This window comes from Streptomyces prunicolor, from assembly GCF_045162825.1.
In the GTDB taxonomy this organism is placed as follows: Bacteria; Actinomycetota; Actinomycetes; order Streptomycetales; family Streptomycetaceae; genus Streptomyces; species Streptomyces prunicolor.
Map to the genome: position 1 here is coordinate 5178655 of NZ_CP108676.1, position 115343 is coordinate 5293997.

Genomic DNA, 115343 nt, shown 5'->3' on the forward strand with positions numbered 1-115343 from the left:
CACCCCCGCTCACCCGCCGGAGGCCAACGCCCCCCGCTGCGGTCGAATCCCCTCCGGCACCGCACGCGCGCGTGCAGGTGTCCCCGTCCAGCAGGTGCCCCGGCGGGCCAGCAACCGGCCCAGCCACAGTTCCAGGGACACCAAGTCCGCGAGGCCGTCCAGGGGCAGTGGCTCGCCCTGGGCCGCCGCGCGCAGGGCCTTGCGGACGACGCGCGCCTCCACCAGGCCCGCCTGCGCGAGCAGCGGCGTGGCGAACAGGTCCATCAGGGGGTCCGCGGCGACCCGTAGACCCTTGCGGGCCGCGGCTGCCGCCGAGGCGTGGGAGGGGGCGCCCCAGCCGGGCGGGAGGTCGCCTACGCCCGCGCCCTCCAGGACCGTGCGGAGGATGGCCGCGCGGGCGCCCGGCTGGACCCGTAGCGCCTCGGGGAGGGAGCGGCAGGCGCGGACCACCTGGTTGTCGAGGAAGGGCGTGTGCAGGCGCTGGGAGCGGATCTCGGCGGCCTGTTCCAGGATGCGGAGGTCGTTGGCGTGGCGGGCGAGGGCCGCACGCGCGCGGAAGTCGCCGGGGCGCTGGCCGGGGCCGCTGCCCTGGCGGCTGGGGGCGCTCTGCAGGCGAACCGATACTTCAGCCAGGGCCTCGCCGGTCAGCCAGCGTGCGGCGGGGCCCGGTCTGGCCCAGGTGAGGGCGGCGAGGGAGGCACCTACGGCGCCGCCGGGCTCGTCGAAACGCTGGTTCATCAAGCGGTCCGCGAGGACTTCGAGTCCCGCGCCGTAGGGCGTACGGGCGAGGCGGCGGGCCGCGCCATAGACACGCCCCGGGACCATCACCGAACCGTCCGCCTTCGCCAACGCGGCCACCGGGCGCACCAGATGGCGCCGTTTGCGGTCCATCAGGAGGTCGGCGAGGCGGGCCGGGTGGGCGTCCAGGACCTGGCGGGCGCCGTAGCCGGTGAAGTGGTCGGCGCTGCCCGCGGCGAGGCGGGCGCGGTGGCGGGCGGCGGTGATCAGGGAGGGGCCGGGTTCGTCGGTGAGGGGGCCGTCGAGTTCGGCGTACGGCAGGACGTCCTCGTTGCCGGTCACCACTACGTGGTGCAGACGCGGGTTGGCCGCGAGGGTGCCCGCGCGCTCCACCTCGGACTCGCGCCCGGGGACGGCGAGATCGTTGAACGTGACGGCCAGGAGGCGTTCACCCGCGCCGGTGCCGTGGCCGAGGACCGTGCCCGGTGCTCCCGGTAGCCCTGCGGCGAGCAGGGCCAGCGTCCCGGAGGCGGGCCCCCCGGAGAGGTCGGCCCCGATCCCGGGAACGGGCATCCCGCGCGCGGCACGCCGTTCTGCGGGCCCCATGCCGGGAACGGGCCCCGGGTCTATGTCGGGGACGTGGCGGGGAGCGGAGAGACGCACACGGACAGCGTCGACGAGCGCGTCCCGTACGGCGTCCACCGCGCTGTCCGGGTCGACGGCCGCCGCCGCGACCGCGAGGGAGGCCACCGGCTCGTACCCGGCGATCTCACGCGCCCCGGCGCGCAGCACCAGCGCATGCCCCGGCGGAATGCGCCGTACCCCGTCGTAGGGCGTCGAGTCGTGCAGCGCGGCGGGGACGTCCGGGGCGGCGAGCAGCGCAGCGAGGTGGCCGAAGTCGAGGTTGGCCTCGATGAGGTCGGCGAGCGGGAGCGCGGCCGTGGAGTAGGCCGTACCGCCAGCCCAGGGGGTGTAGAACACCGGCTTGGCGCCCGCGAGATCGCCGCTGACCATGGTGCGGCGGCCGACCTTGACGACCGCCGTGTAACTGCCGGACCAGGCCGTCAGATGCCTAAGTGCCCCTCCGCGCGCGGAGAACAGGCTCAGCCGCAGCTCCTCGTCGGAGGCGCCGCACGTACCGAGGACCGCGATCCGGGTCTCGGCGTCGACCTTCACGACGCGCACCTCGTCGGGCCGCCAGTCGCCGACCGCCCACAGCGGATCCGGGTCGCCCCACAGGAGTTGGGACCCCACCGGGTGCACCGTCTCACCGTCGAGTCCCGTCGCCCCCGCGGAACCGATCGCGGCGGCTCCAGCGGCGGTACTGCTCCATCCCACCAACCACCGCATCGACGCCTCCACAGGCTGTGGACAACCAGTGCACCGCACGAACTGGGCACCATGCTGCCATGAAGGACGCCTTCCGGAGGGCCGGAGAAGCCGCTTGAGATCGCGTGAAGACGCCCTGGACGAGGGACAACCGGACAACCATGACCCTACGTCCGCGACGCGAATGCGCCCCCGATACGCTCCCCCAAAACACCTAACGCGCCCTCAACTCCCGTGGTAGGAGCGGTATTCGACGCGGAGAGGCGGGGGCGATTTTCGGCCAAATCGGCTTTACGGGCACAGGCTCGCGCACGCTCCGTACATGCCGTGCGCACCGCCTCGCACCGCGCACAGTCCGGGAGGCGGAGTACGCCTCCCGGACCGGTCCGCCGCCCGCGGGGATGTAGGCGGCGGTGTCCCCCAGCCCACTGGATCCAGTACAGCGGGCCGACCCACGCACTATCTATCGAAGCGCTCCCGCGATGGCCGGAGAAGAGCGCACACACGGGCGCACGGCCACACGACGGGGGCACGTCGCAACCCTGCGTGCAAACCCCGCACTCGCGTACGGACCACAATCCCGCCAACCGGAACAATGCCCCTTAACGCTTGGGATGCGGCGAACTACGCTGGGTTTACGAATGCCGCATGGTTATGCCAGCGCGGCAGCCGTCTGTGTCGAGGGGTGGCGCATGTCCAGGGAGCAACGCGGGCCGAACGAAAAACTCGGCACCGTTCTCGCCCTCGCGGGAATCAGCAACGCAGGACTCGCGCGTCGCGTCAACGATCTTGGCGCTCAACGCGGGTTGACACTTCGCTACGACAAGACGTCGGTGGCGCGCTGGGTGTCGAAGGGAATGGTGCCCCAGGGCGCCGCCCCGCACCTCATCGCGGCCGCCATCGGCCAGAAGCTCGGCCGCCCGGTGCCGCTCCACGAGATCGGCCTGGCGGACGCGGATCCCGCACCGGAGGTGGGCCTCGCCTTCCCCCGGGACGTCGGCCAAGCCGTGCGTTCCGCAACGGAGTTGTACCGGCTCGACCTCGCCGGCCGCCGGGCCGGCTCCGGCGGCATCTGGCAGTCCCTCGCGGGCTCGTTCGCAGTCAGCGCATACGCAACGCCCGCCTCACGCTGGCTGATAACCCCGGCCGACAGTTCGGTGGCCCGGGAGGCGAACTCCGCGGAGAGCTCCGGGACACCGCTCAAAGTCGGCCACAGCGATGTGCAGAAGCTGCGGGAGGCCGCGGAGGACGCGAGGCGCTGGGACTCCAAGTACGGCGGCGGTGACTGGCGTTCGTCCATGGTGCCCGAGTGTCTGCGGGTGGAGGCGGCGCCGCTGCTGCTCGGCTCGTACTCGGACGAGGTCGGCAGAGCGCTGTTCGGCGCGAGTGCCGAACTGACCCGGCTCGCCGGGTGGATGGCCTTCGACACCGGGCAACAGGAGGCGGCGCAGCGGTACTACATCCAGGCGTTGCGCCTCGCCCGCGCGGCGGCGGATGTGCCGTTGGGGGGCTATGTGTTGGCCTCGATGTCGTTGCAGGCGACCTATCGGGGCTTCGGTGACGAAGGTGTCGACCTCGCGCAGGCGGCGCTGGAGCGCAATCGCGGGCTTGCCACGGCCCGGACGATGAGCTTCTTCCGGCTTGTCGAGGCGCGGTCCCATGCGAAGGCGGGGGATGCGCAGGCCGCCGGGGCGGCGCTGAAGGCTGCCGAGGGGTGGCTCGAGCGGTCCCGGGAGGGGGACAACGATCCGTCCTGGCTGGGCTTTTACTCCTACGACCGGTTCGCGGCCGACGCTGCCGAGTGCTACCGGGACTTGAAGGCTCCGCGGCAGGTTCGTCGGTTCACCGAGCAGGCGTTGTCGAAGCCGACGGAGGAGTTTGTGCGGTCGCACGGGCTTCGGCTGGTCGTCTCTGCGGTGGCCGAGTTGGAGTCGGGGAATCTTGATGCGGCTTGTGAGCAGGGGGTGCGGGCGGTGGAGGTTGCCGGGCGTATCTCGTCTGCTCGGACTACCGAGTACGTGAAGGATCTTCTGCACCGGTTGGAGCCTTACGGGGATGAGCCGCGGGTTGTTGAGCTGCGGGAGAGGGCTCGGCCGTTGTTGATGGCGCCCGCCTAGGGATTTGCCTGGCTTGTGTTGTCTTGCGGGTGCGGGGGCGTCGTGGCTGGTCGCGCCCACGCGGCGGAGCCGCAAATGTCACAGCCCCGCGCCCCTTAGGTGAGCTGCCCTTCCCGGGGTTTGAAGGCATTGTCAGTGGTGCAGTGCACTATCGAAGCCGGGAGGTGGTGCACGTGCGGGCTGGGGTCGGGTACGACTGTGACGTGCTCGTGGTCGGTGGCGGGATTGTGGGGCTGTCTACGGCGTATGCGATCACGCGTGCCGCGCCGGGCACGCGGGTCACCGTGCTGGAGAAGGAGGCCGGGCCCGCCCGGCACCAGACGGGGCGGAACAGCGGAGTCATCCACAGCGGGATCTACTACCGGCCCGGGTCGCTCAAGGCGCGGTATGCGGTGCGCGGGGCTGCCGAGATGGTCAAGTTCTGTGCGGAGTACGGGGTTTCGCATGCCGTCACCGGGAAGCTGATCGTCGCCACCGAGCGCGCCGAGCTGCCTCGCCTGCACGCGCTCGTGCAGCGCGGGCGGGAGAACGGTATTCCGGTAAGGGAGTTGGGCGCCGCGCAGATCGCCGAGTACGAACCGGAGGTGCGTGGCCTCGCCGCCATACACGTCGGGACGACCGGGATCTGCGACTACACCGCGGTCGCCCGGCACCTCGCGGACGCCTCCGGCGCGGAGATCCGCTACGGCGCGCGGGTCGCCCACATCGACCGGCGCCCGGAGCGCGGGGTCGCCGTCCGCACGGTGACCGCGACCGGCGGTGACGTGGTCCGCGCCCGTGTGCTGGTCAACTGCGCCGGCCTGCACTGCGACGAGGTGGCCCGCCTCACCGGCGACGACCCGGAGATGCGCATCGTCCCGTTCCGCGGCGAGTACTACACCCTCACCCGACCCGAGCTGGTCCGGGGCCTGGTGTACCCGGTCCCCGACCCGGCGTTCCCGTTCCTCGGCGTCCACCTCACGCGCGGCATCGACGGCAGCGTGCACCTCGGCCCGAACGCGGTACCGGCCCTGGCCCGCGAGGGCTACGACTGGGGGGTCGTGCGCCCCCAGGAGATCGCCGCGACAGCAACCTGGCCCGGCACCTGGCACATGGCCCGACAGCACTGGCGCTACGGGGTGGGGGAACTCCGGCGGTCCATCTCCAAGAGCGCGTTCACAGGAGCCGTACAACGTCTCCTTCCAGCGGTGACCCCGGACGACCTGGTCCCCTCACCGGCCGGGGTACGGGCGCAGGCAGTACTGCGGGACGGCACCCTCGTAGACGACTTCCTGATCAAGGAGGGCCCGCGGTCCGTGCATGTGCTGAACGCGCCCTCGCCCGCGGCAACCGCCTCGCTGCCGATCGGGCGGGAGGTAGCCCGCCGAGCCTTGGCAGTACTGCACCAGGACCGACAGCCACTCAAAACCCCCGGCAGGGCAACCCCCTAGGGGCGCGGGGCTGTATCGATATGCGGCTCCGCCGCGTGGGCGCGACCAGCCCCCACGCACTCGCACTCGCACTCGCACTCGCACTCGCACTCGCACTCGCACTCGCACTCGCACTCGCACTCGCACTCGCACTCGCACTCGCCAGACAACACAAGCCACGCAGACGCAAAGGCGCCCGCCCAGTAAAATCACCGCATTGTGTCTGACTCCACCAACACCCCCGCCGCCCCCACCGAGCCCGCGCAGCGAACCCGGCCCAAGGGCGAACCCCGTTTCCCCGACGGGCCGACGCCCGACCCCGCCGGCTCCCACTTCGAGCGCCGCATCCGAAGCTTCCAGCCCCGCAGAAGCCGGGTGACAGCCGGCCAAGCGGACTCCCTGGAACGCCTGTGGCCCAAGTGGGGCCTGGACATCGACGGCCAACGGAACCTCGACCTCTCCGAGTTGTTCGGGAACAACAACCCGGTGGTGTTGGAGATCGGCTTCGGAATGGGTGAGGCGACCGTACAGATGGCCGCCGCGGCCCCGGCGACGAACATCCTCGCCGCCGACGTACACACCCCGGGCCAGGGCAACCTCCTGGGCCTCGCCGACCACCACGGCCTGTCCAACATCCGGGTCGCCAACGGGGACGCGATCATCCTGCTCCGCGAGATGCTCGCCCCGGACTCGCTCGACGGACTGCGCGTGTACTTCCCGGACCCCTGGCCCAAGAAGCGGCACCACAAACGCCGCCTGATCCAACCGGAGTTCCTCACCCTCGCCGCGACCCGGCTCAAGCCCGGGGCGACCGTGCACTGCGCGACCGACTGGGAGCCGTACGCGGAGCAGATGCTCGAAGTGCTGGACGCGCATCCGGAATTCGAGAACAGCCAACCTGAGGGCGGTTTTGCGCCCCGTCCGGAGTTCCGGCCGCTGACCCGTTTCGAGGGCCAGGGACTGGACAAGGGTCATGTCGTGAACGATCTGCTCTTCCGTCGCGTACCCCACGACGACCAGACGACGACCAGCACTGACGACCAGCGCTGACGCCAGGCTCCCTCGCGGGCCGTGCCCTTACCTCGTTAGGGTCGATGCCGTGGCCACGTTTCCGCTCCACCCCCCGCACCCCGGCCACCCCGCCGGTGGTGTGTCCGGGCACGGGCCGCGGGAGCGGTGGTGGCAGCGGAAGTGGGTCCGTTACGGCGGGCTGATCGCCCTGCTCACGCTCTCCGGGCTCGTCATCCTCGCGCTGGTCCGCCAACAGACCGGTACGGAAGGGTTCTTGGTGGGCCTCGGGCTCGCCGTACTCCCCGTACCCCTCCTCGTCGCCGCCTTCCGCTGGCTGGACCGCGTCGACCCCGGGCCCTGGCGGAACCTGCTCTTCTCCTTCGCGTGGGGCGCCTGCGCCGCGGCCCTGATAGCGATCGTCGCCAACAGCTTCGCGACCAGGTGGATAGCGACGACCACCGCCGACCCGACCAGCGCGGACACCCTCGGCGCGACCGTCATAGCGCCGATCGTCGAGGAGTCGGCGAAAGCCGCGGCCGTACTCCTCGTCTTCCTGTTCCGCAGACGGGACTTCACCGGGATCGTCGACGGGGTGGTGATCGCCGGGGTCACCGCCACCGGCTTCGCGTTCACCGAGAACATCCTCTACCTCGGCACCGCCTTCGGCACCGACCAGCTCACCGGCGACCGCGGCTTCACCTCCGTCACCGCGGCGACCTTCTTCGTGCGCATCGTCATGTCCCCCTTCGCGCACCCCCTGTTCACCGTCCTCACCGGCATCGGCTTCGGCATCGCCGCGCTCTCCCCCGACCGCCACCACATCCGCCGCGTCCTGGTCCCGCTGACCGGCCTGCTCCTCGCGATGGGCATGCACGCGATCTGGAACGGCTCCTCGACCTTCGGCCAGTACGGCTTCTTCGAGGTCTACGGCCTCTTCATGGTCCCCATGTTCGGCCTGCTGACCTGGCTCGCGGTCTGGACCCGGCAACGCGAACTGCGCACCGTGCGCGAGGAGTTGCCCGTCTACGTCTACGCGGGCTGGCTGACCCCGGCCGAACCGTTTGTGCTCGGCTCGATGAAGGCACGGCGGCTGGCCCGCGACTACGCCCGCCACCACCTCGGCAGACCGGCGGGCCGCTCGGTCGCCCAGTACGAGGCCTACGCGACCTCCCTGGCGTTCCTACGACACCGGGCCGGGCGGGGTCGCGCCGGCGCCGACTTCGTCGTACGGGAAAGGGAGTTGCTGCACGAGCTGTGGCTGCGGCGGGAGGTGGCGCGGCCCGCGCTGGACTTCGCGGCGCGGCGGACGGCGCCGCCGGTACCGGTGGTGGTGCCGCCGTGGCCGCCGGTGTACGGGTCGTACGGGACTCCCCTGTACAACCCGTACCGGTCATAGCTCCAAGGACAGCTACGCCGACGCCTGCGTGAGGCGGGCGATCTCCGCGTCCGTCAGCTCCAGTTCGGCCACGCCCAGCAGTGCGGGGAGTTGCTCGACCGTGCGGGCGGAGGCGATCGGGGCCGCGACCGTGGGCTGGGCGGCGAGCCAGGCGAGGGCCACCGTGGCGACCGGGGCGTCATGGGCCTGGGCGACCTCGTCGAGGGCGGTCAGCACCTGCTGGCCGCGCTCCGATTCGAGGTACTGCGCCGCGCGCCCGGCCCGCGGGCTGTCGACCGTCGTACCGGGGCGGTACTTGCCGGTGAGGAAGCCGGCCGCCAGCGAGAAGTAGGGGAGGGCCGACAGTCCGCCGCGTTCGGCGACGTCCCGCAGCTCGCCCTCGTAGGTGTCGCGCGAGACCAGGTTGTAGTGGGGCTGGATGGCGACATAGCGCGCCAGGCCCTCGCGGTCGGAGAAGTCGAGGGACGCCTGGAGTCGCTCCGGCGAGATGTTGGAGGCGGCGATGTGCCGCACCTTGCCCGCCTTGACCAGTTCGTCGAGCGTGCCGACGATCTCCTCGACCGGCACTTCCTCCTTGTCGAAGTGCGGGTAGTACAGGTCGATGTAGTCGGTGCCCAGGCGGCGCAGGGAGGCGTCGGCCGCGGCCTTGATGTTGGCGGCGGACAGACCGAGGTAGTCGGGGTGCTGGCTGACCTTGGTGGCGATCACGACGTCGGCACGGTTGCCGCGGGACTTGAGCCACTTGCCGATGACGGTCTCGGACTCACCGCCCTTGTTGCCCTCGATCCACGCCGTGTACGAGTCGGCGGTGTCGACGAAGTTGCCCCCGGCGGCGGTGTAGGCGTCGAGCACGGCGAAGGAGGCCGCCTCGTCGGCGGTCCAGCCGAAGACGTTGCCGCCGAGGTTCAGCGGGAAGATTTCAAGGTCGGACCGGCCCAGCTTGCGAAGAGAAGTCATGCTCCACGTCAACCGCCGGACCGGAACCGGATATTCCAGACCCTTGAGGCCCTTAAGGGTTGAGGCCCTTGCTGCGCAGCCAGGGCGCCGGGTCGCTCGCGGTGGCGGCGCCGTTGATGTGCACCTCCAGGTGGAGGTGCGGTCCGGTCACGTTGCCGGTGGCACCCACGCGGCCGATGACCTCACCGGTGGAGACCTTCTGCCCGACGCTGACGTTGATCGAGGACTGGTGGCAGAACCACAGCTCGGTGCCGTCGTCGAGGGTGAGGATCGTGCGGTACCCGTACGACCCTGCCCAGCCCGCCTCGGTGACCGTGCCGCTGTGGATCGCCTTGATCAGCGTGCCGGTGGGAGCGGCGAAGTCGAGACCCGTGTGGTACCCGGAGGACCACATCGAGCCGGCCTGGCCGAAGGTGCCGGTGATCGTGTACGAGCCGACCGGCAGCGTGTACTGCTTGGCCAGCGCGGCGAGCTTCGCGGCCTCGGCCTTCTTCTTGGCGGCGGCCTCCGCGGCCTTCTTCGCGTCGGCGGCCTTCTTCGCCGCGTCCTTCTCGGCCTTGGCGGCGGCGTCGTCGACCTGCTTGGCGACGGCGGCCTCGACGGCCGCCTTCGACTTGCCGTCGACCTGGAGCTGCTGCAACTCGGCCTGCTCCATGATCCGGTTGCGCAGCAACTCGCCCGCGTCCGAGGCGCCCTTGGCGGTCTCGGTCCTGCTGACGCCGACGCTGCTGAGCGCGGTCGCGGAACCCTTGGGGGTGCTGGAGGAGTCGTCCAGCAGATGACCCACGGAGGGCAGGTCGGGCATGGAGATCGAGACCGGCGGCTTGCCGGTGTTGGCGCTCGCCATACCGCCCGCGCTGACGGCGGCTATGACACCGACGCCCAGGACGGTGGAGCTGCGGGCGAATCCCCCGCCACCACGCTGCTTGGCGACACGGTGCTTGCCGCGGTTGGGAGCAACGGTCTCCGCGCTGGGATTCCACTCCTCCCAGGGGCCCTCGTCGGGGCGGTAACCGCCGTAGACGACAGGGGCTTCTGGGGCAGCCTGGTTGGACGCCACGTGGGCGTGCTCCTTTCCTTCCTTCTCGCCTACCGGGTTAGCTGACGGGTTCGGAGCAGGAAGGTCTCCTACGCGCGTAAACCGGCCGTGTTTCCACGGCAGTCGACGAGCGATTCACCCCAAGTGGTGGTTCCCCGGTTCCCTTTCAGGATTCGGCGCGTGCGCACGGAGCCATCTCTAGTGACGGCTGGGACGACCGCGCTGCGTTATCGAACGTTAATAGACACGGGCGCCCGTTTCCAAGCTGTTCGGCTTGATCATTAACCTTTCCTTGCTGGACGAACGGCCCACCACCGGCGAAAAACGGGCGAGTTGGCCAAGTCTCAGGATTCCCACAGGTATTGACGGTGTATCAGTTGTTATGCGGAGGGCGCTCGACCGGTCACGGCCCGTGATATCCGGTCAGGGATGGCGTACGGCGATCATCGCCATGTCGTCCGTCATCCAGCCCCCGGAGTACCGGCGCGCCTCCCTGGCGAGGATGCCGAGCAACGCCGCGGGGGTACGGAAGGTCCGGCCGGCCAGCCGCTCCCCGGGGTCGTAGAAGACACCGCGGGAGTCGCGCGCCTCGGACAGGCCGTCGGTGTACACGAGGAGGGTGGCCCCGCCCGGGAACGCGAACTCCTCGGCGCGGTCGGGCCAGACCCCCAACTCGCCCATTCCCAGGGGCAGTGCGGGCTCCTGGACCTGCAACGTGCTTACGGTGCCGTCCTCGTGCAGGAGCAGCGGCGGCGGGTGTCCCCGGTCGACGATCCGTACGACGCCGTCGCCGTGCGGGAGTTCGGCGAGGACGGCCGTGGTGAACCCCTCGAACGCGTCGAGCCCGTCGCGCCGGGTGCCCTCGCGCGCCAGCGCCCGCTCCAGCCGCTGCGCGACCGCCTCCAGGGTGGCCTCCTGCTCGGCGGCCTCCCGGAACGCCCCGATGACCACGGCGACGGCGGCGACCGCGCCCATGCCCTTGCCGCGCACATCGCCGACGACCAGCCGTACGCCGTGCGGGGTGTCCTGCACCGCGTACAGGTCGCCACCGATGAACGCGCCCTCCTGCGCCGCCTCGTACCGTGCCGCGATCTCGAACCCGCCGATCCGCTCGGCCGGTTCGGGCAGTACGGCCCGCTGGGCGGCCTCGGCGATCTCGCGCGCGGAGGCGAGCTGTTCGCTGCCGCGGCGGACCAGGACGTTGATCAGGACGGCCAGGACGGCGACCGTCGCGACGGTGGCCGCCTCGGTGATCGCGCCGGTGTGAAGGACTATGCCGAGCCTGAGGTGGATCGCGAGGACGACGGCGACGGAGGCCAGGCCGGTGAGCACGGTGCCGCGCCGCGAGTAGAGCGGGGCGGCGACCAGCGGGGCAGCGGTGAAGAACGGGGCCGCGGTGAAGTCCTGCGGGGTGAGGTAGTCGTAGAACGCCCCGCCGATCAGCAGCAGCGCGGGGAGTCGGCGGACGACGGCGCGGGCGTACGAGATCCGCCGGCCCTCGCCCTCGGGGTGGGGTGCCGGGTAGGCGCCGAGGCCGGGGTCGGGCGTGGGATCGCCGGGGAGGCGCCCGCCGGCTCGCACGTACGGACCCTCCTCCACGCGTCCAGGTTTCCCCGGGCGGGGGCGGACGGCGAGTGGTGTGGGCCGACCGGATGAAGAGGCCGGAGGTGGCCCGGAGGCAAAGGTGGTGAAGGAGGCCCCGCGGATGGCGTATGGTTGGGAACACAACGGCGCGGGGTGGAGCAGCTCGGTAGCTCGCTGGGCTCATAACCCAGAGGTCGCAGGTTCAAATCCTGTCCCCGCTACTCAAGGCCGAAGGCCGGAATCCAGAAATGGGTTCCGGCCTTCGGTGTTTCCGGCTGACTTCGATCAGCGGTGTTCTCGGTGACTTCAGTCCGCGGTGTTCCCGGCGTGCGTGAGGGTCTCCCAGGAGACGAAGAGGTCGTCGCTGCCGGCCGGCCGGGTGGACTCGGCGAGCTTGTGCGCGGCGGGCACCTTCACGCCGAGCCGGCCCTCCAGGTGGTTGACGGCGACCTCCAGGTCGGGGCCCATGTTCCGGTCGACCTTGCCGCCGCACAGCCAGGCGGGCGCGGGCTCGCCGAGCTGGTAGCGGGCGTGGAATTCGAGGGCCGCTTTGAGCCGGTCCTTGACCCCGTCGTAGAGGTCGACGCCCTGGTGCCAGGCGGTCTCGGCGATGTGCGCGGTCGCGGCCAGCGAATACCCGACGTGCTTGAAGTTTCGGCACGTCTCCTGCGCGACGCCGTCCTTGAAGGTCGTCTGCTTGAACCAGTACGTCGTCAGCTTCTGCGGTGTGGTGAGCTTCGAACCCACCGGGGTGAGCGGCACCTTGCCGTCCTTGGCGAGGTAGAAGTAGGCGGGCACGCGGTCGCGGAAGCGTTTGACGGCCGCGTCGAAGGCCTTGTGGTCGTCGAGGAACACGGCGATGCCGATCGCCGCGTCCGTCATCGCGAGGTCCCAGTTGCCGTTGTAGTCCGGGAGGTCCTTGGTGACTTCCGGCTCGTAGGCGGTACGCAGCATCGTCCCGAAGCGCTTGACCCGGTCCGCCGGCCACCCCGCGCCGGGCGCGTACCGCACGATCTCCGCCGCCCGCACCCAGGTCGAACCGGCCCACGCGGTCTGCAGTCCGGCGTCGTCGGAGGTGTGCTCCTTCATCTTCGCCGACCAGTCGTCCATGATCTCCCGCGCCTTCAGCGCGTGATGCTGCTTCCCGGTGATGCTGAACAGCAGCGCCTGCGTGTACGCCGCGATCGCGTCCTCGCGCTCCTCGACACAGCCGTGCGCGGCCTTGCCGTTCCAGGGGCAGTCGACGTCCGCGTACGGCTTCGCCGTGTACTTGTACGACCCGTACTTGCTGTCCCGCATCCCGAAGTACGCCTTCAGCCAGGGCTGTTTGCCGGCGGTGACGTTCTTGCGTACGGCGTCCAGCTGGGCCTTGCTGACGAGTACCCCGGGGTGCGTGAACGCGGCGCTTGCGGGGAGTGCCCGGGCCATGGTTCGCGTGCCGGTGTCCGCCGTTCCGCACGAGGCGAGTAGTCCTACGGCTACGGACGCGCCCAGCAAGGTGATGGCGTGCCGCCGGCCCACTGACCTCATGTGTCCTACCTCCGCGTTGTCCGCACCGGTTCTTTGTGAGCGTGACCTGGTGGGGAGTGGGGCGCAGGATTTGATGGGCCGGTCGGGGAGCCCGGGGGGGAGGTAGGTGTCCCGAAAAAGTGTGACACTTTTCGCGGAAGTGTCACACTTTTCTGGGGTAGGTGTCCCGGGTCAGCCCAGCAGATGGCGGTTCGGCACCTTCGCCCGCTCCTCGTACTCCGGAAGTACGACCACCGAAACCCCCCGCGCCGCCAACATCCCGCTCCCGTCCGCCCCCTCCACGAACGTGTCCGGCTCGCGCCAAGCGGTCACCACCCGCCGCACGCCCGCGTCGAGGATGAGGCGGGCGCAGGGCTTGGGGCGGGAGGCGCGGTGGGTGCAGGGTTCGAGGCTCGTGTAGACCGTGGCCGTGGGGAGGCGCGGGTCTGCCGAGTCGATCTTCGCCAGGGCCGCCTCCTCCGCGTGGACCACCGGGTCACCCGCCTCACGGGAGTGGCCCCGGGACAACTCCGTGCCGTCCTCCCCCACCACCACCGCGCCGACGCTGAACGCCGTCTCCGAGGGCGGGCAGTCGGCGGCCAGGTCGCAGGCGAGGGCGAGCCAGTGGTGGTCGGCGGCGGAGGGGAGGTCTCCGGTGCCGGGGGCGGTGGGTTCGTAGCGCATGAGGACGACGTCCTCGATGGGGCGGGTCTCGACGAGGCGGAGGCGGCCCGGCTGGTACGTGCCCGGGCCGAAGAGGCGGGGGGCCTTGTCGTCGCCCACGAAGAGGGGGGACAGGACCAGGTGGAGTTCGTCGGCCAGGCCCTGTTGGAGGAGTTGGGTGTGGATCGTGCCGCCGCCCTCGACCATCAGGCGGTCAACTCCCCTTACCGCGTGCAGGTGTTGAAGTAGCGCGCGCCAGTCGAGATCGGGGCCGAGGGCGACGACGTCCGCGGCGAGACCCAGCCCGCGCGCTCGCTCCGCGCCCTTGTCCGTCGTATAGACGAGCTTCTCGCCGCCCGTGTGCCAGAAGTTGGCCGTCGGGTCCAGGTCGCCGGAGGCGGTGACCGTGACCTTGAGGGGGTACTCCGGCTTGCCTGCGGCGACTCGACCGGCCCTGAGCTGAGGGGAGTTGACCAGGAGGCGGGGGTTGTCCGCGCGGATCGTGCCGGCGCCGATGAGGATCGCGTCCACGGACGCCCGGACCTCGTCGACGCGGTCGAAGTCGGCCGGGCTGGAGAGGAGCAGCCGGTCGGGGCCGGTGTCGTCGAGGTAGCCGTCGAGGGAGACGGCGGCGGACAGCAGGACGTAGGGGACGTACGGGTGGGGCATCGACGCGCTCCCGGTCATTGCTCGTGGGGATGGCGGGGCTTGGTTCAAGTTTGAAACAAACCTACACTGGGGGCATGACGACTCGCTGGCTCACCGCCGAGGAGCAACGCGCCTGGCGCGCGTACATCGCCGCGACGCACCTCCTGGAGGACGCGATCGACCGGCAGCTCCAGCAGGAGGCCGGCATGCCCCACCTGTACTACTCCATCCTCGCCAACCTCTCCGAGGTGCCGGACCGCCGACTGCGGATGACCGACCTCGCCGAGAAGTCGAAGATCACCCGAAGCCGGCTGACGTACGCCGTGACCCGGCTGGAGAAGGACGGGCTGGTCCGGCGGGAGGGGTGTCCCTCGGACAAGCGGGGCAGCACCGCGATCCTGACCGACGCGGGGATGGACGTCCTGGAGCGTACGGCGCCGGGTCATGTCGAGACCGTACGGGCCGCGATCTTCGATCACCTCACCCCGGAGCAGGTGGGGCAGCTGGAGGAGATCAGCGCGGGGATCGCGCGGGCCCTGGAGGAGCCGCAGGACGTTCCGTGGCGCCGCCGCTCCACCCCTTCATGTTCGTGACCCGTCACACAAATCTGTTGCTTCAAATTTAAAACATGAGGTAGTCTCCGTGATCGTGGATGTGTTTCAAAACTGAAGCACATCCGCGTACCTGCCGCCGGACCACGGAGACCCGCATGCCCGACTTGCCCGCCGCCACCCCGCGTGCCCGCGTCCGGGTACCGCTGCGCTTCCAGGACGGCTACGGCGTCGACGCCGAACTCGTCACCTTCCACGGCCTGACCGACGGCCAGGAACACCTGGCGGTCGTCCTCGGCGACCCCGCCCCCGGCACCACCCCGCTGGTCCGGCTGCACTCCGAGTGCCTGACCGGCGATGTCTTCGGCTCCGCCCGCTGCGACTGCGGACCCCAGCTGCGCGAGGCCGTCGAGCGCATCGCCGAGCGCGGCGGTGTCCTGCTCTACCTGCGCCAGGAGGGCCGGGGCATCGGCCTCTACAACAAGCTCGACGCGTACGCCCTCCAGGACCAGGGTCTCGACACGTACGCCGCGAACACCGCGCTGGGCCTGCCGGAGGACGCCCGTGACTACACGGCCGCCGCGCAGATGCTCACCGCCCTCGGGATCAGCTCGCTCGACCTGCTGTCCAACAACCCTGACAAGGCCGACCAGTTGCGCGGGCTCGGCATCGACGTCCACGACCGCGTGCCGACCGGTGTGTTCACCACCCCGCACAACGTCCGGTATCTACGCGCGAAGGTCCTGCAGACCCAACACACGCTGCCGCTGGGCCAGTTGACGGACCTGCACGCGGGCTGACGTGCCTGAGCAGGGGCTGAGCCGCGCGGCGATGGTGTAGCGGGCTACACCATTCATTCGGGAGGGCACTCCCTCGTGCCGTAGGGCCGCCGCCGGAAGGCTTGAGACCACGATCACGCACTCGATCTCGAACGTGATCTGGATCTCGACCGACCGCCGACGTGGAGGCCTTCCCCAGCCATGGCAACTCTCCTTTATCGCTTGGGCCGTGTGGCCTTCCGGTGGCGCTGGTTCGTCACCCTGTTGTGGGTGGCGGTCCTCGGCGCCGTCGGGTTCGCCGCCGCCAAGGCCCCCGCCGCTCCGGACGACGGCTTCACGATGCCGGGCATCGAGTCGCAGCGCGCCTTCGACCTGCTGGAGCAGCGCTTCCCCGGCACCGCGGCGGACGGCGCGAGCGCGCGGATCGTCTTCGTCGCCCCGAACGGCGAGAAGGTCACCGCGACCGAGAACCGGGCGGCGATCGAGAAGCTGGTGACGGCCGCGGCCGACGGTGCCCAAGTCGCCTCCGCAGTCGACCCGTTCGCCGCGAAGGCGGTGAGCAAGGACGCGTCCACGGCGTACTCCACCGTCACCTTCAAGGTGACGGCCGACGACCTCACCGGCGCCGCCAAGACCCACCTGGAACGGGCCATCGACACGGCCAGGGACGCGGGCCTGACCGTCGAGGTCGGCGGCGACGCGCTCGCCACCCAGCCCGCCGCCGGCGGCAGCGCCGAGGCGATCGGCATCGCGATAGCCGCCGTGGTCCTGCTGATCACCTTCGGTTCGCTGGCCGCGGCCGGCCTGCCCCTGCTCACCGCGATCCTCGGCGTCGGCATCAGCATGTCCGCCGTCCTCGCCCTGGGCAGCGCCTTCGGCCTCTCCGAGACCACCGGCACACTGGCCACGATGCTCGGCCTCGCCTGCGGTATCGACTACGCGCTGTTCGTCGTGTCCCGCTATCGGGAGGAGCGGGAGAAGGGCCACGCGCCGCGCGAAGCAGCGGGACTGGCCGCCGGTACGGCGGGTTCGGCAGTGGTGTTCGCCGGACTGACCGTTGTCATCGCCCTGGCCGGTCTGTCCGTGGTCGGCATCCCGATGCTGACGAAGATGGGGCTGGCGGCGGCGGGCGCGGTCCTGCTGTCGGTCCTGATCTCCCTCACCCTGGTCCCCGCCGTCCTCGGCTTCTGGCCCAATGCCGTCCTCTCCCGCCGCGAACGGAAGAAGGGGATGAGGCGGGGCAACGGCGAGAACGGGGGCAGCCGTTGGGCCCGGATCGTCGCCCGCCGCCCGATCCCCGTCCTGCTGCTCGGTGTCGTAGGCCTCGGTGCGATGGCTCTGCCGGCCCTGAACCTCCAGCTCGGCATGCCCGGCGACGAGGCCAAGTCCACGTCCACCACCGAACGCCGTGCCTACGACGACCTCGCGCAGGGCTTCGGCCCCGGCTTCAACGGTCCCCTGACCATCGTCGTGGACGCGAAGAAGGCGGACGACGCGAAGAGTGCCGTAGCGACCGTCTCGAAGGAGATAGCAGCCACGGACGGAGTGGTCTCCGTCTCACCCGCCCGCTTCAACTCGGCCGGCGACACAGCGGTGTTCAGCGCGACCCCCGCCACCAGCCCCACCGACGAGAAGACCAAGCAGCTCGTCCAGACGATCCGCGACGAGCGGTCGGACATCGAGTCGAAGACCTCCGGCGCCAGCTTCGAGGTCACCGGTACCACCGCGCTGAACATCGACGTGGCGCAGAAGGTCCAGGACGCGCTGATCCCGTATCTGGCGCTGGTGGTCGGCCTGGCGATCGTCCTCCTGCTCCTGGTCTTCCGCTCGCTGCTCGTGCCTCTGAAGGCGGCGCTCGGCTTCCTGCTCTCGGTGCTCGCGGCGCTCGGCGCGGTGGTCGCGGTCTTCCAACAGGGCCACGGGGCCGCGCTGTTGGGCGTCGACCAGACCGGCCCGATCATGAGCCTGATGCCGATCTTCCTGGTGGGCATCGTCTTCGGCCTCGCCATGGACTACGAGGTGTTCCTGGTCTCCCGGATGCGCGAGGCGTACGTCCACGGGGACGGGCCCGGTGAGGCGATCGTCTCCGGGTTCCGGCACAGCGCCCGGGTGGTCGTGGCCGCCGCGCTGATCATGATGGCGGTGTTCTCGGGCTTCATCGGCGCGGGCGCCTCGATGATCAAGATGATCGGCTTCGGGCTGGCCGTCGCGGTTCTCTTCGACGCGTTCGTGGTCCGGATGGCGATCGTGCCCGCGGTGCTCTCCCTCCTGGGCAACAAGGCCTGGTATCTGCCGAGTTGGCTCGACCGGATCCTGCCTCGCATGGACGTCGAGGGCGAGGCCCTGAGCCGCAAGGTCCCGGCGCCGACCGCCGGCACTCCGACGGCTCCCCTCACACCGGTCCCGTAGGGATCGCGCAGACCGGGGTCGCCGAGAGCGGAGGCGGCCTCGCGGTGCCGGATCCCGTGGGGACGGGGACCGGCACAAGTCCCGGGCCCGGCGACGGGGCACTCCCCCCGCCCGTCGCCGGGCCCGCGGACGTCCACAACTCACCAAGTCACCAGCTCACCAATCCATCAACTCGCCCATCAGAGAGGGCATTTCGATGAAAACCTCCGTGCAGGCCGGGGTGGCCGGCCTCCTCGCCTGCGGCACCCTGCTCACCGTCGTCCTGGTCGCCCGCGACGGCGACGGCGACAGCCACACCGGTGTCGCCTACGCGGCCCCGTCGAAGGGCCCGTACGTGGCGATCGGCGACTCCTACACCGCCGCCCCCGGCGTCACGGACCCCACCGGCACCCCGGCCGGATGCGACCGCTCCACCGGCAACTACCCGTCCCTGGTGGCCGCCGAACTCGGCATCAAGGCAGGCGACTTCCACGACGTGAGCTGCAGCGGCGCCACGACCACCGACCTCACGGCGGCACAGAAGACGGACGACGGAACCAACTCCCCCCAACTCAAGGCACTTTCGTCCGACACCCGCCTCGTCACCATCGGCATCGGCGGCAACGACATCGACTTCAGCTCGATGATCAAACGGTGCGTGGGGATGGGCGCGCTGTACCAACTCACCGGCAGCGGAAAGTACTTCACCGAGGACGCGCCCTGTGAGCGCGAGTACGTCAACGGAGACTCCGACAAGGTCAAGCAGAAGATCAGCACGGCGGGCGACCGGCTCACCCGGGTCCTGACGGAGGTCAAACACCGCGCCCCCGAGGCCCGGGTCTACGTCGTCTCGTACCCGGCGATCCTGCCCTCCAACAGCGCCGACTGCGGCCGGGACATGTCCCTCGCCCCGGGCGACGTGAGCTTCCTCCGCGAGAAGGAGCAACAGCTCAACACCATGCTGCGGCAACGGGCTTCGGAGGCGGGGGTCGGATACGTCGACACCTACACCCCCTCCGCCGACCACAACGCCTGCACGGCGAAGGACACCCGCTGGATCGAACCGCTCGTACCGGAGAACCCGGCGGCTCCGGTGCACCCGAACGCACGAGGTGAGCGGGGCATGGCGGACACGGTGCTGCGCACGGTCAAGTCGGCTCTGTAGGAAGGTCGTTCACGATCCGAGGTGTCAACCCGCGAGTCCGCAACCTAAGTTGCACCCGTGGACACTGTGAGTCACGACAACTCGCTAGGCCGTACCGGTAGTCCCGGCACAGCATGAGGCGACTCGTCCTCAAGTGATCGGGAGACACAGTGAACTCCTCCCCCACCGGTGTCGGCCGTCGCGGCTTCCTCGGCCGTACGGCAGGCGTCACGGCCGGCGCGGCCCTGCTGAGCACCCTGCCCACCGCCCCGGCATCAGCCACCCCGCGCAACGACGCGAGCCACCCGGCCAGAACCCAGTCCGGCCTGGTCACAGGCGTCCCCGCCGCCCTCCCCGGCGTCACCGTCTACAAGGGCATCCCCTACGCCGCCTCCACAGCCGGCGAGAACCGCTGGCGCGCCCCGCGACCCCCCGCCTCCTGGCAGGGCACCCGCAAGGCCGACACCTGGGGCGCCGCCTGCCCCCAGCCGGTGACAGGCATCGCCGCCGACAAGGTGCCCCCGCTGAGCGAGGACTGCCTGAACCTCAACATCTGGACGGGGGCGGGCAGTTCGACCTCCGCCCGGGACCTCCGCCCGGTCTTCGTGTGGATCTACGGCGGCCGCAACAGCGCCATGTGGGCCTCGCAGCCGGTGTACGACGGGGCGAACCTGGCGGCCAAGGGCGCGGTCGTGGTGACGTACAACCACCGGGTGGGCGCCTTCGGCAACCTCGCGCATCCGGCGCTGAGTTCGGAGGGCGGGCACGGTGGTTCCGGGAACTGGGGTGTGCTGGACACGGTGGCGGCGCTGCGGTGGATCCGCCGCAACATCGCCGCGTTCGGGGGCGATCCGGAGCGGGTGACGCTGGCGGGCTGGTCGCACGGTTCGTCCTTCGTGAACATCCTGATGATCTCGAAGCTGGCGCGGGGCCTGTTCCACCGGGCGGTCCTCTCGGCGGGCGTGCAGTACACCAAGGACCCGGCGCTGGGCCATGTGGCGGGCGGTTACTCGGAGTTGGCGGCGGCGGAGGCCAACGGCACGGCGTTCGCGACGTACATGGGCGCGTCCACGTTGCCGGACCTGCGCGCGCTGACGGCCGACGAGATCGTGACGAAGGTGTACGCGCAGGGCGCCCCGGCGGCGGGCACGAGCTTCGGCAACGTACTGGACGGCTATGTCCTGCCGAAGTCGTACACGGCGGCGATGAAGTCCCGTACGGAGTACGACATCCCGGTCCTCAGCGGCAACAACAAGGACGAGAACGGCGCGTCCCCGACCCTGACGATGACGGTCGCGGCGTACGAGGCGTACGCGGAGACGACGTTCGGCGACAGTGCGGCCGACTTCCTCGCCCTCTACCCCGCGACGACGGACACGGAGGCGGCAGCCCAGTACAACGCCTACGCCCGCGACGAGGAACGGGTCTCCACGTTCCTCTGGGGCACCCAGTTCCGCGTCACGGCCGCCAACCGCAGCCCGGTCTACAACTACTGGTGGACCCACGTCCCCCCGGGCCAGGACACCACCAACCCGATCGAACCGGCGGACGGCGCGGGCGCGTACCACGGCGCCGAGAAGTACTACCTCTTCGGCAACCTGTACGGCACGGACCGCCCGTGGACGGCCGCGGACCACGCGATCGCCGACACGACGTCGTCGTACATCGCGAACTTCGCGGCGACGGGCAACCCGAACGGCCACGGCCTGCCGGTGTGGCCGGCGTTGCGTACGTCGAAGCCGGTGTCGATGGAACTGGGCGACCACTTCGCGCCCCTCCCGGCGGCGGACAGCCAGGCCAAGTACACCTTCCTGAAGGGGTACTTGGAGTCGCAGACGACGGAGTACTGACGCGGTACCGACGGAGTACCGATCGAGTGTTGATCTCGCACCGCGGGCGGAGGTCAGCCGTGCGCTCGGGCCGTGAGATAGGGGTCCCGGCGGAGGGCCTCGCGGCTGCCGAAGAGGGTACCGGCGGCCAGGCCGGCAGCGGGCAGCAGCAGCGCGGCGGTGGCCCAGGCCGGTCCGGGCAGGGCGTCCATGACCATGATGGGCAGGCCGAGCACATCACTGAGCGGACCGGCCAGCGAGGCGGACAGCAGAGTCCCGACGAGCACGCCGACGACCCCCGCGACCCCACCGGAGAGCATGGCTTCACCGAGCAGGACGCGGCGTAGTTCGGGCCGTCCGGCACCGAGGATCCGCAGGATGGCGAACTGGCCGATCCGGGCCCGCGCGCTGTCCCCGGCCCGGACGGCACCGAGCGCGAGCGCGCCGAGGGCGAGAACCAGCACGCCGAGGCGCATCGCGAGATCCGCCGCACCGAACAGACCGGGCAGGTCACGGACCCGGTCGGACACCGCGGAGGCCGAAAACCCCTTGTCCTGAAGGGACTTGGTGACCGCGGCCACCTGCCGCTGATGCTCGACCACGACCACGACCACGACCACGACGACGGCGGACTGCGCACCCTCCCTGTCCCGGAAGTCTCCCGCCGACCGCCCTGCGCGTGCCGCGGCAAGCAACGCGGCCGTGTCCTGCGAGAGATAGGCGACGCCCGGCCCGTCGGCCTGCCAACCGGGGTCGTACAGAGCGACGATCTTGAGCTTGACGACAGCCCTGGTACCGGAAGCACCGCCCGTCGCCTTGGTGTACCCGAAGGCGACGGACCGACCGAGGAGTGAAGTGAAGTCGGCCCCCTGCGCGTTGGCGGGCAGCACGACCTCGTCCGGACCGAGCGGCCCGGTGAACTCCCCCTCGACGACCGGCAGATCGTCGTCCGGGGTCAGGGTGTGACTCGCCAGGTCGTACGTCCCGTTCTCCTCGGCGTACAGAACGGAGGGGTAGTCGGCGACGACCTGCCGAACTCCCTTCACCCGCGCGGCTTCCCGCAGCGCCGAGCTGGTGAGCGAACGGACCGACGCATCGCCCTCGAACGAGGAGAGTTCGATCTGCGTGAGCCCACCGGAGCCCAGCACATACCGCTGATCGCAGACCTCGGCGACCGCGGCGGAATGCGTCACGAGCAGCACGGCCGCGCCCCGCTCGGCACACGAACGCAGCGAACTCATCACGGAGTTGGCGTTCTTCGGGTCCAGCCCCGAGGTCGGCACGTCGGCGAGGACGAGCACCGGTTCCTTCACAGCGGCCCGGGCCACCGCGATGCGCTGCCGCTGCCCGCCGGAGAGTTCGGTGACCGGAGAGTCCGCCAACTGCTCCATACCGAGGTCACCGAGCATCGCCCGGGCCGCCGTACGGTGCCGGGACAGCCGTGGCCCGAAGGCGGCGGCGACGTTCTCCCACGCGTTGAGAAACGTGAGAAGCCCGAGGTCCTGCAACACGATGCCGACCGAACGCAGCCGCAGCGCGTCCCGGCCGGCCGGTGACAGCGCCGCGGTGTCGGTACCGGCGATGTGCAGCGAGCCCGCGGCCGGCGAAAGAATGAGCCCGAGAAGGGCGAGGAGGGTGCTCTTCCCGGACCCGGACGGCCCCTCGACGGCGGCCATCGTTCCCGCCCGAAGGCTGAGATCGGCCCGGCTCAGCCCACCACCGGCCGCGTATCGGAAGGCCAGGCCTTCGCTCAGGACGACTGGTGGGGAGGTGTTGTTCATACGTCGTCTTCACCCGCTCCCCGTGTTCGTCCCCAACTGGGCGTCGGACTTTACATGTTGGGGAATGTCGGGAAGTGACCGAAAGGCGCCGACGGCAAGATATGGAATGTCCCGGATATATGGACCGAGAGATGTTCCTGAACGCTGCGAGTCCAGTGTCCACAAGAGACTCGGAGACCAGATCCAGCCGCTGCCGAGGCAGCCTGATTCACCCTCGCGGAGCAACTGCCCCGCTGCTCACGAGAGGACGACGCACCCGCGCCGCTCCAACTCGCCCAGCAGCGACGAGGACGGATCGCAGGCGTTCCAGCGCAGATCCAGCTTCTCCAGGGAGGGCAGGTCCAGTAGCCAGTCCGGCAGCAGGGTGAGGCGGTTGCTGCGTACGTCGAGGTGGCGTAGGCGGGGCAAGTCGGCCAAGGCGGGCGGGAGTTCGGCTAGTGCGTTCTCCCGTAGGTCCAGGTGACGTAGGTGGTGGAGGTCGGCGACGGATGACGGCAGGTGGGTGATCTCGTTGCCCCGGAGCCAGAGTTCGCGCAGGTTGAGGAGGTTCCCGATGGTGTCGGGGAGCGTGGTCAACTGGTTGTGCTGCGCGCGGAGTTCGGTCAGCGCGGCCATGCGGCCGATGGTGTCGGGGAGGGCGGTGAGGGTGTTCTCACCTGCGTTGAGGTAGCGCAGCCGGGTCAAGTTGCCCAGGGTGTGCGGGAGTTCGGGCAGGTCGTTGTCGTGGAGGTACAGGCAGCCGTTCAGGTCGGGCAGGGCGCCCAGTTCGGCGGGCAGCGAGGTGAGGTGGTTGTGGCCGAGGTCCAGGGTGGTCAGTCGGCGCAGTTGGGCGATCTCCGGTGACAGGGTCGTGAGTCCGTTGTCCGCGAGGATCAGGACCTGGAGTTCGGTGTCCTGCCAGACCGACTCCGGTACTTTTCCCAGGTGTTGGCGCCAGAGGTTCAACACGTGGGGCACAGCCCGCTCCCTTCAACTCAACTACGCCCAGCCGTACAGAGACATCTGTGTCCCGGTTCCGTTGAGGTAGTGGTCGAGCGCCTGGGCGTTGCCCCGGACGAAGTTCTCCGGAACGGCGTCGACGTCGACCCAGCCGACCTGCGCGTGCTTGAGGGGTTCGCGGTTCTCGGGTTCGCCGGTCCACTCGTCCGTGGCGAAGACGACCGTGAGGTAGCCGGTCGGTGCCCCGACACCCAGGGCCGCGTGGACGACGTGGACGACCTTCAGCGACTCCTCCGTCACGACGAGCCCGGTCTCCTCGTGCAGTTCGCGCACGGCGGTGGCGGTGACGGGCTCGCCGGGTTCGTTCTTGCCGACTGGGAGGTCCCACATCCCGCGGCCGAACTTGGCGTACTCGCCGCGCTGGATGAGGACGACCCGGCCCGCGGCCCGGTCGTGCACGATGACGGCGGCGACCAGCAGGGTCACAGGGAGCCCGGCCGGGTGGCACCCGGCTCCCCGCCGATCGTCGGCGCGTCGCCACCGTCAAGGTCCGTCACGACGATCCCGTCCGTCCCGACGCCGCGTACGAGTCGGCCGCCCCGGGGACGATCACACCCGTCAGCCCCGACACCGTCGCCGCCGCGGCGAGCAGCGAAATACGCCTCGTCTTCACGCAGGTCCCCCGGACACACGATGAGGCCCCGGCCCGGCCGCGTGGGAGGGGGCCGGGGCGTAAACCCTCAGGTCAAGTTCTGGGCGGATCGTACTACGGGGGCTCGGGGGTCTAGAGGACTACGGGGGCTACGGGGGCCCTTCGGCGCGCGGAACCCCCGGATCGGACGGAGTCTGCGGCATCCGCGCGGTGAAGGTGAGGGTGGAGGAGAAGGAGACACGGCGTGAGCCGACCCCGCTCCCCCTCCGGGATCAGGCCGATGCCGCCGAAGTTCCGAGTCCGGGTCCGGGTCCGAGTCCGAGTTCGCCGAGCAGACCGCGTACCCGCCGCTCGATCTCCTCCCGGATGGGCCGCACGGCGTCCACCCCTTGCCCCGCCGGATCTTCGAGCCGCCAGTCCAGGTACCGCTTGCCGGGGAAGACGGGGCAGGTGTCCCCGCAGCCCATCGTGATCACGACGTCCGAGGACTGTACGGCCTCGACGGTGAGCACCTTGGGCGTCTCGGCGGAGATGTCGATCCCCACCTCCGCCATGGCCTCGACCACCGCCGGGTTGACCGTGTCGGCGGGAGCGGAACCCGCCGATCGAACCTCGACCCGGTCACCGGCGAGGTGGGTGAGGAAGGCGGCGCCCATCTGGGAACGGCCGGCGTTGTGGACGCAGACGAACAACACGGAGGGGCGCGGGACGGCGGAAGTCATGGCGGGTGTCATGGCGGGTGTCCTTGGGGGCGGAAGTCCGGTCAGGGGGAAGCGAGTTCGGGCTCGTCGTGCGGAGCGACGACGGCGGCGACGGTGGCGGTGACGGCTGTTGTTGTTGCCGCTTCTGTTGTTGTTGCCGCTGTTGTTGTTGCCGCTGCTGTTGCTGTTGCCGCGCGATCGCGCCGTCCGTACACGACCGTCACGGCCGTCAACCCGACCACAACGCCCAGCAGTTGGGCCCCGATGAACGGGGCGACGGAGCCGGGCGCGATCCCGGCGAAGGTGTCGGTGAAGGCACGGCCGATGGTGACGGCGGGATTCGCGAAGGAGGTGGATGAGGTGAACCAGTAGGCGGCCCCGATATAGGAAGCCACGACCGCCGGGGCCAAGGCGGCACGGCCGACCCGCTCCAGCCCGAGGACGAGCAGGACCAGCCCGCCCGTGGCGACGACCTCACCCAGCAACAGGTGCCCTGCGGAACGGTGTTGGGTGGAGAACCTCACCAGCGGCTCGCCGAACATGGCATCGGCCAGCACCGCACCGGCGATCGCCCCGGCGACCTGCGCCGGAACGTACGCGGCGACCTCGCGCAGGCCGGGACCCTCACCCGTACGACGGCCGGTCGCCCACGCGGACAGGGTCACGGCGGGGTTGAAGTGCGCGCCGGAGACCGGCCCGAGCAGCGTGATCAGCACGCCCAGACCGAGGACGGTGGCCAGGGAGTTGGCCAGCAACTGCACGCCGACATCGTGCGACAGCTCGGTCGCCTGGATGCCGGAGCCCACGACCACGGTCACCAGCAGCCCGGTCCCGACCGCCTCGGCGACGACCCGGCGACCAAGTGGCGCCGTCACGGGGTCACTTCGGCGGTGGTGGCTTCAACGACGGTTGCTTCGACGACGGTTGCGTCGGCGGCAGTTGCTTCGACGACGGTCACTTCGGCGGCAGTTGCTTCGACGACGGCCACTTCGGCGACGGTCCGCGGTGTCGTCAGGAACGCGGCGAGCTGGTCCAGGACACCGGGCAGCACCCAGTAGTACACCCACGTCCCCCGGCGTTCGCAGTCGATGAGACCGGCCTGCCGCAGCAGCTTGAGGTGGTGGGAGATCGTCGGCTGGGACAGGTCGAAGGCCGGCGTCATCTCACACACGCAGACCTCACCACCGTCCCGCGAGGCGATCATCGACAGCAGGCGCAGACGCACCGGGTCGCCCAGCGCCTTGAACACCTTCGCCAGCTCCGTGGCACGTTCGTCGGCCAGGGGCGCCGAAGCCAGACCGGGACAGCACGAGCCGTCCTGACCGACCTCTTCGACCATTTCGACCCTTTCAGCCACGTCCCTCGCCCCGATCCCCCCGATCACCTCAAGCTCTTGTTTCGACATGCCTCTATATTGACGGCTTTCGATTCAAGGCGCAAGGTTGCATCAACGAACGTCAATACAGCCCGCTACGGGGCCTGTCATGCCCCATCCCGCTGAGGAGTGACGTGATGCGCGAACAGTCCAGCGACCTGCGCGAAACCGTCCGCCGCCGGTACGCAGCCACGGCCGTGAAGGTGGCCGAAGGAGCCGGCACGGCATGCTGCGGGCCCGAGCCCCAGTCGCAGCCCGAGTCCCAGTCCCAGTCCCAAACCCAGCCCGTCGAGGTCGACGAGAACTTCGGCTCCGCGCTCTACCCCACCGCCGAACGGGACAGCCTGCCCACCAAGGCGGTCGCCGCCTCCCTCGGCTGCGGCAACCCCACCGCCGTCGCCGAACTCCGCGAGGGCGAACGTGTCCTGGACCTCGGTTCCGGCGGCGGCATCGACGTCCTGCTCTCCGCGCGCCGCGTCGGCCCCACCGGCAAGGCGTACGGGCTGGACATGACCGAGGAGATGCTCGCCCTCGCCCTCGCCAACGCCGAGAAGGCGGGCGCCACCAACGTGGAGTTCCTCAAGGGCACCATCGAGGCGATCCCCCTGCCCGCGAACACCGTCGACGTGGTCATCTCCAACTGCGTGATCAACCTGTCCGTCGACAAGCCCGCCGTCTTCACCGAGACCTTCCGCGTCCTCACCCCCGGCGGCCGCATCGGCATCTCCGACATCGTCGCCGACGACACCCTCACCCCCGAACAGCGCGCCGAGCGCGGCGACTACGTCGGCTGTATCGCCGGCGCACTGTCCTTCACCGAGTACCGCACCGGCCTGGAGGCGGCCGGCTTCACCGGTATCGACATCACCCCGACACATCCGGTCGCGGACGGCATGCACTCGGCGATCATCCGGGCCACCAAGCCCCGGAACTGAAACAGCGCCTGCCTGAAGGAAGCCGACTTGGGCGCTGCGTAGCAGGTCAGCCCATGGGGGTCGAAGTCCTGGCTGGATCTTGCCGGGTGGTTCCGGACGCTGACTCGGCGTCCGGAACCACCCGCTCAGAGCAGGTGCGTTCTGAGGTTCGGTCCATCTCAAGACAGCTCCTGCCACCCCGTCCGCTCACGCATCGCTCACGCATCGCTCACGCAGAAGAGACGCACGCAGAACAGACGCCACCCGGACACGTCATCCCAGCCCGCCCTCCTCGCCGGGGTCGATACCGGCCGGCAGCACCCCGGCCAGCGACTCCAGGGACGGACGCCGCCCGCGCTCCACGTGGACGAAGGCCAGGGACGCGGCGAGTTCGGTGTCGCCGGCGCAGATCGCCTCGTAGAGCTCGCGGTGTTCGGTGCACAGGACGCCGGGGTCGCGGTCGGAGGTCAGCCGGAACAGCCAGCGCACGCGGGCGCTGATGGGCGCCATCATCGAGTTGAGCAGGCGGCTGCCCGACAGTCGCACGATCGCTTCGTGGAAGGCCGCGTTGGCGGCGGCGATCTCGGGCTGCCGGCCTTCGTCCGTGGCGAGTTCGGCGCGGGCGAAGGCGGGTGAGAGCAGCGCGGAGGCGCGTTCGGCCGCCTGCCCGCTGGCGAGCCGGGCGGCGAGCACTTCGAGGCTCGTGCGCACGCTGAACAGCTCGTCGATGTCGCGCAGGGTCAGCTGCGTGACCATCGATCCGCGCCGGGGCAGCGTCGTGATCAGCCCCTCGGCTTCGAGCTGGGGCAGGGCCTCGCGGATCGGGATCCGGGAGACGTCGAGGCGCTCCGACAGCTCGCGCTCCAACAGCCGCGTGCCCGGCGGCAGTTCGCCTTCGATGATGCCGTCCCGCAGGTACTCGTAGACCTTGTGGACCAGTGAACGGCCGTCGGAGCCGGAGGAGTCCGTAAGTGACATGGCATACAAGATAGCCGAGGCTCCACTCAGGCCATCAAGGCCCGCAGCCGATCTCCACGCAGCACAACCTCACCAAATAGCCGCTCTCACCTGGTGTTTTTACAAGCATGGAATCTGAACGACCCATCCCTTACGTCGAGTTAACATCGCAGCCCTGTAGCCGCCGAACCGTCGTTGGTATACCAATAGCACTCACTGGTTGACGGAGGCCCTCATGGATCGCACCGCACCAAGTCCCCTGAAGATCACGACGACGACCACACCCCAGGCACCCCAGACATCTCCGGCAGGTGTCGCATGAGTGCGTCCCAGGTCTCCGCGCCGTCCGCGGCGCGCCCCGCCACCAACACCCTCGCGCGGACCCTCGACGAAGCCGGCTTCACCCGGGCCCAGTTCTGGGTGCTCATGATCATCCTGGCCGGGATGTTCTTCGACACCCTGGAGCAGAACTCCGTGGGCGCGATGGGCAGCCTCATCAAGTCGTCCCTGCACATCGGCAACAACGAACTGACCGCGATCAACAGCTTCACGGTGATCGGCGGCCTGATCGGCCGGTTCGCGGGCGGCTGGATCGCCGACCGCCACGGCCGCCGCACCTCGCTCAGCGTCAATCTCCTCGTCTACACCCTGGGCGGACTGCTCAGCGCCGTCGCGATGAACTACCCCACCCTGCTGGCGAGTCGGCTCGTCGTGGGGATCGGCCTGGGCGGTGAGTTCACCATCGGCATCGCGATGCTGTGCGAGATGGTCGCCACCCGCCACCGCGGAACGCTCGTCGCCATCCTCAACGTCGGCTCCGGCGGCGTCGGCAACTTCCTCTCCTACGGCCTGTTCCTCCTGCTCCTGGGACCGCTCGCGCCCGCCCTCGGCGGCGACCACCTGGTGTGGCGCTGGACGTTCGTGATCCTCGCCCTGCCCGCCCTGATCGTGGTGGTATACCGACGGCGCCTACCGGAGACCCCCCGCTTCCTCCTCTCCCAGGGCCGCGTCGACGACGCCAACCGCTCCCTGGCCCGGCTGACCGGCGACCGGCTCGACCCGAAGCACGCACCGGCGTCCGTCCCGTCCGTGCTGACCGAGGCGGACATCCCCGCCCGCCAGGTCAAGGCGTCACCGGCCGCGGTCTTCGGCCCCTCGGTCCTGTCCCGTACGGTCACCATCGGCGCCGCGTCGTGGATGGCGTTCGGCGCGCAGGTCACCCTGAACTTCCTGATGCCGACGCTGCTGACCGAGCGCGGCTACACCCTCTCCGACAGCCTGCTCTACACGATGATCATGAACGTCGGCTCGCTGCTGGGCGCCTGCGCCTCGGCACTGCTCGCGGGCCGTTACGGCAGGCGGTCGGTCATCGGCGTGGCCGGCAGCCTGGGCTGTCTCACCGCCGTCGCCTTCGCGGTGTTCGCCCACCAGACCGCGGCGATCCTCCTCCTCGGCGCGCTCTTCCAGTTCTTCACCATGCTCACCAACACCACCCTCGCCGTGTGGTCCCCGGAGCTGTACCCGACCCCGATCCGGGCCAGCGGCACCTCCATCGTCAACGGCATCGGCAACATCGCCGGAGCCGTCATGCCCTTCGCCGCCGTCGCCCTGTGGGACCGGTTCTCCTTCGCGGGCGTCTTCGGGATGGTCGCGGTGATGTACGCGGCGCTCGTGATCGCCTCCCGGTTCGCCCCCGAGACCCGCAGCCGCACGCTCGAAGAGGTCAACGAGACGACGGCCCCCACCCCGACCCACGCCTGACCGGCGCCGGCGGCAACAGCACCATCGGCACCCGCACCGCCGTACCCCATCCCCCTAGAGAGGACGAACAACATGGACAAGCTCACGATCTCCGCCACCGCCAACGGCCTGAACTACCTGCCCGAATACCTCGCCGACCAGGAAGGTCTCTTCCACGACGCGGGACTTGAGGTCACCGCCGTCGCCCGCGACCCCTGGACCGGCGTCCTCGACGACCTCGAAACCGGCCGCGCCGACATCGCGCTCGGCGGCCTGTGGGTGCCGGCCATGTACGCAGGCAGCGAGCGCGAACTGAGCGTCGTATGCCAGCTCAACCACCAGTTCCCCATGGCCATCGCGGTCCGGGACGGCAACTCCACCGGATCCGGCGACTTCGTTCTGGAGGACCTGCTCGGCAAGGTCGTGCTGGCCCCCGGCGCGGGCGGCAGCGCCCCCTACGAGTTCACCGCCGGTCTGCTGCGCGAGGCGGGCGTGGACCCGGCCGGCATCCGCTTCGTCCGCGACCTCTCCACGGCGATGCTCGTGGAGCTGTTCACCGCCGGACTCGGCGACGCCATCATCGCCGACCTGGTCACCGCGACCGAACTGGAGGCCGCGGGCACCGCCCGGATCGTCTTCCGCCACCTCGACGACGGCGGCATCATGCCCAACAGCGTCTACTACTGCCGCACCGACCGCGTGGCCGAACTCCGCGACCACATCACCCGGTTCACCGCCGCCATCGACACCGCGATGCGACTCGTACCGACCGTCGACCCACACACCATCGACGCCATCCTCAAGCGCCGCTGGCCCGAGAAGGACCAGGGCATCCTCCGCGAGGCACAACGCCAGATGGCGGCCAGCGCCGTATGGGACACCGTGGCGATCGACGAGACGGCCAGCGACCGCTGGATGCGCATCCTGGCGGAAGGCGGCCTGGTGCGCTCCGCCCCCTCCTACGCCTCCCTCGCCGACGACAGCTTCATGGCGGACTACCGATGACGCTGCTGCTCGGCTCCGCCGACCTCACCGGGCTGGTCAGCCGCGCCGAGGTCATCACGGCCGTACGCACCGCACTCATCGACCTCGCCGAGGGCCGGGCCGAACAGCCCGCCCCCGTGGCCTTCCCCGGCACCGGCACCACCCAGTTCCTTCCGATGACCGCGACCTCCCACCGGCTCGGCCTGTCGGCGGTCAAGGTCATGTCCGACGCCCCCGACAACCGCGCGGCCGGTCTGCCCACCCAGCGCTCCACGGTCCTGCTGCTGGACGCGCGCACGGGAGAGTGCCTCGCCGTACTGGACGGCGCGGTCGGCACCCGGACGCGTACGGCGGCGGCGAGCGCGGTAGCCACCGACGCGCTCGCCCGCCCGGACGCCCGCGTGCTGGGCCTGGTCGGCGCGGGACGGCTCGCGATCGAGCACGTGCACGCGCTGCGGGAGGTACGCGCCCTGGACACCGTGCACGTCTGGTCCCGTTCCCCCGCCACCGTGCGCGCCTTCCACCACGCGGTGGGCGACCTCGTCGACGTCGTCGAGGCACCCGACCCGCGACACGTGGTCGAGGCGGCGGACATCGTCTGCACCCTCACCCCCGCCCGGCACCCGGTCGTCCACGGGGAGTGGTTCCGCCCCGGCCAGCACATCAACGCGGTCGGCGCCCCACCGCGCCCCGACCACCGGGAGATCGACGCGGCGGGCATGGCCCGCGCCACCGTCGTGGTGGACAGCACCCCCACCCAGCTCCTCAAGTCCGGAGAAGCCGTCCTCTCGATCGCGGAAGGCGCCACGACGACCGGGACCTTCAGCCGCGAACTCGGTGCGGTCCTGGCCGGATCGGCCCCCGGCCGCACCGACCCACAAGAGATCACCCTGTTCAACTCGGTCGGCATCGCCCTCCAGGACCTCGCCTACGCGGCACTCGCTGTAGAGCATGCGCGGGCCACCGGAATCGGCATCAACACCCGCACGGCGTACGGCACTTCGGACCTACGCATCACAGCGGGAGCGGGAGCGACACGATGACCGTCATCGCCGTGGTCAACTGCAACACCAGCACCACCATGACCGAGACCATCGCCGCCGGTGCCCGTGCCGTCGCCCTGCCCGGCACCCACATCCTGCCTCTCACCCCCGCCTGGGGCGTCGCCTCCGCCGAGGGATGGTTCGACAGCTTCCTCAGCGCGGCCTCGGTCCTGGACCTCCTCCAGAACCTCGACCAGCCGGTCGACGGAGTCGTCATGGCAGGCTTCGGCGAACACGGCCGCGAAGGCGCACGCGAACTCCTCGACGTCCCCGTCGTCGACATCACGGAGGCCGCCGCCCTGTACTCCCTCGTCCTGGGTCGCCGCTTCGCCGTCGTCACCACACTCGCCCGGGCCGCGGGCCAGATCGAGGACAGCCTGCGCACCGCCGGACTCCTCGACCGCTGCGCCGGAGTCTTCGCCACCGGCCTGGGCGTACTCGACCTCGAACTCGACCCGGCCACCACCGAGGAGGCGTTCATCGACGCGTCCCGCCAGGCGATGGCCGCCGGCGCGGAGGTCATCTGCCTCGGCTGCGCCGGCATGACGGGACTGGACACCCGCATGACCGACCGGCTCGGCATTCCCGTCGTGGACGGCGTCAGCTGCGCGGTCGCCCTCGTCGAGTCACTGGCCCACCGCCGCCTCACCACCAGCAAGGGCGGAACGTACGCGGCGCCTCTGCCCAAGCTCCGCACCCTCAGGTAGGAGGCCCCGAAACGGAAACGGCGCCCGCGCCGACCAAAGTCGACCCGGACGCCGCACAGCAGGTCAGAGGCCATAACCCCCGCCCACCACCGGTAGACCCTGTGGGACTCGAACCCACAACCAATGGATTAAAAGTCCACTGCTCTGCCAATTGAGCTAAGGGTCCTCGCGATGTTGCCTCCCCGAGCATAGCGGGAGGTGGCCGTGTCTCCGATCGGGTATCGGGGACACGGCCACGCCGGACGGTGGAACAGGCGACCGACTGGTCCGGAGTGATCCGGAATGCTGTGAAGTGATCCGGCGTATGCGGCCTGATCCGGAGTATTACGGATCAACCGGTTCAGGCGCCCCCGCCCGCGCAGCCTCCCGTGCCTTCGTGCGGGCGTGTTCCGGGTTCAGGAACCACTCCCTGGCCGAGGCGAACCACCAGGTCGCCGCGAAGCCCAGGACGACCAGGACCGCGATCGGCGCGTAGTTGAAGGTCTCCCAGGTGACCGGCGAGACCTGCGGCAGCATGAACAGCACCGTGATCACGATCACCCACACCACCGACACCATCCCGATCGGCCGCGACCACCGGCCCAGATGCCACGGCCCGCGCTGGAAGTCGTCCCCCTTGCCCAGCCGTAGGAGGGTCGGAATGACGTAGGCGATGTACAGGCCGATCACGGCCACCGACGTCACCGCCGCGTACGCCGTGTAGTTGATCAGGTAGGGGAGGCCGAGCACCAACGCGCCCCCCGCCGCCAGCCACACCGCCGCCACCGGCGTCCGCGTGCGCGGGCTCACCGTGTGCCACACGCTCGAGAACGGGAGCGCGCCGTCGCGTGAAAAGGCGTAGATCATGCGGCTGTTGGCCGTCACCGACGCCATCCCGCAGAAGAGCTGCGCGCCGATCACCACCAGCAGCAGGAGCTTGCCCGCCGTCGCGCCGAGTGCGTCCAGCAAGATCTGGGCCGGGGGTGCGCCCGTCGAGGAATTCAGCTCCCCGTTGTACGACTGGATCGCGTACGTGAAGCCCAGGAGGAGGACGAAGCCGGCTATCCAGGACGTCCAGATGGAGCGGACGATGCCCTTCGGGCCCGCCGTCGACGCGTCGTGGGTCTCCTCCGTCATGTGGGCCGAGGCGTCGTAGCCGGTGAAGGTGTACTGCGCCATCAGGAGGCCCAGCAGGACCACGTACACCCCGCTGCCCCAGCCCGTGTTGTTCACGAACTTCGTGAAGACGAAGGTCGTCGACTGGTGGTGGTCGGGGACGAAGGCCAGGGCGCCGACGATCACGCCGACGCCCAGCACGTGCCACCACACGCTCACGTTGTTGAGGAGGGCGACGATCTTCACGCCGAAGGTGTTCAGCAGGCCGTGGAGGATCAGGATCGCGGCGAAGAGGAGGACGGTGCGGCCCGGCGTCACCTCGAAGTCGAACTGGAGGTTCAGGTACGCGCCCAGGAACGACGCCGCCCCGAAGTCGATGCCCGCGGTCACCGCGACCTGGCCGAGGACGTTGAACCAGCCCGTGAACCACGCCCAGGCCGCCGCCGTGCGCGGGGGCGCCAGGCGGTGGGCCCAGAAGTACAGGCCCGCCGAGGTCGGGTAGGCGGAGCAGATCTCGGCCATCGACAGGCCGACGAAGAGGGTCATCAGGCCGACCGCCACCCAGCCCCACATGATCACGGCCGGGCCGCCCGTGTTCATGCCGAACAGGTAGAGGGTCAGGCAGCCCGACAGGACCGAGATGATCGTGAAGGAGACCGCGTAGTTGGAGAACGCCGACATGCGGCGGGCGAGAACCTGCGTGTAGCCGAGTTGGGCAAGCCGTTCTTCGTCGGAGAGACCGGAGTGATCTCCCTTTGACAGCCCACTCGCTATGGCGTCATCTGTCATGCCCCCAGCGATTCCCTCGCCGGGCACGTGACATGCGCCACTTAAGGAATCGATAAGGACTCGATGTGGCCAAAAAGCGTCCCCGCGCACAAGAACCCACACAGAGGAAAGTGGCCCCCACCCGAACCCGGGCGAGGGCCACTCCACTACGTCAGGACGACGTCAGGTCAGCTGACCTCAGCCGTTGCGCTTCCAACGCGGCTTGTCCTCGCGGCGACCGAAGGTACCGGTGCCGGTGCCCGTGCCGGTCGTGCCGCGGTGGCCCGGACGGTCGTGGCCGCCGGCGCGGAAGCCGGGGCGGTCGCCCTGACGGTCACGGTTGAACGGGCGGTCGCTGCCCCGGTGACCGGAGGTCGCGGGACGGTCGTCGCGGCGGAAGCCACCCGACGCCGGACGGTCGTTGCCGGTGCCACGGTCGTCGCGGCGGAAGCCACCGGACGGACGGTCGTCACGACGCTCGAAGGAACGGCCGCCACGGTCGCCGCCGCGGTCGTTGCTGCCGCCACGGTCGTCCCGGCGGAAGCCACCCGAGGGGCGCTCGTCACGCCGGTCGAAAGAACGGCCACCGCGGTCGCCGCCACGGTCGTCACGGCGGTCGTTGTTGAAGCCGCCCGAGGGACGGTCGTCGCGACGGAAGCCGCCCGAGGACGGACGGTCGTTGCCACCGCGGTCGTCACGGCGGAAGCCACCGGACGGACGGTCGTCACGACGGTCGCGGTCGAAAGAACGGCCACCACGGTCGTTGCCACCACGGAAACCACCGGACGGACGGTCATCGCGACGCTCGAAGGAACGGCCGCCACGGTCACCGCCGCGCTCGTTGCCACCGCGGTCGTCACGACGGTCACGGCGCTCGTAGTTGCCGCGGTCGTCACGCTGCTGACGCGGACGGTCGTAGGAGGACTCCTCGCGCACCGGCGCCTCGGCGGCGGCCGACTGCTCGGCGGCCGCGGCCTCGACGACAGCGGCGGCCTCGGCCACCGCCGTCTCCGGGTCCTCGCCCCGCTCGCGCGCGGCACGGGCGATCAGGCGGTCGGACTCCTCGCGGAGCTCGGCGGCGCGGCGCGTGGCGCGCTCCAGCTCCTTGGTGAGCTGGGTCACCTCACGCTCGGCCTGCTGCGCGGCGTCGCCCGCCGACTGGGCCTGGACCTCGGTCATCGAACGGGCGCCGGTGATCTCGGCGACCTCGGGCTCGAAGGCCGTACCGGTGTTGATGATGTGACGCCCGGCGTCGACGCCCGCGTCCTCCATCAGCCGGAAGATCTGACGGCGCTGGTGCGGGAGGGACAGGGATACGACGGTGCCCGTACGACCGGCACGCGCGGTGCGGCCCGCGCGGTGCAGGTAGTCCTTGTGGTCGCCGGCCGGGTCCACGTTCAGGACCAGGTCGATGCCGTCGACGTGGATACCGCGGGCGGCGACGTCGGTCGCGACGAGCGCGTTGACGTAGCCCTCCTTGAAGTCCGCCAGCGTCCGCGTACGGGCGCCCTGCGTCATGCCGCCGTGCAGCGCGTCGGCCTTCACGCCGGACTCGCGCAGCTGCTCGGCGATGCGGTCGGCGCCCAGCTGGGTGCGGACGAAGATGATCGTGCGGCCCTTGCGGGAGGCGATCGCGGCGGTGACCGGCGCCTTGTCCTTGGGCTTCACGATGAGGATGTGGTGGGACATCGTCGTGACGTTGCCCTGCGCACTGTCGACCTCGTGCGTGACCTGGTCCTTGAGATAGCGCTTGACCAGCGTGGAGATCTCGTTCTCCATGGTCGCGGAGAACAGCATGCGCTGGCCGCCGGCCGGGATCTGGTCGAGCAGCTCGGTGACCTCGGGCAGGAAGCCCAGGTCGGACATCTGGTCGGCCTCGTCGAGGACGGCGATGCGCACGTCTTCGAGGGAGCAGGCGCCGCGGTTGATGATGTCGCGCAGGCGGCCCGGAGTGGCGACGAGGACGTCGACGCCGCGCTCCAGGGCGTAGATCTGGTTGCCCATCGACGTACCGCCGCAGACGACCTTCATCTTCAGGCCGAGGACGTCGCCGTAGGGCTGCAGGGCGTCCGCCACCTGCATCGCGAGCTCGCGGGTCGGGGTGAGGATGATGCCGCGGGGGCGCTTCTTCTCGGTGCGGCCGCCGGACAGCGTCGCGAGCAGCGGCAGACCGAAGGAGAGGGTCTTGCCGGAGCCGGTGCGGCCACGGCCGAGGATGTCCTTGCCGGCCAGGGCGTCCGGGATGGTCGCCGCCTGGATCGGGAAGGGGGCTGTCACACCGTTCTGCGCGAGCTTGCGCACGATGCCCTCGGGGAGACCGAGGGACGCGAAGGTGACCTCGGGGGCCGCCTCGGTGGTGGCCTCTACGGCCGTCTCGACGTCTTCGGTGCCCTCGTTCTCGGGCATGACGATGTGATCAGTACTGGAAATGGACATGCGAATGCGAAACCTTCCGGAGTATCCGTCGGCACGCGCCCGTCAACTCCGTGATTCGCTATCGACCGCCTCAATGCGGTCCGCCACGGCAAGGGAGAGTACGCGCCACACGGCGCGCTCTACAGTGGCGCCGGGCAATGGGATCAAACGATCTACCACCTTACGCACCTACCACCCCCCAACGCAAACCGCCCTCGATTGACGTGCGTCACAACCGCCCCTACGCCGGTGACCCGGCCGCCGGCGCCGGTTCACGGTTCACCAGCTGCGGTACGGGGTCCTCGTGGGCCGACGACGAGGGTTCGGCGGGGGGCGGGCTGGAGGACGCCGGCGGGGGCGGCGGCGTCGGGTCGGGGGACGGGGTGGTCCGCGTCGGGGTCGGCTGCGGCGCGGCCGTGGTCGGCCCGCCGGGATTCGGGCTCGTGCCGGGTCTGGGCGCCTTGGTGGCCGTAGGACTCGTCGCACCGCCGGGCGCGCTCGGTGAGGCCGAACCCGAGGCGGACTCCCCCGGCTTCGGCTTCCCGTGCCCGTGCTTCCCGTCCCCCGCCGAACCGCCGAACCCGATCCCGCCCCCCGGCACCCCCGAACCACCGTCCGGCGCCTCACCGGCGGGCCGCCCGGCGGAGTGCGAGGGCTTGGCACCGCCGCCCGCGTCGTCGCCCACGCTCATACAGCCGGCGGCAGCGGCGACGACGGCGACCGCGGCGGCCAGACGGACGGGTACGTACATGGGGCGCACGGGGCCACCTCCGAGGGCGGAAAAAGGGAGTCCCCCTCTCAACTCCCGCCGCCCACCGGAAGACACGCGCGCCCGCCCGTGTCGCCCATTCCTGACCGGGAATTGCCCCCTCCTGACGCCCGCCGCACGATCGACCGCGAACCGACCGTCCCGCAGCGAGCCCTTCAGGAGCCACGGATGACCGAGACCGACCCCCAGTACCTGGCCGAGCGTTACATCGCCCAGTGGACCGAACCGGACGCCACCCGGCGCCGGGCGGCGATCGAGAGCCTCTGGGCGGCGGACGGCACGCACGTCCTCCAACCGCCCGCGGAGATCCGCGAGATCGCCACTGACCTCGGCTTCGACCACCCGACCCTCCGGGCCCAGGGACACGACGCCATCGAGACCCGCGTCGCCCGCAGCTACGAACGGTTCGTCGAGAAGGGCGAGTTGACCTTCCGGCCGCGCACCGACGCCGTACGCCTCGACGGCGTGGTCCAGTTCCGCTGGGACACGGTGGCCGTCGGCAGCGGCGAAGTCGTGGGTGGCGGCCTGGAGTTGCTCGTGCTCGACCCCGACGGCCGGATCCGCACCGACTACATGTTCCCCGGAGCCTGATCCCCCGCCGCGGCCGCCAACGCCTCCGCCGTCGCCGCGTCCGCCGGCAGGAACGCCTCCAGTTTCAGCTCGGCGAGGGTCACGTCCACGGCGGTGGCGAAGGTCGTCACAGTCGTCATCAGCCGCAACTCCCCGTACGACGACCGCAGCCGCAACGGCACCGCGAACCCCAACGCCCCTTCCCCCGAACCGAGTTCGGGCACATACCCGGCAAGCTCGGCCCGCAGCTCCGCCAACTGCCCCAATCGGGCCAGGATATGCCGTGCCCACTCCGCGAGATTGATGATCCGAGGCGCCAACCCGTCCGGATGCAGGGCCAGTCGGTACACATTCGCCCCCGGCCCCAGCAGCTCGGCCGCGGCCCCCTCGGTGATCACTCCGAACGCGCTGTTCGCCGCGACGAGTCGACCACCCCGGTCCACCACCACCGCCGGATACGGCAGATGCCCCCGCAGGATGTGCCCGATCGCCTCCCGCACCGGAGCCAGCACCGGCCCGTCCAGCGAACTCTCCGCGTACACCGGCGCGTACCCGGCGGCCAGCAACAGCTCGTTCCGCTCCCGCAACGGCAGTTCGAGCGCTTCCGCCAGCCGTACGACCAACTCCCGCCCCGGCACGGACCGCCCCGACTCGACGAAACTCACATGCCGCTGCGTGGTACCGGCCCGCAGCGCCAACTCCAGCTGGCTGAACCGGCGATCCGTACGGCGCTCACGCAACACCCGACAGAAGTCCACGCCCCAGTTCTACGACCCACTGCCCCAACCGGCCATTCCCCACAGGGAATTGAGCCGATGCCCACCACCCGCCGACCATCAACCGCATGGACATCGGCGTACTGCTCCCGACCGGAACCGCCCAGTGGGACCCGGCCGACGACCCACGCGAACTGATCGCCCTCGCCCGCACCGCCGAACACCTCGGCTTCACCTCCCTCTTCGTCAACGACTCCCTGATCACCCCCCGCATCGAAGCCCTCACGATGCTCGCCGCCCTCGCCCCGGCCACCGAGACGGCAACCCTCGGCACCGCCGCCCTGCTCCCCTTCCTCCGCCGCCCCGTCCAGGCCGCCCAGTCCCTCGCCTCGATCGACCTCCTCTCCGGCGGCCGCCTCACCCTCGCGCTCGGCGCCGGCTACCCCGGCCGCTTCGGACGCCCCTTGTACGACCTCTCCGAGGTCCCCTGGGCCCGCCGCTTCGCCCGCCTCGACGAGACGGTCGCACTGTGGCGGGCCCTCTGGAACGGCGCCGACTCCTTCCACGGCGAGTTCCACCACGTCACCGACCTCCCGCCCGCCCTGCGCCCGTCCCGCCCCACCGGCCCGCCCATCTGGCTCGGCGGCGCGACCCCGACAGCCCTGACCCGCACCGGCCGCCTCTACGACGGCTGGCTCCCCTACCCGCCCGACCCCGCCGACTACACGACCGGCCTGCACGACATCCACCAGGCCGCAGCCGCCGCGGGCCGCCCGCCCGAGGCCATCACCCCGGCACTCTTCGTCACCGTACGAATCGACGGAGCCGACGAGGACCCAGCGCACGCCCACCGGACGCTGGACGACTACGCCCGCGCCGCCTACGGCATGCCCCTCCCGGAACTGGAGAAGATCCAGGCAGTCGTCGCAGGCACCGCCGAGCAGGTCGGCGAACGTCTGAGCCGGTACGTCACCGCCGGCGCCCGGCACCTCGTCACCCGCCTGGCCGCCCTGGATCTGCGCGGCTGGCGCGAGCAACTGGAGCGCACAGCCGCCCTCCTCCCCGGTCTTCGGGCCTGACCGCGCCCCGAACCGGCGTTCGTCCCGGACAATGGACCTGTGCTGGAGATGACACGTGAGGCATTCGAAGAGCTGGTGAGCGAGGCCCTGGACCGGATCCCGCCGGAGCTGACGCGGGTCATGGACAACGTGGCCGTGTTCGTCGAGGACGAACCCGACCCCGCCGACCCCGAACTGCTCGGCCTCTACGAGGGCACCCCGCTCACGGAGCGCGGCGAGTGGTACGCCGGCGTCCTGCCCGACCGGATCTCGATCTACATGGGCCCGACCCTGCGCTACTGCGCGACCACCGAGGACGTCGTCCACGAGGTCGCCGTCACCGTCGTCCACGAAGTCGCCCACCACTTCGGCATCGAGGACGAACGCCTGCACGAACTCGGCTGGGGCTGACCCACTCCCGCTCCCCGCGCCACTCCCACGGACGGTTCCGCATACCTGCCCCCACCCCTGGGCATACGGGACCAATGGCCCGCGTCCCCGTCGCAGCCCTGAACCGCCTCCGCCGAACCCAGCACGCCCTGATCCGCCAGTACCGCGCCCGCCGCCCCCGCCCCACCGTCGAACTCGTCCCCCAGCCCCACCCCTGGCCCCGCGCCCTCGGCCTCGTCATGGTCGTCTTGGTCGGGGCCTGGCTCGGCCTGCTGATCGTGGGCAACGTACGGACCCAGGTCGGCCCCATGGACACGACCATGACCCTGCGCCCGTCCCTCACCGGCGGCACGAAGATCAACGTGTCCCCGCTCGGCGCCCTGTCCCTCGACAGCCACCACGCCCCGGTCCGCCTGGACGTCAACGTCGACCAGCTCGACCCGGAACGCTCCCAGGCCCTCGTCGACCACCCCGAACGCATCGCCGGCCTCCAGGACGAGGTGGCCCGGGACGTCGAACACGGCACCCTCGACCTGGCCGTACGGTCCTGCACGGCCGTAGTCCTGGGCGCTACGACCCTGGGCCTCGCGGTCTACCGCCGCCCCCGCCGGGCCCTCGCGGCCGGTGGCCTGGCCCTCACGCTCCTCGCCGCGTCCGGAGCGACGGCGTACGCGACCTGGAACCCGAAGTCGATCCTCGAACCGAAGTTCTCCGGCCTGCTCTCCTCCGCCCCGTCCCTGGTCGGCAACGCGCGCAACATCGTGACCGAATTCGACGTCTACCAGCAGGAGTTGGCCCGCCTGGTGACGAACGTGACCAAGCTCTACGACGTCACGTCGACGCTCCCCGCGTACCAGCCGGACCCGGCCACCATCCGTGTCCTGCACGTCTCGGACATCCATCTGAACCCCGCGAGCTGGAAGATCATCGCGTCGCTGGTGGAGCAGTACAAGGTGAGCGTGATCGTCGACACCGGCGACACCATGGACCACGGCACGACGGCCGAGAACGGCTTCCTCGACCCGATCGCCGACCTGGGCGTCCCGTACGTCTGGGTCAGGGGCAACCACGACTCCCTCGCCACCCAGCGCTACCTGGAGCGGATGAAGAACGTGCACGTCCTGGACGAGGGCCGGGCGGAAACGGTCGCGGGCGTGCGCTTCGCGGGCATCGGCGACCCCCAGTTCACCCCGGACCGCTCGACCGCCCCGGGCGCCGACAACGCGGAGGAACTCGCCGGCGACCAACTCGCCTCCGCCCTCCGCGACCAGCAGGCCGCCGGCACCCCGGTCGACATCGCCCTGGTCCACGAACCCTCGGCGGCCCGCCAGACCGACGGCGAGGTCCCGCTCGTCCTGGCAGGCCACCTCCACCACGAGGGCACCGAGGTCATGAAGCACGGCACCCGCCTCCGTATCGAGGGCTCGACGGGCGGCAGCGGCCTGCGCGCGGTGGAAGGCAAGTACCCCGACCCGATCGAGGCGTCGATCCTCTACGTCGACCGCGACACCCACCGCCTCCAGGCCTGGGACGAGATCAAACTCGGCGGCCTGGGCCTGACGACGGCGGAGGTGAGCCGCCACCTGCCGAAGGAGAACGTGCCGTGAGCGCACACCGCTTTTTCGGTTTGGCTACGGCCCAAACGCCGTAGTACAGTCTCGTCGTGCCCAAGGGCGCCGGTCAGGGCTCGACCGTCCGAAACTCCGCAAGGAGTCAGGAGAAGCGGCACCCTTCGGGGGAAAGCGGAGTCACATGCTTCTCACGTCCCCTGGGACACCTAGACGAAGCAAAGCAGTACGGAAGTTGGCCCTCATCGTCTAGTGGCCCAGGACGCCGCCCTTTCAAGGCGGTAGCACGGGTTCGAATCCCGTTGGGGGCACGTAACACCGTGTGCGACACTGGCTTCGCCGGTTCGCGCGCAACAGCAAGGTCCTGTGGAGCAGCTTGGAGTGCTCGCCACCCTGTCAAGGTGGAGGCCGCGGGTTCAAATCCCGTCAGGACCGCTGAGGTTCCGCAAGGAATCTCGTGGCTGGGTAGCTCAGTTGGTACGAGCGATCGCCTGAAAAGCGATAGGTCGCCGGTTCGACCCCGGCCCCAGCCACCGGATCGAAAGCCCTGTCCCACCCGGGACGGGGCTTTCGTCGTGACCGGACGACACAGGGCGGGGCGCGATGGGTCAGGACGAGGCCAGAGGCATCCGGGACACGGACCTGGAGAAGATACGGGCGCGGTACGGACTGCTCGCGGTAACCGGCAGCAACATCGCGATCACGGCGGTGGCGATCTTCGGCGTATGGCAGCTGAACGGCGATCGCGCGGTGATGGTAGGCGTCCTGACCTCGGCATTCACCGCGATGGCGGGCCTGACGACGGCGTACCTCGGCATCAAGGCGGTGTCCAACACGGCCCAGTCGATGTCCAAGGAGGCGGGCAGGCAGCAGGACGCCGACCGCCTGAAAGACTCCGGCCGGCACGATCCAGCCCGTCCAGCGCTTGAGGACGAGGCCGTTCAGGCCGACGGGGGTGCGGGGGCCGAGCCCCCGAAGACGGCACCCTGAGCCACCCGCACAACCCCCGGGCAAGCTGCCCCCGCCAATTCATTCGCCAGGAATTTCGCCGAGGTGAGATCCTGGACGGCGTATGTCTACGCACCCCGCCTCCGCGCCCGGCACTTCCGCCCCCGCCCTCGGCGACCTCGCCCCCCGCCTGACCGAGCTGACCCTGCGCGACGCGCACCGGCTCGGGCGCAGGCTCGAAGGCGCGCGCAAGATCCGCAAGCCGGAGGCCCGCGCCGCCGTGCTCGCCGAGATCGAGACCGAGGTCGCCCGCGGCGAGGAGCGGATGGCCGAGCGGCGCACCCGCATCCCGGCGATCTCGTATCCGGAGCAGCTGCCGGTCAGCCAGAAGAAGGCCGACATCGCGGCCGCGATCCGCGATCACCAGGTCGTGATCGTGGCCGGTGAGACGGGTTCCGGCAAGACGACCCAGATCCCGAAGATCTGTCTCGAACTCGGCCGTGGCGTCCGCGGGATGATCGGGCACACCCAGCCCCGCCGTATCGCCGCCCGCACCGTCGCGGAGCGCATCGCGGAGGAGATGGACACCCCGCTGGGCGAAGCAGTCGGCTGGAAGGTCCGTTTCACCGACCAGGTGAACCAGGAGTCGACCTTCATCAAGCTGATGACGGACGGCATCCTGCTCGCCGAGATCCAGACCGACCGCGAACTGCGCGCCTACGACACGATCATCATCGACGAGGCCCACGAGCGGTCCCTCAACATCGACTTCCTGCTCGGCTACCTCGCCCAACTGCTGCCCAAGCGCCCGGACTTGAAGGTCGTCATCACCTCGGCGACCATCGACCCCGAGCGCTTCTCCCGGCACTTCGGCGAGGCCCCGATCATCGAGGTCAGCGGCCGGACATATCCGGTGGAGGTGCGGTACCGCCCCCTCCTCGAAGACGAGTCCGAGGACTCCGACCGCGACCAGATCACCGCGATCTGTGACGCCGTGGAAGAGCTTCAGGGCGAGGGCAAGGGCGACATCCTCGTCTTCCTCTCCGGAGAGAGGGAGATCCGCGACACGGCGGACGCGCTCAACAAGAAAAACCTCAGGTTCACCGAAGTACTACCTCTTTACGCCCGCCTCTCGCACGCCGAGCAGCACCGCGTGTTCCAGCAGACACCTCATATTCAAGCGGGCGGGCGAAGGATCGTTCTGGCGACCAACGTCGCCGAGACCTCCCTCACCGTCCCGGGCATCAAGTACGTCATCGACCCCGGCTTCGCCCGGATCAGCCGCTACAGCCACCGAACCAAGGTGCAGCGGCTGCCCATCGAGGCGGTCAGCCAGGCAAGTGCCAATCAGCGCAAGGGTCGTTGTGGCCGTACGTCGGACGGCATCTGCATCCGCCTGTACTCCGAGGACGACTTCCTCGCCCGCCCGGAGTTCACGGACGCGGAGATCCTGCGGACGAACCTTGCCTCCGTCATCCTGCAGATGACCGCGGCCGGGCTCGGCGAGATCGAGAAGTTCCCGTTCATCGACCCGCCGGACCACCGCAACATCCGCGACGGCGTCCAACTCCTCCAGGAACTGGGCGCGTTGGACCCGGACGAGAAGGACCCGCGCAAGCGCCTCACGCAGACGGGCCGCAAGCTCGCCCAGCTCCCGGTGGACCCACGCCTGGCCCGCATGGTCCTTGAGGCCGACAAGAACGGCTGTGTGCGCGAGGTCATGGTGATCGCCGCCGCGCTCTCCATCCAGGACCCGCGCGAACGCCCGGTGGACAAGCAGACGCAGGCGGATCAACAACACGCCCGTTTCCGCGACGAGTCGAGCGACTTCCTCGCGTTCCTGAACATGTGGCGGTACATCCGCGAGCAGCAGAAGGAGCGCGGCTCGTCCGCGTTCCGTCGCATGTGCAAGCAGGAGTACCTGAACTTCCTCCGGATCCGCGAGTGGCAGGACATCTACAGCCAACTCCGCACGGTGGCCAAGCAGATGGGCATCCAGTTCAACGAGGAGGACGCGGCCGAGCACAGCGTCCACGTCTCCCTCCTCGCCGGACTGCTCTCGCACATCGGCATGAAGGACGTGAAGGACGGCGCGAAGAACGAGTATCTGGGCGCCCGCAGCGCCAAGTTCGCGATCTTCCCCGGTTCGGCGCTCTTCAAGAAGACCCCGCGTTTCGTCATGTCGGCGGAACTGGTGGAGACTTCACGCCTCTGGGCCCGCGTCAACGCCAAGATCGAGCCAGAGTGGGTCGAGCCCCTCGCCGGCCACCTCCTCAAGCGGACGTACAGCGAACCGCACTGGGAGAAGGACCAGGCGGCGGTGATGGCCTTCGAGAAGGTCACGCTCTACGGCGTCCCGATCATCGCCCAGCGCAAGGTGAACTACGGCCGCATCGACCCCGAGGCGTCCCGCGAGCTGTTCATCCGCAACGCGCTGGTCGAGGGCGACTGGCGCACGCACCACAAGTTCTTCGCGGACAACCGCAAACTCCTCACCGAGGTAGAGGAGTTGGAGCATCGTGCCCGCCGCCGGGACATCCTGGTCGACGACGAGACGCTCTACGACTTCTACGACCAGCGGGTGCCCGAACACGTCGTCTCCGGCGCCCACTTCGACTCCTGGTGGAAGCACAAGCGCCATGAGGAGCCCGAACTCCTCGACTTCGAGCGCTCGATGCTCATCAACGAGCGCGCGGGAGACATCAGCAAGGCCGACTATCCGGACTCCTGGCAGCAGGGCCGGCTGAAGTTCCGGGTGACGTACCAGTTCGAGCCGGGCGCGGACGCGGACGGTGTCACGGTCCACATCCCGCTCCAGGTCCTCAACCAGGTCACGGACGAGGGCTTCGACTGGCAGATCCCCGGGTTGCGGGAAGAGGTCGTCACCGAACTCATCCGCTCGCTCCCGAAGCCGATCCGCCGCAACTACGTCCCGGCCCCGAACTTCGCCCAACGCTTCCTGGCAACTGCGGTCCCCCTCCAGGAACCCCTCCCCACCACCATGGCCCGCGAGTTGAAGCGCATGGTCGGAGTCCCCTTCACTGCCGACGACTTCGACTGGTCGAAGGTCCCGGACCACCTCCTGATCACCTTCCGGATCGTGGACGAACGGCGCCGCAAGATCGCCGAGGACAAGGACCTGGAGGCGCTGAAGGTCCGCCTGAAGCCGAAGGCGCGCCAGGCCATCTCGCAGGCGGCCGCGGCGACGGCCGAGCGCGAGGGCGGCGAGTCCCTGGAGCGCAAGGGCCTCACCGACTGGACGATCGGCTCCCTCACCCGCGTCTTCGAGACCCGCCGGGCCGGCCAGCCGGTGAAGGCGTACCCGGCGCTGGTCGACGACGGCGACACCGTCTCCGTACGGCTCTTCGACACCGAGGAGGAGCAGGCGGAGGCGATGTGGAAGGGCACGCGCCGGCTCATCGTGCGCAACATCCCGGTCAACCCGGCGAAGTTCGCGTCCGAAAAGCTCACGAACGCGCAGAAGTTGGCCCTGTCCGCGAATCCGCACGGTTCGATCCAGGCGCTGTTCGACGACTGCGCGCTGGCCGCGGCGGACAAACTGATCGGCGACTTCGGCGGCCCGGCGTGGGACGAGGAGTCGTACCGGAAACTCTACGAGAAGGTGCGCGCCGAGATCGTCGACACGACGGTGCGGGCGGTGAGCCAGGTCCAGCAGGTGCTGGCCGCCTGGCAGGCCTGTGAGCGCCGTCTGAAGGGCGCGCACAGCCCCGCGCTGCTCCCGAACCTCGCGGACGTACGCGCGCAGTTGGACGCCCTCGTGAAGCCGGGCTTCGTCACGGCGGCGGGGATACGTCGCCTGCCCGACCTGATGCGCTACCTGGTGGCCGCCGACCGCCGCCTCCAGCAGATGCCGACGGGGGTGCAGCGGGACACCACCCGCATGGAGAAGGTCCACGAGATGCAGGACGAGTACGCGTGGCTCCTGGAGCAACTCCCGCAGGGCCGCCCGATTCCCTCGTCCGTCCTGGACATCCGCTGGATGATCGAGGAGCTCCGGGTCAGCTATTTCGCCCACGCGCTGGGCACGGCGTACCCCGTCTCCGACAAGCGGATCGTGAAGGCGATCGACGCCGCCGCACCGTAACAACGCCTGCACACCCAGTGAGTTCGACCAGGCGGGCCCGCCTCCTGTACAGTCTCATCTCGCGGCACAACGCACCATCAAACGCCGCGAATCAAGGTCCTGTGGAGCAGCTTGGAGTGCTCGCCACCCTGTCAAGGTGGAGGCCGCGGGTTCAAATCCCGTCAGGACCGCAGTGAACGAACCGAGGCCCGCATCTCTCCGGAGACGCGGGCCTTACTCGTGCCCGCTCTCTTCTTCAGGGGGCGGGTCTTTTCGTGTCCGCACGCCAGCCTGTCGGCACCGGACCGCACCACTCAGCCCGTCCACCCTTTGAGCGCAGGCCCGCACAATCAGCCCGTCCGGCGTTTGAGGACGAGGCCGTTCAGGCCGAAGGGGGGTCTGGGGGCGCAGCCCCCAGGGACGGCCCCCTTGACGCCGCCCAACCCTCCAGGTACCCAGAAACCAGGCCCCGTTCCACGCAGGGCCACGGAGGTGGCACATGGCGGCTTCGGTCAGGCATGAGACGCGGGCCCTGCTCCGTGCGCACCTGTCGGCCGCCAGCTCCTACCGCCACGCGACCCGGCACTGCTCGATCTGCCACCGCCTGTTGCGGCTGGCCATGGACGCCCCCGCGGCACCGGAACCGGGCGACGAACCCGAGGGCCAACCCTCCTAGCGCAGATAGACCAGAGGCAACAAGCCATCTGGCATGTGACGGGTGTCACCGCATAAGTTTTTGAAACGTCGGAACTTACACCTGACCTACAACTGGTCAATTTAATATGTGCAATTGCACCCCTACGAGGGATGGTCCACAGGAGATCCGACAGCCCTCCCCAGACTCCGACAAGGTCCCTCACAGGACCTTGCGCTCAGGGCCTGTCGGCCGCGCACGGACCCACGACCAGGCACAAAAAAGATCGCGCTGGACCCGGCGGAGTCCAGCGCGATCTACGACGCACCCTGTTCAAGTTGCTTCAAAAGCGTTGGGCGTGGGCCCTGTTGGGGCAGAACCCGCGTCGCTTGGAGCTGTGCTGTCGGGCACCTTGGCCGGTTGGGGGACTAGCCGTCGTGCCCTTATTCAGTTGGTCAGGCTTCGCTGCGCTGCTGCGGAATGCCCGCGAGCAGGGCACGGACCTCCGCCTCGCGGTAACGGCGGTGTCCGCCGAGCGTGCGAATCGAAGTGAGCTTGCCGGCCTTCGCCCACCGCGTGACCGTCTTGGGGTCCACACGGAACATCGTGGCGACCTCAGCCGGGGTCAGCAGCGGCTCGGCATCAGGGGTGCGAGCGGTCATGAGCGGCCTCCTCGGGAGAACCGAACCTTCTCGGTTCTTTCCTCTAAATTCTGCACCTTGACCCGCGTTGCCCGAAATGGCGTGTGCGGGTCGAGTCGGTTATAGGACGAACGGCTTGTCCTCGGCACTACAACTACACCATCTGTCCAACCGCGTAGGCCAAACCGATGGAATTGCCCTCCCAGGTGTCCATCAGCGACGGATGCCGATGGACCATGCCATAGCGGACAGTCACACCTCTGTGACGATCAGTCACAGGGGCGATCAGGAGTCATCCAGACCCCCCAAAGCGCGCAATGCCGAGATTCCGCCCAAAGCATGACGGATGGAGTCCTCCCCGGACTCCTTGTCCTATTTTGGCATGAGGAGGGGCAAGCGGCGCAAGGCATCTGCACGTGCGGTCCGTCACGCTTGGCATCAAACGTCCGGATCGGGACCTACGTCCCGTGTTGACGAACCGTAAGAATCCTATGCGCATCTGTTCGAACCTGTCAGCCACGTTCGAAGGTGCGCACATCGAACCTACGCACAAGTACGGCCGTCGCGTCAGTTCGCTTCAGTCCGCGTCAGTTCGCCGAGCGCCGGTCCCTGACCGACCGCCAGCGCTCCACGAGCCGCCCGTACGCCTCGCCCGCCGCCGCCCCGTCCCCGGTCCGCAGCGCCTCGATGCCGGCGGCCACGTCCGCCGCCGAGTGGTCGTCCTCCAGCTCGCCGGCCGGGACGACGTGCACGAGCCCGCCGTAGTCCAACTCCACCAGCGAACGCGGATGGAACTCCTCCAGCCAGCGCCCCACGTCCACCAGGCCCTCGATCAGCGGCCCGTCGTCCATCGCGTCCTTCAGGGCCCGCAGCGCCCGCGCCACCCGCCGCCGTGCCTGCACCATCGGCGTCCGGTACCGCAGCATCGGCGGATCGTCCCCGGAGGCCTTGTCGTAACGCCGCTCCTCGTCACCGACGAGCACGAACCAGTTCAGCGGCACCTGCCAGGTCGCCGTGCGGATCCACGGCCGGGCATCCGGATTCCGGGCCAGCCAGCGCTCGTAGTCCTGGGTGGCCTGGTGCCGTACGAGCGGCGGGAGTACGGCGTCCAGGACCGGCGGCGGAAGCTCCTCCGCGAGGTCGCCCAGGGCCTGCCAGCCGCGCAGCCGGGTGCGCCAGGGGCAGACGCAGACCACGCCGTCGACCTCCACCACGAAGGCGTCGGCGCTCTCGTGCACCGGCACCGGGACCGGCGGGGTGGGCAGCAGGTCGGCCAGCGCCCGGCGCAGTTCGTCCTGGTACGACGGACGATCCGGGCGGCGGGCGTAGCGCGTCCAGTGGCCGCGCTCCGGCTCGGGGAAAGCGGCCAGCGGCTCGTAGACCCGTAGATAGGTCGCGTACGGGACGATCACCGAGGACACCTTCTTGGGCACGCCTGCTCCCTCCCCCGCCGGCCGTCGGGAAAACCTTCGGACCCGCTCACAAACGGGCGGGAAAACTATGCAAATCGTCGCACGGACACCCCCCTTCGGTAGGTGATCCTGAACACTGCACCGATGGCGGTCGGACACAAGCTCTACGCTCGTGCCACGGCACCCGCCACCCCTACGGGAGCCTGTCTCCAACCGCCGCCACTCACCCAGGAGTCACCACCGTGACCGACGTAGACAACGGCGTCCTGCACACCCTGTTCCACTCGGACCAGGGCGGTCATGAGCAAGTCGTGCTCTGTCAGGACCGGGCCAGCGGCCTCAAGGCCGTCATCGCCATCCACAACACCGCGCTGGGCCCCGCTCTGGGCGGCACGCGCTTCTACCCCTACGCCAGCGAGGAAGAGGCCGTCGCCGACGCGCTCAACCTCGCCCGCGGGATGTCGTACAAGAACGCCATGGCCGGACTGGACCACGGCGGCGGCAAGGCCGTGATCATCGGTGACCCGGAGCGCGACAAGACCGAGGAACTGCTGCTCGCCTACGGCCGGTTCGTGGCCTCGCTCGGCGGGCGGTACGTGACCGCGTGCGATGTCGGCACGTATGTCGCCGACATGGACGTCGTGGCGCGCGAGTGCCGCTGGACGACCGGACGTTCCCCCGAGAACGGCGGCGCGGGCGACTCCTCCGTGCTGACCGCCTTCGGCGTCTTCCAGGGCATGCGGGCCAGCGCCCAGCACCTGTGGGGCGACCCGTCGCTGCGCGGCCGTACGGTCGGCATCGCGGGCGTCGGCAAGGTCGGGCACCACCTCGTGGAGCACCTGCGGGACGAGGGCGCCGAGGTCGTGATCACGGACGTGCGCGAGGAGTCCGTACAGCGGATTCTGGCCAAGCATTCGGCAGGCGTTACGGCCGTTGCCGACACGGAGGCGTTGATCCGGGTCGAAGGGCTCGACATCTACGCCCCCTGCGCGCTGGGCGGTGCCCTGAACGACGCGACCGTGCCGGTGCTGACCGCCAAGGTGGTGTGCGGCGCGGCCAACAACCAGCTGGAGCACCCGGGCGTCGAGAAGGACCTCGCCGACCGCGGGATCCTCTACGCGCCGGACTACGTGGTGAACGCCGGTGGCGTGATCCAGGTCGCCGACGAGCTGCACGGGTTCGACTTCGAGCGGTGCAAGGCGAAGGCCGCGAAGATCTTCGACACCACGCTGGCAATATTCGCACGTGCGAAGGAAGACGGTATTCCGCCGGCCGCCGCGGCCGACCGGATCGCCGAGCAGCGGATGCACGAGGCCGCCGGAGCGCGCGGACGCTGAGGTTCCGCTTGGCTCCTCGGCATGCGTCTCCGGTACCCGCCGGCGAAGACTTAGAGAGAACTCTCACGTTCGTCGGCGGGTCGCCCGCCAAGAAGTGGTTAAAATCGCGGTTGACCAGCGAGTACAGGGCACCTCGCCGGTCCTGGAGCCCGGCACGTGCTGCGGGCGACGTACCGTATGGGCGCGGGCTCAGGTACCGTGGAAGCCCTACGGACCGGTCTCTCCACGGAGAGTCCGTTCCAGAACATGAACGCGTGTCAAGACTCTGAGGCCACCGAGCCTCGTATCCGAGGGGGTCGAGCCATGGGGCGCGGCCGGGCAAAGGCCAAGCAGACGAAGGTCGCCCGCCAGCTGAAGTACAGCAGCGGCGGGACTGACCTCTCGCGTCTGGCCAATGAGCTGGGCGCTTCGACTTCGAGCCAGCCGCCGAATGGCGAGCCGTTCGAAGACGACGACGAGGAAGAAGACGACCCGTACGCTCAGTACGCGGATCTCTATAACGACGATGACGAGGACGAGGACGGCGAGTCCGGTCCTCAGTCTCAACGTCGCGGCGCGTAACGCTTGCAGCGCGCTGAGCGGTAAAAACTTCCCGTTAGCTGACTGCACCTCGCCCGGTCCGGGGCATCAAGCACCGGACCGGGTTTTGTGCTGCCGTCACGGGGCTCCGCCCCGGACCCCGCTCCTCAAACGCCGGAGCGGCTGATTTACGCGTAGTCGCCGACCATTTCCGCGCCCGTCGCATAGTCGCCACGCTCGGTGATCTCGCCCGCGACCCACGCCTCGACCCCGCGGTCGGCCAGGGTCTCCAGGGCCACGTCCGCGGACTCCTCCGGAACGATCGCGATCATGCCGACGCCCATGTTCAGGGTCTTCTCCAGCTCCAGACGCTCGACCTGGCCCGTCTTTCCGACGAGGTCGAAGATCGGGGCCGGGGTCCAGGTGGAGCGGTCCACGATCGCGTGCAGGCCGTCCGGGATGACCCGGGCGAGGTTCGCGGCGAGGCCGCCGCCGGTGACGTGCGAGTAGGCGTGCACGTCGGTCGTGCGGGTCAGTGCCAGGCAGTCCAGCGAGTAGATCTTCGTGGGCACGAGGAGTTCCTCGCCGAGCGTGCGGCCCAGCTCGTCGATCCGTGCGTCCAGGTCGAGACCGGCCTGGTTCAGGAGCACATGCCGGACGAGCGAGTACCCGTTCGAGTGAAGTCCCGAGGAAGCCATCGCGATGACCGCGTCACCCGTCCGGATGCGATCGGCGCCGAGCAGCCGGTCGGCCTCCACGACGCCCGTACCGGCGCCCGCGACGTCGAAGTCGTCCGGGCCCAGCAGACCGGGGTGTTCGGCGGTCTCGCCGCCGACCAGGGCGCAGCCGGCCAGCACACAGCCTTCGGCGATGCCCTTGACGATGGCCGCGACACGCTCGGGATGCACCTTGCCGACACAGATGTAGTCGGTCATGAAGAGCGGCTCGGCACCGCACACCACGATGTCGTCCATGACCATCGCGACCAGGTCGTGGCCGATCGTGTCGTAGACGCCGAGCCGGCGCGCGATGTCGACCTTCGTGCCGACGCCGTCCGTGGCGGAGGCGAGCAGGGGGCGCTCGAACCGCTTCAGGGCGGAGGCGTCGAAGAGCCCGGCGAAGCCGCCGAGGCCACCGAGGACCTCGGGGCGCTGGGTCTTCTTCACCCACTCCTTCATGAGTTCTACGGCGCGGTCGCCCGCGTCGATGTCGACGCCGGCCGCCGCGTAGGAAGCACCGGAGGATGAGCCCGTCGCCGGAGGCGACTGATCAGACACAGCAGACATTGCCTGGGATCTTTCGCGTTGATTGATACGGGGCTTCTACGGGCGACGGATCGCGTCGGCCGCGGCCGTGGCGGCCGGACCGGCAGCCAATTCGGTCTCCAGGAGCTGCTTGCCGAGCAGCTCGGGGTCCGGGAGCTCCATCGGGTACTCGCCGTCGAAGCAGGCGCGGCACAGGTTCGGCTTGTCGATGGTGGTCGCGTCGATCATGCCGTCGATGGAGATGTACGCCAGGGAGTCGGCGCCGAGTGAGGTGCCGATGTCGTCGATCGTCATGCCGTTGGCGATGAGCTCGGCGCGGGTGGGGAAGTCGATGCCGAAGAAGCAGGGCCACTTCACGGGCGGCGAGGAGATCCGGATGTGGACCTCGGCGGCGCCGGCCTCGCGGAGCATGCGCACCAGCGCGCGCTGGGTGTTGCCACGCACGATCGAGTCGTCGACGACGACCAGGCGCTTGCCCTTGATGACTTCCTTCAGCGGATTCAGCTTCAGGCGGATGCCGAGCTGCCGGATGGTCTGCGAAGGCTGGATGAACGTACGGCCGACGTAGGCGTTCTTCACCAGACCCGCACCGAACGGGATGCCCGAGGCCTCCGCGTAGCCGATCGCGGCCGGGGTGCCGGACTCCGGAGTCGCTATGACCAGATCGGCGTCGACCGGAGCTTCCTTGGCGAGTTTCCGACCCATCTCGACACGGGAGAGGTAGACGTTCCGACCGGCGATGTCGGTGTCGGGGCGGGCGAGATAGACGTACTCGAAGACGCAGCCCTTGGGCTTCGCTTCCGCGAATCGGGAGGTGCGCAGGCCGTTCTCGTCGATGGCGACGAACTCGCCCGGCTCGATCTCACGGACGTAGGCCGCACCGCAGATGTCGAGGGCGGCGGACTCGGAGGCGACCACCCAGCCGCGCTCCAGCCGGCCGAGGACCAGCGGGCGGACGCCCTGCGGGTCGCGGGCGGCGTAGAGAGTGTGCTCGTCCATGAAGACGAGCGAGAAGGCGCCCTTGACCTGCGGGAGGACCGCGTGGGCGGCTTCCTCGATGGTCAGCGGCTTGCCGTCGGTGTCGACCTGGGCCGCGAGGAGCGCGGTCAGGAGGTCGGTGTCGTTGGTGGCCGCTACGCGCGGCGTACGGCCTTCCTGCTTGGGCAGGTCGGCGACCATCTCCGCGAGCTGCGCGGTGTTGACCAGGTTACCGTTGTGGCCGAGCGCGATCGAGCCGTGCGCGGTGGCGCGGAACGTCGGCTGGGCGTTCTCCCAGGTGGAGGCGCCGGTGGTCGAGTAGCGGGCGTGACCGACCGCGATATGACCCTGGAGCGAACTGAGGGAGGTCTCGTCGAAGACCTGGGACACGAGGCCCATGTCCTTGAAGACGAGGATCTGGGAGCCGTTGCTGACCGCGATTCCCGCGGATTCCTGACCCCGATGCTGGAGGGCGTAGAGCCCGAAGTAAGTGAGCTTGGCGACCTCTTCACCGGGAGCCCAGACTCCGAAGACGCCGCAAGCGTCCTGGGGTCCTTTCTCGCCGGGGAGCAGATCATGACTGAGTCGACCGTCACCACGTGGCACGGCACCGAGTGTAGGCGAGATCGACCACTGGTCCGAATTCGGGTTACTGGCAGGTAATGGATCACTTGTCGGCGCGTGCGTGGACGATCGTGCCGTTTGCGCTGGTCAGCGTGGCGGTGTCTTGATCGACTCGGTAGTCGACCTGGCCGTTGAAGAGGCCGAGCAGGGCTCGTTCGGTGCCCATGAGTGAGGCGTCGCACATCATTCGGGTGGTGGACGGGCGACCCAGCGTGATGTGTCCGGCGCGTACGGTGGCCGTCGCGTTGACGGCGTTGCAGCCTAGGTGGCCGCCGACCTTGCCGGTTTTGGCGTTGAAGGCGAGCCATGGCTTGCCGTGCACCTTCTTGGCCGCGCCGTTCACGGTGATGCTCTGGACCTGCCAGTCGACACCGGTGACGGGGCGCTGCGCTGCTACCGAGCCGGAGCCGTCGCCTGCGCCGCTGGTCGACTTTTCGCTGCCGCACGCCACCACGAGCGGGACGATGGTCAGGACGGCGAGGGTGAATCGCTGTTTGTCCATGGGGGTGGGACGGGAGGGGCGGGGGACGGGTTCCCTCACCCCATGATCGGCAGCAGTCCGCTCAGGTCCGCTCGCTCGCCGCTCGCGCTGACCTTCGCCTCTTCTACGGCGTCCCTCCACCGCGTCCGCCCGGTCGCGAGCCGGAGCCAGGTCAGGGGGTCGGTCTCTACGACGTTGGGTGGGGTGCCGCGGGTGTGCCGGGGGCCTTCGACGCACTGGACCACGGCGTACGGCGGGATGCGGACCTCGGTCGAGCCGCCGGGGGCCTTCGTGGCGAGGGCGTCGGCGAGGAGGCGGGTGCAGGCGGCGAGGGCCTGGCGGTCGTACGGGGTGTCGAGGCCGGGGACGGCGGCGTTCAAGTCGTCGGTGTGGACGACCAGTTCGACGGTACGGGTGACGAGGTAGTCGGCGAGGGGCATGGCGCCGGCGTTGGTTTCGAGGAGGCGGGTGCCGGGGTTGGTGTCGAGGTGCTGGGTGAGGGTCTGCTCGATTTCGGCGAGGTAGGTGTCGAGGTCGGGGTGCTGGGTGGCGAGGGTGTGGGTGAAGTCGGCGATGGCGGAGGCGTTGGCCGCGGTGGCGAAGGGCCAGTCGAGGATCACGGCGTTCTGGGCGGGCGGGGCCGGGTGAGCCAGGGCGCGGTGGACTGCGGTGATCGCCATGCCGATGTGTGCGACGAGTTCGCGTACGGTCCAGTCGCCCAGGCGGGTGGGGAGGGCGAGTTGGTCGGGGGTGAGGGTCCCTACGGCCTTTCGTACGTTCCCGAACTGGGCCAGGACCGCGGTGCGGGTCTTGACGGGGTCGTACGTACGGGCGCGCTTCTTGGCCTGGGGCATGGCGGGGAGCCTAATCCTCGGGCGTGGGAGGCACACGGCGTTTTTGCCCGCGCGGGGGTGGTGGGTGGGCGCCCGCAGGTGTGTGGGTGGGTCGGGGTCGTGGCGGTACGGCGAGCCCGCCGCACTCGGGCCCCACTGTTTGTCACCACGGCTGAACGGGTTGGTGCCGGGTACGCGGCGGGCTGCGCCGTACCGCCACGACCCGCTCCCGACTCGTTGGCGGCTGCGGGCTCGTGGAGGGGCATGTGTGGGGCCCTGCTGATCAGGGGGCTTTGCGGGCGTAGTCCCCTAGGCCGTGTTCCACCAACTTGAATGCGCGGTCGGCTCGTTCGGGGGCTTCGGCTGCGACTGTGGTGACCGGCTCGCCTGCGTCGATGCGGCGGTAGTGCTCCTCGATGAGGGCGTTGCGGGCGGCGCTGATCATGGCGGCGGCGACCATGGCGAGCATCAGGTCGCCGGTCTCCTCGGCCAGGTGGGCGGCCAGGTCCCGCGTGCCTTTCTGCGCGGCGAGGAACGCGCGCTCCTTCAACACCGGGGTGCGCATGACCAGTTCGCGGAGTTGGCGGGCGAACGGTTCGTTGTGCAGGCCGACCGCCGGATCGCGGGTCTCGACCATCTCCAGGAACTGCCGTCGTACGGCGTCCAGGGCCGACTCGCCGGGCGGCCGCTCGCGTACCGCGCGGGCGGCGTCGCCGAAGTGCTCCTCCATCGGCCAGAAGACCAAGTCCTCTTTGGTACCGAAGTAGTTGAAGACGGTCATCTTGGAGACGTCGGCCGCGTCGGCGATCTCCTGCACGGAGACGTTGTCGAAGCCGCGCTCGACGAAGAGGGCGATCGCGGTCCGGATGATCCGCCGAGCCGTCTCCAGCTTCTTGCGCTCGCGGAGTCCCATCACTTCGGTCACGCGTTCACTGTACCAAGGCGAAATTTAATCCCGGATGAAACATTGACTCGGTATATGAAGTCCCTTCATGGTGGATGCCATGACCGAGACCCAGCGAAAAATCGGATTCGTCGTCTGCCTCGTCACGATCGTGCTGGCGCTGCTCGACATGCAGATCGTGTCCGCGGCCACCGTCCCGATCGTCCGGGATCTGGACCCCGCCCACGGCATCGACAAGATTCCGTGGCTGGTCAGTGCGTATGCGCTCGCGTCTGCGGCGATGCTGCCGCTGTACGGCAAGTTGTGCGACGTCCACGGCCCCAAGCGCGTCTTCGCCGCGGCGATCGGTACGTTCCTGCTGGGTTCGGCGTTGTGCGGTGCCGCGCAGTCGATGGACCAGCTCATCGTGGCGCGAGCGGTGCAGGGGCTCGGCGGGGGCGGGTTGATGAGCATCACGATGATCGTGATCGCCCACCTCAGGGGGCCCGGCGAGAAGGACTCGGGCAAGGCCACGAACGCGGGTGGGCTGGTAGCGGGCGGGGCGATGGCGATCGGCCCGTGGATCGGCGGTCTGCTCGCCGACCATGCGAACTGGCGGTGGATCTTCTACGTCAACCTGCCGGTGGGGGTTGTTGTGTTGGTGACGGTCGCCTTCGTCTTGAAGCTCCCCGAGCACCATGTCCGGCGCCCGTTGGACTACTTGGGCGCGGGGCTGGCGGCCGGGTTCTCCAGCGCGCTGCTCCTGATGACGGACTGGGGCGGTAAGCGGTACGGGTGGGCTTCACCGGAGATCGTGGGCTTGGGGTTCGGTACGGCGGTGACGCTCGTGTTGTTCCTGTGGCGCCAACTCCGGGCGCCCGAGCCGGTGTTGCCGCTGTCGTTGTTCAAGGTGCGCGAACTTCGGCTGGGCTTCGCGGTGCAGGCGATTCTCGGTGGCGCGATGATGTGCGCGATCTACTACGTCCTGATCTATCTGCAGGTCGCGCGTGGCATCGCCAGTTCGTCGGCTGGGCTGTTCCTGGTGCCGTTGGCGGTGGGGTTGGGGGTGGCGGGTCTGCTCACCGGGCCGTTGGGGGCGCGGGGGTGTTCGGCACGGACGTTCACGCTGAGCGGTACGGCGACGACGGCACTCGCGTTCGCGCTGCTCGCCACGACGACCGGCCCGGACACCTCCCTCTGGCTGATCCGAGCGGAACTGCTCCTGGCGGGGGCGGGGTTCGGACAGCTCGTCGGCCAACTGATCCTGCTGGTGCAGGACTCCGCGCCGCGCCACCAGTTGGGGGTGACCACGACCTCGATCCGCTTCTTCCAGACCCTGGGCAACGCGCTGGGCACGGCTGTGTTCGGCACGGTGCTGGCCCGTTTCTACGCCGGGCACGGGCCCGGTGGGGACATCACAGGCCTGGCTCGGCTCACGGGGACGGCTCGCGTGGCCGGCGTCCAGGCCTTTGTGGATGCGACGCAGGTGGTGTTCTGGGGTGGGGCCGGGTTGATGGCGGTGGCCGCTGTGTTGGCCTGGCGGTTGCCCAAGTCCGGGGAGGGGGAGGGTCGTTCGGTTGTCGGTGGCGATCGCGGCGCCTATGTGCGCACGTGAGTCACGAACGCGGCGAAGGCTTCTGGGGGGAGTGCGAGGGCGGGGCCATGGGGGAGCTTTGAGTCTCGGACAGCGACCAGGGCTTGGGCTGCAATGAGGTTGGCCACTTCGACACAACTGCCGCCCGCGTCACTGCTGTAGGACGACTTGAACCAGGTTGGCTTCAAAGCCGGGCCGACTTCATGTGGGCGACGAAGCTCGTGAACGCCTCTGGCGGGAGGGTGAGGGCGGGTCCGCTCGAAAGCTTGGAATCGCGGATGGCCACGCGGGCGTGGGTGGGGATGAGGTCAGCTATCTCAACGCAGCTCGCGCCCTGGTCGCTGCTGTACGAAGACTTGAACCAGGCCTCTTCTCGGGCCAGTTCGAGGGCGTTGGGGTGGCTGCTCATGACTGTTCCAACTCTCGTGCTGCTCGTTCCAGGAATCGCGGCGTCTCCCGAGGCGCGGGGGCCTCGGCCCTCATGGCGTCGAACCTGCGGGCGTACCGCCAGATCTCAGTGTCCTTGTCCGAGACGCTCGCGCCCTCGGGAGTATCCATACTCACCACGGTAGGCAGTGGCGGCGCAAAATCCATGAGGATGAAGTTGCCCGATGCCCGGTAGATGGGCTGGGACATCGGCAGGATCTGCACGGTCACGTGATCCAGCGAGGCCAGTTCCGCCAGGTGCCGGTACTGTTCCCGCATGATCTCGGCGCTGCCGAACACCCGCCACAGCGTGGCCTCTTCGAGGATCGCATGGATCTCCACCGGCCGCTCGGAGCGCGTGATCACTTCCTTGCGCCGCATGCGAATCTCGATGTTCCGCTCCACGAACTCCGTGGTGCGCTCGTCGACAGGCTTAGCCGTCTCGAACTGGGCGCGCGCATACGCCTGAGTCTGGAACAGGCCGAACATCACCTCAGGTTGGTAGACCCGAAGGATCTTGGCGTCACCTTCCAGGCCAACGCTCATGTTGAACCCGGACGGCATGAAGGTCCGGTAGACCGACCACCAGCCCCGGTTCAACGAGTTCTTGTGGATGTCCAGCAAGAACGCAACATCGCTCGGGTCGCTCACCCCGTACCGCTTCAACAACGACTTGAGGTCCTGGACGCTGGGCAGACTCGTCAGCCCCCGCTCCACCCGATGCAGGGTCGACTCGGAGACGCTCGTCCCCTTCACCGCCTGGCCCCTCGTGATGCCCCGGCCCAACTCGCCTCCCCCGTCCGCCTGTTCCCGAAGGCGTCGCAGCTCCTGACCCAGCTGCATACGACGAATCGTGGGCCCCGTTTTCGCTGCCACCGTGTCCACCTCTTTTCCTGCCGTGCCCGCCAACTCGACCCGCATGCCCACCGAATCACGCACAGTGCCCGGCGGATCGCAGCCAGTGCCCAGAGTCTGGCATACCGTGCCCCGCGTCCGCAGGCGAATGCCCACCACCCGGCATATACCAGTTAATGCGGGATTCCCTTGTTCGATTGCTGCACCGGACTCCACCTGCGGAAAGTGGTCCCATGACCACTCCACGCAACAACCCCAACCCCACTCCCACTCCCAACCCCCGCCCCCGCATCGACGCCCCCTTCCTCGTAGGCGACCGAGTCAAAGGCACCAGCTACGTGCCACCGGGACCCCACCGGCGGGAAGCGCCGGAAAACTTCGAGGGCGTCGTCGTGCAGGTCGGTTCCGGGTATGCCGGTGTCGACGCCGAACACGCCTTTCTCTGGGTGAAGCTGAAGGACCACACCGAGCGGCAAGCACTGGTCGCCGACACCGAGTTGGTCGAGGAGTGAACCTCGTCCTGAGTACCCTCGCCGGCCTGCTCGCCCTCTTCTTACTGGTCAAGCCGGACAACGAGCCGCCACCGCAGCCCCCGACCGAAGCCGAACAGCCCCACGCACCCGAACTCCCCACCCCCACAGCCCCGTTCATCACCACCGGCCTCGGCGGCCCCTGGCCCCCCGCCACCTACTGCGGCGGACGTTGCCACCCCGCCGCCCCTCAACCGGTGGCCCGTACCGCCATGACCTCGATCAGGTAGGTGCCGCCGGGGGACACGAGGTCCAAGGCCCGTTCGAGGTGGGTGAATTTGCCGGGCCAGGTGTCCGCGAAGACCAGGCCGAAGGGCGCCCCGTCGTACTCCTCCAGCTACGTCCCGGCATCGGCCGTCACGAAAGTCACCCGCGCATCCGACCCCAGCTCCTCGCGGGCGATCGCCTGGACGGGTTGCCGCGAGCACGGACAACAGGCTGCCGGTTCGCCCCTCCCACGCAACAACGCCGATGACGCCCCACTCCACCCGGCCACACTCCGCCCCGCCCCACCGACGACCTCGCCAACCGCCATGTCGGTCCGCTGTCGGCCGTGTCGGTCCCGCGTCGGCGACTTGTCGGTGCCCGCTGGAAACGTTCCGTTCCGGAGTACCCGCCGGGCGCCCGTCCAGCGGGCCCGCGCCACGCAAGGCACACACGCCATGCAAGGCACACAAGACACCCAAGGAGTCGTCATGACCACACACGTCACGATCATCGGCGCCGGACTCGGCGGACTGACCCTCGCCCGCGTCCTGCACGTGAACGGCATCCCGGCCACCGTCTACGAAGCGGAGGCCTCACCGATGGCCCGGCTCCAGGGCGGGATGCTCGACATCCACGACTACAACGGCCAACTCGCCCTGAAGGAAGCCGACTTGATGGACGAGTTCCGCGCCATCATCCTGGAGGGCCGCCAGGCGACCCGAGTCATCGACTGCGACGGCACCGTCCTGTTCGACGAGCCCGACGACGGCACCGGGGGCCGACCCGAGGTGCAGCGCGGGGAGTTGCGGCAGACCCTGCTCGACTCGCTCCCGGACGGGACCGTGCGGTGGGGGCACAAGGTCAGCGGCACCCGCACCCTCGACGACGGCCGGCACGAAGTCGCCTTCGCCGACGGGAGCGTCATCGTCACGGACCTGCTCGTCGGCGCCGACGGCGCCTGGTCGCGCGTACGGCCGTTGTTGTCCGATGCCACTCCCGAGTACTTCGGGCGGTCGTTCGTCGAGACCTATCTGTACGAGAGTGAGAGCCGGCATCCGGTCGCCGCGCGGACGGTCGGTGGCGGTTCGCTGTTCGTGCTCGCCCCGGGCGAGGAAGCGAACGGGAAGTGGATAGCAGCGCACCGGGAGCGCGGCGAGACGCTGCACGCCTACATGATCCTCGCCGAGCCGGAGGAGTGGTTCGCGTCCATCGACTTCACCGACTCCGCCGCCGCCACCGCACGCATCGCCGCCGAGTTCGACGGCTGGGCCCCCGAGATCACCTCCCTGATCACCGACACCGACACCGCTCCCGTCCTACGGCCCCTCAACTGGCTCCCGATCGGCCACCGTTGGGACCGAGTGCCGGGAGTGACTCTCCTGGGCGACGCCGCCCATCTCTCACCGCCGGACGGCGAGGGCGCCAACCTGGCCATGCAGGACGGTGCCGAACTCGCCCTGGCCATCGCCGCGCACCCCGACGACATCGAGGCCGCGCTCACCTCGTACGAAGAAGCGCTGTTCCCCCGTAGCGCCGCCGCGGCCACCGCGGCCGTGGCCACCAACGAAGCCATCGGGCAGATGCTGATCGACGGCCTCGACCTCGGCGAGCGGGGCGCGTAACAGACGGTCAGGCCTTGGACAGTTGGAACGTGGCCGCCGCCGGGAACTTCAGGTCGGTGCAGCCTCGGCGGGCGGCGACATCCGTGACATACGCCTTGAAGAGGGCCTGGAGCCTCGTCTGGACGATCTTGTCGTACGGATAGTCGCTGCTCAGCGTGTGGACGGCCGGCTGTCCGGCGCAGGTGGAGGAGGCCCACCACACGTTTTCCTCGTCGTCGTAGCCCGCGGTGCCGGGGTCCAACGACCTGTGGTCCCTGCCGAAGTGGTCCGTCGCGACCTCGCGTGCCTCGTCGCCGAAGTAGGACTCGGTCCGCAGCCAGAAGGGGGCGAGCCGGATCACGTCGTCGAGGCTGTTGCCGCTGCCTTCGTCCTTGGTGAGGTCGGGCCACATCCTGCGCACCTCCTTGCCGCTCACTCCGAGCAGGCAGCTCTCCTCCGGCGCGTGGGTGGCGACGGGGGTGCCCAGGGCGCGGTCGGGGAGCCGCCAGCGGCCCTTCGCCGCGATGTATCCGGCGTACCAGCCGCACGTTCCGCCGGCCGGCTTCGCGTTCACCAACTTCGCGCTGGGCGTGGGCAGTTCGGCCGGAAGCGCGGGCAGCGTGGCCTTGCAGCCCAGCTTCTTCGCCGCCCGTACGGCCGCGGTGCGGGCCAGCTCGGCAAGCGTTCGGCGGTCGGCGTCCGTGACCGGGTCGCGCTCGAAGTACTTGGCCACGGTCATGGCGTTGACGGAGGTCGTCCCGCCGGACTTGTCGGTGCACTTGGCCTTCACGACGGCGGCGTTGCCGTAGTACACACCGAGCCGCCCGTCGCCGATCGGGTACGCCCCCGTCTGCTCGGCCTCCCGTGTGACATCGGTGTTGGGCGCACTGCCGAACAACCCGAACGGGTCGTCCCACCCGCTCACCAACTGCGCGAAGTCGTCGCTCGGGTTCGACCAGACCGAGAGCAGGAAGTGGTTGTACGTGGTGCCCGGCTTCCCGACCCGGTAGATCTCACACCGCGCGGGCATGAAGCCCGGACCGAGCTCGTCGATCGAGTCGTTCGCTTCGCTGCCCGCCTTCGCCCTCGTCGTACCGCCGTCGAGGTCCAGCACCTGGTCGGGGTCGACGAGCCCGGCACAGGCCTTCGCGATGCGGTCCCGGCTGGCGGACCGGTCGAAGTAGTCCTTCGTCTCCAGCCCCAGCCCCCAGCCCCCGGCACCGACCCCGAACACCGCTGCCACAGCCACGAGTTGGTTGAAGGCGTTACGCCGACGGTTCCCTCGGTCCGGAGTCAGCCAGCGCGAGCGCGGAAAGGGCACCCGGGCCCGCTCGGAGGATGAAGAGGAGGAGGATGAGGAGGATGAGGAGGATTCAGGCGTGTGTTCACTGTCGAAACTCACGCGCTCCTCCGGCCGCCGCCACCGAACTCACGTATGCCCACCGGTATTTCCACGTTCCCGCTCCCCCGTTCCACGCCCACGAACCGTCGAAGTTAGCACGAGCGAAGGCCCTGCCCGGATCCCGGACAGGGCCTTCACATGCATGCATGCGTTTCTACGACGGACTACGGCGTCCTACGATTCGACCTACGCCAGCAGCGCCGGGATCGTGCCCTCGTGCGCCTCACGCAGTTCCTCCAGCGAGAGTGCGAACTCGCCCTGGATCTCCACCGATTCACCGTCTACGACACCGATGCGCGTGACCGGGAGGCCCCTTGCCCCGCACATGTCGTTGAAGCGCAGTTCCTCCGAGCGGGGGATCGCGACTACCGCGCGGCCCGCCGACTCCGAGAACAGGAACGTGAACGCGTCCAGGCCGTCGGGCACGATCAGGCGCGCGCCCTTCTCGCCCAACAGGGCCGATTCCACTACCGCTTGGATCAGACCGCCGTCGGACAGGTCGTGCGCCGAGTCGATCATTCCGTCGCGGGACGCGGAGATCAGGATCTCGGCCAGCAGCCGCTCCCGCTCCAGGTCGACCTTCGGGGGCAGGCCGCCGAGGTGGTCGTGGACGACCTGCGACCAGGCCGAGCCTCCGAACTCCTCACGCGTGTCGCCGAGGAGGTAGAGGAGCTGGCCCTCTTCCTGGAAGGCGACCGGTGTGCGGCGCGCCACGTCGTCGATGACGCCCAACACCGCGACGACCGGGGTCGGGTGGATCGCGACGTCGCCCGTCTGGTTGTAGAGGGAGACGTTGCCGCCCGTGACCGGCGTGCCCAACTGCTGGCAGGCGTCCGCCAGTCCACGGATCGCCTCCGCGAACTGCCACATCACCGCCGAGTCCTCGGGCGAACCGAAGTTCAGGCAGTCCGACACCGCGAGGGGCTTCGCGCCCGTCGTGGCAACGTTGCGGTAGGCCTCCGAGAGCGCCAACTGCGCGCCCGCGTACGGGTCCAGCTTCGCGTACCGGCCGTTGCCGTCCGTCGCGATGGCGACCCCGAGGCCGGTCTCCTCGTCGATGCGGATCATGCCCGAGTCCTCGGGCTGCGCCAGCACCGTGTTGCCCTGCACGAAGTGGTCGTACTGCGAGGTGATCCACTTCTTGGACGCCTGGTTCGGGGACGACACCAGCGCCAGGACCTGGGACTTCAGTTCCTCCGAAGTACCGGGCCGGGCAAGCTTGTTGGCGTCGTCCGCCTGGAGTGCGTCCTGCCAGGACGGGCGGGCGTACGGGCGCTCGTAGACCGGGCCGTCGTGCGCGACCGTGCGCGGGTCGACGTCCACGATCTTGCCGCCGTGCCAGAAGATTTCGAGGCGGTCGCCGTCGGTCACCTCACCGATGACCGTGGCGATGACGTCCCACTTCTCGCAGATCTCCAGGAAGCGGTCGACCTTCGACGGCTCCACGACCGCGCACATCCGCTCCTGCGACTCGCTCATGAGGATTTCCTCGGGCGAGAGCGTGGAGTCGCGGAGGGGGACGTCGTCCAGGGTGACCGTCATGCCGCCTGAGCCGTTGGACGCCAACTCGCTTGTGGCGCACGACAGTCCGGCTGCTCCCAGGTCCTGGATGCCGACTACCAGCTTCTCGGCGAACGCCTCCAGGGTGCACTCGATGAGGAGCTTCTCCTGGAAGGGGTCGCCCACCTGGACGGCGGGGCGCTTCGACGGCTTGGCGTCGTCGAAGGTCTCGCTCGCCAGGATCGACGCGCCGCCGATGCCGTCGCCGCCCGTGCGGGCGCCGTAGAGGATGACCTTGTTGCCCGCGCCGGAGGCCTTCGCGAGGTGGATGTCCTCGTGCCGCATGACGCCGATGGCGCCCGCGTTGACCAGCGGGTTGCCCTGGTAGCAGGCGTCGAAGACGACCTCGCCGCCGATGTTCGGGAGGCCCAGGCAGTTGCCGTAGCCGCCGATGCCCGCGACGACGCCCGGGAGGACGCGCTTGGTGTCCGGGTGGTCCGCCGCGCCGAAGCGCAGGGGGTCTACGACCGCTACCGGGCGGGCGCCCATCGCGATGATGTCGCGGACGATGCCACCGACGCCCGTGGCCGCGCCCTGGTAGGGCTCGACGTAGGACGGGTGGTTGTGCGACTCCACCTTGAAGGTGACCGCGTAGCCCTGGCCGACGTCGACGACGCCCGCGTTCTCGCCGATGCCGACGAGAAGGGCGTCCGACTGGGGGGCCTTCTCGCCGAACTGGCGGAGGTGGACCTTGGAGGACTTGTAGCTGCAGTGCTCGGACCACATGACGGAGTACATGGCGAGTTCGGCGCCGGTCGGGCGGCGGCCGAGGATCTCCACGACCTTCTCGTACTCGTCCTTCTTCAGGCCGAGTTCGGCCCAGGGCAGCTCGACGTCGGGGGTCTCGGCCGCGTGCTCGACCGTGTCCAGAGGCGTCCGGCTCATGCGTTGACCAGCTTCTTGAGGATCGAGGTGAAGAAGGGGAGGCCGTCGGTGCGGCCGGACCCGACGAGCGCCTCGACGGCGTGCTCCGGGTGCGGCATGAGGCCTACGACGTTTCCGGCGGCGTTCGTGATGCCCGCGATGTCGCGGAGCGAGCCGTTCGGGTTCACGTCCAGGTAGCGGAAGACGACGCGGCCCTCCGCCTCCAGCTCGTCGAGCGTGTGCTCGTCGGCGACGTAGCGGCCGTCCATGTTCTTCAGCGGGATGTGGATCTCCTGGCCGGACACGTAGTCGCTGGTCCAGGCGGTGTCCGCGTTCTCCACTCGCAGTTTCTGGTCACGGCAGATGAAGTGCAGGTGGTTGTTGCCGAGCATCGCGCCGGGGAGGAGGTGTGCCTCGGTGAGGATCTGGAAGCCGTTGCAGATACCGAGGACGGGGAGTCCCGACTTCGCCTGCTCGATGACCGTCTCCATCACCGGCGAGAAACGGGAGATGGCGCCCGCGCGCAGATAGTCGCCGTAGGAAAATCCGCCCGGGAGGACGACCGCGTCGACCTGGTGGAGGTTCTTGTCCTTGTGCCAGAGGGCTACCGGTTCGGCGCCGGCGAGGCGGATCGCGCGCTGGGTGTCGCGGTCGTCGAGGCTGCCGGGGAAAGTGACGACGCCAATACGAGCGGTCACTTGGCGGCCTCCGCCACTTCTTCCACCTTGACGGTGAAGTCCTCGATCACCGTGTTGGCGAGGAAGGATTCCGCAAGATCGTGGATGCGGGCGAGCGCGGCCTCGTCGACCGGGCCGTCAACTTCCAGTTCGAATCGCTTTCCCTGACGTACGTCGGAGATGCCTTCGAAACCCAGGCGTGGCAGCGCACGCTGGACCGCCTGGCCCTGGGGGTCGAGGATCTCCGGCTTGAGCATGACGTCGACTACGACGCGTGCCACTGGCACTCCCGGTGTTGTGGTGCTGAGCGTGTTCCTGCGGGTCTTCGACAGGTGACTTCAGACTACCTGCACAAAATTTCTACGCGAGTAGAGTTGTAGGAATCTACGTGAGGACCATCACGATCCGGTGTCGGGCGGGGGTCTTCACGAAAAGTTCAGGGAAAGATCCCGGATCGATCCCGGTTCCCTATTGCGCGGAGACACGCGGGAAGATTTAGTCGGGCTTCACATTGCATTGCCGGGCACTGTACAAATGAATTGGCAATAGCCGATACTTTGCCCAATAACAGGCGGACAGTCGACATCTCCGCACCTCCGTGACGTCTCCGTGCGTCCCCGCGGATAGTGCGGTTTCAGGTGTCGCACGAAGGGACCGATATTCGTGGCGCAGAAGGTCGTGGTCACTCTCTTTGACGACATCGACGGCTCGGAAGCGGCGGAAACGATCGCCTTCGGGCTCGACGGCAAGTCGTACGAGATCGACCTGAATCAAGCCAATGCCAAGAAACTGCGTAAGGCGCTCGAGCCCTACGTGGACGCAGGTCGCAAGCGGTCGAGGTCGGGCAAGGCCTACCGCCAGACCGAGGTCGCCCCCGACCCGGCGGCCGTCCGGGCCTGGGCCCAGGCGAACAAGATGGACGTGCCGGCGCGCGGACGCATCCCCAAGAAGATCTACGAGGCGTTCACCGCCGCGCAGTGAGCAGTTCCGTGTGAGTCGGGCCGATGAGTCGGGCCGACGGCCGGTCATCGGCCCCTCGGGGCAACCGACTTGCGCTGCACCCCTCCTGGTCAGCTAGAGTTCGGAGCACGCCGAGGGGCGAGGCCGAAAGGCCCAGCTCACGGAGTACATGCGGGTGTAGTTCAGTAGCAGAACATCCCCCTTCCAGGGGGAAGGCGCAGTGTGCAATTCCTGTCACCCGCTCTGCAGCATCACCGTTCGGACCACTCTGGTGGATCGGGTAGGCTGGTGCTCGCGCCGATCAGTGAGAGCTGGTCGGAGGCAATGCGGACGTAGCTCAGTTGGTAGAGCGCAACCTTGCCAAGGTTGAGGTCGCCAGTTCGAACCTGGTCGTCCGCTCCAGCAAAAACCCCGGTCCGGGTGGACCGGGGTTTTTTGTGTGCCCGATCCATCGCCCGATCCGCATCAACAGATCGTCCCCGTCTGACATTTGTCATGTCGAGTGGTGACAGCGCGCACTGCTGCCGGCCGCCGATCGCCGGGACGCTGAAGTCATGGACACCAACGAACACGAACACGTGATTGAGGTCACTGACCTACGCCGTGTGTACGGGGGCGGGTTCGAGGCTGTGCGGGGGATCACATTCTCCGTGCGGCGCGGGGAGGTCTTCGCGCTCCTGGGCACCAATGGGGCGGGCAAGACGTCCACGGTCGAACTTCTGGAGGGGCTCGCGCCGGCGTCCGGCGGGCGGGTGCGCGTCCTCGGGCACGATCCCTACAGCGAGCGGGCCGCCGTACGGCCGCGGACCGGGGTGATGTTGCAGGAGGGCGGGTTTCCGTCCGAGCTGACCGTCGCGGAGACCGCGCGGATGTGGGCGGGCTGCACGAGCGGGGCGCGGCCCGAGGCGGAGGCGCTCGGGCTGGTCGGGCTCGCGCGGCGGGCGGACGTACGGGTGAAGCAGTTGTCCGGGGGTGAACGGCGGCGGCTCGATCTCGCGCTCGCGCTGCTCGGGTCGCCGGAGGTGCTGTTCCTCGACGAGCCGACAACCGGGCTGGATGCCGAAGGGCGGCGGGACACCTGGGAGTTGGTGCGGGCGCTGCGCGACGGCGGGACGACCGTGCTGCTGACCACGCACTACCTGGAGGAGGCGGAGGGGCTCGCGGACCGGCTCGCGATCCTCAGCGAGGGGCGGATCGCGGTCACCGGGACGCCCGCCGAGGTGACGGCGGGGCGGCCGTCGCGGATCTCGTTCGAACTGCCCTCGGGTTACTTCGTGGGGGACCTGCCGCCGCTCGGCCCACTGGGGGTTGTCGGGCACGAGGTGGCGGGGAGGGTCGTACGGCTGGAGACGGGGGAGTTGCAGCGGGCCGCCACCGGGTTGTTGGTGTGGGCGGAGGGGGCGGGGATCGAATTGCGGCGGCTTGAGGTGCGGTCGGCTTCGCTGGAGGAGGCGTTTTTGGGGATCGCTCGGGAGCAGCAGGGGGTGACCGTATGAGTGCCGTGATGACTACGCCGGTCGGGCGGCTCCGGGCCCTCGGGCGGGCCGAGTTGGCGTTGCTGGGGCGGAATCGGAGTGCGGTCGTCACGGCGCTGCTCGTGCCGTTGGCGTTGCCGTTCAGTGTGCGGCCGGCCGTTGATCAGATGGATCTCAAGGGGGAGGGGTTGTCGGTCGGTTCGGTGATGCTCACCGCCGCGATCGGGTTCTCGTTGCTCTTCGCCGTGTACTCGTCGCTGGTGAGTGCCTTTGTCGCACGGCGGGAGGAACTGGTCCTCAAACGGCTGCGCACCGGGGAGCTGGGCGACGCCGAGATCCTCGTGGGGACGGGGCTGCCGGCGGTGTGTGTCGGGTTCGTACAGTCCGTGCTGCTGGCGGTGGCGTGTGTGCTGCTGCTGGACGCGGGAGCGCCCGCGCTGCCCCAACTCGTCGTGCTGGGGCTGCTGTTCGGCCTCTTCCTGAGCGCCGCGCTGGCCGCCCTCACGGCGACTCTGACGAAGACTGCGGAGAGCGCGCAGGTGACCGCGTTGCCGGTGCTGTTCGCGTCCATGCTGGGCTCCGGGATCATCATCCCGTTGCAGCTCCTGCCCGACCGGGTCGCGGATGTCTGCCAGTTCCTCCCGCTCTCCCCCGCGATCCGGCTGATCAGCGGCGGCTGGAACGGCGACCTGTCCGGCTACGACGCGCTGGGCGCCGTCCTGACCGCGCTGGCCTGGACCGTCCTCGCGGTGTTTGCTGTACGGCGGTGGTTCCGGTGGGAGCCGCGGCGCTGAGGTACGGGGAGCACCTGCACATGCGGACACCTGGAGGTTCGGGCGGCTGGTGGGGGCGGAAGAGCACGCCCGGGAAGGTCGAGACATACACCCGGTGGTCCTTCCACCTCTTCGCGGTCGTCGAGGTCGCGGCGGTCGGGCTGCCGCTGTTCGCCCAGGTCCGGTCGGGCCTCGCGGGCTGGATGACGGCAGTGGTCGTCGTGCACGCCCTGCTCTGCTCCGCCACCGCATCCCGGGCACTCGACTGGACGCGCGACCGGCGGGCGCAGCCCGTACGGCTCCTGTGGGCCCTCGGTGCGCTCACCGTGCTGATTCCCGTCGCCGCGCTCGTCCTGCAGGAATGGGGCCCCGGCGGCGACGACCTGCGGACCGCCACGAGCACGGTCTTCGTGGGCGTGCTGGGCTTCGGCGTCGGCACGCTCACGCTCGGGGTCCGCGGCCGGCCGCACGTCCTCGCCGTGGTGGCGGGTGCCGTGGGCGGGGCGCTGGTCGTACAGCTCTCGCTGGGCGTGGCCGCACCCGCCGCGCTCGGCACCGCGGCCGCCGTCCTCTTCAGCGCCGGCGGTCTCGCCTTCACCGCCGCGTTCTCCGTCTGGCTCCTCGACGCCGTCTACGAACTCGACGAGGCCCGCGAGACCCGGGCCCGCCTCGCCGTCGCCGAGGAACGGCTGCGGTTCGGGCGCGACCTGCACGACGTGATGGGCCGCAACCTGTCGGTGATCGCGCTGAAGAGCGAACTCGCTGTGCAGCTCGCCCGGCGGGGGCGGGCCGAAGCCGTGGAGCAGATGATCGAGGTCCAGCGGATCGCACGGGAGTCGCAGCGGGAGGTGCGGGATGTCGTACGGGGATATCGCGAGGCCGACCTCCGGCTCGAACTGGCCGGTGCACAGGGAGTGTTGGCGGCTGCGGGCATCGACTGCGAGGTGACCGGCGACGCGGCGGGGCTGCCGGTCGAGGTGCAGTCGGCGCTCGGGTGGGTGGTCCGCGAGGCGACCACCAATGTGCTGCGGCATGGGGATGCGGGGCAGTGTGTGGTGGGGGTGCGGGTGGAGGAAGGGCGGGTTGTGCTCACCGTTGAGAACGATGGGGCGAAGGTGGGAGAGGGAGGCGGGGGCGATAGTAAGGGCGGGGCGGGGCTCGTGGGGTTGCGGGAGCGGCTGACCGCCGTCGGCGGGAAGCTGGAGGCGGGGGCTGTGGACGGTGACCGGTTCCGGGTGGTGGCTACGGTGCCGTTGGCCGGGGCTGCGGGGACGGGGGGCTCCGCCCCATGAACGCGCTGCGCGTCGCGCGCTCGCTGGTCGTGGCGAACTGGGCGACGGGCCTCGTGATCACCCGCCCCGAACGCCCCCTGCCTGCCGCGCGCAAGGACACCCCCTTGACCGCCCGTCCCATCCACCCCCGCCCACCGCGAGCCGGGGAAATCGCCCCGTGACCGCCCACCCCGAACGTCCCCTGCCCGCCCTCACCAGGAGCACCCCATGACCGCCCCCGTCGTAAGACTCCTGCTCGCCGATGACGAGCACCTCATCCGGGGTGCGCTCGCCGCCTTGCTCGGGCTGGAGGATGACCTCGTGGTCGTGGCCGAGGCGGCTACCGGGCCCGAGGCGCTTGCCATGGCTCGGGCTCATGAGCCCGATGTGGCTGTGCTGGATCTTCAGATGCCGGGGGCCGACGGTGTGAAGGTGGCCACATCGTTGCGGGCCGAGTTGCCGGGGTGCCGGGTGTTGATCGTGACCGGGCACGGGCGGCCCGGTCATCTGAAGCGGGCGCTTGCGGCTGGGGTACGGGGGTTCGTGCCCAAGACCGTCAGTGCGCAGCGGCTTGCCGAGATCATTCGTACCGTGCATGCCGGAAACCGTTATGTCGACCCCGAGTTGGCCGCCGACGCGATCTCCGCCGGGGACTCGCCGCTGACCGCCCGTGAGGCCGAGGTGCTGGAGCTGGCCGCCGACGGGGCGCCGGTCGCGGAGATCGCCGAACGGGCCGCGCTCTCGCAGGGCACCGTACGGAACTATCTCTCCTCCGCCGTCTCGAAACTCGGGGCCGAGAACCGGCATACGGCAGTGCGTCTCGCACGCGAGCGAGGTTGGGTATAGTTGCTCTCGCGCCACGGCGCAGCGCGGACGTAGCTCAGTTGGTAGAGCGCAACCTTGCCAAGGTTGAGGTCGCCAGTTCGAACCTGGTCGTCCGCTCCAAGCAAAAACCCCGGTCCGGGTGGACCGGGGTTTTTCGTGCCCTCTAGGCCCAGTTCAGACCCGTCAGGCGCTCGTACGCCTCGATGTACTTCGCGCGCGTCGCGTCCACGACCTGCTGCGGGAGTGCCGGCGGCGGCTGCTCGCTCTTGCGGTCCCAGCCCGACTCCGGGCCGGTCAGCCAGTCGCGCACGAACTGCTTGTCGTACGACGGCTGCGCGTGGCCCGGCTGCCAGGTCTCGGCCGGCCAGAAGCGGGACGAGTCCGGGGTGAGGACCTCGTCGGCGGCGATCAGCGTCTCGCCGTCGTAGCCGAACTCGAACTTCGTGTCCGCGAGGATGATGCCCCGCTCACGCGCGATGTCCCGGGCGCGGCCGTAGACGGCGAGGGTCGCCTGGCGCAGCTGCGCGGCGGTGTCGGCGCCTACCTGACGGGCGACCTCCTCGTACGACACGTTCTCGTCGTGCTCCCCTACGGCCGCCTTCGTGGCCGGGGTGAAGATCGGCGCGGGGAGTTCGCTGCCGTCGACCAGGCCCTCGGGCAGGGCGAGGCCGCAGACCGTGCGGGAGGCGTTGTACTCGACCAGGCCGGAGCCGGTGAGGTAGCCGCGGGCCACGCACTCCACCGGGACCATCTGGAGGGACTTGCAGATGAGGGTGCGGCCCGCCCAGTCGGCGGGGGCGCCGGGCGGGAGGTCGGTGCCGAGGACGTGGTTGGGGATCAGGTCGGCAAGCTGGTCGAACCACCAGAGGGAGAGCTGGGTGAGGACTCGGCCCTTGTCGGGGATCTCCGTGGGCAGTACCCAGTCGTACGCGGAGATGCGGTCGCCGGCGACCATCACGAGGTCGCCCGCCTCGTTCTGGTACAGCTCGCGCACCTTGCCGGTGTGGAGGTGCGTCAGGCCCGGAACCTGGAGCGGCTCGGGCTTTTCTACGAATCCGGACACGGGTTCCTCCAGTAAGTCTCTCCAACTGGCTCGATTGTCCCGTATGCGCGGCTGCCCTCCGGTCGCGGGGTCAGTCGTGCTTGCAGATGCGGTCCAGGAGGTTGGCCGTGGCGCGTTGGACACGGGCGTCGACGTGGCCGGGGCGGTCCAGGGCCGGTGACCAGGCGAAGGTGCCGGAGGCGAAGACCAGGGAGCCGGAGGGGGCGCGGTAGAGGGAGGTCTCCTGGTGGCGGAGGGCGCCCTCGCTGTCCGCGTACGGGGAGTGGGCGAGCAGGATGCGCTCCTCGTGCCGGGGGAGCTGGGTGCGCGGGAAGTACCGGTCGGCCTCGCCCGCTACCAGGCCCTCGATCGGGTCGCCGTCACCGGCGCCGGTCGCCTCCCACAGCCAGTGGTCGGCGTTGCGGACGATCAGGGGGTACGGCTCGGGTACCCGGCCCGCGTACTGGATCCCCACCAACTGCTGCTCGGGACGGTCGACTTCGCGCCACAGCACCGGCTTGCCCGGGCCGCGGCGCTTGCGGCAGGTGAGGAGGCGGTCGGGGACGCCGGACGGGGAGGGCCCCAACTCCACTTGCCAGTACATGGTGTTGGCGGAGAGGAAGACGAGGGACGTGCCGTGGTCGCGGGCGCGCTCGACGGTACGGCGCATCTGGGTCGACCAGTACTCGTCGTGGCCGGGGAACACCAACCCCCGGTATTTGGTGGGGTCTACGCGTCCTGAGTGCAGGTCGCGGGCGTCGGCGTAGGCGAGGTCGTAGCCGTAGCGCTCGGCCCAGCGGATGAAGTCGTAGGCGTGGCCCACGTGGAGGGGCAGGCCCGCGCCCGCGTACGGACGGTCGAAGGAGACCGTCGTCGCGGCCTCGGACTCGCCGAGGAGGCGGCCGTCGCCGTCCCAGGCGTGGTAGAGGCTCGCGCCGGTGTGGCCGTCCTCCGGGTAGAGGTTGTAGGCCTGCCAGGTGATGTCGGGCAGGAGGAGGAGCAGGTCGGCGGGGTGGTTGTCGCGGACCGTGAACGGAATGTGGGAGCGGTAGCCGTCGGCGGTGGTGAGGACGGCGACGTACGCGCCGATGCTCCAGTAACTCGGGATCTGGAGCCGCCAGGACAGCCACCAGTGGTGACAGGAGACGGTGCGGTCGGCGGTGAGCGGCGGGGGCTGGACGATGCCCGAGAGGCGGGGGCTGGTGGTGATCTTCGCGGCGCCGTCACCGCCGTAGTGGCCGATGCGGTAGATGTCGACGGCGAACTCCTGGGGCGGGTCGACCGTGACGTGGAAGTCGAGTGCCTCGCCGGGGGCGACCGCGCTCGCCGAGGTGAACCCCTTGATCTGGCGGCGGACGTCGTCGGCGGAGCGCGGGCCGCCGCCGTCGGACGCGCGCGGGGCGGGGACGTGGGGGGTGTGTCGGTCGGTGGTCGCGCGGGGCGGCGTGGGGTCCACGTACCAGGGGACGACGTGGCCGGTATCGTCGAAGTAGGTCTCGCTGCCCCGGAGCCAGGGGACGGGGCCCTGTCCGAAGGGGTCCGTGACGGCGTGCGCCAGCGCTCCGGACTCCCAGCGGCGGATCTGCTCCGACCCCATGGTCGCTCCCCTCCCTCGTGCCCCCGTGGTGTTCCTTCGTCCAACTGTCGTATGCCGTAAGCCTTTGCCAGATACGGGACGGCGTACGGGATCGGCCTCAGCACATCACATTAAGCACTCACTCTGTCACTGGTCGTTGCTAATTGACCAAAAGTGGAAGTGCGGATTCCGCCAGGGTCTTGCGGGATTCAGACGAGCCGTACCGGTTTCTCGGGGCGTATCCCCAGGTCGATCAGCCACGCGCGCAGGGGTGCCGGGTCGCCGTCCTCCACCAGGCTGAGCACCCTCGGGGCGAGGTCGGCCGCCCTTTCGCCGTTGACGAGCAGGGTCGGGCCGTCGAGCCAGTCCAGGCCGGGCAGCGCGCCGGCCGTGTCCATCGCGGCGCAGCACACCATCGCCGTGACGTGATCGGCGAGCAACTCCCGCCCGGTGCGCGGTGGTTGGAGCGGGAAGAGGGGGAGCGCGGTGTCGTCCCAGAGTCCGGTGTCGGGGCCTTGCCCGGGCGGGGCCGCGCTGCTCGGCGGGGTGGCCGCCTCCTCGCGCGCCAACTCCGCGGTGAGGCCCGCGGCGAGGGCCGCGCTGTGCGGGGAGCCGCTTTCGCCGAGCCCTTCGTCGTCATCGTCGGCGGCCATCGCCTTGTAGGGCTCGGGCTCCGGGGGTGCCTCTCGGCGCGGAGCTGCCTCTCGGCGGGGAGCTGCCTCTCGGCGGGGAGCTGCCTCTGGGTGGGGGGCTGGGGCTTCCGGTTGTGCGGGGGTGGACGGGTCGGTGCGGGTGGCCTCCGGCGCGTAGGGATCTACGGCGTCGGCCTCCCCGTACCGGTCGTCCGTACGGTCGTCCGTTCGGTCATCCGTTCGGCCGTCCGTTCGGCCGTCCGTCGTCGCCGGGTCCGTCAGGTGGTCCACCACCCGGGCCAGGGTCGGGGGGTCGTGGTGGGGCGCGGCGGGGTCGGGGGCGCGGCGGACGCCGAGGGTGTCCAGGACGCGGTGGAGGCGGGCCGCGTCCGTGCGCCATTTGCGGTCGACGACCTCCTCCGGGTACTCCTGCCAGGCCACCGGCGCCCAGTCGGGACCGGTCTCGGCAGGGCCGCCGTGGAAGAGGCGGGCGGCGAGGAGTGAGGTCGCCTCGTCGATCGTGCCGGGCTCTTCGAGCAGGTCGCACGCGGGGCGCTCGCCCAGGCGGGAGGCGAAACCCTCGGCCAGGCGGTCGCGGCGGGACAGCTCGGTGAGCGCCGCGACGACGCCCGCGTCCAGCCGGGACGGCCAGCGGCCCATCCGCCACGCGGGCAGCGCGACCCGGGTCAGCAGCCGGTCCCAGCCCGCGTACGCCAGGCCCACCTGTTCCTGCGCGACGATCCGCAGGCCGTAGTCCACAGCCTGTGCACGCTCGGCGGCAGCGGCGGCCACGCCCCGCTCCATCTCGGCCGCGTGCCCCCGGCAACTGCGCAGCAGCAGCCGGGCGACCCAGCCGACACCGGCGAGCACCGAGCGGAACACCGGACCGCGCGGTGCCGAGGTCACGGCCACCGCCGCGTCCAGGCCCCGTACGAAACGACGGGCCGCGGCTATGTCCGGGTGCGCCGAAGGGCCCGTACCGGCGACGACCGGGGCGAGCACCGCGCGCAGCTCGCCCACCCGCATCCACCACAGGAACGGCGAGCCGATGACCAGGACGGGCGCGACGGCCGTACGACGGGAACGCCCCGGGGTGAGGCTGCGGACGCCGGTGATCTCGTCGCCGCTCTCCTGCGGGGGCGGGCCGTGGGACGGGTGGGTGCGGTCCTCCAGCCAGCTGTCGCAGTCCGGGGTGAGCGCTATCGCGGACGGTGCGGGGACGTCGAGGCGGTCGGCGAGGTCGCGCACCATGCGGTACAGATCGGGGGCCGACTCCTCGGCGATCGCGACCGTAGGACTCACGGCCGGGCGGGCCCGCGCGACGACCAGGGCGATGGCGCCGGCGGCGAGCAGCACGACGATCGCGGCCACGCCCATGATCCAGCGGGCGAGATCCCAGCCCCGGCCCATGAGATGGCCGGTGGAACCCCCGGCGAGCAGGATCACCGCGACGGCGGCGGGCAGCAGGGCGACGGCCAGCGCCCGGCTGCGGATCCGCAGCACGGCCAAGGCCCGGGAACGCGCCGCCTGCGCGCCCGCCTCCACACCCACACCCATACCGGTCACGACCGGACCTCGCCCCCTCCGTGCTGTCCCATTCCGCTGGTGTTGCTCACTCCCCCACTGTGGCACCCACCACTGACATCGCAATGCCGGTGGGCCAAGTGCCGGAACGCTTGCGCCGCACCATAGTTGGGGCCCCGGTCCCCGTCAGCCGGTTGGGGCATCGGTCACTCGATGGAATGGCTCAGGGGAAAGGTGGATGACAGAGGGCGAGGGTGAGGGCAAGGTTCAGGCCCCGAATCCTGAGACGGAATCGGGGCCTGTCGGGTTTACCGGTGCGCGGAAGCGCTTGGGGTTACTCGCCCGACGCCGCCTTCGCCGCGATGTCCGTGCGGTGCTGGGAGCCGTCGAGACGGACCCGGGCCACGGCCGCGTACGCGCGCTCGCGGGCCTGGGTGAGGTCCGCGCCGGTCGCCGTGACGGAGAGGACCCGGCCGCCCGCGCTCACGACCGTGTCGCCGTCGTACTTGGTACCGGCGTGCAGCACGTACGCGTGCGGGGCGTCCTGCGCGGCCACCTCGTCGAGGCCGGTGATCGGGTCGCCGGTGCGGGGGGTGCCGGGGTAGTTGTGCGAGGCGATGACCACGGTGACCGCCGCGTCCTCGCTCCAGCGCAGGGGCGCCAGGTCGTCGAGGGTGCCGTCGGCGGCGGCGAGCAGGACGCCGGCCAGCGGGGTCTTCAGACGGGCCAGGACCACCTGGGTCTCCGGGTCGCCGAAACGGGCGTTGAACTCGATGACCCGCACACCGCGACTCGTGATCGCGAGACCGGCGTAGAGGAGGCCGGAGAAGGGGGTGCCGCGGCGGCGCATCTCGTCGACGGTGGGCTGGAGGACGGTCTGCATGACCTCCTCCACCAGCTTCGGGTCGGCCCACGGCAGCGGGGAGTACGCGCCCATGCCGCCGGTGTTCGGGCCCTCGTCGCCGTCCAGCGCGCGCTTGAAGTCCTGGGCGGGCTGGAGCGGGACGACGGTGACGCCGTCGGTGATCGCGAAGAGCGAGACCTCGGGGCCGTCGAGGAACTCCTCGATGACGACCCGCTCGCAGGCGCCTGCGTGCGCCTTCGCCGCGTCGAGATCGTCGGTGACGACGACGCCCTTGCCGGCGGCCAGTCCGTCGTCCTTCACGACGTACGGCGCACCGAAGGCGTCGAGGGCTTCCTCGACCTCTTCCGGGTTCGTGCAGACGTAGGAGCGGGCGGTCGGCACACCGGCCGCCGCCATCACTTCCTTGGCGAAGGCCTTGGAGCCCTCCAGCTGCGCGGCCTCCCCGGAGGGGCCGAAGACCGGGATGCCCGCCTCGCGCACGGCGTCGGCGACCCCGGCGACAAGGGGTGCCTCCGGGCCGACCACGACCAGCTCGGCACCGAGTTCGGTGGCCAGCGCGGCTACGGCTGCGCCGTCGAGGGGGTCGACCTGGTGCAGCTCGGCGACCTCGGCGATGCCTGCGTTGCCGGGGGCGCAGTGCAGCGCGGTGACGTCGGGGTCGTTGGACAGGGAATGGCAGAGGGCGTGTTCGCGGGCGCCGGTACCGATGACGAGGACCTTCACGGGGGTCAGCCTAGGTCACGGTGAGGGTGGGGGTGGTCGGGGTGGGGGTTGGGGGCGGGGTTGGTTGGTGGTGCGGCGGGGTTGCGGGCCGGTTGGGGGTGGGTGGTCTGGGTTGTGTGCGGAGTGTGGGTGCGTGGGGGCTTGTCGCGCAGTTCCCCGCGCCCCTGGGGGGTTGGGGTGGGCGGGGTGAGGCGGCGAGGGGGGTGATGATGTCGCCGGAGTCGGAGTATCGGAGTAGCTGGCGCTGCCTACTCGTTGGTGAATTCCTCGATCACCGTGGCTCCCAGTTCTCGGACGATCAGTTCGTGGCCGGAGAGGGCTGACTCGTCGAGGTCGGGGTCGTCGTCCTCGGGGGTGTCGTCCTCGGCGGAGACGGTGCGGGGGGCGGGGGCCGGGGGCGCGGCGGGTTGGGCCGGCGTCGGGGCCTGTGACGAGGGGGAGTTGGGGGTGTTCGTGGGTGCGGGTGTGGGGGTGGGATGGGGGGATGCCGGGCGGGGGGCGGGCGTCGCGGGGGCGGGGGCGCCGTAGCCGCCGGACGGCGCACCGCTGTAGCCACCTGCCGCGCCGCCACCGCCGCCGTAGGAACCGCCCGGCTGTGGGGGCGGGGTGCTGCCGCCCGAGGGGTCCACGACCGCGTCGATCTTCCACTTGACGTTGAACTGCTCGGACAGCGCCTGCTTGAGTACGTCCTCGCTGCCGCTGCTGTTGAAGTTGTCCCGCGCACCGGCGTTGACGAAGCCGATCTGGAGGGTCGTGCCGTCGAAACCGGTGACCTGGGCGTTCTGGCTGAGCAGGATCCAGGTGAAGCGGCGGCGGTTCTTCACCACTTCCAGGATGTTCGGCCAGAGCATGCGGGGGTCGAGGCTGCCGGCCGGGGGTGCGACGGCGGGCTGGGTGGGGGCCGCGGCCTGGGGGGCGGAGGCCTGTACGGGGGTGGGTGCGGGGGCGTTGTGGGCGGGGGCCGGGGGTTGTCCGCCGCCTGCCGGGGCCGCTGTGGGCCAGCCGCCTGGGCGGCGACCGCTGCCTGCGGCGGTGGCGGTGGGCCAGGCGCCGGGGGCGGGAGCGGGGGCAGAGGCGGGAGCGGGAGCTTGTGCCTGGGGCTGGGGCTGCGGCTGTTGGGGTGCCGGGGTGGGCGGGGCCGGCTGGGTGTAGGCGGCGGGTGCGGGGGGTTGCTCCGCCGGCATCGCGGGCGGCGGGGTCGTAGCGGCGAAGGGGGCCGGGGTGGTGCCGGGCGCCCCTGGACCTCGTACGGCTGCGCGCGCGGCGGCGGCGCCACCGCCCGGCGGGACGGGGGCGTGAGCCTGGGCAGGGGGCTGCGTCTGGTGGTGTGCGTCGGGGCCGGGGACGTAGGCCATGGCGGGTGCGCCGCCGCCGGCCGCGAAGTTGACGCCGCGCTCCAGCCGGTCGAGGCGGGCCATGACCGACTGTTCGTCGCCGTAGGCGGCGGGGAGCATCACTCGGGCGCAGATGAGCTCGAGTTGGAGGCGCGGGGAGGTGGTGCCGCGCATCTCGGTCAGGCCGGTGTTGACGAGGTCGGCGGCGCGGCTGAGCTCGGCCGCGCCGAAGGTGCCGGCCTGGGCCTGCATACGTTCCAGTACGTCGGTGGGGGCGTCGATGAGGCCCTTGTCGAGGGCGTCGGGAACGGCCGCGAGGATCACCAGGTCGCGGAGGCGCTCCAGAAGGTCGGCGACGAAACGGCGCGGGTCGTTGCCGCCGTCGATGATGCGGTCGACGACCTCGAAGGCGGCGGCGCCGTCACCGGTGGCGAAGGCCTCGACGACGGAGTCGAGGAGCGAGGCGTCGGTGTAGCCGAGCAGCGAGGTCGCCATGGCGTATGTCACACCGTCGGTGCTCGCCCCTGCGAGCAACTGGTCCATGACGGACATGGAGTCACGCACGGAACCGGCGCCGGCGCGCACGACGAGGGGCAGGACGCCGTCCTCGACCGGGATGTCCTCCTGCCCGCAGACCTGGCCCAGGTAGTCGCGCAGGGTGCTGGGCGGCACGAGCCGGAAGGGGTAGTGGTGGGTGCGCGACCGGATGGTCCCGATGACCTTCTCGGGCTCGGTGGTCGCGAAGATGAACTTGAGGTGCTCCGGCGGCTCTTCGACGACCTTGAGCAGCGCGTTGAAGCCGGCCGACGTGACCATGTGGGCCTCGTCGATGATGTAGATCTTGTAGCGGCTGCTCGCGGGCCCGAAGAACGCCTTCTCGCGCAGCTCACGGGCGTCGTCCACACCACCGTGCGACGCGGCGTCGATCTCGATGACGTCGATGGAACCGGGTCCGTTGCGCGCGAGGTCCGTGCAGGACAGGCACTCGCCGCAGGGGGTGGGTGTGGGTCCCTTCTCGCAGTTCAGGCAACGGGCCAGGATGCGCGCGCTCGTGGTCTTGCCGCAGCCTCGCGGCCCGCTGAACAGGTACGCGTGATTGACCCGGTTGTTCCGCAGCGCCTGCTGCAACGGGTCGGTGACATGTTCCTGCCCGATGACCTCGGCGAACGACTCCGGGCGATAGCGGCGGTAGAGCGCGAGAGACGACACGCGTACGAGGTTATAGGCGCCCACTGACAACGGGGGCCGTCCGCAAGATCCACAGGGGCGGTCCCGACCTCGGTCCCGACCTCGTTCCCGCCCCGGTCCCGACCTCGGGAACGCAAGCGCCCCCCACGCACCCGCCAGAGCCAACCTACCCTTGCTGCCTTCCGGCCCTGGGGGAGTTCAGTCAGATAGCGCCGCGTGAGGGGCTCCGCACAGGCTACAGGATCTGAGCGGGGGGAACGAGTTCGCGAGCACTCCTCAACGTCTTGTATTGTTTGCCGCGGAGGATTCGCCTAGTGGCCTAGGGCGCACGCTTGGAAAGCGTGTTGGGGGCAACCCCTCACGAGTTCGAATCTCGTATCCTCCGCCAGTGCCTCACCGGGCACGATGTCGAAGGGCCCCACCGCAAGGTGGGGCCCTTCGTCGTTGTCCTCAGGCCCCGTTGTCCTGGTTTTTGTCCACAGCGGGTGTTTCCGGTGGTCCCCAGATGGCTTCGGCAATCTTCCGGGCGACGTCCTTCAGCATCGCGTCGGGCACGTGCAGGTACCGCGCCCTCATGCTGTCGGAGGTTCCCGGTTCCCAACCCATGATCTGGTCGATGACCCGAGCCGGGACACCGAGCAACATGAGCACCGTGGCGGCCGTGTGCCGGGCGTCGTGCAGCCGGCCGTCCCGGACCCCCGCGTCTTCGAGTAGCCGCTTCCAGTCGTGATAGTCCGTGTTCGGGCTCAACGGGCCACCCAGCAGCTTGGTGAACACGTAGTCAGACTCGGTCCACAGGTCACCGGCCGCCTTGCGCTCACGCGCTTGCGTCTCGGCATGTGCACGGAGCATCGAGACCAGCGGGCCAGGCAGGGGCACGGCACGCCGGCCCGCCCGGGATTTGGTGTTCTTGGTCTCGCGCCGAACCTGCACCTTGGCCGGGCAGTACCCCGCCTTCCGGCCGCACGGCGAGGCCTCCGGGCACCCGTGCTCGTACCGGGGGCGCAGACGGTTTCGGCGCAGCTTCAGGTACTCGTTGTCCAGGTCGACGTCAGACCAGCGCAGTCCGAGCGTCTCGCCCTGCCGTAGTCCGAGCGCCAGCGCCAGCATCCAACGGGCGCTGTTCCGGCGCCTGTTGGCTTCGAGCAGCAGGCACTGCACCTCGTCCACGGAGTAGGGCTCAACTTCGGATTCGTCCTCTTCCATCCGTGGCGGCTTCGCCAACGCGGCAGCGTTCTTCGCCGTGTAGCCGCGCCGTACGGCCTCCCCCAGCGCGGTTCGGGCGGTGCGGTGGGCCTGGTGAGCCGTACCCGCCTTGCGCGCCCCGTTCGCCTGCATCCGGCGATACAGGCTCTCCAAGTGCTCGGGCTGCAAGCGGTCAAGGCGGTGCTTGCCGACACCGGGCACCAAGTGGACGCGAACGGCGACCTCGTAGCCGTCGTACGTGTTCTCGCTGACGGTCGGCTTGGCGATGTTCTCAACCCAGTGCTGAAGCCACTTCTCAACCGTCCACGGCTTGCCGGGTTGGCTCGCCGAACCCGCGTCGCGCTGCTTCTCCAGCTTTTTGACTTCCGCGACCAAGTCCTCGCGCGTCTTGCGCGTCAGGTGTCGGCGGTAGGGCTCGCCGTTGTCCTTGTAGCCCATCGGCACGCGGGCGTGCCAACGGCCGTCCTTTCCAAGGTAGATGGCCGATTCGCCGTTGGCGCGGCGGGTGCCCTTCTTCTTCTCTGCCACAGGCAGACTCCTGTTTCTTGGTGTCGGGATGGGGACCGGGGCGGCGGGCTGTCCTGTCCGGGAGTGCTGCCGCCCCGGGCGTGGTCAAGCGGCTCGTTTGGCCGCGCGTCGGCGGGCGAGGTATTCGGCGGGTGCGTCTGCGGGGACGCGACGGAGACGGCCGATGTCGATGGACTCCAGTTCGCCGGTGCGGATGAGTGCGAAGCACGTGGTGCGGCCGATGCGGAGCCGGCGGGCGGCTTCTTCGACAGTGAGGAGAACCAACGTGGCGTCGCCGTCGGCGGGGGTCGCGAGGGTGCCGTGTTCGTCCAAGGCTCGCTCCTGTAGGGCTGAGTTCTCGGGGAGTGCCGCCGCACAAACCGCAAAATCCGCAGAAATACCGGGGAGACACGTTGACCTGCGGTGATGTGGTGCGCGGGCGGTGGTGGACGGTGCTCCGCAGAAATCCGCGATATTCCGCAAAAATCAGGGGCGGCCGGTGACCGGTCCCGCTCGCGCGGGTGGTGCGCGGTTTTTTGCGGAATATCGCGGGATTGTGCGACGGGCCCCCGGCAGGGATGGGGCAGGGGTCCCGTCGCAGGTCAGCGTGGTGTGCGGTGGTTATTGCGGATTTTGCGGTTTGTGCGGGAGGGGTTGAGGGCGCGGTCGGGTCACCGGCCGCCATGGCGCAGGGCGGGGTGGGCCAAGAGGCGAGGTGCCGGGGGGCGTCCGCGCTTGCCGGTCTTCTCGGGTTGGTACGAGCGCACGTATCCGTGCTCTTCCAGCAATGCGAGGGCGGGTTCGAGGTCGGCGACGGTGGGGACCTCGCTGCGGGACAGGACGGTGAAGACGTCCCGCCGGCTGACGTCCTCCCATCCGTTGTCCCGCAGCGCTTCCAGCACGCTGCGGGCGCGGCCGACGACCGGGTCGGCGCCCATGGCGTCGAACACGGCGAGGGCGTGGGCGGTGTAGTACTCCCCCAGCTCGATGGCCGCGCGCATGGTGGCCTCGGTGACGGGGTGGGCGTAGCCGTTGCCGCCGTGTTCGGCGAGGTGCAGCAACGCGGCCATGCGGGCGGTCGCGCCAATCAGCTTTCCGGCCCAGTCGGTGATGTGACCCAGCCGCCCACCGCGCGCCTTGAGCCACGGTTCGACCCGTTCCTGATAGGCGATCAGGACCGCGTCCGCCTCCGGGGTGAGCTGGATGAGCGCCGGGTCGGTCCACCCCGCGAGGGACAGGGTGAGGTCGATGACCCTCGCGGTGTAGGTGGCGGCCGTCTGCTCGGGAACCGGGTCGGTGATGACCTTCCGCTCGCCGACCGTCGACACCGGCAGCGAGTACAGGAAGCGGCCCAACAGGCCGCGCCCCTTCCCACCCTTGATCTTCCCCATGTCCACCAGCACATCGGGCTGAACAGCCAAACCCATCGTCAGGGCAGGGGCGTCGACGTACTCGCGGCGGGTCTGCCGGTTCACCCTCAGACGGCCCCCGGCGTGGCCTTTGAGGAAGACCTCCATGTTGGGACTGCCGGAGTAGCGGCCGGCGATGATGTCGAAGATTCCGCCCTCATCGCTCATCACCGACAACCGGCCGCCCTGTTCCGCGATGAGCGAGGTGACCGTCTCCGGTGTGCAGTCGTCCGCCAACAACAGGGGTTCGGCCGGCACGGTGAGGGTGTCGGCGGTCTGCGCGAGGCCGATGGCGGTGGCCACCATCTCGTCGCGCTTGTCGCCGTCGGCGGACGCGGCCTTGGCGGTGGCCTTGTCCGCCGCCTCCTTCGCCAGCCGTGCCGTCAGCTCCGCTTCCACGATCATGGGCTTCATGGCCGCCTGAAGCTGTTTCTCCGCCTCATAGAGCGGATTGGTGAGCAGGGTGAAGACGGCGGTCTTGCGGTTGCCGGGCGGGAGGGCCACCACGGTGAAGAGGTTGGTGGGCTCACGCCAGTTGCCGCGCACGTGGACCACCGACCGGCCGCCGGCCGCCGTGGCGAGCACGGCGAGGGCGATCGATCCGGCGAGGTCAGCCGGGGTCTGCGTCTCTTCCGCGACGGCCGCCACGAACTCCCCCAGCCAGGCGGGGAAGACGTGGGCGGGGAACGCGGGCCGCTCACGGCGGCCGGTGAGGGGAATGGGGTCTTCCCACACGTCCGGTGTCGCGTCGTCCTCGCCGGGCGGGTCTTCCAGGGTGGGCAGTCCGACCCACAGGTCGGGGCTGTCCACAGGCTGTGGAGTCATGAGGCGGCCCTCCCTTCGGAGGTGGTGGTGTGGGGGCAAGTCCCGGCGCGCACGCGGGCAGTGAGCCTGATGACGGCCGCCCGACCCCGGGCGCGTTCGTGCTGCCCGCAGACACAGAGCCAGTCCGCGACCGGTAGGCCCTCGCACTGGATCTGAAGACCCGGGGTGATGCCGGTGACGATGACCGTCTGCGGGTCAGAACCAACAGCAGAAAGGACGCCCTTGCGGGCGGCGACCTTCGGTTCGCCCACGCGCGGCCGTGGCGGGCCCTGTACGGCGCTCTGACGGCCTTTCATGGTGGTTCGGGATGCTTTGTTCATGCTGCGCGCTCGACAGCCGCCTCAAGGCCGTTGGTGACCGCGCGGCGCGCGTACGGCTCCGGAACGCCCACCAACACGGCGGCGGTGACGATCTCCTCACCGGCCGCCGCGAGTCCGCACGGCCCCGGGCAGGCCGTGTGCTGTGCAGCGAGGAACCGGGCGACTCCGAACGCCTGTGATCCGGCGCCGGATTCGGAGCGGGCCCGTACGAGGGCGAGTCCACGGTCAAGGCCGGTACGGACGTAGCCCTCAGTGTGGCGGCACCCGGTGGCCACCTCCCGCGACCACGTGGCACGTGCGGGAAGCGAAGAGACCACCTCCCCGGGGGCGGGGGTGGTGTCTTCCTTCACCGCGAGGGCGCGCACGGCGTCCGGCAGTGCGGTCACGGGTCCGGTGCCGGGTCCGGTGCCGGGTCCGAGCCAACGGGCGTAGGACATAAGCGACTTGATGTCCATGCCAGGCCGGACCGCGTTGTGGGAGGGCATGACGCCCCGGTAGATCCAGTGCTGCCCGCGCGTCGTCGACACGACCCGGGTCACGGGCAGGGTCTCGCGGGCCCAGGTGACGGCGGCCGGGTTGTCGAGGTCGACCACGGTCAGCCCGGCCCCACCGGGGTGGTAGCCGACGCAGACGGTCCGCTCCCATGCCGCCGTCCACAGGGGCGAGGTCACGATGGCGGGGTCGGTAGTGGCGGCGGCCCACGCGTGGCACGGGGCCGTGCAGCGGCAGGCGCCGGCGCGTTTCATGTTCGGCCGCCCGCCGCACGCGTTCCTCGCGCACGCACGGCAGTTGCCGAACGGCACCTTCCCGTCCCGCAGCGGCAGCACCGGCACACCGAACCCGGCCAGGTAGAGCGCGGTCCGCAGGTGAGCGATCACGGTGCTCATGCGACCGCCCCCAGCATCCTCGCGCCAGCGAGGTACGCGCGGCCTATGTGCTCCGTGTAGGCGGGCGGGATGGCTTCGGTGAGTTCCTCGCGGACGTCGGTCCACGTGATGCCCATCGCGGCCTGAAGCTCCGGGACGGACGGCTTGCCGCCACCGGCGCCGTACGCGGCGACGTACGGACCGTCGAAGAACTCGCCGTGCCGCCACCCGCGCACCCGCCCACGGTGCGGAACATGCGCAGGCCGGTCGGCAGTCCAACCGCCCAACTCGAAGTTGCGGTGTCGGATGACCCCGAGACCGAACATCTCCCCGCACAGCGTCAGATCCTTCCGGATCGCAGCGCGGCCGTTGGGTTGCTCGATGATGTACGGCAACCCGGTCGCGTCCAACAGGTCGCGGACGGGAGCGACCAGGTCGGCATGGGTACGACCCCATCCCTGCGAGGCGTTGGTTCCCACGGTCAGAGCGCATCCGTGCTGGCACGGCGGGGAGGCATGGACGAACGCGTACCGGTGGATCTCGCCCGACGCGATCAGGAGAGCTAGGTAGGTGAGCGCGTCGCCGTGGTGGTACGGGAAGGGGTAGTTGGGGCGGTCGGCGATGTCGCAGCCGTCCACGTCGAACCCGGCGCGGTGGTAGCCCATCGCGGCACCGCCGGCACACGAGAAGAGATCCAGCAGGCGCGGCCGGAACACGCGCCCCGTTCGAGTGGCCGGGGCTGAGAAGCCCTCGCCGAATACGTGCAGTTGGGTCATGCTGTTGGTCTCCTGTTCTGCAACGTCGGGATCGGAGACCGTGGGCGGTGGGCTGTCCTTGTCCGGGAGTGCCGCCGCCCACGGGCAGAGCTAGAAGGGCGGTTCGTTGCTGTAGCCGCCGGGTCCCCACGGGTCACGGCCGTTGTCGCGGCGACGCAGCCACCGGGGCCGGTACGGCAGGGGCATCAGGAACCAGCGCCGGGACTCGTTCCAGCAGTCGCACGGCTCCCACTCGTCACCGGCGTACTCGCCGTTTTCGTCGCCGTAGGGGTGCTCGATGCCGCCGAATCCCTCGCAGTTGGAGCAGTCGGGGCGGGGCGTGTCGGTCAGGACCAGGGACCGGCGGGGCCAGTGGGCGACCTGAATGCGCAGTCGGATCACGGGTGTTGTTCTCCCTTGTCAGCCGTAGAACTTGTTGCGCTTGATGACGGCCTTGCGGATGTTGACCGTGGTTCCGCCGTTGTGGCCGCTCGCGCTGAACACCTGCACGGCGATCCAGCCGCCGAAGATGACGGCGGCGAGGATGACGAGTTGGGTGATCAGGGCGGTCAGGGCGGTGATGAACGCGGTGAGCATGAGCAGTCCGCCGCACGCGGCGAGGAACCCGACGCCCCCGAGGGCGATGTTCACCGCCGTCCGCGAGACGGCCGGCTTGGCGGCGGCCGGTTCGCGCTTGGCGGGCTCCATGGCGTAGCCGGTGACGACGCGGCCGTCGGGAAGGACGATGCTCGTCACGGCCGGGATGGCGCCCGGCTGCATGGGCATGAGCGGGCCGGTGTGGGCGGGGACGATCGGGGTGGGGGTGTGGACTTCGACGGCGGCCGTCTCGTATCGGGCCGGGCGGCCGTACGCGGTCGGTTCGTTCACGGTGCTGGTCTCCCTTCGAGTCAGCGGCCGACGCCGGGCACGGCGTCGGTGAAGGCGGTGACGAGCTGGTTGACGGTGTCGGCCGCGCCGGTGTGGGCGAGGTAGAAGCCGAAGAGCGCGACGACGACGGCCGCGCCGGCGCCGACCGCGCGGAAGCGCAGCAACAGACCGACGACGACGGCGAGCAGCAGAACGAGCGGGATGGTGAGGACCACGGGTGCCTCCCGGCGGGTCAGCGGGTGCCGGCGCGGTAGGTGCGCGCGGCGCGGTTGTAGATCCAGCGGCCGACGCGTATGCGCTTGCCGGTCGCGTCGCAGCGGCGGCAGTCACGACCGCGCTTGACGTGTCCCTTGCGGTCGGTCTTCAGCGCGTGGCCCATGCCGGCGCACTTGCGGCAGTCGCCGAACGGGCTCAGCCAGCACTTGACGCCGTAACAGAAAGTGACGGCGAGTAGGCATGCGGCAGCGAGGACGGGAAGGCTCATCAGATGCCTCTCAGGCGGGGTTTCGGGGGTTTCCGCAGGTGGGCCGCTAGCCGCTAGCGACCTGATCAGGTGCGGTACAGGTCGCTAGCAGGGTCGCTAGCGCTAGCGACGGTTACCGCTAGCGCTAGCGACCCTTCGGGGCTACCCGGCGTCCCGACTTTCGTTGCGCTGAGTAATCGCGACGGTGAGATCCTCGCGCTTGATGCCGCGCTTGTTGACCGTCTTGCCCTCGATGCGGCGGGCGATCTGGTCAGTGCCGACGCCGAACGGCTTCAGCGCTGCGGTGAGCGCTTCCGCCTTGGGCTTGGCGTCCAGTTCGGCCCACGGGCCGTAGACGTCGGGGCGCAGGTCGGCCAGGCGGTCGACGATGGTCTCGGACCACACCTTGACCTCGCCCTTGCCCAGCACCTGGGCGACGTCGTCAAGGATGGTGACGGACATCTCCGGGGCCGGCGCCTCGCCTGCCGCGTCACCGGTCAGCGTGCCCTCCGCCTCCCGCAGCGCGGCGGCCCGGGTGAGGATGCGCTCGGCATCGCGGCCGTCGGCCAGGTAGGTGCGCACGATCCCGGCATCGTCGGACATGCCCTTGAGCAGACCGACACCCTTGTGGGACTTCAGCAACTTGGACGCGTCCAAGCCCTCCGAGTACGACCCGGCACCGAGGATCGTGTCCGACACCTGGTAGGCGCCGACCCGCAGCGCGAACCGGGCCTGATGCTGGTCACGCAGCTCCGAGGGGCACGCCTTGTCGTCCGGCTTCTGCGTCGCCGTCATCACGGAGACACCCACCGCGGGGGCGACCCGGGCGAGGTAGACCATCAGGGACAGGATCTCTTTTCCGTGCTCGGGGTGGGTCAGGTACTCCTGTACCTCATCCACGATGAACAGGGTCAGGGGCATGTTCAGCTTCTTGTCCCGGCTGATCTCCGGGGTCAGCTTGCCCTCCGGGCAGATGTGCAGCGGCAGTTCCGAGAGCCGGTGATAGCGGTCCTCGACATCCGCCTTGAGTTCCCGCAGCGAGGTCAGCAGATGCCCCACCGGGTCGACCCCGTTCTTGGGCACGATGCCGAACCCGATGCGGTGGGCGACCTTGGCGAACGTGCGCCAGTCCGGCGACGCCTTGCCGTCGAACACGTACAGACGCACGTACGGATCCAACGCGGCGGCGAGCGCGATCGTGCGGGCAGAGAACGTCTTGCCCTGACGCGGCACGGCGCCCACCAGCAGGGACAGCCACAGCATCGTGGCCATGACCGGGTTGCCGCGCTCGTCAACGCCCCATGGGAACGGCTTCCAGAAGTCCACCCGGGTCGCCCCCAACAGCGGCGACTTGCCCGACGGGACGGCGAGCGGGTCACGGTCGGCGATCCAGTACGAGATACGCCGGTTGCTCGTCTCATCCTTGTCGAGGAACAGTTGGGTTGGGGCGATGTCCAGACCGGACGCGAGCCGGCCATGAGCCTTGAGCGCGTCTTGGAAGTGCTTGCCGTACGGCAGGTCCACGATCACGCGCCAGCCGTCCCCGTCACGGCCGATCGGCCTCGGGAAGGCAATGGACTGATCCCTTTCCGTCAGCCCCGCGACCTCGTGTGCGCGGATGACGATGTCCGACGACAACTTGCGCTTGCGGAACGTCACCTTGGCCATGTCGATGAGCGGCCGGTCCGCCGGCGCCCCGACCACACCCAGGGTGGTGGCCAGCGTCGCCACGGCCAGCATGAGCAGCCACGACGGCGCCATGACGAACAGGGTCAGCGCGGCGGCGAGACCGACGAAACCGCCCACCGTGGCGACGATCCCCCGCAGCCTGACGCGGTCGTTGCGCTGCCGGGACAGCTTCAGGTACTCCGCCGCGTCCTCGTTGGCCACGGAGGCGAGACGCAGGCTCTTGCCCTCCGCGTCGGACACCCACCGGCCGATCGCGGTCGACCAACGCCACGCGCCGCGCGGCGAGTACATGCAGATCTTCGGCGTGTAGACCAGCGGCAACCGGACCGCGTGGTAACCGACCACGGCGGAGTAGTGCCGAACGGCCCACTTACGGACGGCCGTGCGCTGGTCCGGGAGCTTCACCCAGTCCGGCAGCACCGGCATACGGGCCTTGTCCTTGGCCTCCATCCATTCCGCAACCGAGGGCGGGTAGACCTCGCGCGGCGGATCGACCGGGGCGCCCTCGCTCAGGCCGTCGGCCTCCGGGTCGTCGGTGTCGGGGAGTTCGGCCTCCCACTCCCCCGGCTTCACCGCGCCCTCGCTCGGGGCGGTCGGGTCGGGGTCGGTCTTCTTCTTCAGCGGGAACGGCAGCACGTCGGCCGTCGGATGTTCGGTGCCCTCCGGGTCCCCGGCGGGCGTGAACGTGGTGGTCTCGGTCACGATGTACGTACTCCTTCGGGAGTCGAAAGGGTCCGGCCGGCTTGCTGTAGGAGGCGGACGGCCGGACCCGCCCAATGTGGCGGTGATTTCGACGAAGGCCGGAACGGAATGTTCCATGTCGATTTAGGCGACGCACTGTTCCTCGGGATAGGCGCAGGTCACGCACATGCCGAGCGTGGGCGGGATGACGTATCCGGCGTCCCGGCAGCACTCGGGGCAGGTGCGGCGAGCGCGCATCATCGCGGCGTGAGCCCGCCACCGGCCCGCCGTCATCGGCCGGACCGGTTGGGCGAGGTCGACGCGGTACAGGTAGGCGACAAGCGGCGGGCGGCCTCGTCGCCGGGGGCGTTCGAGCTGGGCGGCGACGTCCTGTCCACCGGGGCGCAGGTCGCGGGCCCGTAGTTGGCGGCGGGTGGCGTAGCCGTCCGGGGCGAGGTGCCACCGGAAGACCGGCAGCGTGCTCATGCCGCCCCGCGCCGTCCGGGACGACGGCCGGCCACCGACCCGAGCAAACGCCCGAGACGCGCCCGGCGAGGACCGGACCGCCCCGACCGCTTGGCCGCATACATGGCTTCATCAGCGCGGCGAAGCAGCGCTGACAGGTCCTCACCGGGGTGGTCGGCGGCCCGCACCCACCCCAGCGACACCGTGGTGCGCACGTCGGGGGCGGTGTCGACCGGCCGGGCGAGGACGCGGGCGAGGGTGTGCAGCCGGTCGGGCATCGTGCCGTCGCGGTCGATGACGACGGCGGCGAATTCGTCCCCACCCAGCCGCCCCACGACACCGCCAGGGGTGGTGCCGTGGGCGAGGCGGCCGGCGATCGTGGCGAGCAGCGCGTCACCGGCCGCATGCCCGTGGGTGTCGTTGATCTGCTTGAAGTGGTCGACGTCCGCCAGCACGACCACGGCGCGCGGGTCGCGCAACAGGCGGCGGGCCCGCCGGGTGAACGCGTCCCGCGTCCACAACCCGGTGAGCGGGTCACGGCGGGCGGTGGTCAACCGGCTGTGCAGCCACCGGGCGTGGACCGCCCACCCCAGAGCGGGCACGGCTGGTAAGAGCGCGGCGACGGTGTTCACGGCGTCACCACCGTCGTGGCGCGTTCGGCGAGCAGGGCGTCACGCAGCATGCGGGCGTTGGCGGGCGAGGTGCGCAGGGCCCGGCGGATGCCCTCGCCGGTCACCTGAGCGTCCGTCAGACCGGCCGTCGCCTTGCGTGCTTCCGCCATGAGCTGTTCGGGGGTGCGGCGAGTGCGGGTCGACTTGGCGGCGACCGGGACGCGGCCTGTCGCCCGACGCGGCGCGGTCGACGCGGCCGGTACCGAGCGGGAGGACGCCGGGGCGATCGGGACCGGCTTCACCACCGGGACGGCGGCGGGCATCGGCTTGGTACCGACACCCGACTTGCCGAGATCGACCGGCGCCGGGTCGGGCACCACAAGCCGCGTCACTACGAACGTGGGAGTGCTCGATACAGGCAGGTCAGAGGTAGACCGTTCTCGACTACTTCTGGTCGATTCCTCCGCATTCGTGACAGCGTCGAAAACCGGGGCGAGGGCGGGGGCGGTACCGCCGAACATCGACGCAAGGGCCGCGTCCGCGCCGTCGGTGATCCGGTCGCGCTGGACATTCAGCAGCCTCGATCCGAGGGCCGCGTCTCCTACCCCGACCTTGCGGGCCAGTCGCCACGACGCCCGATCCGACCGCTTCCGCACCCGGTCGACCGGGTGGTGTACGGCGCGCGCCCGGTGGTAGGCGAGGGCCTGCACGATGTCGGCGGTGCGCCGCTCGTTCTCCGCGTCGCGGCCGTCGGTGTGGACGACGATCCGGCGGGCGAGGAACGCCATGCCCTCCGCCGACACGGACATGCCCATCGGGGTCAGGGCATAGATCACGGTGCGGCCCGGGTCCGGCGCGGCCATCGCGCCCATGACGGCAGCGGCGGCTGGCAGCGCCCACAACCCGATCCGTACGACGCGCGGCGAGGACTGACCCAGCATGGTCAAGCCCAACAGAACCAGGGCGAGAACGGCCGTTGCACCCTCACCGGCACCGAGGGCACCGAGCGCGGTCCCCGTGCCGTAGGCGTGCCCGATGTTGCTGTACGTGCCGATCCCGCCGACCACGCCCGTGGCGAGCATCGGCACGAACGCGGCCGTCAGCACACCGATCTGAACCCTTGTCAGAGGCTTGCGGGTCTCGTTCATGCCGCCTCCCCTGTCACCGGCCGGAAGGCGCGAGCGGAACGCAGGAACGGCACCGTACGGGTCAGCGCGTCCGCATACAGGGCGTCCCAACCGGCGACGTCGTCACCGGTCACCGCCTCCGCACGCAGGTCGGCGAGGATGTCACGGGCCGCGTCCTCACGGGCGGCACGCTCACCGTCCGTCTCGAACTCCAATGGGCCCCGGAACAGGTCGACGTCGATACCGAGCGCCAGTTCCGCGAACTCGAAGTCGCCGTGCGCTTCCTGGCCAGCGACGAAAGTGCGCATACGCATGGTGGATCTCTCCTAGATACGTCGGGAAGGGCGCGGGGCGGTCGGCTGTCCTGTCCGGGAGTGCGACCGCCCCGCGAAGTGGCGAGGTGCGAGGGGTGATCAGGGGTAGACGTGACGAGCGCCGACTACCCGCAGCGCGGTGTGCGCCTTGCGGGCCCGCAGGCCCGCCGCGCCCAACTCGTCTGCGGAGGCATCCCCGATGGCCATCGCGGCGTCAACGGCCTCTTGCGCAACGGCAAGCAGGCCGGTGTCCCGCGTGACCATGTGGAGCGCGTCCATCGCGCTGGTGACAGCGGAACGGGCCGCGTAGCGGGACTGCCGCGTAGCGGGACTGTCTTCCCTGCCCTCGCGGCGAGCCTCGATCTTCAAGTACTGCTGTTCACGGTGGCGCACGATCGCGGCCAGTAGCGCCGGGATCGCGGCGGCCAGCGCCTCGCGACGCCGTTCGGCCGCCGCCTCGCGGGTGGTGCGGGCCGTGGTCAGGTGCTGCATGAACCCGGCGACCACGGTGCCGGCGAGCGTGCCGAACACGGCGATGAGCGTTGCGATCACGCAAACCCCCAAGGGTGAGTCGGGATGGAACCAGGGCGGCAAGCTGTCCTGTCCGGGAGTGCCACCGCGCTGGGAACGACGGCCAACACCCCACATTCATCGGGGTGTTGGCACGGAAGTGGTGCGCTGTCTCCTTCGGGAACACGAGCTCCCGTTTCAGGCGTATGGAGACGTGACCTTTCGGTCTGAGCCCTCCGGTTGACCAGGGGTCCGGGTCCCTCGGCCCGCTCTGTCCCGGGCCCCTTGTCGTGCGCTCGTTCGGCCCGCCGAAGCGACCCGAACGAGAGGAACATGTATTACGTGTTCCTCATCTTGCAGAGGGAGGTTCGCCCCGTCAAGCCCTTCGGCTGTTGGAGGTCTGCGAGTCCCTCGCGCTCGATGTACCTACAGACTGGCGTCGGCAGTGACGACGTTCGACTTCGCGCTTGCGCGGCTCAGGTCGTTCTTAGCTACCGTGAAGTCGAACCAAGTCGTCCCAGGAAGTCGGAGGTTGGCATGGCGAACGAGCGACTGCGCGGCGCGATAGTGGACTTGGGCCTGACGCTCGATGAGGTCGCCGAACGACTCGGGGTCGCGGCCAAGACGGTCGAGCGATGGATCAACGAACCTGAGCGCAAGCCATATCGCCGGTTCCAGTTCGCAACCGCATCGCTGTTGAGGTGCGAGGTGTCGTACCTGTGGCCGGACGAGCGCACGTCAGCCGAGGTCGCGGCCGCCGGCAACGCGGAGTTGGTCAGGCTCTATCCACACCGCTCCGTCGTGATGCAAACCCTCTGGACAAGCCTCTACTCCAAGGCAACCCGCCAGTTTGACCTGTTGGTGTACTCAGGGTTCTGGCTCACGGAAGACGCCTCATTCCACCGCATCGTGAAAGAGAAGTCGGCCGACGGAGTGCCCATCCGCTTCATGCTGGGAGAGCCCACGTCGCCAGCCGTGGCCACGCGCGGCGAGGACGAAGGGATCGGCGCTGCGATGGCAGGCAAGATTCGAAACGCCCTCGTCAACTACGGCCCGCTCTTCGGCCTGCCCGGTGTCGAGTTCCGCCTGCACGGCACCACGCTCTACAACTCGATCTACCGGGCCGATGACGAGATGTTGGCGAACGGCCACCTCTACGGGGTCGGCGCCTACATGGCCCCCGTGCTCCACCTGCAACGGGTCCCGGGCGGTGAACTCTTCGACGCCTACGCTGAGAGTGTTGAGAAGGTGTGGGAGTCGGCCCGTCCGATCTCCTCACCCGCCGATTGGGAAGGCACGCGCTGATGAGCCGGATCGACTACTTCCGCGACCCGAACGCCCCGAAGGCCAACTCAGTGGTCCCCTCGGTGACGGCGATGGTCCGGGACGACGCCGGACGCCTGTTGCTGATCCACAAGACGGACAACGACCTTTGGGCCCTGCCCGGTGGTGGCCACGACATCGGCGAACGCATCGCTGACACGGTCGTTCGCGAGGTCCGGGAAGAGACCGGCATCGACGTTGAGGTCGACGACATCGTGGGGCTCTACACCGACCCTCAGCACGTGTTGGCGTACGACGACGGCGAGGTCCGGCAACAGTTCTCCATCTGCTTCCGGGCCCATCCGGTCGGCGGTTCACTGCGCACAAGTAGCGAGTCGAAAGAGGTCCGCTGGATCGATCCGGCGGACCTTGACGGACTGGACATCCATCCGTCGATGATGCTGCGCATTCAGCACGGTCTCGATGACACGCGGCGCGATCCCTACATCGGCTGACCACCAACGGAGGCTTCGGCCATCCGGTCCCCGACGCGCTTCGACGCTGCGTGGATCTCGGGGGCCGCACGCTGGATGAACCGCCCGACGATCGTGTCCGCGCCGTATCTCTGCACGATCTCATCCAGCCGCTCAGCCGCCGTCGTCTGTGTCCCGTCCGGCGTCGTCGTCATGTCGCAGTACAGCAAGGCGTCTACCAGGTCGGGACGCTCTAGGTCGAACTCGCTCTCAAGTTCCTGACGGAGTCCGCGTTCCTCCGCTTCCAGCAAGGCACAGGAGTGATGCGCAACGAGACGAACAACCCGTTCGTCCGCGCCTTCCTGATCCCTGAGGAACCGCGCGCCGTCCAGGGGATGGAAACCGGTGGCAGCAATGGCCGGCGAGTAGCCGATGTCATGCAGCACGGCCGCGGCTTCCAAGAGCTCCGCGTCGCCACCCAGGATCGGGCTCAGGGAGCGAGCGCGCTTGGCGACCCCTAGCGAGTGCTCCCACCGGCGCGGGAGCGGTTCGGAGAGCAACGATTCGGAGAGCGTGTACGCCCACTCAGTCAGTCCCATGGCGGCCAAGACTACGGCCGGGCGGTGGGAGTGGGGAGAGCGCGCACGGTTCGCCCCTTGCCGTGCACGGTGGCAAGCAGGCCGTTCCCCTCCATCTGGGCGAGGACGCGGCGCACGGCGGTCCGGGACGCGTCGAACCGCTCACACAGCTTCGCTTCGGATGGGTATGCGTCTCCGACCGAGAGTGAGTCCTCTTCGATCACGTCTGTCATGCGCTCAGCGAGCGACCGCCGGTCGCCTCCCCGAACCACGCGCCACCCGATCCCGGGGGCAGACTCAACAACTCCATTGGCTTCGAGAACCTTGAGCGCGCGGCGGATTGTATTACGGGAGACGCCGTGAGCGCTCATCAGATCAGCCTCCGAGGGCAAGGCGTCGCCCACGTCCCCCGATGCGATCTGTCGACGCAACGTCTCAGAGACCTGCAAGTATGTACCTCGCGGACTGGCCTGCGACACGCAGCCTCCCCATTCTTTGCCTTCGCCGAACCCGTGCAATGGCGCCGCACAAGCTCCAGGTTCCCACATCACGCGCGACACGCGGATACTCGGGGAGTGCGATAAATCAGGGCACGAGCGACGAAAATGGCCGAGCCGCAGTGCCTGACTATTCAAGCTCTCGCTCTATTCTGGAAAACTCGCGACCGATTACAGCCTTTTCATTACTGAGCATTTGCAATCTCTCAAGCGCACTCTGACGTGTTGCGACTGCCTCATCTCTGGCATTCCGAAAGTACTCCAACTCGGTCGCAAGAAGCGCCCTTTCTGGATTCGACTCCTCCATTCCCGCAAGCGCTTCCGCCCCATTCGTCAGTCTCATAGCGGCTGCCATTTCGCGATGCTCCGCTTCACGTAGCGCATGGCTAGCAGAAGCAGTCCCGGCATCTATTTCACGAATCTGCACAGATAGCCTTTCGAACTCCTTTCTCATTTTGCGTTGCACATCCGAACGGTGCTTCACTTGATCAATTGTATTTTGACTAACTCTCACATTCAAAACACTTGGAACTCGCGTCAAGAATGCGGTTAGAGTGATATGCGAGTATGAGACTCCTGCCACATCTCGCATCTCTTTAACAAGCTCCGGACGCGGGCCCACAGACAAGCCACACTGCATTCGCACCCAATCCTCTTTTACGTCTGTCGAAATAAAAAGGATAGGATCACTCACCTCCTGTGCGTACTCCAGAATTTCACGCCAGATGAAGTAATCACCGTAACCATCCTCACCCTTCTTGTTCACATCCTTATAGCCTGGAGGAATCTTCTCCTTTCCTCGTCGCTCCGCTTCTAGCTTCACCTCATCCCGCCTGTCGGAGGCTATACCGCTTCCCACCCTGTTATCGAATATCACAGCAAGACGCCTAAGTATCGGATCATCGGAGACGAGATGCTCCGGGCTCAAATCGAAATCATCTACATCCGCCCGCACGTCTTGCATAATCTGCCGGATCGATTCACTGAACGGAGCAAGGTACGCATTAGCGCTGCTTGCGAGTGAACGCAGGCGTGCGAAGTCACGCAAGGATGCCAGAAGCGCCTCAGAAGCCTCCACTACAGCACCCGACTTCTCCTTAAGCGCCCGAATGTGCACATCCACGCTCGACAATCTATTCCTGTGAAATTCATCCGCCACTTGTCGCGGTATCCAGATACGAGAGGCAACGGTTTCAATAACGTGGAGGTATTCATCCCGGGCGTGCGAATTCATGCGATAGAGGTTAAGAATCGCGTTGGTGTCCAAGACGATCCGATAAGACCTAATCGCCTCATCGACACCGCTCTGCGACTTCCTCCAATACTCTTCATATCCCGAAGTAAAGGACCCTGCGTGATAGTCAGACATTTTTCCCACCCCATATCTTCAGCCCTGACCTAGGATAGCGTTGAGTCGCTCACTGGTCTGGTCTTTATCTAATAGATAGGCGACTGCTGTCGTCAGCGGCTAGCGCTAAGTCACCCCGGGTCGGTCGGGCACTGGTGGCGACGTTTCAGATCGCTGATTTAGCCGAGCTATCCTTCGGCGCGACCGTCGTTCCACTTCCGCTTTTCCTTGTGACTTCATTCTTCTGTCCACTGCGCCGTCGGGGAAGCGCCGCTCTAGTGGCAGGCTCATCACTTGCGAGCACAAGACCACTAATAGTGGATTCAGCATGAGGAGCTTTAGGTGATTCTACATATTCGCCTGAAGGTCGCGACGCTCCACCCCTTCGGTGGCGCCCTATACGGCTTTCAGAGTCCGCAGGCATGTTATTGATTCCAAGATCCTGCAAGAGGAGATCAAGCATTCCTGAATGCTCCAACGCCCCAAACTTCGCTAGGGCCTGCTGAGCCTCCATAATTACTTGCGCTAGGTCGATTTTCGCTTTGAGTTTCATTCGCTCGACAAGCGCTTCCCCTCTCTGCCTTTCCAATTCAGCCTGCAACCGCTCGGCCCTAGCGTCTTCGATGTATTGCTCTGCTTCTGCGAGAAGCTGATCAACGATACGCCCCGCGTCCGCGCGAAGCCTCCGACTCTCGGATCCGGCTTTATCGATAATTTCGTTCGCTTCAGATTCCGCTCGGGCTACCAACCTATCAAAGCTGCCTTGAGCCTGTTCCAGCCTACCTTGCGCCTCAATCCGTGCAGAACTTTCAATCTCCTGGGCTGTCGCTCTAGCCTGATCCACAAGAACTTGCGCTTCCGTCTGGGCAAGCGGAACAAATCCCCGAGCTTCATTCAGTTGAGCATCGACAGCGTGGAGCATTCCGCTCAATTGCGCTTCCATCTCAAGGGCGAAGTTTACTCTTTTTTGAGCGTCTTCTTGCGCTCGCTTCGCCTGACCAAAGACCGATGCAGGGTCATTGGCGATGACGCGGTAAGCCTCTAGTTCGACCTTTAGGGCTTCCATTTCCGCAAAGAATTCACTTTGGGCACCCCTGTCGCGATCCCATCTTTCTTGGGCCGCAGCGGCATCCGCGAGGCGTCGGGACCATTCGCGAGTATCACCCTTCAGGTATCCCACTAGGTCGACTAGTTGTATTTCCTCAGGTAGGGCCTGCCCGTTAAAGATCGACGAGTAGGTGGCGAGGGTGTAGCCCACCTTGTCCGCCAGGGTCCTGTACGAGGGAGACCCAGCTCGGTCCCGCAGCTCCCGAAGGGCCTGAGCAAACTGTGTACGAGGGCGATCGTCATCGGGCAGAGGCTTGAGCTTGCGGCCAGCCACAGGAGCTCCCATTGTTCAGACGGGCTTCGACATGGTGGCGATTGTTCAGCTTCCTGCGCTCCATCGCCACCAGAATCGCGAAACTGCCCCCTAGACGGGACACACAGCCGATTGTTCGCGATTGTTCAGGCAATCCACTCGCAGTTTGCCGGGAACAATCAGGCCAGGATCTACTGATGTAGCGCTGCACTACGTCGATGTTCGTGCAGAGCAAAACGGCCCTCCCGTTGCACCGGGAGAGCCGTTCGAGAGTGTCCCAGGTTGGAGAGGAACACATGAAGAGAGTACGACTTTTCGCGGTGTTGGTGAAGTCGCTTCAGTCTCGTGCGGCGAACCCCGCCGCACGGCAGAAGCTTGTCGTGGGGGTGACCTGCGCTTCCGTGGGGTTGGCCATCGCCCTGGTCTCGGACGCCGGTGCCGGCGCTCAAACTGCCATCGCGCTGGCGTCCCTCTGGCGGGAGGAGAGGAGGACCCACCCCCTCTAGGGTGCAGGTCAAGCTCACCTGGGCACCCGAATCCGGCTCGTCTTAGAAGCGTGTCAGCCTGACTTTCTCTGCGCTGCTCGTTGTCCTGGTTCTTGTCCAGTGCGCTGACGGCCGTCACCGTTCACCGCCGTGTGCGTACCCCGTCTGAGCTGCCTGGTGGACGTCTGCGGACGGTCCTGAACGGCCGCGCGGACAGTTGGAAAGCGTGTTGGGGGCAACCCCTCACGAGTTCGAATCTCGTATCCTCCGCCAGTGCCTCACCGGGCACTACGAAGTAGCCCTGATTCACGGAAACGTGGGTCAGGGCTTCTTTGCTTTGGGCTGCGTCGGGAACAGCCGGTCCGGTCGGCGCCGTTGCATCGGTCGAGGGACCGGCGCCGTAGCGGTACGCCGGTCGCGCCGTGTGGACCAAGACGTACTTCTGCAGGAGGACTGTTTTCATGACTGACCGGCCCTTGACGCTCATGGCAGTGCACGCTCACCCCGACGACGAGGCCACCAGTACCGGAGGGGTCCTCGCGCGGTATGTGGCGGAAGGCATCCGTACGGTTCTTGTGACCTGTACCGACGGCGGGTGCGGGGATGGACCAGGGGGTGTCAAGCCGGGTGATCCCGGGCATGACCCGGCGGCGGTCGCCCTGATGCGTCGGCAGGAACTCGAGGCGAGCTGTGACGTCTTGAAGATCAGTGATCTGGAGATGTTGGACTACGCCGACTCCGGGATGATGGGCTGGCCGAGCAACGACGCCCCCGGTTCCTTCTGGCAGACCCCCGTGGAAGAAGGCGCGGGCCGGCTCGCGGAGCTCATGCGGCATTACCGGCCCGATGTGGTCGTCACCTATGACGAGAACGGTTTTTACGGGCACCCCGACCACATCCAGGCTCACCGCATCACGATGGCGGCGCTGGAGATGACGGCGTCGGAGACGACCGCGCCGACACCGAAGGTGTACTGGACCACGATGCCCCGCTCGACGATGCGGCAGTTCGGCGAGATCATCCGCGAGTTCCATCCGGACATGCCGGAGCCGGATCCCGCCGAAGTCGCCGAGATGGCCAAGATGGGCCTCCCCGACGACGAGATCACCACCTGGGTGGACGCCACCGCGTTCAGCGACCAGAAGTTCGACTCGCTGGCCGCGCACGCCAGTCAGGGCGACAACATCTTCTTCCTCAAGATGGGCAAGGAGAGGTTCGGCGAGCTGATGGGCGTGGAGACCTTCGTACGCGTCCAGGACGCGACCGGCGCGGCCCTGCCCGAGAACGACCTCTTCGCCGGACTGCGCTGACCCTGCCCGCCCGTCCACCCGTCCGAGGAGCAAGTAGCTCTGGTCCCGCGGGTGTTCGGCGTCCCCTCGCTCACCGTGCGGGATGCCACCACGGCGACACATACGCCGGCGGTTCATCCACAAACGGCGTCTCCCCGCCGATCTGCCGGGCGCGGGTGCCGTCGGGATCGTCCATGTCGTACGCGGGCCAGCCGGGGTCGCCGTTCGTGAGGAACCCCGTCCACGCGGCGATCAGGGTGTCTCGGGCGGCGCGTTGCTCCGGGGTGTCGATGTCCAGGAGGGCGAGTTGGTCGAAGGCGTAGAAGCGTTCGCAGCCGTGGAAGGCGCCGTAGTGGGGGCCCAGGGGTTCGGCGGAGAAGAGGTAGGTGTGGGCGGTGCCGCCGGCCTTGGTCTGGAGTTCGGCCAGGTGCGTTGCCCGGCGGCGGTAGACGGCGTCGGAGAGGAAACGGGTTCGTAGGTCGGACAGTTCGGCGGACTCGTCATTGGACGGGGCGCTGGACCTGTCGTTGGACTGGTCGTTCGGCGCGTGCGGTGCTTCGTGGTCGCGGTATGCCTCCAGCATGCCTCGCGGGTGTTGTACGCCCGCCAGTTCCATCTCGGACAGTAGGGCCTGCTCGTTTGCCGGGTGTAGGTAGTGCTCGCTGGCGTAGAGGTACTGGAAGGTGCGGAACTCGTCCCGGTTGGCGCCGATCAGGAGGGGGATGTGGGTCGCCGCGCCCGCTGCGATGGCCTTGGCCGGGTCCTTCTCGATGACCGTTCCGTCGTGGACCAGGCCCCACGCTCGGCCGCCGGGGAGGTTGCGGGCGCCGAAGTCCTGGTCGATCACCGTGTGTTGGGCCTCGATGATGCGGGGCAGGGGGGCCGACTGCAGTTCGGTCATCGTCTTGGCACCGACCTGCGTCATCAGGTCCTCCGTGATGGCGGCGGAGAGGTCGGGTGGGTAGAGGCGGCCGATGCTGCCGCTGTGCAGGATCGCCTTGTGGAAGGTGCCCCGGGCGGCGGAGTGGGTGAGCAGGGCGCCGATCGAGAAGGCTCCCGCCGAGTGGCCGGCGACGGTGATGCTGTCCGGATCGCCGCCGAACGAGGCGATGTTGGCGTGGATCCAGTGCAGTGCGGCGGTCTGGTCCTGGAGGCCGAGGTTGGCGCTGTCCCGCCACTCGTTCGCGTCCGGGCCTGCCGGGTGTAGCCAACCAAGCGCTCCTACGCGGTAGTTGGGAGCCACTACCACCGCGCCGGTCAGGCGGGAGAGGGCGGCGCCGTCCGTCGTCGGCGGGGAGGCCGTGCCCAGTTCGAAGCCGCCGCCGTAGATCCACACCAACACCGGTCGCCTGCCTGCCAGTTCGGGCGTCCATACGTTCAGGTACAGGCAGTCCTCGGACGTCTCCCAGCCGCCGGGGCCGTCCGCGCCTCGCTGTGCGGGGCCCGCCGGGTACTCGGTCGCCTCGCGTACGCCCTCCCAGGGGGTGGGGGGTTGCGGTGGGCGCAGGCGCAGGGGGCCGACGGGTGGGACGGCGAACGGTACGCCGGCGAACAAAGCTGCCGTGCCGTCGTCCGTACGGGTTCCGCGCAGGACGCCGTGGGTGGTGGGTGCGATGGGTGCGGTCTGAGGCATCGTCATCGGGTCAGCCATCCTTCGTGTCTTTCGTATCCGTTGTGGGCGGGGCCGGTACGTCCATCTCCAACAGGCAGGCCGCGAGGCTCCTTCCGTGGGCGTCCAGGCGGAGGGAACGGGTGACGCCGCCGTCGAGGGCGTCGTGGAGGACGAACTTGAGGGCGTGGAGGGACGGAATCTCGTAGCGGTGGATCGGGCCCGGGGGGAGGTCGGGGAAGTGGGCGCGTACGCGGTCGGGGGTGAGGAGTGTGCGGAGGTGGGGGGAGTGCGCGGGCCGGTAGGCGATGACCGAGATGTCGGCCGTCGAGCGGCAGCTGTTGGAGGCGGTGGAGGCGTACGCGCCGCATCTGTTGTCCGGGAGCGGCTGACAGAGCTGTTCATACGGCTCGTCCGGTCCCCGCGTCGGCGCCTCGGGCTCCTACCGCGGTTGTCCGCCGCGGAGTTGGGCGTCGGACCCTCGTTTCACCTCGGCGAACCGATCGTCCTGGCGCCGTCTGCCCGCCAGGTCGCTCAGGGCGTACGCCGTGTACGTGAAGCCGTCCGTCGTATGGAACTGCGCTCCCCAATTGCCGAGGGTCACCGCGCTGACACGCGACCAGGGCAGGCGTTGGGTGCCCCAGGGGTTCACCATGACGATCACATCCGTGGTGAGTTCCAGACGTACGCGCAGCAGCACCCACCAGGCGAAGAGAGCGAAGAACAGGGCGAAGGCGGTCGCTGCTCCGGCGGATTCCGCGTTCTGCTTGTCCGGGTGGGAGACAACACCCCACCAGGCGGACAACGCCCCGCACGCCGGGCCGATGGCCAGCAGGTAGCCCATGAGCCGGGCGGACCGGCTGACCCGCCAGACGCCTATGACGCCGTCTCGTACATCGTCCACGGTACGAATGATGCCCACCTGGGCGCAGGTTGGGTGCCTTGTTCTCGGTGTCTTGTTCAGGGTGCGGGCGTGGAGCCGGTGGAGAGGTCCAGGTGGAACGGGGAGCCGGGGGACGCCGGGGTCCAGCCTTCGCGCAGGGCGCGTTCGATGGCGTGGGCAACGTCGGACGGGAGGACGGGCTTGGGCTCGTGGCACAGCCAGTTGCTCGGGTGCGGGTGGTCGGTGGTGACCACGAGTGTCGTACCGGGTTCGTCCGCGTGCTCGCCCGCGTACTCGACCGCGAACGTGCACGGTGACCAGGCCAGCGCCTGGGAGTAGGTCGGTTTGTGGCGCAGGCGCCATCGGTAGGTCGTGCCGCCGACAACGATGTGCCGGGTTCCCTTGCGGGTGAGTGCCATGGCTTCTGCTCCTGCCTCTGCCTCTGCCTCTGCCTCTGCCTCTGCCTCTGCCTCTGCCTCTGCTTCTGCTTCTGCCTCTGCTTCTGCCTCTGCCTCTGCTTGGTGGCTCAACCCCGTTTGTGGCTGGGCTACTTGGGTGGGGCGAACGGGTTCCAGTCCGGGGTCGGTGGGGTGTTCCACCAGGCCGGTGGGGGTGGGATCGGGGTCCAGTCGGGGCCTCTGTGGGTCTGCCACCAGGTTTCTATGGTGTGGAGCTTCTCGTTGAAGTGGCGGTCCCAGGAAAGGAATCCGGTGGTGGGTGCCCGGAGTTCGGTGCTGCGGCCGTTCGCCTCGTGGAGGACGATCGACTTGATGCCCGCGGTGGACTGGACCTGGATGGCCTGGATTTCGGCCCAAGGGATGGTTCGGCGGCGCACGTTGTGGACCACTGCCGCGGACGGGGTGAGGGTGATTCCGAAGCGGGACGGGAGGATGTTGCCCAGCACCAGTACGGCGACCCAGAACGTGACCACGCCGGACAGTCCGCCCGGCGGGTGGAACTCGGTCCCGGACGCGATGAAGAGGACCGTTGTTCCAACGGCCGTAGGCAGAAAGGGTGTTATCCGTTGCCACACCGCCATGCGGATGCGCACCTCGGCCGGCGACGGTCTCTCGCTCTGCGAACTGTCCACCACTACCACCCCGTTGTCCGGTCGTCCCGTCGCGCTGCTGTCCCGCTTGTCCGGTGCGGTGATCCATTGTCGCCGTTGTCCCCGTGTTTGTCGTCGAAGAAGTTTCCCGGGACGTGACAACCTCCCTGTCCCGTAACCCCGTTCCTCAGGCATGAAGTACTTCTCACCGTGCGCCGCGCCGGTGCCGGGTGGAGGTGGCCTGTGATCCGGACGCCGGTCTGGCAGGACGTCTCCGATGCCGGTGGCGTCGGCGGCGCCGGGCTCGACTTCGACGACTTCGCTCGTAGTCGGCAGGCGCATCTGCGGCGTACGGCTCATCTGCTGTGCGGGGACTGGCACTTGGCCGAGGACCTGACGCAGACGGCGTTGGCGAAGCTGTACGCGGTGTGGCGCCGGGTACGGCAGTTGGAGTCGCCGGACGGGTACGCGCGGCGGGTGCTGTACCGGACGTTCATCGACGAGACCCGGCGGCGGCGCTGGTGGGAGCGGACAGGGACGGGGGCCGGAGTGGGAGAGGGCGAGGGGACGTACCAGGAGGACCTGGTGGCGCCCGCTTCCGATCCGGATCTGCGGCTGACCCTGCTCGACGCGCTACGGCAACTGCCGCCACGTGGGCGGGCGGTGCTGGTGCTGAGGTTCTGGGAGGACCAGAGCGTGGAGGCCACGGCGGCGGCGCTGGGGTGCAGCGTCGGCACGGTGAAGAGCCAGACCTCCCGAGGTCTCGGCACCCTGCGCACCATCCTGGCCGACTCCGGCAAGGATCTCGGCGACGACTTCGGACCTGGCGGCGCGGGATCTGGAACCGGCTATCTGCGGGCGGAGTGGTGAGCATGAGCGGGAAGGCCGGTGACGAGTTCACGGACCGGACGGACCAGACGGACCAGACGGGCCAGACGGGCCAGACGGGCCAGACGGGCAGGATCGACCCGCGAGTGTACGAGTCCGCGCTCGCGGATGCCCTGAGCGGGCTGGGCTCCGGAGCCGAACCGCCCATGCCCGACCTGGTGCCGGGCGCCGTCGCACGCGGTGCGCGGATCCGGCGGCGGCGGCGGGTCGGGGCGACGGTAAGTGCCGCCGTCATGGCGGGAGTTGTCGCCCTCGGCGGGCACGCGCTGCTCGCACCCCGCCCGGAACCCACGCCGACGCTTCCCGCCGGGCAGCCGTCGGCCTGGTCCCCGTCACTGGAGTTGGTGCGGTCGATCCTCTCCTCCGGGAACGGCACCGGCACGACCGTCTCCGCCGAGCAACCCCGCCAACCCGTCCGCCCCGGGCGGTACTTCAAGATGACCACCGCCGACGGCAGCGTCAACGACCTTTACGTGAGCGTCAGTCGGACCGCCACCGACCCGTCGTACGACCACCCGACCCGGGCCTGCGCGGACAGCAACGGCCGTGTGCTCGCCTCCCCTTGGAACGGCCTGATCACCCGGTGCTCCCTGACCGAGCACGGGTCGGGCAGCCTGTTGTACTTCTTCGTGGCCGACAGGTCCATGGCCACCGGTGTCACCTATCTGACCCCGGGCGGATGGACCGTGCAGGTCATCGCGGGCACCCTCGACGAGGCCGCCACCGGCCGGAGCGGCAGTGGTCCGCGCACCGGTCCGCTCATCCAACTCGCCACCGATTCCCGCATCTTCGACGCCGTGAAGGAGAGCGGCGGCGGCTGAACCGGGACCTCACCGGCTGAGTGAAACACCCCTTGTCCACAACACCCTGATCAACCCTGAAGGAGTACATGGCATGGACATGCCCAAATTCGGCACGCCCAGAATACGTACGTCCACCCTGGCCCTCACCTTCGGCCTGCTCCCTCTCCTCGCCGCCTGCGGTGGCGGCTCCGACAGCAAGTCGGCCTCCAGTGAGGGGAGTTCGTCTTCGAGTGCGGCCACGACGACAGTCAACGGCGCCACCCAACTCACCGTCCCGGACGGCGTGGACGACGCGACGAAGAAGGAGTACATCCAGGAGAACGCCATCGCGGTCTGCATGAAGAAGCAGGGCTTCACCTACACCCCGCACGTGCGGACCTCGACCGAGACAGACGCGTTCGCCGCGGTCGACGGGGAGGACTACGCGCGGGCCAAGCAGTTCCGGCAGAAGTACGGCTTCGGGTACTACGCCGGCGCCGTCTACCCGAACGACTCCAACGTCCCCTTCAGCAAAGCCGCGACGGCCAAGCGGACCGCACCCCAGGACCAGGACGAGGACGGTCTGACCGACGCCCAGAAGAAGGCGTACGACATCGCGCTGGTCGGTCCCCCGGCCAAGACCAAGGCCGAGGAGAAGGTCGCCGGGTGCACGGAGACGGGGCGGGTCGCGGCGAACGGGCCGGCGCTCAGCGCGGCGGCCGAGAAGAACGCGGAGAAGGCCCGCGACGACCAGAATCACGCCAACGGCCTGGCGCTCAACGGTGACGCCCAACTCGTCCAGCTCGCCCAGCAGTTCGCGAGCTGCCTGACCGCTCAGGGCATCTCGGTCAGCACCACCCAGCCGACCGGCTTGGTCTCCATGGTCCGCCTCGACATCTCCCGCCAACTGCCGGAGAACTTCATGTCGTTGAGCAAGGACAAAGCGCTGCCGCTCCTCAACAAGGACATCGGCATCGCCCTCAAGGACCTGGAGTGCGGCAAGAAGTTCCGCGCCGCCTACTTCCCCAAGGAGAAGGCCAAGCCCTACTACGGAGAGAACGGATGAGCCACCCGCAGGAGGACGCGACCAGCCGAATCGGCAGCGGTCGTAGGCGACTTGGGGTCGTTGTCTCGGTGGTCGTGCTGGTCGGGGCGGGTGGGTGGTTCGCCGGTACGCAGGTGCAGTCGCCCGCGGACGCCGCCGCCTCGCACCGGGCGCCGAAGGCCGGTCCGGTGACGGTCTCCGTCGTACGGCAGTCGCTCACCGCGAGTGTCGTGGCAACCGGGTCGGTCGAGTTCGCGTCACCGCGGCCGTTGTCACTGGCCGGGCCGGTCGGCAGCGGGGCGTCCGCCGGTACGGACGGCGAGGGGGCCGAGCAGCGGGTCACCAAGGCGCCGGTGGCCGGTACGAAGATCAAGGAGGGCGACGTCCTGATGACGGTCAACGGCCGTCCGGTGTTCGCGCTCGGCGGTTCCGTACCGATGTACCGAGCGCTGGGGCCCGGCACTTCGGGCGACGATGTGACGCAGCTTCAGAAGGCTTTGAGGCGGCTCGGGTTCGACCCCGGCGGCACCGGCGGGACGTACGGGCAGGGGACCGCCACCGCCGTCGCCGACTGGTACAAGAGCAAGGGGTACGACGCCCAGGAGCCGAGCCCCGCCGATCAACAGCAGCTCGGTTCGCTCGAACAGGCCGTCTCCGCCGCGCAGGAGACGCTCCTCACCACCAACAGCGTTGCCGGTACGGCCGGTTCCAGTGAGACCGGGTCGTCCAGCACCCCCGCCCCTCAGTCCAGCACGGACAAGCAGGTCCACGAGATCCAGGTCAAGTCCGCCCAGAAGGCACTGGACTTGGCGAACGGCGCGCTCAGCGGCTTCAAGGCCACCTACGGTACGAAGGTCCCGGCCGGCGAGGTCGTCTTCCTGCCGAAGCTGCCCGCGCGGCTGGACAAGGTGAGCGTGAAGACGGGCGACACCCCGTCCGCCCAGATCGGCACGGTGACCAGCTCCGACGTGGTGGTGCAGGCGGCCGTCCCCGGCACCGACGCCCAGCTCCTGCGCCACGGCATGACCGCCCAACTCACCACGGCGGACGGCAAGTCGGCGCAGGGCACGGTGGACGTCGTGGCGGACGGTTCCGATTCCTCGTCGGGTGCGGACTCCGCCGCTACGGCCCCCTCCACCACCGACGACACGAACTCCGCGTCCGACTCCGCGTCCGACTCCGCCACCGACTCCACCGCCGCCGTCCAGGTGCGGATCACCGTCCCGGAACCCGGGCCGCTCGCCGGTGAGGCCGAGGCCGCCGTGAAGGTGACCATCAAGGTCGGCGCCTCCGACGGCAAGGTGCTGACCGTGCCGATGGCCGCGATCCACACCTCGTCCGACGGGCGGGCCCGGGTCAAGGTCGAGCGCGGCGACGCCGTGACCGACGTCCATGTCACCGTCGGGCTCTCCGCCGCCGGGATCGTCGAAGTCAAGCCGGACGGGGGTACGTTGGAGGCGGGCGAGCGGGTGGTGGTGGGCGAGTGATCCCCCGGCCCGAACTCGAACTCGACTCCGCCGCCCCCGGCGCCGCCCCCAGCACCGCGATCGACTCCGCGATCGACACCGTCATCCAACTCACCGGCGTGGAGCGGACGTTCCCTTCCGACCCGCCCGTGCACGCCCTGTGTGACGTGCACTTGACCGTACGGCGTGGCGAACACCTGGCCATCGTCGGGCCGTCCGGTTCCGGGAAGTCGACGCTGCTCAACACCCTCGGGCTGCTGGACCGGCCCACTGCGGGGTCGTATCTGCTGGACGAGGTGGAGACCACCGGCCTCGGCGATCTCGAACGAACCTCCTTGCGGGGAAGCCGGATCGGGTTCGTGTTCCAGTCCTTCCACCTGTTGCCGTACCGGACGGTCGACGAGAACGTGATGCTGGCCGAGGCGTATCGCAGGCCGCGGCCCGGACGAGGGCGGGGTGGGCGGCTCGCGCGGGCCCATCAGGCCCTGGAACAGGTGGGGTTGGGGCACCGGGTGGGTTTCCGGCCCGACCGGCTGTCCGGCGGTGAGCGGCAACGGGTCGCCATCGCGCGGGCGTTGCTCAGTGACCCGGCGCTGCTGCTCTGCGACGAGCCGACCGGCAACCTGGACACCGAGAACACCCTCTCCGTGCTGGAACTCTTCGACGACCTGTGCGCCCAGGGCATGACCCTGGTCGTGATCACCCATGACGACGCGGTCAGCCGTCGGGCGGGGCGGCGGGTCCGGATCACCGACGGGCGCCTGGCCGAGGAGGTCAAGTGAGCTTCGTGGAGAGTGAGTTGGAGGCCCCGGCGCGGGTCGAGCGGCCCTGGATGGATCCGCGGGACCTGTGGACGGAGGCCCTCGCCGGGGTCCTAGCCCGGCCGGTGCGGTCCGCGCTGACCACGCTCGGCACGGTCCTCGGGATCACCACGCTCGTCATCACCATCGGGGTCGCGTCCACCGCGGGCAACCAGATCGTGGGCCGGTTCGACGCGCTCACCGCGACCTCGGTGACCGTGACCGTGCCGGAACCGCTGCCCGGCGCGGAGGACGCCGGGCCGTTGGTGCCGTGGTCGGGGACCGATGCCGTGGCGCGGCTGGCGGGGGTGGAGTCGGTGGCGGCGCTCGCCGACTCGGACGCGACCGACAGCGTGCTGGTGCGGGCCAACGACGTGACCGCGCCCGGCGATCTGTCCGGCCAGACCCTCGCCGTGGTCGCCGCCTCGGCGGGCCTGCCCGCGGCCGTGCACGGGCTGATGACCGCGGGACGGTTCTACGACGCCGGGGACATCGCCCGGCGCGACCACGTCGTCGTACTCGGCGACCAGGCGGCCCAACTCCTGGGTATCAAGCGGGTGGAGGACGCGCCGGCGGTCTTCTTCCGCGGGCAGTCGTACACCGTCATCGGCATCCTCGGCGGGATCCGGCGCGAGGCGCGGCTGTCCACCGCGGTGCTGGTGCCGCCCACCACCGCGGCCGACCGGATCGGGCTGCGGAACATCACCCGCGTGCTGGTCAACACCGCGCTGGGGGCGGCCAAGCAGGTCGCGCGGCAGGCGCCGATCGCGCTCGCGCCCGGGCACCAGGACTCGCTCGCCGTCGTGGCACCGCCCGACCTGTCCAAGGCCCGCGCCGGCGTCCAGAACGACGCCAACAGCCTCTTCCTCGTCCTCGGCCTCGTCTCCCTCGTGGTCGGCGCGATCGGCATCGCCAATGTGACCCTGGTGACGGTGATGGAACGGGTCGGCGAGATCGGGCTGCGGCGCTCCCTGGGCGCGTCACGGCGCCAGGTGGCCGGACAGTTCCTGCTGGAGTCGACAACCATCGGGCTGCTGGGGGGAGTTGTGGGAGCGGCCCTGGGCATCGCGGTCGTGGTCTGCGTCGCCGTGTTCAAGGAGTGGACACCGGTGCTGGATCTGCGGCTGGCGCTGGGTGCGCCGCTCGCCGGTGCGCTCGTCGGGCTCCTCGCGGGGCTGTATCCGTCGCTGCGGGCGGCTCGGATGGAGCCGGTGGACGCGTTGCGCGCACCGTCGTAGGGACCACGGCCGTAGAAATCACCATCGGCTGAGGCGGGTTGTCGCCCAGGATCCTCAACCCACCTTCACGGACAGCTCTGTTGAGCCCTTGAGCGGGAGGGTCACTGAGCGGAAGCCGTTGGCGGGGTCGCGGATGTAGTCGAGGTAGTCGGGTTCGGCGTTGTCGTTCATCACGAAGGCGCCGGTGCGGAGTTGGGGTGCGATGAGCTCGATCACCTGGCGGGCGAGCGTCGGGCCGCCGTCACTGATCGGCCAGCCGTCGATGAGCGCGAAGTCGACGGGGCCGCCGAGATCGCGCAGCGTCTCCCGGGCGTCGCCGACGCGCAGGTCGACGTACTTGTCCAACTCGGCCTCGGCGAGGTTGCGTTGGGCGGTGGCCGCCTTTTCCGGCACGATCTCGGAGCCGATCACCGTGCCACCACCGTTGTCGCGCACGGCGGCGGCGAAGTAGATCGTGGACACGCCGACGGAGGTGGCGAACTCGACGACCCTCGTCGCGGCGATCGCCCGGCAGAGCAGATAGATGAGGTCGCCCTGATCGGCGTGGATCGAGAAGCCGATGTCGGCGTACGCGTACGGATCGCGGGTGTCGGCACCGCCGCGCGGGCCTCCGCCCGCGGGGCGCCGACTTTCGGACCGCAGTCGGTCCAGTACGGCCGTGATCTGAGGGTCCTGCAGGGGGCTGGTGGAATTCTGCGCGGGCATCATCACTCCAGTTGTTGTATCGCCGATACGTTCCAGGACTATCACGATATATCGATTACTGTCGACGGCTCCCCTTGCGAGTCACCCGGAGCCGGGATGAGGTGGGCGAGAGAACAGGGGGCGACACAGAAGGAGTCCGTCGTGGTCGACCGGCGCAGGTTCATCGTGGGGTCCGGCGCCGCCGGTAAATGGGTACCTGGCAGACCGCGTACTCGATCCCCGGCATCCGGGACTGGATCATGCGGCAGTCGCTGTAGGGGGACGGGCGCGCGGGGGCGGGTCCTCGCCGCAGCACTCCGAGGCATAGAGTGCTGCGGCAGATCCGACAGAACCGGCCGAACCGACGGAACCAGCTGACCGTCCGGCCGCCCGCCCGTGGAGGTAGATCGCGATGGAGACTCCGCCGCAGCTCACCCTGGGACGGCTGTTCTCCTCGTGGCAGGCGGACGTCCCCGCGCTGCTGGTCGTCGTACTCCTCGGTGGCCTGTACGGCTGGGGCGTCCTGCGCCTGCGGCGGCGCGGCGAGGCCTGGCCGGTGGCGCGGACCGCCGCGTTCGCGGTGCTCGGCCTCGGCACGATCGTCGTCGCGACGACGTCCGCGCTCGCCGTCTACGACCGCGTGCTGTTCTGGCCGGCCGCCGTCCAGAACGTCCTCCTCGACCTGATCGCCCCGCTCGGCCTGGCCCTGGGCGATCCGCTACGGCTGGCTCTGCGCGCCCTGCCCGAACGTGCCGCGGCCCGCGCGCAGGGGGCGATGACCGGCCGACTGTTCCGACTGCTCACGTTCCCCCTGGTCAGCACGGCCCTGGTGCTGGCGACCGAGCTGACGATCTACTTCACGCCGTACTTCGAGACGGCCCTCGCCGACAACTGGCTGCACCAGCTGATGTATCTCCATCTGCTGCTCGCCGGGAGCCTGTTCGTGCTGCCGGTGCTCACCCGCGAGGAGGCGCTGCCGGCCTGGTGCACGCATCCGGTGCGGGCGGGGCTGGTGTTCGTCGACGGGATCATCGACGCGGTACCGGGCATCGTGGTGATGACCCACGGCACGCTGATCGCCGGGTCCTGGTATCTCAGCCACTCCCCGTCCTGGGCCCCCGACGTCCAGCACGACCAGCAGCTCGGCGGCGGCGCGATGGTCAGCATCGCCGAACTGGTCGCCCTCCCCTTCCTCCTCGCGATCCTGGTCCAGTGGGCCCGCACGGAACGCGCCGAGACGATCGCGCTGGACCGGCGGCTGGACAGCGAACTGGAAGTGGTCCGGGCGACGCCCGCAAAGGCCTCGACGGGGACGGCGACGGAGACTGCGACAGGGGCTGAAACGGGGACTTCTACTGAAGGGCCCGATCTCGTACGCCCCTGGTGGGAGACCGAGAACAGCGAGGTCGCGCAGCGCATCCGGGGACAGCGTTAGCGACTCTCAGACCCGGCTGTCCAGACCGTCCAGGCTGTCCAACTCCCTTGTCAGCCGGGCCCCTTCACGAGTCATGATCTCCGGGTCGCGCAGGGCGTTGGAGAGCAACGACATGCCCTGATAGGCGCCGATCAGGGTCAGGGCGAGGCCTTCGGGGTCGGCCGCGCCGAGTTGGCGGTACTGCTCCGCCACCCAGTCCACCAACCGCCGTATGACCTGGCCCGCGGCGAGATCGAGCCCGTCCTCGTAGCGCTTGTCCAGCTCTACGGCGAGGGTGCCCATGGGGCAGCCGTGACGGGCCGCCATGTCCTTCTGCTCGACCCAGCCGCCGATGAGGGCCTTGAGGCGTTCGCGCGGGTCGGGCAGCCGGTCGAGCTGTGCGGTCAGGGTCTCCAGGTTGCCGGTGTGCTCGGAGAGGGCCGCCTCGATCAGCTCGTCCTTGGTCTTGAAGTAGTAGTAGACGTTGCCCGTCGGGACGTCGGCGGCGCGGGCGATGTCGGCGATGGTCGTGCGCTCCACGCCCTGCTCGTGCAGGACCCGGGCGGTGGCGGTGGTCAGACGCTGCCGTTTCCCTACGGCGGCGACAGCGGCGGCGGGGGCGCCCGGATCGCCGGGCCGGGAATCTTTTGAGTCAGTCACCTGACTAACTATAGACAACCGAGGGGTCGGCCGTGCTAGCTTCTTCTCGACGGAGTTAGTCAGCCAACTAACTCACACATGACGGGGGTAGCGAGATGATCGTGGTGACGGGTGCGACCGGGAACGTGGGACGGGCGCTGGTGCGGATCCTCACGGAGGACCAGGTCCCGGTGACGGCCGTGGCCCGGCACATCAGCGGACCGCGCACGGTGGCCGCCGACCTGGCCGAACCGGACGGCCTGCGGGGCGCGTTCGAGGGGGCTGAGGCGCTGTTCCTGCTGGTGGCAAGCGAGCGGCCGTACGACATTCTGGACGTGGCCAAGTCCGCCGGTGTCCGCCAGGTGGTGCTGCTGTCCTCGCAGGGGGCCGGGACCCGTCCGGAGGCGTACGCACATCCGCGCCGATTCGAGGCCGCCGTACGGGAGTCAGGGCTCGACTGGACGATCCTGCGGTCGGGCGGGCTGGACAGCAACGCGTTCGCCTGGGCCGAGTCGATCCGCGCGCGGCGTACGGCAGCGGCACCCTTCGGGGATGTGGGCCTGCCCTTCGTGGACCCCGACGACGTGGCCGCGGTCGCCGCCGCCGTCCTGCTCACCGACGCGAACACGACCACACACACAGGCGCGACCTATATCCTCACCGGCCCCTCCCAGACGACACCCCGCGCGCGGGCGGCGGCGATAGGGGCCGCGCTTGGTGAGCCGGTGACCTTCGCGGAGCAAACGCGCACGGAGGCCCACGAGTTGATGGCACGGTTCATGCCGCTGCCCGTGGTCGAGGGCACGTTGGCGCTGCTCGGCGAACCGACCGAGGAGGAGCAGCGCGTCAGTCCCGACGTCGAGCAGGTGCTGGGGCGGGCGCCGGGTGCGTTCGCGGGATGGGCCGAGCGGAACGTGGCGGCGTTCCGATGACCACAACCCACTCCACCCGCGTCCTCGACTCGACCATGTCCTACAGAGAGTTGGGCACCGGAGTGCCGATCGTGTTCCTGCACGGCAACCCGACCTCGTCGCACCTGTGGCGGAACGTCCTGCCGGGCGTGGCTTCCGGGCGGCTGCTGGCGCCCGACCTCATCGGCATGGGCGAGTCGGGCAAGCCGGAGATCGCGTACTCCTTCGCCGACCACGCCCGGTACCTGGACGCCTGGTTCGACGCGCTCGGGCAGCGGGACGCGGTGCTGGTCGGGCACGACTGGGGCGGCGCCCTGGCCTTCGACCGGGCCGCGCGCCATCCGGACCGGGTGCGGGGCATCGCGTTCACCGAGACCATCGTCAAGCCGATGACCTGGGAGGAGTTTCCGGACGGGGGCCGGGAGCTGTTCCGGGCGATCAAGACGGAGGGCGTCGGCGAGGCCATGATCCTCGACGAGAACGCCTTCATCGAACAGGCGCTGCCCGCCGCCTCCGCGACCCCGCTCGCACCGGCCGACCTCGCCGTCTACCGCGAGCCGTACCCGACCCGAGAGAGCCGCCGGCCCATCCTGCGCTGGGCGCGTTCGATGCCGCTGGGCGGCGAGCCCGCCGATGTCGTGGCCCGGATCGAGGCCTACGACCGGTGGTTGGCGGCCAGCTCGGAGGTGCCCAAGCTGCTGCTCACGTTCGCGCCCGGGGCGGGGGTGATGATGACCCCGGACATCGTCACCTGGTGCGCGGCCAACATCGCCGGCCTGGAGATCGAGCACTCGGATGCCGTCGCCGGCCACCACACACCGGAGGACCAGTCGGAGGTGATCGCGGGCGCGATATCGGCGTGGGTGGAGCGGCTGGGCCTGACGCACAGTCACAGAACGATCACGACGGGGAAATCCGGGGTGAGGGAGTAGCGGATCGGCGACAGAATGTGACCGTCCGTCAGGGGGCGGGCGCAGAGGGAACAGGGCCCAGGGGATGGGGCTCAGGGGGATGGGGCGATGAGTGCTTACCGGTTCAATCCGCCGCCTGGTTGGCCTGTGCCGCCGCCTGGTTGGGCGCCACCGCCGGAGTGGGTGCCCGACCCGACGTGGCCGCCGCCTCCGGAGGGCTGGCAGTTGTGGGTGCCGGAGGCGACCTCACCCGGGGTCGTTACGCCGGCCGCACCCGGGACCGTCACGACGCCGGTACCTGATTCGGCCGTACCCATCGC

Annotated in this window: 106 protein-coding genes, 10 tRNA genes, 1 other RNA gene and 1 riboswitch (1 of these 118 running past the window's edge); of the genes, 54 read left to right on the forward strand and 63 right to left on the reverse strand. The window is 69.3% G+C overall.

The window, feature by feature from the left end:
• Positions 1-9: 9 nt before the first annotated feature.
• Complete coding sequence (locus tag OG588_RS23670; protein WP_405949052.1) at positions 10-2088, reverse strand: asparagine synthase-related protein; 2079 nt, start codon at positions 2086-2088, stop codon at positions 10-12.
• Between the two features lie 671 nt (positions 2089-2759).
• On the opposite strand from OG588_RS23670, the gene OG588_RS23675 reads away from it, so the two are divergent.
• From OG588_RS23675 to OG588_RS23690, 4 genes are all read left to right on the forward strand, one after another.
• Positions 2760-4184: an MFS transporter gene (locus OG588_RS23675; protein ID WP_266858824.1), complete on the forward strand. Its 1425-nt coding sequence runs from the start codon at positions 2760-2762 to the stop codon at positions 4182-4184.
• Between the two features lie 143 nt (positions 4185-4327).
• Positions 4328-5614 (forward strand): L-2-hydroxyglutarate oxidase, encoded by a 1287-nt coding sequence (gene lhgO / locus OG588_RS23680; RefSeq protein WP_405949053.1) that lies wholly within the window; start codon positions 4328-4330, stop codon positions 5612-5614.
• A gap of 198 nt (positions 5615-5812) precedes the next feature.
• Complete coding sequence (gene trmB, locus OG588_RS23685) at positions 5813-6643, forward strand: tRNA (guanosine(46)-N7)-methyltransferase TrmB (protein ID WP_405949054.1); 831 nt, start codon at positions 5813-5815, stop codon at positions 6641-6643.
• A 49-nt stretch (positions 6644-6692) separates the two neighbouring features.
• Entirely contained in the window at positions 6693-8000 is a 1308-nt protein-coding gene (locus tag OG588_RS23690; RefSeq protein ID WP_405949055.1) for a PrsW family intramembrane metalloprotease, read from the forward strand.
• Positions 8001-8012: 12 nt separating this feature from the next.
• On the opposite strand, the gene OG588_RS23695 is transcribed toward OG588_RS23690, so the two are convergent.
• The 3 genes from OG588_RS23695 to OG588_RS23705 form a co-directional block, all read right to left on the reverse strand.
• Entirely contained in the window at positions 8013-8957 is a 945-nt protein-coding gene (locus OG588_RS23695) for an aldo/keto reductase (protein ID WP_405949056.1), read from the reverse strand.
• Positions 8958-9009: 52 nt separating this feature from the next.
• On the reverse strand, positions 9010-10017 hold the full coding sequence (locus OG588_RS23700) for a M23 family metallopeptidase (protein ID WP_405949057.1): 1008 nt from the start codon (positions 10015-10017) through the stop codon (positions 9010-9012).
• An 11-nt stretch (positions 10018-10028) separates the two neighbouring features.
• Positions 10029-10185: riboswitch (cyclic di-AMP (ydaO/yuaA leader) on the reverse strand.
• Positions 10186-10419: 234 nt separating this feature from the next.
• The gene (locus tag OG588_RS23705) at positions 10420-11577 is read right to left on the reverse strand and encodes a PP2C family protein-serine/threonine phosphatase (protein ID WP_405949058.1); all 1158 of its coding nucleotides are present in this window, start codon (positions 11575-11577) and stop codon (positions 10420-10422) included.
• 150 nt (positions 11578-11727) lie between these two features.
• Here OG588_RS23705 and OG588_RS23710 point away from each other — a divergent pair.
• Positions 11728-11801: transfer RNA gene (locus OG588_RS23710), tRNA-Met, on the forward strand.
• 85 nt (positions 11802-11886) lie between these two features.
• Here OG588_RS23710 and OG588_RS23715 read toward each other — a convergent pair.
• Together OG588_RS23715 and OG588_RS23720 are read right to left on the reverse strand one after the other, a co-directional pair.
• Positions 11887-13110 (reverse strand): alginate lyase family protein, encoded by a 1224-nt coding sequence (locus tag OG588_RS23715; RefSeq protein WP_405949059.1) that lies wholly within the window; start codon positions 13108-13110, stop codon positions 11887-11889.
• Between the two features lie 171 nt (positions 13111-13281).
• A complete protein-coding gene (locus OG588_RS23720) occupies positions 13282-14421 on the reverse strand; it encodes a dihydrofolate reductase family protein (RefSeq protein ID WP_405949060.1) in 1140 nt (379 codons plus the stop codon).
• 74 nt (positions 14422-14495) lie between these two features.
• Between OG588_RS23720 and OG588_RS23725 the strand changes: the two genes are divergently transcribed.
• The 5 genes from OG588_RS23725 to OG588_RS23745 all read left to right on the forward strand — a co-directional run bounded on the left by OG588_RS23725 (position 14496) and on the right by OG588_RS23745 (position 21112).
• Positions 14496-14993 (forward strand): MarR family winged helix-turn-helix transcriptional regulator, encoded by a 498-nt coding sequence (locus OG588_RS23725; RefSeq protein WP_405949061.1) that lies wholly within the window; start codon positions 14496-14498, stop codon positions 14991-14993.
• 116 nt (positions 14994-15109) lie between these two features.
• On the forward strand, positions 15110-15751 hold the full coding sequence (ribA, locus tag OG588_RS23730) for a GTP cyclohydrolase II (RefSeq protein ID WP_405949062.1): 642 nt from the start codon (positions 15110-15112) through the stop codon (positions 15749-15751).
• Between the two features lie 180 nt (positions 15752-15931).
• Positions 15932-18139, forward strand: coding sequence for an MMPL family transporter (locus OG588_RS23735; RefSeq protein WP_405949063.1), 2208 nt, complete (start codon positions 15932-15934; stop codon positions 18137-18139).
• Between the two features lie 196 nt (positions 18140-18335).
• A complete protein-coding gene (locus tag OG588_RS23740) occupies positions 18336-19283 on the forward strand; it encodes an SGNH/GDSL hydrolase family protein (RefSeq protein ID WP_405949064.1) in 948 nt (315 codons plus the stop codon).
• A 149-nt stretch (positions 19284-19432) separates the two neighbouring features.
• Complete coding sequence (locus tag OG588_RS23745) at positions 19433-21112, forward strand: carboxylesterase/lipase family protein (protein ID WP_405949065.1); 1680 nt, start codon at positions 19433-19435, stop codon at positions 21110-21112.
• 53 nt (positions 21113-21165) lie between these two features.
• On the opposite strand, the gene OG588_RS23750 is transcribed toward OG588_RS23745, so the two are convergent.
• From OG588_RS23750 to OG588_RS23775, 6 genes are all read right to left on the reverse strand, one after another.
• Positions 21166-22872 (reverse strand): ABC transporter ATP-binding protein, encoded by a 1707-nt coding sequence (locus tag OG588_RS23750; protein ID WP_405949066.1) that lies wholly within the window; start codon positions 22870-22872, stop codon positions 21166-21168.
• Positions 22873-23109: 237 nt separating this feature from the next.
• Positions 23110-23829: a leucine-rich repeat domain-containing protein gene (locus tag OG588_RS23755; protein ID WP_405949067.1), complete on the reverse strand. Its 720-nt coding sequence runs from the start codon at positions 23827-23829 to the stop codon at positions 23110-23112.
• Between the two features lie 21 nt (positions 23830-23850).
• Complete coding sequence (locus OG588_RS23760) at positions 23851-24297, reverse strand: NUDIX domain-containing protein (RefSeq protein WP_405949068.1); 447 nt, start codon at positions 24295-24297, stop codon at positions 23851-23853.
• Positions 24298-24735: 438 nt separating this feature from the next.
• Positions 24736-25197: an arsenate reductase ArsC gene (locus OG588_RS23765; protein WP_405949069.1), complete on the reverse strand. Its 462-nt coding sequence runs from the start codon at positions 25195-25197 to the stop codon at positions 24736-24738.
• Positions 25198-25226: 29 nt separating this feature from the next.
• The gene (locus OG588_RS23770) at positions 25227-26039 is read right to left on the reverse strand and encodes an aquaporin (RefSeq protein ID WP_405949070.1); all 813 of its coding nucleotides are present in this window, start codon (positions 26037-26039) and stop codon (positions 25227-25229) included.
• Positions 26036-26569, reverse strand: coding sequence for an ArsR/SmtB family transcription factor (locus OG588_RS23775; RefSeq protein WP_405949071.1), 534 nt, complete (start codon positions 26567-26569; stop codon positions 26036-26038). Before OG588_RS23775 ends, OG588_RS23770 begins: the two co-directional genes overlap by 4 nt.
• A gap of 107 nt (positions 26570-26676) precedes the next feature.
• Here OG588_RS23775 and arsM point away from each other — a divergent pair, with 107 nt between their 5' ends.
• Entirely contained in the window at positions 26677-27474 is a 798-nt protein-coding gene (gene arsM, locus OG588_RS23780) for an arsenite methyltransferase (protein WP_405949072.1), read from the forward strand.
• 252 nt (positions 27475-27726) lie between these two features.
• Here the strand turns inward: arsM and OG588_RS23785 are convergent, their stop codons facing one another.
• Positions 27727-28431 carry a GntR family transcriptional regulator gene (locus tag OG588_RS23785; protein WP_405949073.1) on the reverse strand — a complete coding sequence of 235 codons (705 nt, stop codon included), beginning with the start codon at positions 28429-28431 and terminating at the stop codon, positions 27727-27729.
• Between the two features lie 297 nt (positions 28432-28728).
• Here OG588_RS23785 and OG588_RS23790 point away from each other — a divergent pair, with 297 nt between their 5' ends.
• From OG588_RS23790 to OG588_RS23805, 4 genes are all read left to right on the forward strand, one after another.
• Positions 28729-30171 (forward strand): MFS transporter, encoded by a 1443-nt coding sequence (locus OG588_RS23790; RefSeq protein ID WP_405949074.1) that lies wholly within the window; start codon positions 28729-28731, stop codon positions 30169-30171.
• 72 nt (positions 30172-30243) lie between these two features.
• Positions 30244-31155, forward strand: coding sequence for an ABC transporter substrate-binding protein (locus OG588_RS23795; protein WP_405949075.1), 912 nt, complete (start codon positions 30244-30246; stop codon positions 31153-31155).
• On the forward strand, positions 31152-32177 hold the full coding sequence (locus tag OG588_RS23800) for an ornithine cyclodeaminase family protein (RefSeq protein ID WP_405949076.1): 1026 nt from the start codon (positions 31152-31154) through the stop codon (positions 32175-32177). The genes OG588_RS23795 and OG588_RS23800 overlap by 4 nt, the downstream gene beginning before the upstream one ends.
• On the forward strand, positions 32174-32884 hold the full coding sequence (locus OG588_RS23805; RefSeq protein ID WP_405949077.1) for an aspartate/glutamate racemase family protein: 711 nt from the start codon (positions 32174-32176) through the stop codon (positions 32882-32884). Before OG588_RS23800 ends, OG588_RS23805 begins: the two co-directional genes overlap by 4 nt.
• A 93-nt stretch (positions 32885-32977) precedes the next feature.
• Here the strand turns inward: OG588_RS23805 and OG588_RS23810 are convergent.
• From OG588_RS23810 to OG588_RS23825, 4 genes are all read right to left on the reverse strand, one after another.
• A tRNA-Lys gene (locus tag OG588_RS23810) sits at positions 32978-33050 on the reverse strand.
• A 158-nt stretch (positions 33051-33208) separates the two neighbouring features.
• Positions 33209-34768, reverse strand: a complete 1560-nt coding sequence (locus OG588_RS23815; protein ID WP_405949078.1) for an amino acid permease — start codon at positions 34766-34768, stop codon at positions 33209-33211.
• Between the two features lie 177 nt (positions 34769-34945).
• Complete coding sequence (locus OG588_RS23820; protein WP_405949079.1) at positions 34946-37183, reverse strand: DEAD/DEAH box helicase; 2238 nt, start codon at positions 37181-37183, stop codon at positions 34946-34948.
• Between the two features lie 220 nt (positions 37184-37403).
• On the reverse strand, positions 37404-37913 hold the full coding sequence (locus OG588_RS23825; RefSeq protein WP_405949080.1) for a hypothetical protein: 510 nt from the start codon (positions 37911-37913) through the stop codon (positions 37404-37406).
• 186 nt (positions 37914-38099) lie between these two features.
• Here OG588_RS23825 and OG588_RS23830 point away from each other — a divergent pair, with 186 nt between their 5' ends.
• Entirely contained in the window at positions 38100-38522 is a 423-nt protein-coding gene (locus OG588_RS23830) for a hypothetical protein (RefSeq protein WP_405949081.1), read from the forward strand.
• Here OG588_RS23830 and OG588_RS23835 read toward each other — a convergent pair.
• Positions 38501-39259, reverse strand: coding sequence for a helix-turn-helix domain-containing protein (locus tag OG588_RS23835; RefSeq protein ID WP_405949082.1), 759 nt, complete (start codon positions 39257-39259; stop codon positions 38501-38503). The genes OG588_RS23830 and OG588_RS23835 overlap by 22 nt on opposite strands.
• An 86-nt stretch (positions 39260-39345) precedes the next feature.
• Here OG588_RS23835 and OG588_RS23840 point away from each other — a divergent pair, with 86 nt between their 5' ends.
• The 10 genes from OG588_RS23840 (at position 39346) to OG588_RS23885 (ending at position 47941) form a co-directional block, all read left to right on the forward strand.
• On the forward strand, positions 39346-40296 hold the full coding sequence (locus tag OG588_RS23840; protein ID WP_405949083.1) for an LLM class flavin-dependent oxidoreductase: 951 nt from the start codon (positions 39346-39348) through the stop codon (positions 40294-40296).
• Between the two features lie 39 nt (positions 40297-40335).
• A complete protein-coding gene (locus tag OG588_RS23845; protein WP_019061789.1) occupies positions 40336-40686 on the forward strand; it encodes a metallopeptidase family protein in 351 nt (116 codons plus the stop codon).
• Between the two features lie 74 nt (positions 40687-40760).
• Positions 40761-42272: a metallophosphoesterase gene (locus tag OG588_RS23850; protein WP_405949084.1), complete on the forward strand. Its 1512-nt coding sequence runs from the start codon at positions 40761-40763 to the stop codon at positions 42270-42272.
• 199 nt (positions 42273-42471) lie between these two features.
• Positions 42472-42544, forward strand: a tRNA-Glu gene (locus OG588_RS23855).
• 49 nt (positions 42545-42593) lie between these two features.
• Positions 42594-42668: transfer RNA gene (locus OG588_RS23860), tRNA-Asp, on the forward strand.
• Between the two features lie 24 nt (positions 42669-42692).
• A tRNA-Phe gene (locus tag OG588_RS23865) sits at positions 42693-42766 on the forward strand.
• 70 nt (positions 42767-42836) lie between these two features.
• On the forward strand, positions 42837-43223 hold the full coding sequence (locus OG588_RS23870) for a hypothetical protein (protein ID WP_405949085.1): 387 nt from the start codon (positions 42837-42839) through the stop codon (positions 43221-43223).
• 82 nt (positions 43224-43305) lie between these two features.
• A complete protein-coding gene (gene hrpA, locus OG588_RS23875; protein ID WP_405949086.1) occupies positions 43306-47286 on the forward strand; it encodes an ATP-dependent RNA helicase HrpA in 3981 nt (1326 codons plus the stop codon).
• A gap of 95 nt (positions 47287-47381) precedes the next feature.
• Positions 47382-47456: transfer RNA gene (locus OG588_RS23880), tRNA-Asp, on the forward strand.
• A gap of 308 nt (positions 47457-47764) precedes the next feature.
• Positions 47765-47941, forward strand: coding sequence for a DUF6274 family protein (locus OG588_RS23885; protein WP_405949087.1), 177 nt, complete (start codon positions 47765-47767; stop codon positions 47939-47941).
• Positions 47942-48354: 413 nt separating this feature from the next.
• Here the strand turns inward: OG588_RS23885 and bldC are convergent, their stop codons facing one another.
• The gene (gene bldC / locus OG588_RS23890; RefSeq protein WP_003949541.1) at positions 48355-48561 is read right to left on the reverse strand and encodes a developmental transcriptional regulator BldC; all 207 of its coding nucleotides are present in this window, start codon (positions 48559-48561) and stop codon (positions 48355-48357) included.
• 566 nt (positions 48562-49127) lie between these two features.
• Positions 49128-49973 carry a hypothetical protein gene (locus OG588_RS23895; RefSeq protein WP_019061823.1) on the reverse strand — a complete coding sequence of 282 codons (846 nt, stop codon included), beginning with the start codon at positions 49971-49973 and terminating at the stop codon, positions 49128-49130.
• A 221-nt stretch (positions 49974-50194) separates the two neighbouring features.
• Between OG588_RS23895 and OG588_RS23900 the strand changes: the two genes are divergently transcribed.
• On the forward strand, positions 50195-51289 hold the full coding sequence (locus OG588_RS23900; RefSeq protein ID WP_405949088.1) for a Leu/Phe/Val dehydrogenase: 1095 nt from the start codon (positions 50195-50197) through the stop codon (positions 51287-51289).
• A 303-nt stretch (positions 51290-51592) separates the two neighbouring features.
• Positions 51593-51850, forward strand: a complete 258-nt coding sequence (locus OG588_RS23905; protein ID WP_405949089.1) for a DUF3073 domain-containing protein — start codon at positions 51593-51595, stop codon at positions 51848-51850.
• A 146-nt stretch (positions 51851-51996) separates the two neighbouring features.
• Here OG588_RS23905 and purM read toward each other — a convergent pair whose 3' ends face one another.
• From purM to OG588_RS23930, 5 genes are all read right to left on the reverse strand, one after another.
• Positions 51997-53094, reverse strand: a complete 1098-nt coding sequence (gene purM / locus OG588_RS23910; protein ID WP_405949090.1) for a phosphoribosylformylglycinamidine cyclo-ligase — start codon at positions 53092-53094, stop codon at positions 51997-51999.
• Between the two features lie 36 nt (positions 53095-53130).
• Positions 53131-54657, reverse strand: coding sequence for an amidophosphoribosyltransferase (gene purF / locus OG588_RS23915; RefSeq protein ID WP_366099568.1), 1527 nt, complete (start codon positions 54655-54657; stop codon positions 53131-53133).
• Positions 54658-54718: 61 nt separating this feature from the next.
• Positions 54719-55177, reverse strand: a complete 459-nt coding sequence (locus OG588_RS23920) for an META domain-containing protein (RefSeq protein ID WP_405949091.1) — start codon at positions 55175-55177, stop codon at positions 54719-54721.
• Positions 55178-55212: 35 nt separating this feature from the next.
• On the reverse strand, positions 55213-56010 hold the full coding sequence (locus OG588_RS23925) for a sterol carrier family protein (RefSeq protein ID WP_405949092.1): 798 nt from the start codon (positions 56008-56010) through the stop codon (positions 55213-55215).
• Positions 56011-56272: 262 nt separating this feature from the next.
• Positions 56273-56914, reverse strand: a complete 642-nt coding sequence (locus OG588_RS23930) for a TetR/AcrR family transcriptional regulator (protein WP_405949093.1) — start codon at positions 56912-56914, stop codon at positions 56273-56275.
• Between the two features lie 79 nt (positions 56915-56993).
• Between OG588_RS23930 and OG588_RS23935 the strand changes: the two genes are divergently transcribed.
• Entirely contained in the window at positions 56994-58487 is a 1494-nt protein-coding gene (locus OG588_RS23935) for an MFS transporter (protein ID WP_405949094.1), read from the forward strand.
• Here the strand turns inward: OG588_RS23935 and OG588_RS23940 are convergent.
• Genes OG588_RS23940 through OG588_RS23950 form a run of 3 tightly spaced genes read right to left on the reverse strand, consistent with a single transcriptional unit; the run spans position 58472 to position 59903 of the window.
• Positions 58472-58654 (reverse strand): DUF397 domain-containing protein, encoded by a 183-nt coding sequence (locus tag OG588_RS23940; protein ID WP_405949095.1) that lies wholly within the window; start codon positions 58652-58654, stop codon positions 58472-58474. The genes OG588_RS23935 and OG588_RS23940 overlap by 16 nt on opposite strands.
• Positions 58651-58875, reverse strand: a complete 225-nt coding sequence (locus tag OG588_RS23945; protein ID WP_405949096.1) for a DUF397 domain-containing protein — start codon at positions 58873-58875, stop codon at positions 58651-58653. The genes OG588_RS23940 and OG588_RS23945 overlap by 4 nt, the downstream gene beginning before the upstream one ends.
• Positions 58872-59903: a helix-turn-helix domain-containing protein gene (locus OG588_RS23950; RefSeq protein WP_405949097.1), complete on the reverse strand. Its 1032-nt coding sequence runs from the start codon at positions 59901-59903 to the stop codon at positions 58872-58874. The genes OG588_RS23945 and OG588_RS23950 overlap by 4 nt, the downstream gene beginning before the upstream one ends.
• 77 nt (positions 59904-59980) lie before the next feature.
• Between OG588_RS23950 and OG588_RS23955 the strand changes: the two genes are divergently transcribed.
• From OG588_RS23955 to OG588_RS23965, 3 genes are all read left to right on the forward strand, one after another.
• On the forward strand, positions 59981-60259 hold the full coding sequence (locus OG588_RS23955) for a hypothetical protein (RefSeq protein ID WP_405949098.1): 279 nt from the start codon (positions 59981-59983) through the stop codon (positions 60257-60259).
• Positions 60256-60507, forward strand: coding sequence for a hypothetical protein (locus tag OG588_RS23960; protein WP_405949099.1), 252 nt, complete (start codon positions 60256-60258; stop codon positions 60505-60507). Before OG588_RS23955 ends, OG588_RS23960 begins: the two co-directional genes overlap by 4 nt.
• 465 nt (positions 60508-60972) lie before the next feature.
• Entirely contained in the window at positions 60973-62106 is a 1134-nt protein-coding gene (locus tag OG588_RS23965; protein WP_405949100.1) for an FAD-dependent oxidoreductase, read from the forward strand.
• 7 nt (positions 62107-62113) lie between these two features.
• Here OG588_RS23965 and OG588_RS23970 read toward each other — a convergent pair whose 3' ends face one another.
• From OG588_RS23970 to purS, 4 genes are all read right to left on the reverse strand, one after another.
• Positions 62114-63334 carry a hypothetical protein gene (locus tag OG588_RS23970; RefSeq protein WP_405949101.1) on the reverse strand — a complete coding sequence of 407 codons (1221 nt, stop codon included), beginning with the start codon at positions 63332-63334 and terminating at the stop codon, positions 62114-62116.
• A 339-nt stretch (positions 63335-63673) separates the two neighbouring features.
• Positions 63674-65932: a phosphoribosylformylglycinamidine synthase subunit PurL gene (gene purL / locus OG588_RS23975; protein ID WP_405949102.1), complete on the reverse strand. Its 2259-nt coding sequence runs from the start codon at positions 65930-65932 to the stop codon at positions 63674-63676.
• Positions 65929-66609: a phosphoribosylformylglycinamidine synthase subunit PurQ gene (gene purQ / locus OG588_RS23980; protein WP_327402949.1), complete on the reverse strand. Its 681-nt coding sequence runs from the start codon at positions 66607-66609 to the stop codon at positions 65929-65931. Before purQ ends, purL begins: the two co-directional genes overlap by 4 nt.
• Positions 66606-66869 carry a phosphoribosylformylglycinamidine synthase subunit PurS gene (gene purS, locus OG588_RS23985; protein WP_015659417.1) on the reverse strand — a complete coding sequence of 88 codons (264 nt, stop codon included), beginning with the start codon at positions 66867-66869 and terminating at the stop codon, positions 66606-66608. Before purS ends, purQ begins: the two co-directional genes overlap by 4 nt.
• 382 nt (positions 66870-67251) lie before the next feature.
• Between purS and OG588_RS23990 the strand changes: the two genes are divergently transcribed.
• The 8 genes from OG588_RS23990 (at position 67252) to OG588_RS24025 (ending at position 72012) form a co-directional block, all read left to right on the forward strand.
• The gene (locus tag OG588_RS23990) at positions 67252-67569 is read left to right on the forward strand and encodes an Lsr2 family protein (protein WP_019061840.1); all 318 of its coding nucleotides are present in this window, start codon (positions 67252-67254) and stop codon (positions 67567-67569) included.
• A gap of 150 nt (positions 67570-67719) precedes the next feature.
• Positions 67720-67791 (forward strand) — tRNA-Gly (locus OG588_RS23995).
• An 83-nt stretch (positions 67792-67874) separates the two neighbouring features.
• Positions 67875-67950, forward strand: a tRNA-Gly gene (locus OG588_RS24000).
• A gap of 152 nt (positions 67951-68102) precedes the next feature.
• A complete protein-coding gene (locus tag OG588_RS24005; protein ID WP_405949103.1) occupies positions 68103-69044 on the forward strand; it encodes an ABC transporter ATP-binding protein in 942 nt (313 codons plus the stop codon).
• The gene (locus OG588_RS24010) at positions 69041-69817 is read left to right on the forward strand and encodes an ABC transporter permease (RefSeq protein WP_405949104.1); all 777 of its coding nucleotides are present in this window, start codon (positions 69041-69043) and stop codon (positions 69815-69817) included. Before OG588_RS24005 ends, OG588_RS24010 begins: the two co-directional genes overlap by 4 nt.
• 20 nt (positions 69818-69837) lie before the next feature.
• Complete coding sequence (locus tag OG588_RS24015; RefSeq protein ID WP_405949105.1) at positions 69838-71088, forward strand: sensor histidine kinase; 1251 nt, start codon at positions 69838-69840, stop codon at positions 71086-71088.
• Positions 71089-71295: 207 nt separating this feature from the next.
• Positions 71296-71913, forward strand: coding sequence for a response regulator transcription factor (locus OG588_RS24020; RefSeq protein WP_365989505.1), 618 nt, complete (start codon positions 71296-71298; stop codon positions 71911-71913).
• 23 nt (positions 71914-71936) lie between these two features.
• Positions 71937-72012: transfer RNA gene (locus tag OG588_RS24025), tRNA-Gly, on the forward strand.
• Between the two features lie 43 nt (positions 72013-72055).
• Here the strand turns inward: OG588_RS24025 and OG588_RS24030 are convergent.
• The 6 genes from OG588_RS24030 to ffs all read right to left on the reverse strand — a co-directional run bounded on the left by OG588_RS24030 (position 72056) and on the right by ffs (position 81005).
• On the reverse strand, positions 72056-72955 hold the full coding sequence (locus OG588_RS24030) for a phosphoribosylaminoimidazolesuccinocarboxamide synthase (protein WP_405949106.1): 900 nt from the start codon (positions 72953-72955) through the stop codon (positions 72056-72058).
• 70 nt (positions 72956-73025) lie between these two features.
• A complete protein-coding gene (locus tag OG588_RS24035; RefSeq protein ID WP_405949107.1) occupies positions 73026-74531 on the reverse strand; it encodes a N,N-dimethylformamidase beta subunit family domain-containing protein in 1506 nt (501 codons plus the stop codon).
• Between the two features lie 188 nt (positions 74532-74719).
• Entirely contained in the window at positions 74720-76699 is a 1980-nt protein-coding gene (locus OG588_RS24040) for a hypothetical protein (protein ID WP_405953193.1), read from the reverse strand.
• A gap of 301 nt (positions 76700-77000) precedes the next feature.
• On the reverse strand, positions 77001-78254 hold the full coding sequence (gene purD, locus OG588_RS24045; RefSeq protein ID WP_405949108.1) for a phosphoribosylamine--glycine ligase: 1254 nt from the start codon (positions 78252-78254) through the stop codon (positions 77001-77003).
• Positions 78255-78502: 248 nt separating this feature from the next.
• Positions 78503-80797, reverse strand: coding sequence for a DNA polymerase III subunit gamma and tau (locus tag OG588_RS24050; protein ID WP_405949109.1), 2295 nt, complete (start codon positions 80795-80797; stop codon positions 78503-78505).
• A gap of 109 nt (positions 80798-80906) precedes the next feature.
• Positions 80907-81005: signal recognition particle sRNA small type (gene ffs, locus OG588_RS24055), an RNA gene on the reverse strand.
• Between the two features lie 71 nt (positions 81006-81076).
• On the opposite strand from ffs, the gene OG588_RS24060 reads away from it, so the two are divergent.
• Positions 81077-81164 (forward strand) — tRNA-Ser (locus OG588_RS24060).
• 62 nt (positions 81165-81226) lie between these two features.
• Here the strand turns inward: OG588_RS24060 and OG588_RS24065 are convergent.
• The 15 genes from OG588_RS24065 to OG588_RS24135 all read right to left on the reverse strand — a co-directional run bounded on the left by OG588_RS24065 (position 81227) and on the right by OG588_RS24135 (position 93454).
• Positions 81227-82510 carry a tyrosine-type recombinase/integrase gene (locus tag OG588_RS24065; RefSeq protein WP_405949110.1) on the reverse strand — a complete coding sequence of 428 codons (1284 nt, stop codon included), beginning with the start codon at positions 82508-82510 and terminating at the stop codon, positions 81227-81229.
• An 84-nt stretch (positions 82511-82594) separates the two neighbouring features.
• Positions 82595-82822, reverse strand: coding sequence for an excisionase family DNA-binding protein (locus OG588_RS24070; RefSeq protein WP_366435193.1), 228 nt, complete (start codon positions 82820-82822; stop codon positions 82595-82597).
• 338 nt (positions 82823-83160) lie between these two features.
• Positions 83161-84723: a YfjI family protein gene (locus tag OG588_RS24075; protein WP_405949111.1), complete on the reverse strand. Its 1563-nt coding sequence runs from the start codon at positions 84721-84723 to the stop codon at positions 83161-83163.
• Between the two features lie 316 nt (positions 84724-85039).
• Positions 85040-85930: a bifunctional DNA primase/polymerase gene (locus tag OG588_RS24080; protein ID WP_405949112.1), complete on the reverse strand. Its 891-nt coding sequence runs from the start codon at positions 85928-85930 to the stop codon at positions 85040-85042.
• On the reverse strand, positions 85927-86574 hold the full coding sequence (locus OG588_RS24085) for a DNA methylase (RefSeq protein ID WP_366435222.1): 648 nt from the start codon (positions 86572-86574) through the stop codon (positions 85927-85929). The genes OG588_RS24080 and OG588_RS24085 overlap by 4 nt, the downstream gene beginning before the upstream one ends.
• Before the next feature lie 201 nt (positions 86575-86775).
• Entirely contained in the window at positions 86776-87066 is a 291-nt protein-coding gene (locus OG588_RS24090; RefSeq protein ID WP_262061071.1) for a hypothetical protein, read from the reverse strand.
• An 18-nt stretch (positions 87067-87084) separates the two neighbouring features.
• Positions 87085-87552 (reverse strand): hypothetical protein, encoded by a 468-nt coding sequence (locus OG588_RS24095; RefSeq protein ID WP_405949113.1) that lies wholly within the window; start codon positions 87550-87552, stop codon positions 87085-87087.
• 20 nt (positions 87553-87572) lie between these two features.
• Positions 87573-87767: a hypothetical protein gene (locus OG588_RS24100; RefSeq protein ID WP_366435190.1), complete on the reverse strand. Its 195-nt coding sequence runs from the start codon at positions 87765-87767 to the stop codon at positions 87573-87575.
• Positions 87768-87784: 17 nt separating this feature from the next.
• The gene (locus OG588_RS24105) at positions 87785-88036 is read right to left on the reverse strand and encodes a hypothetical protein (protein WP_405949114.1); all 252 of its coding nucleotides are present in this window, start codon (positions 88034-88036) and stop codon (positions 87785-87787) included.
• Positions 88037-88177: 141 nt separating this feature from the next.
• Positions 88178-90406, reverse strand: coding sequence for a cell division protein FtsK (locus OG588_RS24110; RefSeq protein ID WP_405949115.1), 2229 nt, complete (start codon positions 90404-90406; stop codon positions 88178-88180).
• Between the two features lie 123 nt (positions 90407-90529).
• Positions 90530-90871 (reverse strand): RRQRL motif-containing zinc-binding protein, encoded by a 342-nt coding sequence (locus tag OG588_RS24115; RefSeq protein ID WP_405949116.1) that lies wholly within the window; start codon positions 90869-90871, stop codon positions 90530-90532.
• Positions 90868-91482 carry a GGDEF domain-containing protein gene (locus OG588_RS24120; RefSeq protein WP_405949117.1) on the reverse strand — a complete coding sequence of 205 codons (615 nt, stop codon included), beginning with the start codon at positions 91480-91482 and terminating at the stop codon, positions 90868-90870. Before OG588_RS24120 ends, OG588_RS24115 begins: the two co-directional genes overlap by 4 nt.
• The gene (locus tag OG588_RS24125; RefSeq protein ID WP_405949118.1) at positions 91479-92609 is read right to left on the reverse strand and encodes a conjugal transfer protein; all 1131 of its coding nucleotides are present in this window, start codon (positions 92607-92609) and stop codon (positions 91479-91481) included. Before OG588_RS24125 ends, OG588_RS24120 begins: the two co-directional genes overlap by 4 nt.
• Positions 92606-92896, reverse strand: coding sequence for a hypothetical protein (locus OG588_RS24130; RefSeq protein WP_366435221.1), 291 nt, complete (start codon positions 92894-92896; stop codon positions 92606-92608). The genes OG588_RS24125 and OG588_RS24130 overlap by 4 nt, the downstream gene beginning before the upstream one ends.
• 105 nt (positions 92897-93001) lie before the next feature.
• Positions 93002-93454 carry a hypothetical protein gene (locus tag OG588_RS24135; RefSeq protein ID WP_405949119.1) on the reverse strand — a complete coding sequence of 151 codons (453 nt, stop codon included), beginning with the start codon at positions 93452-93454 and terminating at the stop codon, positions 93002-93004.
• 495 nt (positions 93455-93949) lie between these two features.
• Between OG588_RS24135 and OG588_RS24140 the strand changes: the two genes are divergently transcribed.
• Positions 93950-94717 carry a helix-turn-helix transcriptional regulator gene (locus OG588_RS24140; protein ID WP_366435183.1) on the forward strand — a complete coding sequence of 256 codons (768 nt, stop codon included), beginning with the start codon at positions 93950-93952 and terminating at the stop codon, positions 94715-94717.
• Entirely contained in the window at positions 94717-95190 is a 474-nt protein-coding gene (locus OG588_RS24145) for an NUDIX domain-containing protein (protein ID WP_405949120.1), read from the forward strand. The genes OG588_RS24140 and OG588_RS24145 overlap by 1 nt, the downstream gene beginning before the upstream one ends.
• On the opposite strand, the gene OG588_RS24150 is transcribed toward OG588_RS24145, so the two are convergent.
• The 4 genes from OG588_RS24150 to OG588_RS24165 form a co-directional block, all read right to left on the reverse strand.
• The gene (locus OG588_RS24150; RefSeq protein ID WP_405949121.1) at positions 95178-95747 is read right to left on the reverse strand and encodes an HD domain-containing protein; all 570 of its coding nucleotides are present in this window, start codon (positions 95745-95747) and stop codon (positions 95178-95180) included. The genes OG588_RS24145 and OG588_RS24150 overlap by 13 nt on opposite strands.
• Positions 95748-95758: 11 nt before the next feature.
• Positions 95759-96205 carry a GntR family transcriptional regulator gene (locus OG588_RS24155; RefSeq protein WP_405949122.1) on the reverse strand — a complete coding sequence of 149 codons (447 nt, stop codon included), beginning with the start codon at positions 96203-96205 and terminating at the stop codon, positions 95759-95761.
• Between the two features lie 148 nt (positions 96206-96353).
• Entirely contained in the window at positions 96354-97592 is a 1239-nt protein-coding gene (locus OG588_RS24160; RefSeq protein WP_405949123.1) for a PIN domain-containing protein, read from the reverse strand.
• Between the two features lie 145 nt (positions 97593-97737).
• Complete coding sequence (locus tag OG588_RS24165; RefSeq protein ID WP_405949124.1) at positions 97738-98964, reverse strand: helix-turn-helix domain-containing protein; 1227 nt, start codon at positions 98962-98964, stop codon at positions 97738-97740.
• 913 nt (positions 98965-99877) lie between these two features.
• On the opposite strand from OG588_RS24165, the gene OG588_RS24170 reads away from it, so the two are divergent.
• Positions 99878-100726 (forward strand): PIG-L family deacetylase, encoded by an 849-nt coding sequence (locus tag OG588_RS24170; protein ID WP_405949125.1) that lies wholly within the window; start codon positions 99878-99880, stop codon positions 100724-100726.
• 70 nt (positions 100727-100796) lie between these two features.
• Here the strand turns inward: OG588_RS24170 and OG588_RS24175 are convergent, their stop codons facing one another.
• The 4 genes from OG588_RS24175 to OG588_RS24190 all read right to left on the reverse strand — a co-directional run bounded on the left by OG588_RS24175 (position 100797) and on the right by OG588_RS24190 (position 104236).
• The gene (locus OG588_RS24175) at positions 100797-102344 is read right to left on the reverse strand and encodes a carboxylesterase/lipase family protein (RefSeq protein WP_405949126.1); all 1548 of its coding nucleotides are present in this window, start codon (positions 102342-102344) and stop codon (positions 100797-100799) included.
• Between the two features lie 412 nt (positions 102345-102756).
• The gene (locus OG588_RS24180; RefSeq protein ID WP_405949127.1) at positions 102757-103218 is read right to left on the reverse strand and encodes a hypothetical protein; all 462 of its coding nucleotides are present in this window, start codon (positions 103216-103218) and stop codon (positions 102757-102759) included.
• A 56-nt stretch (positions 103219-103274) separates the two neighbouring features.
• On the reverse strand, positions 103275-103616 hold the full coding sequence (locus tag OG588_RS24185) for a hypothetical protein (protein ID WP_405949128.1): 342 nt from the start codon (positions 103614-103616) through the stop codon (positions 103275-103277).
• A 128-nt stretch (positions 103617-103744) separates the two neighbouring features.
• Positions 103745-104236: a hypothetical protein gene (locus OG588_RS24190; protein WP_405949129.1), complete on the reverse strand. Its 492-nt coding sequence runs from the start codon at positions 104234-104236 to the stop codon at positions 103745-103747.
• A gap of 252 nt (positions 104237-104488) precedes the next feature.
• Here OG588_RS24190 and OG588_RS24195 point away from each other — a divergent pair, with 252 nt between their 5' ends.
• From OG588_RS24195 to OG588_RS24220, 6 genes are all read left to right on the forward strand, one after another.
• Complete coding sequence (locus OG588_RS24195; RefSeq protein ID WP_405949130.1) at positions 104489-105115, forward strand: SigE family RNA polymerase sigma factor; 627 nt, start codon at positions 104489-104491, stop codon at positions 105113-105115.
• Between the two features lie 2 nt (positions 105116-105117).
• Positions 105118-105954 carry a hypothetical protein gene (locus OG588_RS24200; protein WP_405949131.1) on the forward strand — a complete coding sequence of 279 codons (837 nt, stop codon included), beginning with the start codon at positions 105118-105120 and terminating at the stop codon, positions 105952-105954.
• A gap of 73 nt (positions 105955-106027) precedes the next feature.
• Positions 106028-106981 carry a hypothetical protein gene (locus OG588_RS24205; RefSeq protein WP_405949132.1) on the forward strand — a complete coding sequence of 318 codons (954 nt, stop codon included), beginning with the start codon at positions 106028-106030 and terminating at the stop codon, positions 106979-106981.
• Positions 106978-108447 (forward strand): peptidoglycan-binding protein, encoded by a 1470-nt coding sequence (locus tag OG588_RS24210; protein WP_405949133.1) that lies wholly within the window; start codon positions 106978-106980, stop codon positions 108445-108447. Before OG588_RS24205 ends, OG588_RS24210 begins: the two co-directional genes overlap by 4 nt.
• Positions 108444-109208 carry an ABC transporter ATP-binding protein gene (locus OG588_RS24215; protein WP_405949134.1) on the forward strand — a complete coding sequence of 255 codons (765 nt, stop codon included), beginning with the start codon at positions 108444-108446 and terminating at the stop codon, positions 109206-109208. Before OG588_RS24210 ends, OG588_RS24215 begins: the two co-directional genes overlap by 4 nt.
• The gene (locus OG588_RS24220) at positions 109205-110464 is read left to right on the forward strand and encodes an ABC transporter permease (protein WP_405949135.1); all 1260 of its coding nucleotides are present in this window, start codon (positions 109205-109207) and stop codon (positions 110462-110464) included. Before OG588_RS24215 ends, OG588_RS24220 begins: the two co-directional genes overlap by 4 nt.
• 54 nt (positions 110465-110518) lie before the next feature.
• Here OG588_RS24220 and OG588_RS24225 read toward each other — a convergent pair whose 3' ends face one another.
• Complete coding sequence (locus OG588_RS24225) at positions 110519-111169, reverse strand: O-methyltransferase (RefSeq protein WP_405949136.1); 651 nt, start codon at positions 111167-111169, stop codon at positions 110519-110521.
• 391 nt (positions 111170-111560) lie between these two features.
• Here OG588_RS24225 and OG588_RS24230 point away from each other — a divergent pair, with 391 nt between their 5' ends.
• Positions 111561-112583 (forward strand): cytochrome c oxidase assembly protein, encoded by a 1023-nt coding sequence (locus OG588_RS24230; RefSeq protein ID WP_405949137.1) that lies wholly within the window; start codon positions 111561-111563, stop codon positions 112581-112583.
• A gap of 6 nt (positions 112584-112589) precedes the next feature.
• Here the strand turns inward: OG588_RS24230 and OG588_RS24235 are convergent, their stop codons facing one another.
• Positions 112590-113222, reverse strand: coding sequence for a TetR/AcrR family transcriptional regulator (locus OG588_RS24235; RefSeq protein ID WP_405949138.1), 633 nt, complete (start codon positions 113220-113222; stop codon positions 112590-112592).
• 95 nt (positions 113223-113317) lie between these two features.
• Here OG588_RS24235 and OG588_RS24240 point away from each other — a divergent pair, with 95 nt between their 5' ends.
• The 3 genes from OG588_RS24240 to OG588_RS24250 form a co-directional block, all read left to right on the forward strand.
• Positions 113318-114133, forward strand: a complete 816-nt coding sequence (locus OG588_RS24240; protein ID WP_405949139.1) for an SDR family oxidoreductase — start codon at positions 113318-113320, stop codon at positions 114131-114133.
• Positions 114130-115044 (forward strand): haloalkane dehalogenase, encoded by a 915-nt coding sequence (locus tag OG588_RS24245; protein ID WP_405949140.1) that lies wholly within the window; start codon positions 114130-114132, stop codon positions 115042-115044. Before OG588_RS24240 ends, OG588_RS24245 begins: the two co-directional genes overlap by 4 nt.
• Positions 115045-115206: 162 nt before the next feature.
• Positions 115207-115343: the beginning of a DUF4041 domain-containing protein gene (locus OG588_RS24250; RefSeq protein WP_405949141.1), read on the forward strand. 1399 nt of this gene lie beyond the right edge of the window; only the first 137 of its 1536 coding nucleotides appear in the window; the start codon lies at positions 115207-115209; the stop codon falls past the right edge of the window.

Coding starts and splice junctions, on each gene's coding strand:
- OG588_RS24210 (WP_405949133.1), top strand. CDS start 106,978: ATGAGCCACCCGCAGGAGGACGCGACCAGCCGAATCGGCAGCGGTCGT.
- OG588_RS23885 (WP_405949087.1), top strand. CDS start 47,765: ATGGCGGCTTCGGTCAGGCATGAGACGCGGGCCCTGCTCCGTGCGCAC.
- OG588_RS24205 (WP_405949132.1), top strand. CDS start 106,028: ATGGACATGCCCAAATTCGGCACGCCCAGAATACGTACGTCCACCCTG.
- OG588_RS24150 (WP_405949121.1), bottom strand. CDS start 95,747: ATGGGACTGACTGAGTGGGCGTACACGCTCTCCGAATCGTTGCTCTCC.
- OG588_RS24190 (WP_405949129.1), bottom strand. CDS start 104,236: ATGGCGGTGTGGCAACGGATAACACCCTTTCTGCCTACGGCCGTTGGA.
- OG588_RS24035 (WP_405949107.1), bottom strand. CDS start 74,531: ATGGGGTCGGAGCAGATCCGCCGCTGGGAGTCCGGAGCGCTGGCGCAC.
- arsM (WP_405949072.1), top strand. CDS start 26,677: ATGCGCGAACAGTCCAGCGACCTGCGCGAAACCGTCCGCCGCCGGTAC.
- OG588_RS24085 (WP_366435222.1), bottom strand. CDS start 86,574: ATGGGCTACCACCGCGCCGGGTTCGACGTGGACGGCTGCGACATCGCC.
- OG588_RS23920 (WP_405949091.1), bottom strand. CDS start 55,177: ATGGACAAACAGCGATTCACCCTCGCCGTCCTGACCATCGTCCCGCTC.
- OG588_RS23805 (WP_405949077.1), top strand. CDS start 32,174: ATGACCGTCATCGCCGTGGTCAACTGCAACACCAGCACCACCATGACC.
- OG588_RS24130 (WP_366435221.1), bottom strand. CDS start 92,896: ATGCGCACTTTCGTCGCTGGCCAGGAAGCGCACGGCGACTTCGAGTTC.
- OG588_RS23945 (WP_405949096.1), bottom strand. CDS start 58,875: ATGAGCAGCCACCCCAACGCCCTCGAACTGGCCCGAGAAGAGGCCTGG.
- purM (WP_405949090.1), bottom strand. CDS start 53,094: ATGTCTGCTGTGTCTGATCAGTCGCCTCCGGCGACGGGCTCATCCTCC.
- OG588_RS23820 (WP_405949079.1), bottom strand. CDS start 37,183: ATGTCCATTTCCAGTACTGATCACATCGTCATGCCCGAGAACGAGGGC.
- purL (WP_405949102.1), bottom strand. CDS start 65,932: ATGAGCCGGACGCCTCTGGACACGGTCGAGCACGCGGCCGAGACCCCC.
- OG588_RS24015 (WP_405949105.1), top strand. CDS start 69,838: ATGCGGACACCTGGAGGTTCGGGCGGCTGGTGGGGGCGGAAGAGCACG.
- OG588_RS23775 (WP_405949071.1), bottom strand. CDS start 26,569: ATGTCGAAACAAGAGCTTGAGGTGATCGGGGGGATCGGGGCGAGGGAC.
- ribA (WP_405949062.1), top strand. CDS start 15,110: ATGCCCGACTTGCCCGCCGCCACCCCGCGTGCCCGCGTCCGGGTACCG.
- OG588_RS23905 (WP_405949089.1), top strand. CDS start 51,593: ATGGGGCGCGGCCGGGCAAAGGCCAAGCAGACGAAGGTCGCCCGCCAG.
- OG588_RS24040 (WP_405953193.1), bottom strand. CDS start 76,699: ATGGGTGTGGGTGTGGAGGCGGGCGCGCAGGCGGCGCGTTCCCGGGCC.
- OG588_RS24115 (WP_405949116.1), bottom strand. CDS start 90,871: ATGAGCACGCTGCCGGTCTTCCGGTGGCACCTCGCCCCGGACGGCTAC.
- OG588_RS23800 (WP_405949076.1), top strand. CDS start 31,152: ATGACGCTGCTGCTCGGCTCCGCCGACCTCACCGGGCTGGTCAGCCGC.
- OG588_RS24125 (WP_405949118.1), bottom strand. CDS start 92,609: ATGAACGAGACCCGCAAGCCTCTGACAAGGGTTCAGATCGGTGTGCTG.
- OG588_RS24240 (WP_405949139.1), top strand. CDS start 113,318: ATGATCGTGGTGACGGGTGCGACCGGGAACGTGGGACGGGCGCTGGTG.
- OG588_RS23840 (WP_405949083.1), top strand. CDS start 39,346: ATGGACATCGGCGTACTGCTCCCGACCGGAACCGCCCAGTGGGACCCG.
- OG588_RS23850 (WP_405949084.1), top strand. CDS start 40,761: ATGGCCCGCGTCCCCGTCGCAGCCCTGAACCGCCTCCGCCGAACCCAG.
- OG588_RS23695 (WP_405949056.1), bottom strand. CDS start 8,957: ATGACTTCTCTTCGCAAGCTGGGCCGGTCCGACCTTGAAATCTTCCCG.
- OG588_RS24225 (WP_405949136.1), bottom strand. CDS start 111,169: ATGCCCGCGCAGAATTCCACCAGCCCCCTGCAGGACCCTCAGATCACG.
- OG588_RS24080 (WP_405949112.1), bottom strand. CDS start 85,930: ATGAGCACCGTGATCGCTCACCTGCGGACCGCGCTCTACCTGGCCGGG.
- OG588_RS24165 (WP_405949124.1), bottom strand. CDS start 98,964: ATGGGAGCTCCTGTGGCTGGCCGCAAGCTCAAGCCTCTGCCCGATGAC.
- OG588_RS24145 (WP_405949120.1), top strand. CDS start 94,717: ATGAGCCGGATCGACTACTTCCGCGACCCGAACGCCCCGAAGGCCAAC.
- OG588_RS24230 (WP_405949137.1), top strand. CDS start 111,561: ATGGAGACTCCGCCGCAGCTCACCCTGGGACGGCTGTTCTCCTCGTGG.
- OG588_RS24075 (WP_405949111.1), bottom strand. CDS start 84,723: ATGACTCCACAGCCTGTGGACAGCCCCGACCTGTGGGTCGGACTGCCC.
- OG588_RS23830 (WP_405949081.1), top strand. CDS start 38,100: ATGACCGAGACCGACCCCCAGTACCTGGCCGAGCGTTACATCGCCCAG.
- bldC (WP_003949541.1), bottom strand. CDS start 48,561: ATGACCGCTCGCACCCCTGATGCCGAGCCGCTGCTGACCCCGGCTGAG.
- OG588_RS24245 (WP_405949140.1), top strand. CDS start 114,130: ATGACCACAACCCACTCCACCCGCGTCCTCGACTCGACCATGTCCTAC.
- OG588_RS23925 (WP_405949092.1), bottom strand. CDS start 56,010: ATGCCCCAGGCCAAGAAGCGCGCCCGTACGTACGACCCCGTCAAGACC.
- OG588_RS23790 (WP_405949074.1), top strand. CDS start 28,729: ATGAGTGCGTCCCAGGTCTCCGCGCCGTCCGCGGCGCGCCCCGCCACC.
- OG588_RS24105 (WP_405949114.1), bottom strand. CDS start 88,036: ATGAGCCTTCCCGTCCTCGCTGCCGCATGCCTACTCGCCGTCACTTTC.
- OG588_RS23815 (WP_405949078.1), bottom strand. CDS start 34,768: ATGACAGATGACGCCATAGCGAGTGGGCTGTCAAAGGGAGATCACTCC.
- OG588_RS24170 (WP_405949125.1), top strand. CDS start 99,878: ATGACTGACCGGCCCTTGACGCTCATGGCAGTGCACGCTCACCCCGAC.
- OG588_RS23750 (WP_405949066.1), bottom strand. CDS start 22,872: ATGAACAACACCTCCCCACCAGTCGTCCTGAGCGAAGGCCTGGCCTTC.
- OG588_RS23675 (WP_266858824.1), top strand. CDS start 2,760: ATGTCCAGGGAGCAACGCGGGCCGAACGAAAAACTCGGCACCGTTCTC.
- OG588_RS23825 (WP_405949080.1), bottom strand. CDS start 37,913: ATGTACGTACCCGTCCGTCTGGCCGCCGCGGTCGCCGTCGTCGCCGCT.
- OG588_RS23715 (WP_405949059.1), bottom strand. CDS start 13,110: ATGAGGTCAGTGGGCCGGCGGCACGCCATCACCTTGCTGGGCGCGTCC.
- OG588_RS24020 (WP_365989505.1), top strand. CDS start 71,296: ATGACCGCCCCCGTCGTAAGACTCCTGCTCGCCGATGACGAGCACCTC.
- OG588_RS23765 (WP_405949069.1), bottom strand. CDS start 25,197: ATGACACCCGCCATGACTTCCGCCGTCCCGCGCCCCTCCGTGTTGTTC.
- OG588_RS24140 (WP_366435183.1), top strand. CDS start 93,950: ATGGCGAACGAGCGACTGCGCGGCGCGATAGTGGACTTGGGCCTGACG.
- OG588_RS23795 (WP_405949075.1), top strand. CDS start 30,244: ATGGACAAGCTCACGATCTCCGCCACCGCCAACGGCCTGAACTACCTG.
- OG588_RS23720 (WP_405949060.1), bottom strand. CDS start 14,421: ATGCCCCACCCGTACGTCCCCTACGTCCTGCTGTCCGCCGCCGTCTCC.
- OG588_RS23725 (WP_405949061.1), top strand. CDS start 14,496: ATGACGACTCGCTGGCTCACCGCCGAGGAGCAACGCGCCTGGCGCGCG.
- OG588_RS24175 (WP_405949126.1), bottom strand. CDS start 102,344: ATGACGATGCCTCAGACCGCACCCATCGCACCCACCACCCACGGCGTC.
- OG588_RS23870 (WP_405949085.1), top strand. CDS start 42,837: ATGGGTCAGGACGAGGCCAGAGGCATCCGGGACACGGACCTGGAGAAG.
- OG588_RS24010 (WP_405949104.1), top strand. CDS start 69,041: ATGAGTGCCGTGATGACTACGCCGGTCGGGCGGCTCCGGGCCCTCGGG.
- OG588_RS24200 (WP_405949131.1), top strand. CDS start 105,118: ATGAGCGGGAAGGCCGGTGACGAGTTCACGGACCGGACGGACCAGACG.
- OG588_RS23955 (WP_405949098.1), top strand. CDS start 59,981: ATGACCACTCCACGCAACAACCCCAACCCCACTCCCACTCCCAACCCC.
- OG588_RS23785 (WP_405949073.1), bottom strand. CDS start 28,431: ATGTCACTTACGGACTCCTCCGGCTCCGACGGCCGTTCACTGGTCCAC.
- OG588_RS23965 (WP_405949100.1), top strand. CDS start 60,973: ATGACCACACACGTCACGATCATCGGCGCCGGACTCGGCGGACTGACC.
- hrpA (WP_405949086.1), top strand. CDS start 43,306: ATGTCTACGCACCCCGCCTCCGCGCCCGGCACTTCCGCCCCCGCCCTC.
- OG588_RS23935 (WP_405949094.1), top strand. CDS start 56,994: ATGACCGAGACCCAGCGAAAAATCGGATTCGTCGTCTGCCTCGTCACG.
- OG588_RS24185 (WP_405949128.1), bottom strand. CDS start 103,616: ATGGCACTCACCCGCAAGGGAACCCGGCACATCGTTGTCGGCGGCACG.
- OG588_RS23670 (WP_405949052.1), bottom strand. CDS start 2,088: ATGCGGTGGTTGGTGGGATGGAGCAGTACCGCCGCTGGAGCCGCCGCG.
- OG588_RS23740 (WP_405949064.1), top strand. CDS start 18,336: ATGAAAACCTCCGTGCAGGCCGGGGTGGCCGGCCTCCTCGCCTGCGGC.
- OG588_RS24160 (WP_405949123.1), bottom strand. CDS start 97,592: ATGTCTGACTATCACGCAGGGTCCTTTACTTCGGGATATGAAGAGTAT.
- OG588_RS24005 (WP_405949103.1), top strand. CDS start 68,103: ATGGACACCAACGAACACGAACACGTGATTGAGGTCACTGACCTACGC.
- OG588_RS23735 (WP_405949063.1), top strand. CDS start 15,932: ATGGCAACTCTCCTTTATCGCTTGGGCCGTGTGGCCTTCCGGTGGCGC.